At 39.1% G+C, this 115,343-nt stretch carries 91 protein-coding genes and 1 tRNA gene (2 of these 92 running past the window's edge); 51 read left to right on the top strand and 41 right to left on the bottom strand.

The window, feature by feature from the left end:
* A protein-coding gene (locus K2F45_RS05400) for an MATE family efflux transporter (RefSeq protein WP_088160399.1) crosses the window boundary here: on the top strand, positions 1-413 show its final stretch. 964 nt of this gene lie to the left of the window's left edge; only the last 413 of its 1,377 coding nucleotides appear in the window; the start codon falls outside the window, past its left edge; it ends in the stop codon at positions 411-413.
* Between the two features lie 99 nt (positions 414-512).
* Here K2F45_RS05400 and K2F45_RS05405 read toward each other — a convergent pair whose 3' ends face one another.
* The 3 genes from K2F45_RS05405 to K2F45_RS05415 form a co-directional block, all read right to left on the bottom strand.
* Entirely contained in the window at positions 513-1,862 is a 1,350-nt protein-coding gene (locus tag K2F45_RS05405; RefSeq protein WP_088160400.1) for a dihydrolipoamide acetyltransferase family protein, read from the bottom strand.
* 112 nt (positions 1,863-1,974) lie between these two features.
* Positions 1,975-3,234, bottom strand: a complete 1,260-nt coding sequence (locus K2F45_RS05410; protein ID WP_248933058.1) for a competence/damage-inducible protein A — start codon at positions 3,232-3,234, stop codon at positions 1,975-1,977.
* A 285-nt stretch (positions 3,235-3,519) separates the two neighbouring features.
* Positions 3,520-6,153 (bottom strand): putative LPS assembly protein LptD, encoded by a 2,634-nt coding sequence (locus K2F45_RS05415; protein WP_244294477.1) that lies wholly within the window; start codon positions 6,151-6,153, stop codon positions 3,520-3,522.
* A gap of 201 nt (positions 6,154-6,354) precedes the next feature.
* Here K2F45_RS05415 and K2F45_RS05420 point away from each other — a divergent pair, with 201 nt between their 5' ends.
* Positions 6,355-7,155 (top strand): N-acetylmuramoyl-L-alanine amidase family protein, encoded by an 801-nt coding sequence (locus tag K2F45_RS05420; protein WP_248933059.1) that lies wholly within the window; start codon positions 6,355-6,357, stop codon positions 7,153-7,155.
* A 61-nt stretch (positions 7,156-7,216) separates the two neighbouring features.
* Positions 7,217-8,164, top strand: coding sequence for an MlaD family protein (locus K2F45_RS05425; protein ID WP_248933060.1), 948 nt, complete (start codon positions 7,217-7,219; stop codon positions 8,162-8,164).
* A gap of 468 nt (positions 8,165-8,632) precedes the next feature.
* On the opposite strand, the gene K2F45_RS05430 is transcribed toward K2F45_RS05425, so the two are convergent.
* The 5 genes from K2F45_RS05430 to K2F45_RS05450 form a co-directional block, all read right to left on the bottom strand.
* Entirely contained in the window at positions 8,633-10,714 is a 2,082-nt protein-coding gene (locus K2F45_RS05430) for a S9 family peptidase (RefSeq protein ID WP_248933061.1), read from the bottom strand.
* A gap of 180 nt (positions 10,715-10,894) precedes the next feature.
* Positions 10,895-12,361 (bottom strand): cell envelope integrity protein CreD, encoded by a 1,467-nt coding sequence (gene creD / locus K2F45_RS05435; protein WP_248933063.1) that lies wholly within the window; start codon positions 12,359-12,361, stop codon positions 10,895-10,897.
* A gap of 4 nt (positions 12,362-12,365) precedes the next feature.
* On the bottom strand, positions 12,366-12,857 hold the full coding sequence (locus K2F45_RS05440) for a Coq4 family protein (RefSeq protein ID WP_145328202.1): 492 nt from the start codon (positions 12,855-12,857) through the stop codon (positions 12,366-12,368).
* Between the two features lie 54 nt (positions 12,858-12,911).
* Positions 12,912-13,211 carry a winged helix-turn-helix domain-containing protein gene (locus K2F45_RS05445; protein WP_248933064.1) on the bottom strand — a complete coding sequence of 100 codons (300 nt, stop codon included), beginning with the start codon at positions 13,209-13,211 and terminating at the stop codon, positions 12,912-12,914.
* Positions 13,208-13,819: a hypothetical protein gene (locus K2F45_RS05450; RefSeq protein ID WP_248933065.1), complete on the bottom strand. Its 612-nt coding sequence runs from the start codon at positions 13,817-13,819 to the stop codon at positions 13,208-13,210. Before K2F45_RS05450 ends, K2F45_RS05445 begins: the two co-directional genes overlap by 4 nt.
* Positions 13,820-13,968: 149 nt before the next feature.
* On the opposite strand from K2F45_RS05450, the gene K2F45_RS05455 reads away from it, so the two are divergent.
* Both K2F45_RS05455 and K2F45_RS05460 read left to right on the top strand, forming a co-directional pair.
* A tRNA-Leu gene (locus tag K2F45_RS05455) sits at positions 13,969-14,050 on the top strand.
* A 68-nt stretch (positions 14,051-14,118) separates the two neighbouring features.
* Complete coding sequence (locus tag K2F45_RS05460; RefSeq protein WP_088160406.1) at positions 14,119-15,444, top strand: trigger factor; 1,326 nt, start codon at positions 14,119-14,121, stop codon at positions 15,442-15,444.
* Between the two features lie 322 nt (positions 15,445-15,766).
* On the opposite strand, the gene K2F45_RS05465 is transcribed toward K2F45_RS05460, so the two are convergent.
* The gene (locus tag K2F45_RS05465; RefSeq protein ID WP_248933066.1) at positions 15,767-20,146 is read right to left on the bottom strand and encodes a translocation/assembly module TamB domain-containing protein; all 4,380 of its coding nucleotides are present in this window, start codon (positions 20,144-20,146) and stop codon (positions 15,767-15,769) included.
* A 52-nt stretch (positions 20,147-20,198) separates the two neighbouring features.
* Between K2F45_RS05465 and tsaD the strand changes: the two genes are divergently transcribed.
* Positions 20,199-21,200, top strand: coding sequence for a tRNA (adenosine(37)-N6)-threonylcarbamoyltransferase complex transferase subunit TsaD (tsaD, locus tag K2F45_RS05470; protein WP_120335337.1), 1,002 nt, complete (start codon positions 20,199-20,201; stop codon positions 21,198-21,200).
* A gap of 69 nt (positions 21,201-21,269) precedes the next feature.
* On the opposite strand, the gene K2F45_RS05475 is transcribed toward tsaD, so the two are convergent.
* Entirely contained in the window at positions 21,270-22,091 is an 822-nt protein-coding gene (locus K2F45_RS05475) for a hypothetical protein (protein ID WP_248933067.1), read from the bottom strand.
* A 72-nt stretch (positions 22,092-22,163) separates the two neighbouring features.
* On the opposite strand from K2F45_RS05475, the gene K2F45_RS05480 reads away from it, so the two are divergent.
* Entirely contained in the window at positions 22,164-23,072 is a 909-nt protein-coding gene (locus K2F45_RS05480) for an energy transducer TonB (protein WP_248933068.1), read from the top strand.
* 131 nt (positions 23,073-23,203) lie between these two features.
* Positions 23,204-23,710: a hypothetical protein gene (locus K2F45_RS05485; RefSeq protein WP_145328207.1), complete on the top strand. Its 507-nt coding sequence runs from the start codon at positions 23,204-23,206 to the stop codon at positions 23,708-23,710.
* 188 nt (positions 23,711-23,898) lie between these two features.
* Here the strand turns inward: K2F45_RS05485 and K2F45_RS05490 are convergent, their stop codons facing one another.
* From K2F45_RS05490 to aspS, 3 genes are all read right to left on the bottom strand, one after another.
* A complete protein-coding gene (locus K2F45_RS05490; RefSeq protein WP_248933069.1) occupies positions 23,899-25,035 on the bottom strand; it encodes an acyltransferase in 1,137 nt (378 codons plus the stop codon).
* Between the two features lie 72 nt (positions 25,036-25,107).
* Complete coding sequence (locus K2F45_RS05495) at positions 25,108-26,496, bottom strand: LutB/LldF family L-lactate oxidation iron-sulfur protein (protein ID WP_248933071.1); 1,389 nt, start codon at positions 26,494-26,496, stop codon at positions 25,108-25,110.
* Between the two features lie 96 nt (positions 26,497-26,592).
* Entirely contained in the window at positions 26,593-28,344 is a 1,752-nt protein-coding gene (aspS, locus tag K2F45_RS05500; protein WP_088160414.1) for an aspartate--tRNA ligase, read from the bottom strand.
* A gap of 435 nt (positions 28,345-28,779) precedes the next feature.
* Here aspS and mraZ point away from each other — a divergent pair, with 435 nt between their 5' ends.
* The 14 genes from mraZ (at position 28,780) to K2F45_RS05570 (ending at position 45,819) form a co-directional block, all read left to right on the top strand.
* Complete coding sequence (mraZ, locus tag K2F45_RS05505; RefSeq protein WP_070564930.1) at positions 28,780-29,241, top strand: division/cell wall cluster transcriptional repressor MraZ; 462 nt, start codon at positions 28,780-28,782, stop codon at positions 29,239-29,241.
* A gap of 4 nt (positions 29,242-29,245) precedes the next feature.
* Entirely contained in the window at positions 29,246-30,160 is a 915-nt protein-coding gene (gene rsmH / locus K2F45_RS05510) for a 16S rRNA (cytosine(1402)-N(4))-methyltransferase RsmH (protein WP_201665956.1), read from the top strand.
* Between the two features lie 15 nt (positions 30,161-30,175).
* A complete protein-coding gene (locus K2F45_RS05515) occupies positions 30,176-30,589 on the top strand; it encodes an FtsL-like putative cell division protein (protein WP_075991280.1) in 414 nt (137 codons plus the stop codon).
* An 8-nt stretch (positions 30,590-30,597) separates the two neighbouring features.
* A complete protein-coding gene (locus K2F45_RS05520; protein WP_248933072.1) occupies positions 30,598-32,715 on the top strand; it encodes a penicillin-binding protein in 2,118 nt (705 codons plus the stop codon).
* Between the two features lie 2 nt (positions 32,716-32,717).
* Entirely contained in the window at positions 32,718-34,178 is a 1,461-nt protein-coding gene (locus K2F45_RS05525; protein WP_248933073.1) for a UDP-N-acetylmuramoyl-L-alanyl-D-glutamate--2,6-diaminopimelate ligase, read from the top strand.
* A gap of 4 nt (positions 34,179-34,182) precedes the next feature.
* Entirely contained in the window at positions 34,183-35,427 is a 1,245-nt protein-coding gene (gene mraY, locus K2F45_RS05530) for a phospho-N-acetylmuramoyl-pentapeptide-transferase (RefSeq protein WP_075991283.1), read from the top strand.
* A 2-nt stretch (positions 35,428-35,429) separates the two neighbouring features.
* Entirely contained in the window at positions 35,430-36,803 is a 1,374-nt protein-coding gene (gene murD, locus K2F45_RS05535) for a UDP-N-acetylmuramoyl-L-alanine--D-glutamate ligase (RefSeq protein ID WP_201668854.1), read from the top strand.
* Between the two features lie 30 nt (positions 36,804-36,833).
* On the top strand, positions 36,834-38,039 hold the full coding sequence (locus K2F45_RS05540) for an FtsW/RodA/SpoVE family cell cycle protein (protein WP_145328211.1): 1,206 nt from the start codon (positions 36,834-36,836) through the stop codon (positions 38,037-38,039).
* 13 nt (positions 38,040-38,052) lie between these two features.
* On the top strand, positions 38,053-39,156 hold the full coding sequence (gene murG, locus K2F45_RS05545) for an undecaprenyldiphospho-muramoylpentapeptide beta-N-acetylglucosaminyltransferase (RefSeq protein ID WP_145328212.1): 1,104 nt from the start codon (positions 38,053-38,055) through the stop codon (positions 39,154-39,156).
* A 7-nt stretch (positions 39,157-39,163) separates the two neighbouring features.
* Positions 39,164-40,519 carry a UDP-N-acetylmuramate--L-alanine ligase gene (gene murC / locus K2F45_RS05550; RefSeq protein ID WP_075991287.1) on the top strand — a complete coding sequence of 452 codons (1,356 nt, stop codon included), beginning with the start codon at positions 39,164-39,166 and terminating at the stop codon, positions 40,517-40,519.
* On the top strand, positions 40,512-41,348 hold the full coding sequence (locus K2F45_RS05555; RefSeq protein ID WP_075991288.1) for a cell division protein FtsQ/DivIB: 837 nt from the start codon (positions 40,512-40,514) through the stop codon (positions 41,346-41,348). Before murC ends, K2F45_RS05555 begins: the two co-directional genes overlap by 8 nt.
* Before the next feature lie 25 nt (positions 41,349-41,373).
* Positions 41,374-42,750, top strand: a complete 1,377-nt coding sequence (ftsA, locus tag K2F45_RS05560; RefSeq protein ID WP_070564959.1) for a cell division protein FtsA — start codon at positions 41,374-41,376, stop codon at positions 42,748-42,750.
* A gap of 140 nt (positions 42,751-42,890) precedes the next feature.
* Positions 42,891-44,588: a cell division protein FtsZ gene (gene ftsZ / locus K2F45_RS05565; RefSeq protein ID WP_075991289.1), complete on the top strand. Its 1,698-nt coding sequence runs from the start codon at positions 42,891-42,893 to the stop codon at positions 44,586-44,588.
* An 88-nt stretch (positions 44,589-44,676) separates the two neighbouring features.
* Positions 44,677-45,819, top strand: a complete 1,143-nt coding sequence (locus K2F45_RS05570; RefSeq protein ID WP_248933074.1) for a sugar phosphate isomerase/epimerase family protein — start codon at positions 44,677-44,679, stop codon at positions 45,817-45,819.
* Positions 45,820-45,848: 29 nt separating this feature from the next.
* On the opposite strand, the gene K2F45_RS05575 is transcribed toward K2F45_RS05570, so the two are convergent.
* Complete coding sequence (locus tag K2F45_RS05575; RefSeq protein ID WP_120335355.1) at positions 45,849-46,490, bottom strand: response regulator transcription factor; 642 nt, start codon at positions 46,488-46,490, stop codon at positions 45,849-45,851.
* A gap of 277 nt (positions 46,491-46,767) precedes the next feature.
* On the opposite strand from K2F45_RS05575, the gene mscL reads away from it, so the two are divergent.
* From mscL to tsaB, 5 genes are all read left to right on the top strand, one after another.
* Positions 46,768-47,175 (top strand): large-conductance mechanosensitive channel protein MscL, encoded by a 408-nt coding sequence (gene mscL, locus K2F45_RS05580; protein ID WP_046673978.1) that lies wholly within the window; start codon positions 46,768-46,770, stop codon positions 47,173-47,175.
* A 239-nt stretch (positions 47,176-47,414) separates the two neighbouring features.
* Positions 47,415-47,573 carry a 50S ribosomal protein L34 gene (rpmH, locus tag K2F45_RS05585; protein ID WP_075991291.1) on the top strand — a complete coding sequence of 53 codons (159 nt, stop codon included), beginning with the start codon at positions 47,415-47,417 and terminating at the stop codon, positions 47,571-47,573.
* A 60-nt stretch (positions 47,574-47,633) separates the two neighbouring features.
* Entirely contained in the window at positions 47,634-48,050 is a 417-nt protein-coding gene (locus K2F45_RS05590; protein WP_088160425.1) for a ribonuclease P protein component, read from the top strand.
* The gene (gene yidD / locus K2F45_RS05595; RefSeq protein WP_075991293.1) at positions 48,013-48,267 is read left to right on the top strand and encodes a membrane protein insertion efficiency factor YidD; all 255 of its coding nucleotides are present in this window, start codon (positions 48,013-48,015) and stop codon (positions 48,265-48,267) included. Before K2F45_RS05590 ends, yidD begins: the two co-directional genes overlap by 38 nt.
* Positions 48,268-48,281: 14 nt before the next feature.
* A complete protein-coding gene (gene tsaB / locus K2F45_RS05600; RefSeq protein WP_088160426.1) occupies positions 48,282-48,989 on the top strand; it encodes a tRNA (adenosine(37)-N6)-threonylcarbamoyltransferase complex dimerization subunit type 1 TsaB in 708 nt (235 codons plus the stop codon).
* Here tsaB and K2F45_RS05605 read toward each other — a convergent pair.
* Both K2F45_RS05605 and K2F45_RS05610 read right to left on the bottom strand, forming a co-directional pair.
* Positions 48,984-49,889, bottom strand: a complete 906-nt coding sequence (locus tag K2F45_RS05605) for a magnesium transporter CorA family protein (protein ID WP_088160427.1) — start codon at positions 49,887-49,889, stop codon at positions 48,984-48,986. The genes tsaB and K2F45_RS05605 overlap by 6 nt on opposite strands.
* A gap of 88 nt (positions 49,890-49,977) precedes the next feature.
* Positions 49,978-50,595 (bottom strand): OmpH/Skp family outer membrane protein, encoded by a 618-nt coding sequence (locus tag K2F45_RS05610; RefSeq protein WP_248933075.1) that lies wholly within the window; start codon positions 50,593-50,595, stop codon positions 49,978-49,980.
* Positions 50,596-50,786: 191 nt separating this feature from the next.
* Between K2F45_RS05610 and gyrB the strand changes: the two genes are divergently transcribed.
* The 4 genes from gyrB (at position 50,787) to K2F45_RS05630 (ending at position 58,920) form a co-directional block, all read left to right on the top strand.
* On the top strand, positions 50,787-52,745 hold the full coding sequence (gyrB, locus tag K2F45_RS05615) for a DNA topoisomerase (ATP-hydrolyzing) subunit B (RefSeq protein WP_088160429.1): 1,959 nt from the start codon (positions 50,787-50,789) through the stop codon (positions 52,743-52,745).
* A gap of 159 nt (positions 52,746-52,904) precedes the next feature.
* A complete protein-coding gene (locus K2F45_RS05620; protein ID WP_145328216.1) occupies positions 52,905-54,941 on the top strand; it encodes a ComEA family DNA-binding protein in 2,037 nt (678 codons plus the stop codon).
* Positions 54,942-55,036: 95 nt separating this feature from the next.
* A complete protein-coding gene (locus K2F45_RS05625; protein WP_248933077.1) occupies positions 55,037-57,022 on the top strand; it encodes a ComEC/Rec2 family competence protein in 1,986 nt (661 codons plus the stop codon).
* Positions 57,019-58,920, top strand: coding sequence for a RecQ family ATP-dependent DNA helicase (locus K2F45_RS05630; RefSeq protein WP_088160432.1), 1,902 nt, complete (start codon positions 57,019-57,021; stop codon positions 58,918-58,920). The genes K2F45_RS05625 and K2F45_RS05630 overlap by 4 nt, the downstream gene beginning before the upstream one ends.
* 1 nt (position 58,921) lies before the next feature.
* On the opposite strand, the gene K2F45_RS05635 is transcribed toward K2F45_RS05630, so the two are convergent.
* The 6 genes from K2F45_RS05635 to K2F45_RS05660 form a co-directional block, all read right to left on the bottom strand.
* Entirely contained in the window at positions 58,922-59,761 is an 840-nt protein-coding gene (locus K2F45_RS05635) for a sulfurtransferase (RefSeq protein WP_120335361.1), read from the bottom strand.
* A gap of 100 nt (positions 59,762-59,861) precedes the next feature.
* Positions 59,862-61,793 carry a 30S ribosomal protein S1 gene (gene rpsA, locus K2F45_RS05640; RefSeq protein WP_075991301.1) on the bottom strand — a complete coding sequence of 644 codons (1,932 nt, stop codon included), beginning with the start codon at positions 61,791-61,793 and terminating at the stop codon, positions 59,862-59,864.
* 228 nt (positions 61,794-62,021) lie between these two features.
* Positions 62,022-62,987 (bottom strand): YihY/virulence factor BrkB family protein, encoded by a 966-nt coding sequence (locus K2F45_RS05645; protein WP_075991302.1) that lies wholly within the window; start codon positions 62,985-62,987, stop codon positions 62,022-62,024.
* Between the two features lies 1 nt (position 62,988).
* Positions 62,989-63,396: an acyl-CoA thioesterase gene (locus K2F45_RS05650; RefSeq protein WP_075991303.1), complete on the bottom strand. Its 408-nt coding sequence runs from the start codon at positions 63,394-63,396 to the stop codon at positions 62,989-62,991.
* The gene (mltG, locus tag K2F45_RS05655; RefSeq protein WP_248933078.1) at positions 63,396-64,436 is read right to left on the bottom strand and encodes an endolytic transglycosylase MltG; all 1,041 of its coding nucleotides are present in this window, start codon (positions 64,434-64,436) and stop codon (positions 63,396-63,398) included. The genes K2F45_RS05650 and mltG overlap by 1 nt, the downstream gene beginning before the upstream one ends.
* A gap of 143 nt (positions 64,437-64,579) precedes the next feature.
* Positions 64,580-65,566 carry a PASTA domain-containing protein gene (locus K2F45_RS05660; protein WP_088160437.1) on the bottom strand — a complete coding sequence of 329 codons (987 nt, stop codon included), beginning with the start codon at positions 65,564-65,566 and terminating at the stop codon, positions 64,580-64,582.
* 146 nt (positions 65,567-65,712) lie between these two features.
* Between K2F45_RS05660 and K2F45_RS05665 the strand changes: the two genes are divergently transcribed.
* The gene (locus K2F45_RS05665; RefSeq protein WP_088160438.1) at positions 65,713-66,720 is read left to right on the top strand and encodes a D-alanine--D-alanine ligase family protein; all 1,008 of its coding nucleotides are present in this window, start codon (positions 65,713-65,715) and stop codon (positions 66,718-66,720) included.
* A gap of 116 nt (positions 66,721-66,836) precedes the next feature.
* On the opposite strand, the gene K2F45_RS05670 is transcribed toward K2F45_RS05665, so the two are convergent.
* From K2F45_RS05670 to K2F45_RS05685, 4 genes are all read right to left on the bottom strand, one after another.
* The gene (locus K2F45_RS05670; protein WP_248933079.1) at positions 66,837-68,045 is read right to left on the bottom strand and encodes a serine hydrolase; all 1,209 of its coding nucleotides are present in this window, start codon (positions 68,043-68,045) and stop codon (positions 66,837-66,839) included.
* Between the two features lie 64 nt (positions 68,046-68,109).
* Positions 68,110-68,760, bottom strand: a complete 651-nt coding sequence (locus tag K2F45_RS05675; RefSeq protein WP_248933080.1) for a hypothetical protein — start codon at positions 68,758-68,760, stop codon at positions 68,110-68,112.
* A gap of 4 nt (positions 68,761-68,764) precedes the next feature.
* The gene (locus tag K2F45_RS05680; protein WP_205399454.1) at positions 68,765-69,259 is read right to left on the bottom strand and encodes a dihydrofolate reductase; all 495 of its coding nucleotides are present in this window, start codon (positions 69,257-69,259) and stop codon (positions 68,765-68,767) included.
* 65 nt (positions 69,260-69,324) lie between these two features.
* The gene (locus tag K2F45_RS05685; RefSeq protein ID WP_248933081.1) at positions 69,325-70,146 is read right to left on the bottom strand and encodes a thymidylate synthase; all 822 of its coding nucleotides are present in this window, start codon (positions 70,144-70,146) and stop codon (positions 69,325-69,327) included.
* Positions 70,147-70,414: 268 nt separating this feature from the next.
* Here K2F45_RS05685 and mtaB point away from each other — a divergent pair, with 268 nt between their 5' ends.
* A complete protein-coding gene (mtaB, locus tag K2F45_RS05690) occupies positions 70,415-71,737 on the top strand; it encodes a tRNA (N(6)-L-threonylcarbamoyladenosine(37)-C(2))-methylthiotransferase MtaB (protein ID WP_075991309.1) in 1,323 nt (440 codons plus the stop codon).
* 117 nt (positions 71,738-71,854) lie between these two features.
* On the opposite strand, the gene K2F45_RS05695 is transcribed toward mtaB, so the two are convergent.
* Positions 71,855-72,751: an EamA family transporter gene (locus tag K2F45_RS05695; RefSeq protein WP_088160442.1), complete on the bottom strand. Its 897-nt coding sequence runs from the start codon at positions 72,749-72,751 to the stop codon at positions 71,855-71,857.
* A gap of 307 nt (positions 72,752-73,058) precedes the next feature.
* Between K2F45_RS05695 and K2F45_RS05700 the strand changes: the two genes are divergently transcribed.
* The 3 genes from K2F45_RS05700 to K2F45_RS05710 all read left to right on the top strand — a co-directional run bounded on the left by K2F45_RS05700 (position 73,059) and on the right by K2F45_RS05710 (position 76,127).
* Positions 73,059-73,631, top strand: coding sequence for a C40 family peptidase (locus tag K2F45_RS05700; protein WP_075991311.1), 573 nt, complete (start codon positions 73,059-73,061; stop codon positions 73,629-73,631).
* Positions 73,632-73,722: 91 nt separating this feature from the next.
* A complete protein-coding gene (locus K2F45_RS05705; RefSeq protein WP_228280036.1) occupies positions 73,723-74,226 on the top strand; it encodes a hypothetical protein in 504 nt (167 codons plus the stop codon).
* A gap of 341 nt (positions 74,227-74,567) precedes the next feature.
* Positions 74,568-76,127 (top strand): calcineurin-like phosphoesterase C-terminal domain-containing protein, encoded by a 1,560-nt coding sequence (locus K2F45_RS05710; protein ID WP_248933083.1) that lies wholly within the window; start codon positions 74,568-74,570, stop codon positions 76,125-76,127.
* A gap of 387 nt (positions 76,128-76,514) precedes the next feature.
* On the opposite strand, the gene K2F45_RS05715 is transcribed toward K2F45_RS05710, so the two are convergent.
* The 5 genes from K2F45_RS05715 to K2F45_RS05735 all read right to left on the bottom strand — a co-directional run bounded on the left by K2F45_RS05715 (position 76,515) and on the right by K2F45_RS05735 (position 81,770).
* Positions 76,515-77,840 carry a mechanosensitive ion channel family protein gene (locus K2F45_RS05715; protein WP_201665904.1) on the bottom strand — a complete coding sequence of 442 codons (1,326 nt, stop codon included), beginning with the start codon at positions 77,838-77,840 and terminating at the stop codon, positions 76,515-76,517.
* A 39-nt stretch (positions 77,841-77,879) separates the two neighbouring features.
* Positions 77,880-79,250 (bottom strand): nucleoside permease, encoded by a 1,371-nt coding sequence (locus K2F45_RS05720; RefSeq protein ID WP_075991314.1) that lies wholly within the window; start codon positions 79,248-79,250, stop codon positions 77,880-77,882.
* A gap of 45 nt (positions 79,251-79,295) precedes the next feature.
* Complete coding sequence (locus tag K2F45_RS05725; RefSeq protein ID WP_075991315.1) at positions 79,296-79,922, bottom strand: bifunctional nuclease family protein; 627 nt, start codon at positions 79,920-79,922, stop codon at positions 79,296-79,298.
* Between the two features lie 115 nt (positions 79,923-80,037).
* Positions 80,038-81,012 carry an electron transfer flavoprotein subunit alpha/FixB family protein gene (locus K2F45_RS05730; RefSeq protein ID WP_075991316.1) on the bottom strand — a complete coding sequence of 325 codons (975 nt, stop codon included), beginning with the start codon at positions 81,010-81,012 and terminating at the stop codon, positions 80,038-80,040.
* A gap of 20 nt (positions 81,013-81,032) precedes the next feature.
* Positions 81,033-81,770, bottom strand: a complete 738-nt coding sequence (locus tag K2F45_RS05735) for an electron transfer flavoprotein subunit beta/FixA family protein (protein ID WP_075991317.1) — start codon at positions 81,768-81,770, stop codon at positions 81,033-81,035.
* Between the two features lie 402 nt (positions 81,771-82,172).
* On the opposite strand from K2F45_RS05735, the gene K2F45_RS05740 reads away from it, so the two are divergent.
* Both K2F45_RS05740 and K2F45_RS05745 read left to right on the top strand, forming a co-directional pair.
* Positions 82,173-82,505, top strand: coding sequence for a tetratricopeptide repeat protein (locus K2F45_RS05740; protein ID WP_248933084.1), 333 nt, complete (start codon positions 82,173-82,175; stop codon positions 82,503-82,505).
* An 84-nt stretch (positions 82,506-82,589) separates the two neighbouring features.
* The gene (locus K2F45_RS05745) at positions 82,590-83,009 is read left to right on the top strand and encodes a copper resistance protein NlpE (RefSeq protein ID WP_075991319.1); all 420 of its coding nucleotides are present in this window, start codon (positions 82,590-82,592) and stop codon (positions 83,007-83,009) included.
* Positions 83,010-83,589: 580 nt separating this feature from the next.
* On the opposite strand, the gene K2F45_RS05750 is transcribed toward K2F45_RS05745, so the two are convergent.
* The 4 genes from K2F45_RS05750 to rsmI all read right to left on the bottom strand — a co-directional run bounded on the left by K2F45_RS05750 (position 83,590) and on the right by rsmI (position 87,998).
* Positions 83,590-84,726 carry a cysteine desulfurase family protein gene (locus K2F45_RS05750; protein WP_248933085.1) on the bottom strand — a complete coding sequence of 379 codons (1,137 nt, stop codon included), beginning with the start codon at positions 84,724-84,726 and terminating at the stop codon, positions 83,590-83,592.
* A gap of 216 nt (positions 84,727-84,942) precedes the next feature.
* Complete coding sequence (lnt, locus tag K2F45_RS05755) at positions 84,943-86,565, bottom strand: apolipoprotein N-acyltransferase (RefSeq protein WP_248933086.1); 1,623 nt, start codon at positions 86,563-86,565, stop codon at positions 84,943-84,945.
* A 23-nt stretch (positions 86,566-86,588) separates the two neighbouring features.
* The gene (locus K2F45_RS05760; protein WP_201665890.1) at positions 86,589-87,296 is read right to left on the bottom strand and encodes a PH domain-containing protein; all 708 of its coding nucleotides are present in this window, start codon (positions 87,294-87,296) and stop codon (positions 86,589-86,591) included.
* 36 nt (positions 87,297-87,332) lie between these two features.
* Entirely contained in the window at positions 87,333-87,998 is a 666-nt protein-coding gene (rsmI, locus tag K2F45_RS05765; protein WP_248933088.1) for a 16S rRNA (cytidine(1402)-2'-O)-methyltransferase, read from the bottom strand.
* Positions 87,999-88,109: 111 nt separating this feature from the next.
* On the opposite strand from rsmI, the gene K2F45_RS05770 reads away from it, so the two are divergent.
* From K2F45_RS05770 to K2F45_RS05815, 10 genes are all read left to right on the top strand, one after another.
* Entirely contained in the window at positions 88,110-89,183 is a 1,074-nt protein-coding gene (locus K2F45_RS05770) for a class I fructose-bisphosphate aldolase (RefSeq protein WP_248933089.1), read from the top strand.
* A gap of 307 nt (positions 89,184-89,490) precedes the next feature.
* Positions 89,491-90,762 (top strand): serine--tRNA ligase, encoded by a 1,272-nt coding sequence (serS, locus tag K2F45_RS05775; RefSeq protein WP_248933091.1) that lies wholly within the window; start codon positions 89,491-89,493, stop codon positions 90,760-90,762.
* Between the two features lie 646 nt (positions 90,763-91,408).
* Entirely contained in the window at positions 91,409-94,639 is a 3,231-nt protein-coding gene (locus K2F45_RS05780; RefSeq protein WP_248933092.1) for a SusC/RagA family TonB-linked outer membrane protein, read from the top strand.
* Positions 94,640-94,652: 13 nt separating this feature from the next.
* The gene (locus K2F45_RS05785; RefSeq protein ID WP_248933094.1) at positions 94,653-96,113 is read left to right on the top strand and encodes a SusD/RagB family nutrient-binding outer membrane lipoprotein; all 1,461 of its coding nucleotides are present in this window, start codon (positions 94,653-94,655) and stop codon (positions 96,111-96,113) included.
* A gap of 116 nt (positions 96,114-96,229) precedes the next feature.
* Entirely contained in the window at positions 96,230-97,240 is a 1,011-nt protein-coding gene (locus tag K2F45_RS05790; RefSeq protein ID WP_248933096.1) for an energy transducer TonB, read from the top strand.
* Positions 97,241-97,395: 155 nt separating this feature from the next.
* Positions 97,396-98,418 carry an energy transducer TonB gene (locus tag K2F45_RS05795; RefSeq protein WP_248933098.1) on the top strand — a complete coding sequence of 341 codons (1,023 nt, stop codon included), beginning with the start codon at positions 97,396-97,398 and terminating at the stop codon, positions 98,416-98,418.
* Between the two features lie 419 nt (positions 98,419-98,837).
* Positions 98,838-101,975: a SusC/RagA family TonB-linked outer membrane protein gene (locus K2F45_RS05800; RefSeq protein ID WP_088160467.1), complete on the top strand. Its 3,138-nt coding sequence runs from the start codon at positions 98,838-98,840 to the stop codon at positions 101,973-101,975.
* Between the two features lie 11 nt (positions 101,976-101,986).
* Positions 101,987-103,609, top strand: coding sequence for a SusD/RagB family nutrient-binding outer membrane lipoprotein (locus K2F45_RS05805; protein ID WP_088160468.1), 1,623 nt, complete (start codon positions 101,987-101,989; stop codon positions 103,607-103,609).
* A 12-nt stretch (positions 103,610-103,621) separates the two neighbouring features.
* Positions 103,622-104,482, top strand: a complete 861-nt coding sequence (locus K2F45_RS05810) for a DUF1735 domain-containing protein (protein ID WP_248933100.1) — start codon at positions 103,622-103,624, stop codon at positions 104,480-104,482.
* 66 nt (positions 104,483-104,548) lie between these two features.
* Positions 104,549-105,241: an energy transducer TonB gene (locus tag K2F45_RS05815; protein ID WP_248933102.1), complete on the top strand. Its 693-nt coding sequence runs from the start codon at positions 104,549-104,551 to the stop codon at positions 105,239-105,241.
* Positions 105,242-105,296: 55 nt separating this feature from the next.
* On the opposite strand, the gene K2F45_RS05820 is transcribed toward K2F45_RS05815, so the two are convergent.
* Complete coding sequence (locus K2F45_RS05820) at positions 105,297-105,656, bottom strand: VOC family protein (protein ID WP_248933103.1); 360 nt, start codon at positions 105,654-105,656, stop codon at positions 105,297-105,299.
* Positions 105,657-106,132: 476 nt separating this feature from the next.
* Here K2F45_RS05820 and K2F45_RS05825 point away from each other — a divergent pair, with 476 nt between their 5' ends.
* The 3 genes from K2F45_RS05825 to K2F45_RS05835 all read left to right on the top strand — a co-directional run bounded on the left by K2F45_RS05825 (position 106,133) and on the right by K2F45_RS05835 (position 112,457).
* Positions 106,133-109,378: a SusC/RagA family TonB-linked outer membrane protein gene (locus tag K2F45_RS05825; RefSeq protein ID WP_248933105.1), complete on the top strand. Its 3,246-nt coding sequence runs from the start codon at positions 106,133-106,135 to the stop codon at positions 109,376-109,378.
* Positions 109,379-109,389: 11 nt separating this feature from the next.
* Entirely contained in the window at positions 109,390-110,925 is a 1,536-nt protein-coding gene (locus K2F45_RS05830; RefSeq protein ID WP_248933107.1) for a RagB/SusD family nutrient uptake outer membrane protein, read from the top strand.
* Positions 110,926-111,221: 296 nt separating this feature from the next.
* Positions 111,222-112,457, top strand: coding sequence for a porin (locus K2F45_RS05835; RefSeq protein ID WP_248933108.1), 1,236 nt, complete (start codon positions 111,222-111,224; stop codon positions 112,455-112,457).
* Between the two features lie 110 nt (positions 112,458-112,567).
* Here the strand turns inward: K2F45_RS05835 and K2F45_RS05840 are convergent, their stop codons facing one another.
* The 4 genes from K2F45_RS05840 to K2F45_RS05855 form a co-directional block, all read right to left on the bottom strand.
* Complete coding sequence (locus K2F45_RS05840) at positions 112,568-113,134, bottom strand: Crp/Fnr family transcriptional regulator (protein ID WP_088160474.1); 567 nt, start codon at positions 113,132-113,134, stop codon at positions 112,568-112,570.
* 12 nt (positions 113,135-113,146) lie between these two features.
* On the bottom strand, positions 113,147-114,421 hold the full coding sequence (locus K2F45_RS05845; protein ID WP_248933110.1) for an adenylosuccinate synthase: 1,275 nt from the start codon (positions 114,419-114,421) through the stop codon (positions 113,147-113,149).
* Positions 114,422-114,543: 122 nt separating this feature from the next.
* Positions 114,544-115,125, bottom strand: a complete 582-nt coding sequence (locus K2F45_RS05850) for an NAD(P)H-dependent oxidoreductase (protein WP_248933112.1) — start codon at positions 115,123-115,125, stop codon at positions 114,544-114,546.
* A 58-nt stretch (positions 115,126-115,183) separates the two neighbouring features.
* Positions 115,184-115,343: the end of a Crp/Fnr family transcriptional regulator gene (locus K2F45_RS05855; RefSeq protein WP_248933113.1), read on the bottom strand. 407 nt of this gene lie beyond the right edge of the window; the window shows 160 of its 567 coding nt (coding positions 408-567); the start codon falls outside the window, past its right edge; it ends in the stop codon at positions 115,184-115,186.

Consider the following 115,343-nt stretch of genomic DNA (forward strand, 5'->3'; position numbering starts at 1 on the left):
CTTCGTATCAATTGGTGTTGATCTTTATGGTGATTACAGCGTCTTTGTTCGCGTTGTTGAATAATTATTTACCTTATATCTTTACCTCAGATCATGCTGTGGTGATTATTGCTTCCCAGCTGTTGATTATTGCGGGACTTTTCCAATTGTTTGATGGTACGCAAGTTGTCGGTCTGGGGGTGTTACGTGGTATGGGGGATGTGAATATTCCAACCCTTATCACATTTATTGCTTATTGGATTATAGGGCTACCAAGTGGCTACCTCATGGGAGTGGTATTTAACTGGGGTATCAAGGGGATTTGGTATGGGCTGACATTAGGCTTGTTAACCTCTTCGCTTTTACTTTATCTGCGGTTTCAATTGGTGATCAAGAAGAAGAAAATACAATTCGAACAAAGTATGTTTAAGTAACAAAAAATATATTTTAAATAATAAAAATGCCCCAAATAAGTGTCTAACTTTTTGGGGCATGTCTATTTAAGAGCCTTTTTTATTTATCAATTTTGATGGCTAGATTACTCTATTGCTATCCCAATTTTCCAGGTAGTCCGCCACACGTTTTAAGAAGGTACCTCCGAGGGCACCATCGATTGCACGGTGGTCATAAGAAAGTGAAAGATACATCATATGTCTAATACCAATCATATCACCATACTCTGTTTCTATGACTGCTGGTTTTTTCGTAATTGTACCTACAGCCAAGATTGCAGCTTGCGGTTGGTTAATGATAGGAGTTCCCATAATATTGCCAAAAGCGCCGATATTGGTGAATGTAAATGTGCCATCTTGTGTGTCGTCAGGTTTTAATTTATTTGCCCGTGACCGTTGTGCGAGGTCGTTGACACTTTTACTCAAACCTACTAAGCTTAATTGATCTGCATTTTTGATAACAGGAACGATGAGATTGCCATTAGGCAATGCTGCCGCCATACCAATATTGATGTTTTTCTTCTTGATGATATTGTAACCGTCGATCGAGATATTGACCAATGGAAAATCTTTGAGCGCCTTGCTAATCGCCTCGATAAACAAAGGGGTGAACGTAATGTTTTCTCCCTCGCGTTTTTTATAGGCATCTTTAACTTTATTGCGCCACAAAACTAAATTGGTTACATCTGCCTCAACAAAAGAACATACATGGGGAGAGGTTTGTACACTTTTGACCATATGGTCTGCAATCAACCTTCGCATGCGGTCCATTTCAATGATTTCATCACTGCCATTGGCAACAGTGTGAACATGCGATGGAGCAGTGGAGATTATTTTCGGAGATTCTGTAGCCGTGTTCGTGTGCTCTGCCGGAATAGACTTTGGTGTTTTTGCCGATGAATCTCGATGTGTTACATACGTTAAAATATCTTCCTTTGTCACTCTTCCCTCTGCTCCAGTACCCTGGATACGGTCAAGTTCATCTTGGGACAATCCTTCGTGACGTGCGATATTCTTTACTAAAGGTGAATAGAAACGAAGGGTATTCTCGTAGGGAGAAGACGAAGTTTCAGCCGCTACATTTGGCAGCTGGTCTACACCAGGGATATTCAACTCTATGATCTCTTCGGGAGCTGTCGCTGAAGGAGCTGTATTTTCTTGTGCTTGAATCGCAGGTTCTTCATTTTCGCCCTCAATTTCTATAATTGCAACGACTTCACCAACTTGGACAGTCTGGTCTACGGTATAGCAATGCTCTTTTAAAACACCTTTTACAGGGGAAGGTACCTCTGAATCAACTTTGTCCGTTGCGATTTCCAATAAAGTGTCATCTTCATCAATCAGGTCACCAGGTTGTTTTAACCATTTTGTGATTGTTGCCTCGGATACACTTTCTCCCATTTTTGGGAGCAAGAGTTTATATAAAGCCATATTTTTTAGCAATCTCGTTATAGAAAAACGAAGTTAAATAAATTGTGGTTTACTTTCAACAATTTAAAATATTATTCCTTAAATAAGGTATTCTTTGAAATATTATTTTACTTTATTGTGTGTCTTGTTCTTTTTCTTTTACCAGCAACTTCCACAAAAGTAATAAAGCATTCATACGGGTACGTTCGATGTTGATCAGTCTTTCGTTATTAAACTGAAACTTCTTGGTTAAAACTTCTTTTTTTCCCGCAACAGCTACCCAGATCGTGCCAACTGGTTTCTCAACTGTTCCACCACCTGGCCCCGCTATCCCAGTTGTCGCAATAGCATAATCCGACGAAAATGCCTTTTTTGAACCGGAAGCCATTTCGATAGCAGTCTGCTCACTTACTGCGCCATATTGGATCAGTGTTTCTTCTTTGACGTTCAACAATTGTTGTTTTAAAGCGTTGGAGTAGGGGATAGTACCACCAAGGAATATAACGCTGCTTCCTGCTACTGCGGTTATTGAAGCGGCAAGGCTACCACCTGTACAGCTTTCTGCGGTAGTCAATGTAGCACCTCGGCGGCTAAGCTCTTTAATTAAATAAGGTTCGATGCTGGTATCATAATCTGCAATGACATATTGTTGTAAACGATGGAGTAGCTTTGTTTTAAAAAGGGCAACCTGGAGCATAATGTCAGATTTATTCCTGCTTTTACCAGAGAGTCTCAATCGGATAAAGGCCAAGGTTGGTAGATAGGCCAATTTTATGCTTGAAGGAAGTTCTGATTCGATATCCTTTATTTCTTCTGCCAAATAAGATTCTCCGATTCCGCCGACCAAAATTGTCTCATGACAGATAAATAAGTCAGGATTCTGTTTGGCTAATAAAGGCAGCACATGTTTTTCCATCAGAAATTTCATCTCAAATGGCACTCCAGGCATAAAAATAAACTTCTTTTGGTTCTGGTGTACCAGCATGCCGGGTGCAGTGCCATAGTCGTTAAATAGGACTTCACAATTTGCCAAAACATCGGCCTGCTGCAGATTGATGTCGAGCATTTTTAGATTGCGTGATTCAAATATGTTGGTCACATGCCGAAGTACATGCTCATCCCGTATCAAGGTGGTTCCAAAATACGCTGCGGCGGTTTTTTTTGTTACATCATCTTTCGTCGGGCCCAGACCTCCGGTGATTAAAATAAGATCTGCCCGAACTGAGGCCTCCTTCAATGTCGTTGAAATAGCCTCTTCAGTATCAGGGATCGATGTCATTTGAACGATATCGACTTCGAATTGGAGCAGTTGCTTGGCAATCCAGCCTGAATTGGTATCAATGATCTGCCCGATGAGGATCTCATCGCCTATGGTAATAATCTCTGCTTTCATCTTTAAAATAATTATGAAAATAATTATGCAACCACCTCCCTACTTTAAAAAATACATCTGCGGGGTATAGTGTTGGATTTTCTCAATCTTTTGGTGTTAAAATGTCCATGCGCTAGCGCCTAAAAAATGAAAATTCAATACCAGAAGATTCAGGATATAAACTTACATAAAATTGCGGCTCAATGAAATGTTAAAAATGTATTTGATGGAAGAAGTTTTTTGAAAAGAAGCTGATGGTTCTGCTGACCAATACAAGTACGGCATTTCAAAAAAAAAGCAGTTATTTTAAAAATAACTGCCTCCTGAACTGGCTCTTTTTGTGAGCTTAAGATCTTGTAAGATCGATGCCTTTGCACGTATGGTGACGTTATAGCTTCGGAACCGGCCGAAAGGCATCCAGCCAAATGACATATCCCAACAATGCAGATCCCGATAGATATTGAAAGAGGTCATGACCACTTCCTTCTGTTTGAAATCGTATCCCGATTGAAAGGTGACTTTCCATTTTGGTGTAACACTGAAGTCGCCATGTAAATTCAATGTGCTTGTGATTTGACTTTCCATTCTCCGCGTACTGGAGTTGAACGATTTTGCCATATTGAAACTGAACGATGCCGCAAGATTCCATGGGATATTAAAGTCCACAAATGCATTTGGATCTGAGCTGATTCGAGCCAAGGCCTGTGCTTGCTCAGGAGTCATACCTGCTCCAGACATTTCTTTTCTTAAAGAATCAATATTGTTATTACGTGATTTCGCAGCTTTAGGATTCAGACTATAGTCAAAGGAAAGACCAAAGTTTGTCAGACGAGCAAGGCTACCGTCTTTAATGGCATAGCGATTGACGCGGACACCATTTTCATTGACCGAATAGGGATCAAATGTACCGTTGAAGTTTACATTCATCTTTTGGTCGAAAAAAGCTGTACGGCCAGAGAAAGTAATTGGGGACAACTTTAGCGAGTCGGCAACAAAGTTGTAATTTCCGCTGAACGTCAGACCTTGAAGAATAGGGATTTTCTTCATACCGCCATCTGTGGTATCGGATTTGCTTTTGACTTTTGCTTCGATGTTATTGTCAATGGAAAAGCCTATCCCTGCAGATTTTCCTGCAGAAGGAGATCCGTAGACACCCTGACTAAAGATTGAGTATACATTTCTGTTCCCATATTGATCGTTATAATGCTGATAGAAACCATATCTTGGATCCGAAAAATCGGGTCTATAGTTCAGGTTGATCGACGGTGTAACGACGTGTCTGATCTGCTTAAGGTTACCTATTTTAGGGAAATAATTACCATAAACCTTGGTCGAAAGTCCGGTCGAAACAGAGTAATCGTATGCACGATTGAATCCCTGAACGGTATCGATACGTTGTTTATAACCTGCGGCGGTATTGTCGATGCTTTGTCTTGTACTTTGTAAATACCAACGCTCGGTATAGTTTACACTGGTGTTGAACTGAAAATATTTAAAAGCATTGAGTGATAAACTGATTGGAATATTGTGTTGGAAACCATTTTGGAATTTTTTGAAGCCTCCTGGTTTAAATAACAATGTATCAATGGTGCTTACCGAGTTTTGTGCTTGGAAACTATAACCGACATTGATGCGTTGATACCATTTTTGTTCACCGACACGGTCTTTACTGTCAAATGGATTGAAAGAGGATACGTTTAAGCTGATATTTGGTAAACTCATCTGTATACTGCGCGTAGCCATATCCTGATTATGCGTTAAGCTGGCCGTGAGGTTTACCTTGCCATCGGCAAATACTTTTCCATAACTGATGGACGAGCCCATCCGGTTACGTGCAAGGTTTTCATAGGTGTTTTGTGTACTTCCGGTTCCGGTATTTTGAAAGAAAGAACTTGTACCAAAGTTAACACTTGCAGAGAAAGATGTTCCTGGATTGGCTTCCTGGCGTTGAGTATGATTCCAAGTGACATTAAAATCCTTATTGGAGCCATAATTAGATGTTCCTTCAATACCCGTTTTGGTATTAGCATAACGGATATTAAAACCACCGTTAAATTTATAGTTGACGGTATAGCGCGTATTGATGGACGCTTCCCATGAACCTTTAGAATACAAGGAACCTCTAATCTCACTGTCCCAGTAATCGTTGAAGGCCAAATACCAACCGATATCCCGCATCGAGAATCCTCTGGTATAATCTTCCCCAAAAGAAGGGAAGAGAAATCCAGAAGCTCTTTTATCTGGCTTTGGGAAAAACGCAAATGGAAATGCCACCGGCATAGGTACACCCATCACCACAAGGTAAGCCGGACCGGAAATAATCTGATTTTTAGTGACAATTCCTTTGGTGATATGAATGCCAAAATGGGTATGCGGATAGGGTAGATTACAGGTACTATATAATCCCTTGTATATCGACATTTCGTCGTAGATATTCTTTCGCACAATATTGGCCTGGATAAATCCACCATCCACTTCGGTCATAATACCGTAGGTGTTTCCCTCTTGTTTTTCGTAATCGTAATAAAGTGAGTCTACTGTTTTCGGTGATTCACCATTTCCCATGATGACGATAGGACGCCCTACATATTTACCAGTTTTGTCATAGATCCCAGAAGCAAAAATCTTTTTCTTGTTTCGGTCAAGACGGATGTAATCGGCAGAAAGTTCAAAATCTTGGTATTTTACCTTTGCTCCGCGATAAAGGTGACTTATATTCTTGGCAACTTCAGATTTCTGCGAGTCAACCGCAATAATACTCACTTCCGCCTGCAAACCACTTCCTTTTTTCTTGGTCGTATCGCTTACAGATTTGGTCGTATCTGCGGTTTTGGATTTACTCGTATCTTGCGATTTATTGGTCGCCGAAATAGGATCTTTACCTTGAAGTCCGTTCTGTTTTAATGGAATATTACTTTGAGCAAAGCTAGAATTGCCCATTGCAAGAATGATAAATAGTGTTAAAATGTTGATTAACGACTTCAAAATTAAAGACAAATGTTATTTTTGTGAAATAATGTTAAACTTCGAGAGACAAAATTAGTCAAAAAAGCAATAGAAAATATGTTAAATATCGTTATCTATTAAAGAAATAATATAGACTCATTTTGATTCGTTTATAGTAGAGCAAATAATTATTCAATGAAATCAGATTTAAGAATTAGAAAATGGTGTAGCGTTGTGTTTGCTACTTTGGGATTTTTTTTATTGAATTCTTTCAAATTAAACAATGGGCAGCCCGAGCCTCCAGATTATCAAATAAGGACAATTGTAATTGATGCTGGCCATGGTGGTAAAGATACAGGGGCGGCCGGACGGCGATCGTTGGAGAAAAATGTAGCCCTTGAAGTTGCGTTGAAATTGGGAAAGCAGATTCAGAAGGATATCCCAGGTATCAAGATCATCTACACGAGAACGACCGATGAATTTGTTGAGCTTTACAAACGTATCCGTTTGGCGAATGCCAATAAAGCCGATCTATTTATTTCGATACACTGTAATTCCAGCGGTGCCAGTGCGCATGGTACCGAAACTTTGGTCTCTGGTTCGCATCGTTTGGGACAGCAGGATGCAGCCGTTCGTGAAAATGCTTCCTTATTACTGGAATCAAACTATAAAGAGAATTATCAGGGATTTGATCCAAAAGACCCTGAAAGTGCCATCATCTTCTCCTTGATGAAAAACCGATTCCGTGAAAAAAGTATTCGTCTGGCGCAGATGATCGAAGGTGAGTATGTGAAAGCAGGTCGATATAGTAGAGGGTTCTGGGAGAAAGGTTTAGCTGTACTGGCAGAAGCAGGCATGCCGGCTGTATTGACAGAAATTGGCTTTATTAGTAATAGAGAAGAAGAGAGCTACCTATTGTCTGATGCAGGGCAACAGGAGGTTGTTGATAATTTGGTTTCGGCTCTGAAAATTTATAAAAATTCTGTAGAACGCTAAACAGATTTGCTTTTATGCTGTTTTAAACTTAAATTAATGATCATTACTAAATAGATTATTTGTGAAAATTTCAAACGAGACAAAAGTCGGCATATTAGCAACAGTTGCAATAGTTTTATTATTTATTGGATATAGCTTTCTAAAAGGAAATGATGTTTTTAGCAGCGATAATACTTTTTACACGACTTACGAAACTGTAGATGGTCTGACTCCATCAAAACCTGTTTTAGTGAACGGTTATCAAATCGGGCGTGTATCAAAAATGATTCTTCAACCCGATGGCAAGATTAAGACAGAGTTCAAAATACACTCCCATTATGACGTTCCAAAGAACACAATTGCCCGAATTTCAAGCACAGATTTGTTGGGAAGTAAGGCTATTGTTTTCGAAATGGGCAACAGTAAGGAATTGGCAAAGGATGGCGATTTTTTAACTTCAGGTGTTCAACCAAATATTATGGATAAGGTTGAACCCATTCAAAAACGGATCGAAACAATTACCATTAAACTGGATTCAACGCTATCGGTCGTCAATACTGTCTTAGACAAACAGTTTCAGGATGACTTTAAAAGAAGTATTCATAGTATTTCCACTTCTTTAAAAAATGTGGAAGGCATCACCAAAGATGTTGAAGGTCTAGTGGGCGATGAAAAGGGAAGACTGAATAGAATCATGGCCAATCTCGAGTCAATTACATCTAATTTCTCACAAAATGGTGAGAAAATCAATGCGATTATGTCTAATCTGAATAACATGACCGATAAGGCTGCCCGATTGGATTTTGAACATACCATGAACAAAGTAAATGCTGCAGTGAATGATTTTCAGGAGATCACTGGAAAAATTAATAGTGGTAAGGGCTCTATCGGTTTATTGCTCAATGATGAAGCTTTGTACAATAATCTCAATAATGCTTCGAAGGAAATGGATAATTTGATGAAGGACGTCAAAGAAAAACCTGGGAAATATATCAAACTTTCCATCTTTGGAAAAAAAGGCGAGAAATAGATTTTAGCAATCAGATCAAATAATATACGTAAAAAGCCTGCATATAGCAGGCTTTTTTGTTTTCATGAGCTACCCGTTTGGCGGTTGAATTGGTCGTCGCGCCGATCCCATAAATTAGATTCCCCCATTTATGCTTTACCGATCCGGACTTTCCTATTGCTATGCTTATATCATGTTTGGTATTAAGATCGTTTTTATTGCCTTTTTACAGGGGATTAACACCGGGTTAATAGGGGTATACCCGGGCTAACCCCCTGTTATACCCCTGTTAACCCCCTGTAAAACCCCAGTTAAACTAGAAGCTGATGTTAACCAATGGTTAACAAGAGTATGATATGGTAAGTATCGAATTGAAATAGAAACGCCACTCATCGAGTGGCGTTTCTATTCTGCTAAATTCAGCACTTTACGAGCGACTTTATTAGTCGCGAAAGTAGGTGATCTTCCGATCCGATTTCACCGTACTTTCTATAAGGTTTCTTTAAGCCAGGTAAAGAATTCTCTTTGCCAAACCTGTGCGTTTTGTCCGGACAGAACCCAGTGATTTTCATCCGGTAGGTAGACCAGACGGCTCTTAATTTTTTTGAGCTGAGCCAATTGGAATGCTGCCAGTCCTTGTCCGATTGGAACACGATAATCTCTTCCACCCTGAAAGATCAAAATTGGTGTGTGCCAATTATTTGCTTTTTCAATCGGGTTGAATGCGGTATAGGATTTCTCATTTTTGCTATCCCAGTACGCTCCGCCCAGTTCGTGGTTGGCGAAAAAGAGTTCTTCTGTGGTACCATACCAGCTTCTCATGTCGAATAAACCATTGTGCGCAATGAACGTTTTGAAACGGTTTTGATGCACGCCAGCTAGTTGATAAACAGAGTATCCACCATAACTAGCCCCAATCGCCGCGCGGCGTGTTGTATCTACATAAGACTCTTTGGAGATATCGTCTATGGCGGCCAAGTAATCCCGGATTGGCTGACCGCCCCAGTCTTGGGAAATAGCTTCATTCCATTTTACCCCCCAGCCAGGCATACCCCTACGGTTTGGAGCGATGACAATATAACCTTGTGATGCAATCAATTGTAAATTCCAACGGAACGAATAAAATTGTGTCAGTGCGGATTGAGGGCCGCCTTCACAGTAAAGTATGGTTGGATATTTTTTTGCAGGGTCAAAGTTTGGCGGATAGATTACCCATGAAAACAGATCTGCTCCATCGGATGCCTTTGTAATACGCTTCTCAATTTTGTTTTCGCTGATGCTTGCATATTTTGCATCATTAACTTTGGTGACCGGAGTTAAAGATTTGGTTTTTAGATCAAAGCTGAAGATTTCTGTAGCACGGGTAAACTTTGTCGAGCTAACGATTAATTTGTCCGCTACTTGGCCTACAATACCGGTGATGTCAAAGTCACCTTCTGAAATTTGATGTATTTTTGGTAAACTTTTAGCTTTGATATTGGTCGGTACTTCAAGTTCAAATAATTGAACGGTACCTTTCGTAGCAGCTGTAAAATAGATTTTTCGATTGTCACTGCTCCAGATAAAACGATTGACCGTACCATCCCAATGTGCTGTTAGATTTAAACGAATTGAGCTGTTTTTGTCAAATAGCATGATGTCATTTTTGTCCGATTCATAACCATCGGTTTTCATGCTGAGCCAAGTTAGGCTTTTCCCATCGGGAGAATAGGTTGGGGCTGTGTCATACCCATTCATACCTTCTGTCAGGTTGGAAGTCGTTCCGCTGGCGATATCATAGCGATAAATATCGGTATTGGTACTGACGGCATAGTCTGTTCCGAATTTCTTTTTACAGACATACAGCACTGCTTTGCTATCTGGAGACCAGGCAAGATCTTCGGCGCCACCAAATGGTGCCTGAGGGCTATAAAAGGCTTGGTCCTTCAATAGGTCTACCGGCTCACCAACTTTACCATCAATAAAACTCGCCACAAAAGGATGACTGAACTTACCATCATTGAAGGTATCCCAGTGCCTATAATCTAAGTTGTCATAGATATAAGCGTCTGACTTTGGCAATTCGGGATATTTATCTGTGCTGTGGTATTTTTTTACAAGAACGGACTGACTGAAGAGTATTTGTTTTCCATCAGGAGAAAATTTGACATTTTCTAAGGCGATATCACCATTTGTCAATTGAAGTGCTTCACCCTTAGATAGGTTCTTCTTCCATAACTGCCCTTTTAGTAAATAAATTACGTCGCCATTTGGTGCGATCTGAACGACTGTTTCACCGCCTTTTTGATCGGTGAACTGCTGGTTGGTGCCATTGGCCAGTGAAATCGTATATAGATTTTTTTCACTTGAATTGCTTTCCAAATTATAATTGGAAACACCATATACCAATGTTTTGCCATCTGCAGAAAGTCCTTCGGCCGAAACACGACCAAGATCCCAGAGTGTACTTGGGTTGATCGGTTGTGGCGATTCCGACACTAATTTAAAATTGCTTTTTCCACCTTTGCTTTCTTGCGCATTGCTTAGGTTACACGCCATAATCGCTAATGTAAGTATTGTAAGTTTTTTCATCTGTTTAAACATATCTATGCCGCTGAAAAATTTCTTCGCAAGTTACAGAATTTGGTCATAAATGCTAAGTCAAGTAAAAAAATAGCCATCTCCTTTAGTTAGAAATGGCTAATGAGAATTGTAAATCCCTATTTTTTAAGTAATATCTGAATCAAGACCCAGTAAAGTCGCAGATGTTGTCTATTGATCCACATGGCTATTGTCAAATTGATACCAGTTTATTTTTGTTGAAACGCGCATCAAAATCGCCAAAATGATAAAGATGCCAATTGTTCCAGCGATAAGGGAATAATCCCGAAGTTGCATAAGGATATAGATGAAGAGATAAAATAAAGCCAAAATTGAACTCAGCAACAGCGCCGATTTCTGATCTTTGGTAATTGATTTAATGAAACTGCCAATCAGCATAACTGTAGCCACGGAAGCGGTTAAGTAAGCTAGATTAAATCCAATATGCTCGGATAGTGCGAGTAGTAATGTGTAAAAAAGAACCATCGCTGCTCCAATCAGGATATATTGGATGATATGGATCCGTTTTTTCTTGATCACCTCGGTGAATAGGAGCGAAGTAAAGGTCAGAATGATGACTAAAATACCATATTTGGCAACTCGTGTTGTTTTTTGATAGTTATTGATATCGGGTAAGAAGTTAATTGTAATCAAGTCCGTGTTATCCAATAGGTTATTTGCAGAGGCAAGTGTAGTGTTGGCGGTTTGTGCTGCTTTTTGTTCATTGTCCTCATTTCCATTTGCGACCTTGTTATCGAACTGATAGATTGGACGGGCATCGCCAGTCCATTGTTGTGGTAGCTTTCGACTGAAAGATGGAATTTCCCAGGAAGCTGAAAAATTGGATGTTTCGGTATTACGTTTGCTCGGTAAAAATGCACCAGTGAAACTTGGATTAGCCCAGTTGCCCTTTGCCTGGATGTTTGTCTGATCACTAAGAGGGAGGAAATTTAACGATTTGGATCCTTTTAGATTTAGTTTTATCTTGAAACGACTGTCCGTTTTCTGCGGATCCAAAGATACCGGACAGACTAAATTCTGAGTGAATAATTTGAGATTATTAAAGTCTGGATCGAAAGTTAACTCGTTACCATCCCAAATCAAGGATGGGCGCTTGCCTAGGCCTTTAAAATCCTGGATACCGAAAATAAGCTTGCTGCCTTTCCAGTCAATTTGCTCATGAGGGACCTCGAGTTTTTCTAGGGATATTTTGTCAAAGGAACCTTCTAATGTGATGTTGCTGTTGTAAACTACGGCATTATAAATACCTCTAGAGAGATATTGTGGCGTTATATCTGTTGCGATATTGGAAGTTTTGGGTAAGACAAATATCCACTTCAGCTCCTCTTTAAGGTTAGATTTTTCGGCTTTTTCGGCAGAAAGTGGGATAGTCTCGCGATAGGGGATGGCAAGAACAGGGCTTGAAATAACCTGATCCTTTCCCCAATTTAATGTAATTCCATCGGATACTTCCTGTTCGCGGTTTTTCCGCTCTTCAATCAAATCGCTGATTAAGGCTAGCGGAATAAGTAGTATGAGGGAAAGAAAGAAAATGACAAATAGTTTTAGGACAGTAGAATTACTGATTTTCTCAAAAAATGAGGATTGCTCTGTTGGAGATAAATTGTTGTATTCCATGATTTTAGCGGTTTAAGTTTAGCTGAATGTTTTTGCTGTATAAGGCAATTTGAAGCTCCGTTAATTGCCAATGAAGGATTTCTTTAAATTCTAAATGATGAAAGCTCTGGAGCGATCGCCCCTTTTGAAAATGTTTTTTGTAATAACTGAAGTATTCAGGAAATAAGGTGCCGCCAATAAAAATCATTGCCATGAGATACAGACTTATCTTTCCATTACCAAGCAGAAGGAATTGCATGGCAATTTCATCTTGTATCTCTGTTCCGGTTTCAGTAAGGATATGAAAGACATCGTGATTTTCCAGTTTGGGCATGACATCGAAACCTTTACTTTCATAAAAGAGCCCCAAATTATGGCCGATGCTTCCAATGGGGTAGGTCATGAAATCTGCTTTAGAGATTCCCCAGGCTTTTTTGTTCCATTTAAAGATGTTTGCATATACTTTGGAGGACCAATTGTAGAGGTGCAGCATCAGTTTCAGTCTAATTCCTTTCATTTAATTATGTTTTAAAAGTACTTTGGTTTTCAAAGTAAGTAGATAAAAAAATTATTAGTATTGCTGTTTTATTAAATTTTCAAGTGCAATAAGATGGTTTTCAAAGGCTTTAAGTCCTTTTGTTGTTCTTTTGTATCTGGTGTTCGGCTTCCGGTCGACAAAGCTTTTTTCGACAATAATGTATTCCTCTTTTTCCAATGTTTTTAGGTTGGAAGCAAGGTTACCATCGGTTACATCCAACAATTCTTTCAATGAATTAAAATCGTATTCTTCATTGGCAGCGAGAACACTCATAATTTGGAGGCGAACTCTGTTTTCAAATATTTTGTCATATAAGGAAAGATCTAATTTCACGATTCGTACTTTTTGTAAACGATAAAACCATAGATGATGTGTAGCACACCAAATCCTAATCCCCATAATAATAACCCGTTGTCCGGGAAACATATACCAATCAAACCCAGGCAGATTTCGAGTATACCCAGGCCTTTTGCTTCGGCAAAGGTATAGATGCTACCCGCAGTCAGTGCCAGTCCATAAAAGATCAGCAGCATAGCAGCAATCAGCTGGTAGTAGCCTTGGACAAAAAACAACAAGGATATCACGCCACCCGTTAGTAAGGGGATTGAAACTGCAAATAAAAGAGATTTGCTTGTAATGTTCCAAATCGACTGCTTATTTTTTCTCGCCTTTTTACGTGCCATTAGCCAGCCGGTCACCAGGGATGATAAGAGGACGATGAGCGCAATTATTAAAAACAGTAGAGGCCTATTCAGATTTTGGCCCAAGGGTAGAGCGGTACTTTCGGGTTGCTTTATAATATAGTATCCCAATAGCGTTCCCAGCAAAGCATAACAGCCCATGAGTACACCTGATAATCCGCTTATTGAAACAAATTTGGACGATTTTTCCATTAATGATCTGATCTGCCCAAGTTCTCTAAATAAATCTTTCTGTTCCATAAAAGTACTTTGATATTCAAAGTAAATGAATAATAATGAATTATGCAAGGGGTTGGGAGAATATTGAAAAAAAATAAAAAAAAGAGTAGAAAATACTTGCAGGATATAGGTTTGGTTTCTATCTTTGTGGCATCAAAAGAAATCCTAATGCGGAAGTGGCGTAATTGGTAGCCGCACCAGACTTAGGATCTGGCGCCGCAAGGCGTGGGGGTTCGAGTCCCTTCTTCCGCACTTGATGTCCTCCCGAACTTAAAACCTCGGGAGGATTTTTTTATGAATGCGATATAGCTAAAAAGAGTATGAATATTTCACACGAGAATGTAGATGCAATCAATGCGGTAGTCAACGTCGCATTAGCACCTGAAGATTATAATCCTCAAGTCGACAAAGAGATTAAAGCGCAAGCTAAAAAAGCAAAATTACCAGGGTTCCGTCCAGGTCAAGTTCCAGTGGGACATATCAGACGTACTTATGGTAAATCTATTTTATTTGATGAGATCAATAAATTAGTGAATGAGAAAATCACCAATTATATTGCTGAAAATAAATTAGAAGTTTTAGGTCAACCACTTCCTTTGGAAGATGATGCACAATACAGCTGGGATTATAAAGACAATTTCAACTTCAAATATGAAATTGGTCTTGCTCCTGCTTTTGAATTACCTTTCACTGCTGAGACTGAATTTACTTCATACGAAATCAAAGCTGATGAAGAGACATTGGCAGATCGTATCAAGAACTTGCGTCGTAGCTATGGAAAAATGACTAATCCAGAAGTATCTGAAGAAGGTGATGTATTGTATGCAACATTGAAACAAGATAAAGAAGAAGGTCTAGAAAAAACAACTTCTATCCGCACAGATATCGTAGAAGATGCTAAGATCAAAAAATCATTAGTTGGTCTTAAAAAAGACGATGTTGTTAAGATTGATGTTAAAAAAGCATTCAAAACTGAAGATTTAGCACGTATCTTAGGGATCACTGAGGAAGAAGCAACTGCTTTAGACGTCACTAAATTTGAATTGACTGTTAAGAATATCAACCGCTTAGAAGAAGCTGATCTTAACCAAGAATTTTTCGATAAATTATTCGCAGAAGGTGAAGTAACAGAAGAAGCTCAATTCACAGAAAAAGTGAAAGAAGAAGTTGAGAATTTATTCAAACAAAATTCAGATCAAAGATTACGTAATGATATGTATACTTTTGGTATGGAAAAGGTTGATGTATCTTTCCCTGAAGAATTCTTGAAAAGATGGTTGAAAGCAACTAACCCAAGCATTTCTGAAGAAGAATTGAACGAAGGTTTTGCTGATTTCTTGAATAACTTGAAATGGACAATCATCGAAAATCGCGTTGTTACTGAAAATGGTCTTGAAGTTAAATATGATGAAGTTATCAATTTAGCAAAAGAACGCATCTACGCGCAAATTAAGATGTACAACATCAACGAAGAGCCTTCTGATGAGCAGTTGAACCAATTTGCAATTCAATTGTTGCAAGACAGAGAACAAGGTAATCGTTTGTTCGAAGAAGCTAAAGCTTTAAAAGTATTTGATCACTTGAAAGGTTTAGTGAAATTGAATGCTAGTGACATTGAATTCAAAGAATTCGAGAAATTAGCATAAGCGATTTTTAAAATAAAAAGAAAGTCCCTCCGATCTATTTGGAGGGACTTTTTTATTTTCAATGCAGCGCGTCGCGTGGTCGCAGCTTAGACACTATTCGTTTATATGTTTTTCAGATCATCCACAGATCGTCTGCGTAGACCGTTATATGGAGCTGAAATACAATATCTGCTGGTGGAATCGAGACGGACTCCCAGAATAGGAATTATGTGTTTGGGATAGGAGTTGGACTGCTGGAGTTGAAATGGTCCGCTTGATTTGGAAGAGGCCTGCTTGAATTGGAGGAGACCTGTTGAAATAGCCAAGGGTCTAAACGAAAACGTTAATTGACCTTGCTTTTCTTTGTTTCAGCAGGAGCTGTCGTAGTCGTCTTCTTGCCAAAAGGGAATAGCCTTTTCAAGAACTCCGAAAAGGTGTTGAATTCCTGCCGATAGAGCAATCCGAAAGCACTAATATATTCGCCGTCATTGGGGCTAAGAAGAAAGTTGCGTGTATTTAGGCGATTGGAAGCACGTAGGACCAAACGTCCATCTTTTCTTAAATAAAACATAGCTTCGGCATCGGTTGAGACCCGATCTGAAAATACATTCAAATCTGTTAGAGCCTGACTTCTACGGTCGGAGATACCTCCTGTCAAAACAAGCCTATCGTTGAACAAGCGAAGTGAGGCGGAGGCATCATTTAAGGATTTGATATTAATATCAAAGAAATTGATGTTAAGCGATTGGGCTATGATGTTGTTGATCTGGTTGAACGCTATTTCAGTTCCCGCAGATAACAAGGTATTGTTTACTTCTTTACCGAAGTCTGTCTGTGTGCCAGGTGTAAAACTTCGTCTCACGATTAGGCTAAGCGCTTGTTGATTGACATTGTTGGCATCTGAAAAGTATCCTTGTAGCTCATCCTTAACCCCGGGGTTTTGTGGAAAGTTGATATCAAACGTGATTTCCGGCTGACTTAACTGTCCTTTCAGGATCATGTCGGCCTGTGCCAATACGCGCTCGGGGTTTTCTTCCCGGCCTGCGGCATTATACAAAGGCGCTAAGCTTGTTCTTTGTTGGTAGATGGCATTGATATTAATATTCGCTTCGGTTGGGTTTCCTGCCCATCGCACTGTTCCGCCCTCTTTGAGATCAAAAATCTTATTGATGTAATCTTGGGCGGTGAAATTGAATTTTCCGCTGTTTATGATAAAATCCCCAAACATTTCAAAATCTCCCAATGAAGATATCCGCATGTTGAGATTGCTGTTTCCCCTTCCTGATAATTCGCCCATGCTGGAGAATAGATTTATTTCTGCATTCGGGTTGATCAAGAGGTCCATATTCATCGTCAGACCGTTGAAATCTCGTTTTTTAGCGCTTTTCTTCGTTTTGGTCGAGTCTTTCTCAATAAAGTAGATAAAGTCGGTATCTGAGATTGTACTGGCGCTATTGAAAGGGATATTGATAACTGTATTTTCTTCGGATTTAGCACGGATATTGATGTTCATGGCCGAAGTTAATCCTTTAAACTGAAAGGTGCCCGAAGCGTAAGCAGTGCCATAATATACATTATTGTCCTTTATAGTGGTATTTAATACCATAAAATTCTTCGTTTCTGCAGTTACATCGATATCGGGATCACTCAATTTGTTGAGATCTACAACGCCATCAATGGTTGCTACATTGTTTTTGGGATCGTATACTTTTAGCCCTGTCAGAAAAATTCGGTTATTGGTAACCGCAATTTCGTCAGAAAGGCGGTAGGGTGTTTTGAGGTAATTGATGACCATCGAAGCATTATCCAATTTTCCGGAACCTGTAATTTTGGGGTTCAGGATATCGCCTTCGATATCGAGGTCTGCATTGACCTTGCCCTGAATATTGGATACCAGGCTTCGTAAAAAGGGCTGGAAAACAAACACATCTGTGTTTACGAGTTTAGCTTTGAGATTAAGCTTATTGTTTTCACTTAAATGGTTATAGGAACCTTGTAACTGAATTAATTTATTTCCTTCCTCTATCTTGCTGTCTAGTTTTACCAGTTGATTCTCGGGGTCGTAGTTGGCACTTAGGGCTAGTGAGCCGATGGGAATATTGTTATAGAGGATAGGTGAAGTTTTTATATTGGCGACAATAAAGGGTGCTTTGAATACGGAATTAACTTCAATATTTCCGTTTAAATTTCCGGAGAGATTGATGCCATGGGGCTTAGTAATACCATTTAAAGATGTAAGATTAAAGTCCTGAAATTTGAGATTGATCTGATCACTGACTTCATTCGACAGGATACCATCGATGTGGACTTTTTGTTCGTCATGACTCAGTGTCAGTTTTTCAAAGTACCATTTTCCTTTCGATATTTTCAATTGTGCATCATTATTGACAAGCCATCGCTCTCTATTGATTAAGATATTCGATGGGTAGAAATTGATATAGGCAGGTTTGGCATGGGCAAAGCGTATGACGCCATTAAGATCCAGACTATTGCTTGCTTCAAGTTCCGACATTTTGATGTTAAATTGTAAACTGTCGTTTGCCAAGGTGTTTGAAATATTGACGTTTTTGATATAGGTACTGTCGGTAAAATTTATGCGATCGATGGAGGTCTGCAATTCCATATTCTTCAAATTGGCATTTTGATCGACAATCAGGTGAGTTAGCCGAATACCATTGTACTTGAATTCGGGTGCGTAAAAATTAAAACTAGCCGTTTGTTTTTCGCTTTCAAATTTTGCATTGAGCGTTGCTCCGCTGTCTAATGCGATATCCTTTCGAAAGAATGTTGCGATCGGCTTAAAAGAAGTGATATTAATATTCAGGTCAAAGTCCTGGCGATTAAAAATGTTGTTTTCAAACCCGATTGCGGGAGCGTAGCGCATGGCTAAAGCTTTAAAATAAGGAACAATTGTATTGAGGTCTATTCTTCCTTTGAGATCAATGTGTCCGATAGCTGACTGCAAGGTAAGGGAGCGTGCATTTTCATCTCCTTCGGCAAGGAAATTGATGTCGCGGATGACGAATTGGCCCTTAGAGGAAGTGAAATTGATACTGTCTGATTTAAATTCACCGGTAATATTATTGATGTTGTCCCCAATTAAACTGGTGTGGAATTTCGTGTTAATAATGTTGATGGAATCTCCCTGAAAGAAGTTGAGTTTTTTTAGATTAGCTTGTTGGATATCAGCATCCAGGTGATAGTTGGGTTTGACAGACCAATCGATATCTGTGGTAAACTGTAGTTTTAAATTTGGATCATATATTTGCCCTGAAGCAAGAATTAATTGTTTATCTGTATTTCCTTCAATTTGTATATGTTGATAACTGTAATTCTTGTAATTGAAATTACTGAGATCTCCTTTTATCTTTAGGCTCATTTTCTTAGGATCGGTACCTGTTCCGTCAACCTGTAAATTGAAGCCTGTTGCTCCCAGATCTTTTAATTTTGTTATCGTACCTACATCGAACTTTTTAGATTGAAAATTGCCCGCATATTTTATTTCCTTCTGGATATCCAGTAAGGCATCAGCCTCCACATTCCCGATCGCAGTCGTGAAAACTCCCTTTGTCTTAAATTTATTGTATAATCCATTTAGGCTGCCTTTGAATGAAAATTTGTCGAAGATCTGGACAATTTCAGGAAGTTTGAAATTTTTTAGATTTCCGAGATCTGTAATAACAGCATTTAAGTCTTTGTGCTCAGAAGAAATTGCTATACTGGGAACAATAAATTTAGTTTTGTCGATATCTGGTAGACCGATAATCTGAAGGTCACCTGCTAAACTCGTTTTTTTTCCGATTGTTAAATCGACCTGTGATGCGTTGATGGAAGATACAGTTCCTTCTAGATTTGCCCGCTTGATATTGACGTCAAATTTGACTTGGTGCATAGGCGAGGAAAAGAAAGCAATATCCTCAGAGTAAATACGGGAGTCCCGTGCACGAAGTTTTACATGAACTTTATTGATGAAGTCCGAAAAATCGTCAAAGCTGCTGTAGCTGAGTTTGATGTAATTTTTGAATGTAGAACGATTGGTGGCTAGCATAAGCTCACTGAGTTCGATGCTTGTATTGCTTACCTTCGTTTGGGCAAGAAGGCCTTTGATCTCTAAACCCTTCTTTTCGCGAAGATTGAATGTCTTGATGTTCGCTGAAATTTGATTAGAATCGATTTTTATCTTATCAAAATGGGCGTTAAGTTTGGAAATCCCTAAATCTCCAAAGTCGACCACTTTATTGTAATGTTTGCGTCTATGGTTAACATAGTTAAACGCATTGTTCTTAATAACAAGTTCCTTTATATCGAAGATGATTTTTTTTGAACTTTTCTTTTTTTCTTTCTTAGGCGGGTTAAAATAACGAATTAAGAATGACATATTTGAGCTATCCTGGAATTGCTCAAAAGTAGCTTGGGTATCCTCAATGGTTAGTTTGTTGATCACAATCTTGTTCAGTTCAATGAACTGAGAAAGGTTGACGTTGGCTTCTAACCTTCCTGATTTTAATATTTCTTTTCCCTCTGGACTATAGAGTTGAAAATCTTCTACTACAATAGATTTAAAAGGTTTGAAATAGATGCTTTTGAGGTTTATTTTAGTGTTTAGTTCGTTGGATAAATAGTCTACAGCTTTTTGTGCAACATAATTTTGTACCGGTTTCAACTGTAGTGATAACGCCAATGCAAGCAGTATAATGAATATACTACCAAGGACTATTGACACTATTTTAATTATTTTTTTGATACTTTTGTATTAAAATTTATTACCTCAAGCTATGGCTATTATTTTAGGGATTGAATCCTCTTGTGATGAAACCTCCGCTTCTATCTGTATTAACGGTGAAATTCATTCAAATGTTATTGCAACTCAGGCAATCCACGCAAAATATGGTGGAGTGATTCCCGAGCTCGCTTCACGTGCTCATCAACAAAATATTATTCCAACAGTGGAAGAAGCCATTCGTCAAGCAAAAGTAAGCAAAAATCAAATAGATGCAGTGAGTTTTACGCGGGGACCCGGATTATTAGGTGCACTTTTGGTGGGAACATCTTTTGCAAAATCATTTGCACTCGCACAGAATATTCCTTTAATTGATATAAACCATATGCAGGCGCATATCCTGGCTCATTTTATTGAGGATCCGAAGCCTAGTTTTCCGTTTTTATGTCTTACTGTTTCTGGTGGTCATACGCAAATTGTGTTGGTGAAAGATTATTTTGAAATGGAACTTTTGGGAGAAACATTGGATGACGCGGCAGGGGAGGCTTTTGATAAAACAGCTAAAATCCTGAATCTTCCTTATCCCGGTGGACCGCTCATCGATAAATTTGCAAAAGAAGGTAATCCGGCAGCTTATCGGCTTCCTGAACCACAGATCCCTGGTTTAAATTTTAGCTTTTCAGGATTGAAAACCGCGATATTATATTTGGTCCAAGATCAATTGAAGCAGAACCCGGATTTTCTGACCCACAATATGGCCGACTTATGTGCTAGCGTGCAATCCCGTATTGTATCAATCCTGCTGAATAAATTAAAGAAAGCGGCAAAAGAGACAGGGGTAAAGGATATTGCCATTGCAGGTGGCGTTTCGGCTAATTCTGGCCTGAGACAGAGCTTAATTGAAATGGGGGAAAAATACAAATGGCGGGTCTTCATACCAAAATTTGAATACTGTACGGATAATGCAGCGATGATTGCCATTGCGGGCTATCATAAATTTCTAAAGAAAGATTTTGTAGGTCAGGACGTCGCTCCTATGGCTAGGATGCACCTGTAGCAACTATTGAAATCTTGAGTTTCCCCGGGCACTGTCCTTTTGTACTGGGGAAACTTAAAATTCTTTATTTTATAAAGGGGAACTATACCCATAGGCCTGTGCCATAGAGGTAAATAAGTTTTTCTTCGGCTGGTAAAAGTTTAGTTCATACCCCTCAGCACCCCAAAAGATACTGATAAAACTAATTCCTTGCTCAGAACGCAATACTGTTAGTATCTGAAAAGCCTCGTTGTCAAACTGACCGCCATCATCAACACGCCAAGTGCTGATATCATCGTATAAAGCCGGGAAATCCAAATTGATCAGCTGTTCGTCCTTTGCGTAGGAAAATACAGCTAAAGCAGAATCTTGTTGATTTTCAAATACCGTAAGATTAAACTCGGACTGATCACTGAGGATGGCAACTGTCGTACTTTTATTAATCTTCCTATTGTATTTCTTCTCAAGCTGCTCCTTAATCGCTGAAGATGTTTCTTTTTGAACTTTTGTAAACTGCTCAATTTTGTACTGATCTAAAAAAGCCTTGTTGACAAGCATGCCAAATTCGCCTGATTTAATTGCGTCACTAATTTTAAATAACGAACCTTCACTATTCGCGAAGTTCTGCGCGGTCTGTCTTCCGTTACTCTCTTTGTTATCCATTTTATTCTGAACAAACTCAAGGGGGCTAACTTGATTTTCCACAATGACATAGTTGTATTTTTCGGGACCTTCCATCGCTTGGTCCATAGGTAAAGCGATTAAGGAGTCCTTTTGTTGGTTTAAAAAACCAAAATATGGCGAAATTGTCTCTTCCTTGCTTTCGTGCTTGATTGCTGTTTTGGATTGATTTTGATTGTTACCACAAGCATACAATGTAAGTAGAAAAATAGCTGAAAAAAGTGACTTCATAAGTATTTTGAATTTTTTTGTGAAATATAAGGCTTTCGCTCATCATAATGAAAAGATTTAAACTTTAATGTTATGATGAACTCTAAATTGAATATCTACCGCAAAGAATGGCTGGACGTTATTTTTGCTGGTCGTAACAAAATGTATGGTGCTTACGAGTTGCGAAATCTCTCTGATAAAGCAACAAATGTAGGTTTAGGAATTGTTGTTTCTTTTGCCGTTTTGTTGATCGCAGGATCCTATGCATATAATAAATATTTTAAGCAAACTGTTCCGGCCGTGATTTATACGGTAAAAGATATCGGGCCCGACATGCTGGAAGAAATTCAAAAGAAGGTAGAGGAGAAAGAAGAGGTTCCTGAAGAACCGGTCATGATGCAGGAGAAAGCCCCGCAGCAGGTTGCCCAAGATGTATCCAAATTTGATCTGGTTAGAATGCCTGATATAAAAGTGGCCAAAGCAAATCAAGTTACGGAAGAACTTGTGAGTCAGGATGAGTTGAAAAATCCCAATACAATGACCTCAAGGATCACATTGAAAGCAAGTCCATCGGGAACATATATTGCGCGTGGTGAATTTGGTTCTTCAAAAAGAGACGGTGATATTACTGGTTCTAAAGATGGTTCATTATCCGGAGGCGGAACTGATGATAATACTAACAATAAATTTACATCAGTAGAAATTATGCCAACACCTGTAGGGGGGCTGCCTGCCTTTATGAAGTGGATTGCCGAGAATTATAACTTTCCACAACAGGCTTTGGATCAAGGGGTATCTGGTGTTATAGAGGTTTCTTTTGTCGTTGAAAAAGATGGATCACTAACAGATATTGCTGTTAAACGTGATATGAAATTTGGTACGGGAGATGCTGCTATAAACTTATTGAAGAAAGCGAAAAAATGGAAACCAGGGGTACAAAATGGACTTAAAGTGCGTGTAGTGTATACTTTACCGATCCGTTTAAGTGCTGTCTCACAATAAATGCTTCTTAACTTTATTTAACAGATCATCAATTAAACTTTCGATAGCCAAGAGCACTCTTACTTATAAATAAGCTGAAAAAGAGTACTTATTAAAAAGAATGATTGTTGGTTTTATAAAAAAATAAAGAAATGAAAAAGTTGATGTTAAGTTTGGCGTTATCTGGATTGATGTTAGCCGGTTTCGCTCAAGAAAAAAAAGATGTTAAACCAGAAATGAAAGAAATGCAAACTTCCGTGCATAAACATAAAATGGGAAGAATGCGCGATGGTTTTAAAAATAAAACTCCAGAGGAAGTTGCTAAGATGAAAACTGATCGCATGGATCAAAAATTGAAATTTACAGATAAACAGCGTAAAGATATCTATGCCTTTAATTTGAAGCAAGCAAAAGACCATCAAAAAATGGCTGCTGAACGTCAGGAACATCGATCAAAAATGAAAAAACAACGTGTGGCAGAGCATGAAAAAATGATGGGAATGTTAACTCCAGAGCAACAAAAAACGTTAAAGGATTCCTACGCTGAAAATCGTAAAATGCACAAAGAACATTGGAAAAAAGACAGACAGCTAAAAAGAAAAGACTTTAAAAAAGGTGAAGTAACTAAAACAAATGAGGCAGACGTAAAAGCATCATAAAAATTAAACAAGGATAGTTTTCATATTAAATATTGGTGAGTGTTAGTAGAGGAGGGAACCGTTGGTTCCCTCTTTCTTATTATGTAAGCTCATGCTTAATACCTAAGCTCATCATTTGTTCGACGTGTTTTGTCTAGCTCAAAGGTTACACGATTGCAAAACGCTTCGGTATCCCCATCAGGATGCGCTTATTTGATAAACCTTCTTGTTATTGAATTACTATCCATCAGCTTGGTGATCAGGAAACTTAAGCTAAAACCTAAGAGCGCTATGGAGAAAATTTTCAATGTGGCTGGAAGAGTAGGAATAGGCAAGAAGATGTCTGTCAATGCTTGAACAATGATAAAATGCGCTAAGTAAATACCAAACGTGGCTGATGAAAGACGTTTTATCCATTTAGATTCGGGTATCTTCAGCTTTTGAACGACAAGAAAAATAGCAATGGTCATGAACGCTACGTTGATATTACAGAAATACCAGATAACCTCGAGATTGGCATAATTTCCTGGATAGTACTTTTGAGTCGCCAAGAAGCCAAAAAATGTGGCTAAAAATCCAACGATAAATAAAGGTAAGGCAATCGCTATGGTCTTGGAGATAGACCATTGAAAAGGATAGTTGACCAGATAATAAGCCAACACAATGTAACCCAGAAAACCTGAAAAATAGTAGAAGGTGCCAAATTCATTCCAGTTACAGACTCCCCAGATCCCCATATGCTCATAGTTGCCCGTATATCCCAATGTTGGAGCAATCATTTTTATGTATGGAATGAGGAGTGTGACCATCCAGAATGCAAGAAAATATTGAATGTCTTTTTTTGTTGCCTGATTCAACCAGCTGCCAATGATAGGTATGATGAGGTATAGACCAATTAACATGTACATGTACCAAAGAGGGGTAGTATCGTAGTTAAAATTAAAGATTGCTGTATAAATTTTTGTAATCGTTGCTTGCATCGTAAAATTATTCATATCGATCAAAGCAATGGGACTACTTTTAATAAAGTTCAGGTATACAAAAAAAGCTATTGGCAATACAATTGACCAAAAGATAAGTGGGACAATTATTCTTCCGATTCTCTTTTTATAAAAGGTAGCCAGATCGGTTTTAACGGGAAATAGGAGTATACCTGACATCATCGCAAATAAGGGGACACAGGCGCGAACAATACTTCCCCAGAACACACCTTGGTGAAAGGTGCTGCTGTTGTCAAATGTTCCGACAAAGGCGTCGCAGCTATGGGATATGAGTACCATGAAGCAGGCAAGAATACGTAAGAAATCAATCCAGGGAAGATGAGTTTTTGTATTTTCAGAAGTCATTTGTAATGAGGTTTGGGAGCGAAGCTAACAAAAAAAGTGGCATTAGTTTGATCGTCTAATGCCACTTTTTTGTTATTCTTTATTTTTTTGATGTTCTTTCCATTGTTTGGAGAAAGATTTGTCGGCCAATTTGGGTAGTTCCCGTTGATCTCCCCAGGTTTTCTGAAAGAGTTTTTTGAGAAAGAAATTTTTGAATTTCCCACCAAAAAAATCGATTAGTTTTCTTCGCATTATCCCGTAGGTGAACCACTGCCATACTTTTTGTTCCGTTTTTGTTGCCAGACCCTGATCGACTGAATCTTTTCTGTTGACGAGAAGCATGCGCTGTATGTCAATACCAACAGGGCAGACCTCAGTACATTTTCCACAGAGTGTGGAAGCGTAGCTTAGGTGTTTAAATTCCTTCATACCATTCAAATGTGGCGATATGAGCGATCCAATTGGTCCCTGATATGTCGTTTCATAGGTATGTCCACCGATGTTCTGGTAGATTGGACATACATTCAAACAGGCGCCACAACGGATGCAGTACAAACCCTGACGTTGTTCTTTTTGCGCTAAGAGCTTGCTGCGGCCATTGTCAAGCAGTATAACATACATTTCTTCGGGGCCATCTGATTCATAAGGCTGTTTTGGCCCAGTGAGTAGCGTGTTGTATACTGTTAGATTTTGACCCGTGCCATGTGTGGATAGGAGTGGCCAAAAGACTTCTAAATCTTGTACGTTAGGAATGATTTTTTCTATTCCAACGACGGCAATATGTGTTTTGGGGAAGGTCGATGTCAATCGGGCATTTCCTTCATTTTCGGTAATTGCTATACTTCCAGTTTCTGCAATTAAGAAATTGGCTCCGGTAATCCCAATTTCTGCCGATAGGTAGCGATCTCGAAGTAATTCACGGGCCTTCATTGTAAGTTGCTCCGCAGATGCATCTAGCGGTGTGTCAAATTTCTCGTGAAAAAGCTTGGCAATATCTTCCAGGCTCAAATGCATGGCCGGCGTAACAAAATGATAAGGTTTTTGATCCAGCAGCTGAATGATATACTCGCCAAGATCAGTTTCTATGGCTTCAATATTTTTGGAGGCCAGAAAATGATTAAGCTCGATCTCTTCTGTCGCCATCGATTTTGACTTTACAACAGATTTTGCTTTTTTACGCGCAATGATCGAATAGATTTCGTCCAAGGCTTCCGTAGCATCATTGGCCCAGATTACTTTTCCGCCCCGAGCCGTGAAGTTTGCTTCAAATTGCAACAAATAGCGATCGAGATTTTCCATGACCTTCCATTTGATCAGGCTCGCTTTTATCTTGCTATTTTCAAGGTCCGCAAATTTGCTCTTGCCTTTTTCGAAAGCCATGCTGTATTTGTCGATATTGTAATTGATAATATCGCGGTGTTTGGTGTCAAATGCTTTTTGCGCACTTTCCTTAATAAACGTATTAGCGGTACTCTCTGCCATCTAATCTGCTAATTTTTCACAAAAAAAGTTGGTAAAAATTACCAACTTTTAAATATACTGTTAATAAATTGTTTCTCGAAAATCGAGTTAAATAATTTATGCTTTTATCGCAATATTTAAGCTTAGCTCGTCCAGCTGCTCTTGGTGAATGGTTGACGGTGCGTCAATCATAACATCTCTTCCCGAGTTGTTTTTTGGGAAGGCAATGACGTCACGGATAGAATCTAAACCTGCCAATAAGGATACTAGTCGGTCAAAACCAAAAGCCAATCCGCCATGTGGAGGAGCACCGAAGGTAAAGGCCTCCATAAGGAATCCAAATTGTTTTTTTGCTTCTTCAGGACTGAATCCTAAATGTTTGAACATGAGCGATTGAAGCTCTCTGTCATGGATACGGATTGATCCACCACCTACTTCTACACCGTTTAAAACAAAGTCATAGGCATTTGCCCTTACTTCTCCGGGATTGGTATCTAAAAGCGGTATATCTTCCGGTTTTGGTGAAGTGAATGGGTGGTGCATTGCATGGAAACGGCCACTTTCTTCGTCCCATTCCAATAGTGGGAAATCAACGACCCATAATGGAGCAAAGGTTTCTTTGTTGCGGAAACCAAGTTGTGACGCAACTTCAAGGCGTAATTCATTGAGTTGTTTGCGAACTTTGTCTGTTCCACCAGCCATAATTAACAATAAGTCGCCAGGTTTCGCGTGGAACGCTTCTGCAATTGCCGACAGTTGTTCTGGCGTGAAAAATTTATCAACGGACGACTTCACTGAACCATCTTCATTCACGCGCGCATATACCAAGCCCGTTGCACCAATCTGTGGACGTTTGATAAAATCGGTCAAAGCATCCAGTTGTTTTCTGGTATAATGTGCACAATTTTCCGCATTGATACCAACCACTAACTCTGCTGCATCAAATACAGGGAAACCTTTTCCTTTGGCAACCTCGTTTAGTTCAACAAACTGCATTCCGAAACGGATATCCGGTTTGTCTGATCCGTAAAGGCGCATCGCATCTGCGTAAGTCATACGCGGAACATTGCCTAAGTCGATACCTTTGATTGTTTTGAAGATATGTTTTGCAAGTCCTTCAAAGATATTTAATACATCTTCCTGTTCTACAAAAGACATTTCACAGTCTATTTGCGTGAATTCTGGTTGGCGGTCTGCACGCAAATCTTCATCACGAAAACATTTTACAATTTGAAAATAGCGATCAAATCCTGAAACCATCAATAATTGTTTGAAGGTCTGTGGGGATTGTGGTAACGCATAAAATTCTCCAGGATTCATACGGGAAGGTACGACAAAGTCGCGTGCTCCCTCCGGAGTTGATTTAATCAGGTATGGAGTTTCTACTTCCAGGAAGTTTTGGGAGTCAAGATAACGGCGTACCTCTTGTGAGGTCTTATGACGTAAAATAAGGTTTTCACGTACGGGGTTACGACGCAAATCCAGGTATCTGAACTTCATTCTGATGTCATCACCACCATCTGTTTCATCTTCTATTGTAAAAGGGGGTAATTTAGCGGCATTTAATATTTCAAGATTTGAAACCTTGATTTCAATGTCTCCAGTGGAGATTTTAGCATTTTTATTAGAGCGTTCGATAACTTCTCCGGTTACCTTGATGACATATTCTCTTCCGAGCTCACGGGCACTTGCGCGCAAGGAAGCATCATCATCTGCATTGAACGTTAATTGTGTGATACCATATCGGTCTCTAACATCGATGAAAGTCATACCGCCCAAATCGCGCGATTTTTGAACCCATCCACTTAGGGTAACCGTTTTCCCTAAGTCAGCTAGTGTTAATTCTCCACAAGTGTGTGTTCTGTGCATATCGTTATGAAAATTATATTTGACGCAAAATTATTGGTTTTACTCGACAATAACGAATTCTGTTTAGGTTATTTGAGTAGCGTTCTCCCACTTTCTTCCACATCTTTTCTTTCTGTTTTTGTTGTCTCCCACTTTGCCCCCTTTTGAGAGAAAAATTGGGTAAAATTAAATTTCTAAAGAGGAAATTTTTACAATTCATTTCTGATTTTGATAAAAAAAAGAGCGAAAAATCGTGTCTCGTGTAATAGTTTGTTTTGCTGATAAATTGGGGTTTAACTGCTTGTAAATAAGGTTTTACATGTGTTTCATTCCAAGAGTACTTCTGTTTGTTGTAGCTATTTGTCGATGTGGAAAACTTTTTTATGTGATAAAGTGGGGGAAAGTGGGAGAAAGTGTATACTTTTACATTTAAATTAGAATAGGATAATTGACGACATGACTCAGTTGATCGGAGAATTCGAATGCAAGTTAGACGCCAAAGGAAGAATGGTGTTGCCAGCTGCGCTCAAGAGGCAAATGCCTCATGTAGAGCGGGATGGCCTTGTAGTGAATCGCGGTTTTGAGAAACATCTGGTATTTTATCCAAGAGAAGAGTGGGATTTGATGACGGCTAAGCTGGCGAAATTGAATCAATTCGATCCTAAAGTACGGGCGTTTGTTCGTGCTTTTACGCGTGGCGCTACGGAATTAACGTTGGATGCTGCGGGGCGTGTTTTGTTACCAAAAAGTTTGTTGGAATTTGCGGGCATAAGCACTGAATTGGTTTTGGCTTGTCAGTTTAATAAGATTGAGGTTTGGTCAAAAGAAGGATATGAGGAATTGATGGGTGATGGCGGAGTAGAGGATATATCATCTTTGGCGGCAGAGGTAATGGGGGATATTAATTTTGGACTATAAGCGTATGGAGAATGTATATCATGTTCCGGTAATGTTGCAAGAATGCATGGATGCTTTGGCTATTAAGCCGGATGGTATCTACGTGGATGTAACTTTTGGTGGTGGTGGTCATTCTCGGGAGATTTTGAAGAGATTGGGGCCAAAAGGGAAGCTGTTTGCTTTTGATCAGGATCCCGATGCATTGGAGAATGCAATTGACGATCCTCGTTTTACATTGATACATCAAAACTTTAGGTTTTTAAAGAATAGCCTTCGATTGGAAGGAGTACGTTCTGTAGATGGTATTTTGGCAGATTTAGGTGTTTCCTCGCATCAATTTGATGCGGCTGATCGTGGGTTTTCTATTCGCTTTGACGCGGATCTGGATATGCGTATGGATCAAGTTGGTGATTTAGATGCGAAGTCGCTTTTGGCGACTTATTCGGAGGAGGATCTTCACCGCATTTTTGGGATGTATGGTGAAATCATGAATGCCAAGTCGCTTGCGAAAACAATTGTTACTGCACGTTTGGCACAGCCAATCCAGACTGTTGCCGAATTGAAAGAGGTGATTCAACGGATGGTTCCGAAAGGTAAAGAACATAAGTATCATGCGCAGGTATTTCAGGCGCTTCGTATAGAAGTGAATCGCGAGTTGGAAGCCTTACAGGAGTTTTTGTTGCAAACAGTTGATGTGCTACATGCTGAAGGTCGATTGGCGGTGATGTCCTATCACTCTCTGGAAGATCGTTTGGTCAAAAATTTTATGGCCAAAGGGAAGTTTAAAGGAGAAGTTGAAAAGGATTTTTTTGGAAATGAAATTAAGCCATTTCATGTGTTGAGCCGTAAAGCAATTACGGCATCTGCGCAAGAGTTGGCGTTAAATAATAGATCGCGCAGTGCGAAACTGCGTATTGCTGAAAAGTTGGATTTGTCTTAAAAATGGAGCGAGAGGATGAGCAGAAATACGATAAGACAGAAAGAATTGAGTGAAGAAGTTCAGGAGGAACTACAAGAAACTGTCGAAGAAAAGGCGGAACAAACAGAAGCGTTTATTAAAACGCTTTTTACCGTTGGAGACCTTTCGTTAAATAAAATATTGCAGTACTTGCCGTTTGGAGCCTTTATCGCTTTTCTGATGTTGTTGTATATTTCCAATCGTCATTTTGCAGAGCGAACTATTCGGAGTATCGATAAAGTGAGTAAAGAGGTGAAGGAGTTGGGCTGGGATCATAAATCGCTCTCCGCCGAACTGATGAAAATGTCTACACAGACAGAAATTGCCAAACGTGTAGATTCGCTGGGATTGAAAGAGCGTGTGGAGCCACCGATCAAAGTTGAAGTTATAGAGAATAAGGAAGATAAATAGGAAGAGTTATGAGTATCAGAAATACGATTCTTGTTCGTGTCTATTTTGCTTTTGGGCTTATCGTACTACTTGCGTTTTTGGTATTTGGAAAAATGACAAAGTTGCAGTATGTCGATGGAGAGCATTGGAAAGCTTTAGCGGATAGCCTTTCTATTCAGGAACGAGAGGTGGAGGCTGCTCGTGGTAATATCTATTCAAATGACGGAAGCTTGTTGGCTACATCAGTGCCTGAATATGAGCTTCGTTTTGATGCAATGGCTATTCCGGAAGAGGATGAAGAGTATTTCAATTTGAAAGTTGACTCCTTGGCTATTAAACTTGCTGATTTTTTTAAAGATAAATCATCGCGGCAGTATTTGACATTATTAAAACAGGCGCGCAATAAAAAACAACGCTACTTGTTGCTCAAACGTAATGTGTCACATCAGGATTTAAAACGGGTAAAACAATTTCCTTTACTTAAATCTGCTCGTGTCAACAAGGAACGTTTTCCAAGTTGTTTGATTACTGATAGGCAGAATAAGCGCATTTTACCTTTTGTCAATCTCGCTGCGAGGACCATCGGTTATAAAAATGTGAAAGAAGATATTCATGTTGGACTGGAAGGTGCGTATGGAGAATATATCGACGGAAAAAGCGGGAAGAGGTTAATGCAGCGTATTGCCGGTGGGGTATGGATTCCTGTCAACAAAGATATTGAGGTTGCTCCGGTTGATGGGTCTGATATTATCTCGACCATTGATGTGAATATGCAGGATATGGCGCAAAGGGCCCTGGAGAAGCAGATGATTACAAGTAACGCGGATGAGGGCTGTGTTGTGATGATGGAGGTGAAAACAGGAGAGGTGCGTGCGGTGGCCAATTTTATGCGTGATAAAGATGGGGTCTATCGTGAAAAGTTCAATCTTGCAATTGCGCAAAGTGCAGATCCAGGTTCAACATTTAAGTTGGCTTCTTATTTGGCTTTGATTGATGATAAGAAAATAGACTCGAGTACAACAGTGAATATTGGTAATGGTAATTGGCCAATTTACAAGCATACCATTCGTGATTCACATGCGCCTAAGAAGTCTATAATTTCTGCGAAAAGGGCCTTTGAGGAATCGTCGAATGTGGGTGTTACTAAGTTTGTTTATCAGGCTTATAAAGATAACCCAGATCAGTTTACATCAAAACTGCATTCTTTTGGTTTTGGAAAAACGCTAGATCTGCAGATTCCAGGCGAAGGAGTTCCCTTGGTGAAAACATCAAAAAGTAAAAGCTGGAGTGGGTTGTCGCTGGTACAGATGGCTTACGGCTATGAAATGAAAATTACGCCATTGCAAACGTTGACATTTTATAATGCTGTCGCAAATAATGGTAAGTTGATAGCGCCGCTATTTGTTAAAGAAATTCGGCATTTAGGAAATACAATTCAAACGTTTCAAGCGAAAGTCATTAATGAAAAGATCGCCTCGGATCATGCTTTAGCAGAGGTGCGGGGAATGATGGAAGGCGTTATGACTGAAGGGACAGGTAGAAGTGTTGCTAGCCCATTGTATAGCTCTGGTGGTAAAACAGGAACGGCACAGATGGCTGATGGCTCGAGAGGGTACGGTGCTAGACGATATCAATCTTCATTCGCTGGGTATTTTCCAGCTGAAGATCCAAAATATTCCATTATTGTCGTGATTCGTAATCCGAGAAATGGATATTATGGGGCATCGATTGCAGGTCCTGTATTTAAAGAGCTTGCAGACATGGTATATGCAAACGATATGGAAATGGAGGGGAAAAAGACGTTTAAAGCAGTCAATGTGGGCGGAAGAATGCCATTGACTTTGCAGGGGTCGAAGGAAGCTAGTAAAAAAGTGTACAATAAGTTGGGGATTAATACCGTGAATTGGGATACGATTGCGCGGGGAGAGGTGGATACCTCGACACGAGGCGTACCATTCATAGATTTAAAATATAAAGAAGGAATCGTTCCGAATGTTGTTGGAATGGGATTGATGGATGCTTTATATGTTGTGGAGAATGCCGGATTTAAAGCGCACGTGACAGGAAAAGGAAGAGTGGGAATGCAGTCGTTAGCTGCAGGGCAGAAACTGCCTTTTGGAACGGCGATAAATTTAGAACTTAAGTAGTAATGATGGATTTAAAAAAAGTATTGCATGCTATTCCTGTACAGCAGGTTGTAGGGAACCTTGAAGAGGTCGATGTGCACTCTTTGTGCTTTGATTCCAGAAAAGTGGAGTTGGGAAGTTTGTTTATCGCAGTGCGAGGTGTTCAAACAGATGGTCATTTGTTTGTAGACAAGGCAATTACTTCGGGAGCAAGAGCCGTTATTGTAGAAGAGTTACCAAAAGAGACATTAGACTCTGTCGCCTATATCTTAGTGGCCGATTCTGCTTATGCTTTGGGTGTGGCTGCTGCTAATTTCTACGGAAATCCTTCGGAACAGCTGAAGTTGGTCGGTGTTACCGGCACAAATGGTAAAACGACAGTAGCTACATTGTTGTTTCAACTGTTTACTGAGTTGGGCTACCATGTAGGCTTATTATCTACGGTGCAAAACCAGATTGGAAAGAAGATTATACCAGCAACACATACAACACCAGACCCTATTCAATTGAATAAATTGTTAAGGGATATGGTTGATGATGGCTGTGACTATACATTTATGGAGGTTAGTTCACATGCTGTCGTTCAGGAACGTATTGCAGGCTTGGTGTTTGCGGGTGCAATATTCACGAATATTACGCATGATCACCTTGATTTTCATAAAACTTTTGATAACTATATTAAAGCGAAAAAGAAGTTTTTCGATGATTTGGATGCGAATGCTTTTGCTTTGACGAATGCTGACGATAGAAATGGCCAGGTCATGCTTCAAAATACAGTGGCACACCGGAAGAGCTATGGCTTGCGTTCCGGTGCAGATTTTAAAGCAAAGGTGATCGAAAGCCATTTCGATGGTATGTTGATGAGTGTTGACGGACAGGAAGTATGGGTGAAATTGATCGGAGATTTCAATGCATATAACCTTTTGGCGGTTTATGCTGCCGCTATCTTGCTGGAGCAGGAAACGGTGAAAGTGTTGACCGCACTCAGTACCTTGAAAGGTGCAGAAGGACGATTTGAAACGATGAAATCGCCTTCGGGTGTTTTTGGAATCGTAGACTACGCGCATACACCTGATGCGGTTGAAAATGTGTTGAAGACTATAAGTTCATTGCGACGCCCAGAGCAAAAAATCATTACGGTGTTAGGATGCGGCGGCGATCGGGATAAGACCAAACGACCTGAAATGGCTGAAGCAGCTTTGCGCTATAGTGATCGTTTTTTGATTACCTCCGACAATCCACGTACAGAAGATCCTTATCAGATTATTAAAGATATTGAAGCTGGTGTGGCGACGGATCAAAAAGTGAAGACGCTTTCTATAGCGGATCGTAAGGAAGCAATACGCACAGCATATCAGCTAGCTAGCCCCGGCGATATTATCCTAGTGGCAGGAAAAGGACATGAGAAATATCAAGATATAAATGGTGTGAAGCATCATTTTGATGATAAAGAAGTTTTAGAGAATACATTTAACGAACAATAGAAATATGTTGTACCATCTTTTTACGTGGCTTAGCGAATATATTCATATACCTGGAGGAGGGTTGTTTCAATACATCTCCTTTCGGACATCTATGGCTGTAATCGCTTCATTGATTATTACCACGGTTTTTGGGGGAAAATTGATTCAATTCTTGCATAATAAGCAAGTTGGCGAGACAATTCGTGATTTGGGGCTTGAAGGAGAAAAAAAGAAAGCTGGTACGCCAACAATGGGTGGGATCATCATCATTGCAGGTATCCTTATCCCGACCTTATTATTTGCAAAATTGACGAATATCTATGTGATTATCATGATTGTGACAACACTTTGGATGGGTGCAATTGGATTTTTAGATGATTATATAAAGGTTTTTAGACATAATAAAGAGGGCTTAGCTGGTAAGTTTAAGGTTGTTGGACAAGTTGGCTTGGGAGCCATAATTGCTTGTACGATGTACTTTCATCCAGATATCGTTGTTCGAAAAGGGGTGGATAAACCAACCTCTACCAAGCCCGTTGAAGTGGTTATCAATGAAGGTACAGGTGAGAAGACCTATGCTGAAAACGTGAAATCATCTAAGACAAATATTCCGTTTTATAAAAATAATGAGTTTGATTATGCTAAGGTGTTTAAAATATTCGGATTACAGAGCGACTATCTGACTTTCGTCGTCTTTTTAGTTGTCGTTATTTTTATCGTTACGGCAGTTTCAAACGGCGCAAATATTACGGACGGTATCGATGGTTTGGCCACGAGTACTTCTGCTATCATCGGTGTCACTTTAGCAATTTTAGCGTATGTGTCGGGTAACGTAATTTTTTCGGATTACCTCAATATCATGTATATCCCTAATTCGGGAGAGCTTGTGATTTTCGCCGGAGCATTTGTGGGAGCCTGCGTAGGTTTCTTATGGTATAACACGTATCCTGCCCAAGTTTTTATGGGTGATACGGGAAGTTTGGCAATAGGCGGTATAATTGCTGCTTTTGCTATCCTGATCCGGAAAGAACTGTTGATTCCGATTTTATGTGGTGTATTTCTGTTGGAAAACCTGTCGGTTATTCTTCAAGTGTCGTATTTCAAATACACGAAGAAGAAATATGGTGAGGGTAGACGGATCTTTTTGATGTCGCCATTACATCACCATTTTCAGAAGAAGGGGTATCACGAAGCGAAAATTGTAACACGTTTTGTTATTGTAGGAATCATATTGGCCATTCTTACTATTGTAACATTGAAAATTAGATAATGATGTCAAACATTGCAACAATATATTATCCTCAATCTGGACGTTTGGTCATTTTAGGCGCCGGCGAAAGCGGTGTTGGAACGGCTATTCTTGGAAAAGAAAAGGGATTTGATGTATTTGTATCAGATAAAGGACTGATTGCGGACCACTATAAGGAACAATTGAAAGCCGAGGGAATAGCTTTTGAAGAAGGTAACCACGATGAAGAACGGATTTTGAATGCCGCTTTGGTTGTGAAGAGCCCCGGTATTCCAGAGACGGTGCCTTTGGTGGTCGCTCTGAAAGCAAAGAATATACCCGTGATTGCAGAAATTGAATTTGCTGCACAATACACCGACGCAAAGTTAATCTGTATTACAGGATCAAACGGAAAGTCTACGACGACGATGTTGACTTATGAAATGCTTAAGCATGGCGGTTTAAATGTTGGATTGGCCGGTAATATTGGAAAGAGCTTTGCGCTTCAGGTAGCTAAAGAACAGTTTGATTGCTATGTCTTGGAAATATCAAGCTTTATGCTGGACGATATGTACCATTTTAGAGCAGATGTTGCTGTTATATTGAATATTACGCCTGATCATTTGGATCGCTACGACCATAAAATGGAAAATTATGTGGATTCAAAATTTAGGATGATTCAGAATCAAACGGAGAACGATTATTTTATATACTGCCTGGACGATCCAGAAACAATTAAAGGATTGGAAAGACATCATAGTAAAGGGACTTATTTGCCTTTTACACAGGAACAACTTGTTGAATTGGGCGCTTATTTAAATGCCAATAAAACAATAATTATTAATACACCAAATAACGATACATTCACTATGAGAGCTGAGGAATTGTCATTGCAGGGGAAGCATAATATTTATAATAGCATGGCTTCTGGGTTAATTGCGAAAGTGCAGGAATTGAGAAATCAAGTGATGAAAGAGAGCATGGGCTCGTATGTGAATATTCCACATCGCCTGGAACATGTCGCCTGTATCGGCGGTGTAAATTACATTAACGATTCAAAGGCAACGAATGTAAATTCGGTATGGTATGCTTTGGAAAGTTTCTCTACACCAATCGTATTGTTATTAGGAGGTGTAGATAAAGGAAATGATTACAGTATGCTTGCTGATTTGGTCAAAGACAAAGTGCGCGCTATTGTTTGTTTGGGAAAAGATACGGCTGCAATTCATAAAGCATTTGAACAAGATGTGGAGATTATTGTCAACAGTACCTCCATGCAAGATGCCGTGGTATTGTCTTCACACCTGGCCCAAAAAGGTGATACCGTCTTATTGTCTCCTGCTTGTGCTAGTTTTGATTGGTTCAAAAACTATGAAGATCGTGGCGATAAATTTAAAGCGGCTGTAATGGAATTATAAATGGTGTAACCCAATAAGAGGAGGAAGGATATGCTACAGAATATAATGTCTAAATTGAAGGGTGATCGATGGATATGGATCATTGTGATTATCTTATCGGGATGGTCACTCTTGGCTGTATACAGTTCGGTGGGTACGTTGGCGTATAAAGAAGGGAAGGGAACAGAAATGTATTTGTTAAAGCACTTCTCTATTATCGCTATTGGCTTTGTCCTCATGTATCTTTCTCACAAGTTGGATTATCGGTATTATGCAGGGATTTCCAAAATCTTAATGGGAATTACAATTCCCTTATTGCTATTCACCTTAGCTTTTGGAAGTAGCGTAAACCAGGCCAGTCGTTGGTTGACCATACCAGGTATTGGGATGACATTCCAAACGTCAGATTTAGCAAAACTGTCATTGATTGTTTTTCTTGCACGGATGTTATCCCGGAAACAGGAGGAGATCAAAGATGTGAAAAAGTCATTTTTGCCCATCATGGGGTCCGTATGTGGGGTTTTCGTGTTGATTGCATGGGCCAACATGTCCACTGCGATTATGCTATTTGGAGTGAGTGTTTTATTGCTTTTGATCGGGAGGATATCCTTTAAACAGATTGCTATTGTATCTGCTGGGGTTGTTTTGCTAGGAATTATAGTCGTTTCTATTGGTCCTCGGCGTGCAACCTATTATAGTCGTGTGAAGTCTTTTTTTGGTGTAGAGAAGAAAGATGAAACGACGCCGGTATCCTTCCAGGATGATAAAAATTATCAGGCAAACAATGCGAAAATTGCGATAGCAACGGGTGGGCTTTTTGGAAAAGGACCTGGAAATAGCGTGCAGCGTAATGTGTTGCCGCATCCTTACTCAGATTTTATATATGCTATTATTATAGAGGAGTACGGGACAGTCGGTGGGGTAATCCTGCTATTTCTATATCTGGCCTTTATGTATCGATGTATACGTATTGTCACGATGAGTCCCAAAGCTTTCGGTACTTTTCTGGCAGCGGGTTTGGGATTTAGTTTGACGATTCAGGCCCTAGCAAATATGGCTGTTGCTGTAGGCTTAGGACCAGTTACGGGGGTTCCGCTTCCACTCGTGAGTATGGGAGGAACATCTATTTTATTTACGAGTGTCGCTTTAGGAATTATCCTGAGTGTGAGCAGAAATATTGAAGAATTAAAAGGTAAAGAAGAGCTGGATGAAAAGCCTAAACCGAAAAAAGTGGTTATAGGATCAATTCCAGCATAATAAAAAATTGAGCATGGCAATTCGTGTAATTATTAGTGGTGGTGGAACCGGAGGACATATCTTTCCGGCGATTTCAATTGCAAATGCACTGAAGGCAATGGATCCTGCAAATGAAATTCTATTTGTGGGTGCCAATGGCCGGATGGAAATGGATAAAGTGCCAGCTGCCGGTTATCAAATTATTGGACTTGATATCCAGGGGATCAATAGAAAACAGCTGTGGAAAAATATCTTCTTGCCATTTAAGCTTATGAAAAGCTTGAATATGGCAAAAAGTGTAATTAAGGATTTTAGACCGGATGTGGCTGTAGGTGTAGGGGGCTTTGCCTCCGGACCTTTGTTAATGATGGCGAATAAATTGGGCGTGCCAACCGTTGTACAGGAACAAAATTCCTATGCAGGTGTGACCAATAAAAAAGTTGGGGCAAAGGCAGCAAAAATATGTGTCGCCTATGAGGGGATGGAGCAATTTTTTCCTGCGGAGAAGCTGTTACTCACAGGGAATCCAATAAGACGTGAGTCTATAGCGATTGCAGGGAAAAGAGAAGAAGCTTTAACGTTCTTTGGGTTAGATCCACACAAAAAGACAATTTTGGTGCTCGGTGGAAGTTTGGGGGCTAAAACATTAAATGAAAGTGTGCTTGCTTACCTAAATGAATTAAAGGGAGAGGATGTGCAAGTAATCTGGCAATGCGGTAGTTTCTATGTCGAAAAGTTGCAGGAAGAGTTAGCGGGGAAATTGCCACAGAATATTAAGATGTTGGCCTTTTTACAACGTATGGACTATGCTTATGCAGCGGCAGATTTAATTATTAGCCGCGCCGGAGCGGGTACGATTTCTGAGCTCTGTGTAGTCGGTAAGCCTGTTATCCTTGTGCCTTCGCCCAATGTGGCCGAAGACCATCAGACCAAAAATGCAATGGCATTGGTCAATAAGGGGGCTGCATTGTTGGTTAAGGATAGTGATGCAAAAAAAGACCTGGTGCCTGCTGCTTTAACTTTATTAAAAGACGCAGATCATGTCGCACAATTAAGTGAAAATATTAAAAAACTCGGTAAGTTGAATGCTGACGTGCAGATTGCCGAGGAGGTGTATAAATTGGTAAATAAAAAATAGACGAAGTATGAATCTAGATGCAATAAAACAAGTTTACTTGATCGGAATAGGTGGTATAGGCATGAGTGGTCTTGCGCGCTATTTTAAGCATTTGGGCTGTGAGGTGAATGGATATGACCGTACAGAAACTGAGCTGACTAAAACCTTAGTCAAGGAAGGAATCGCGATCTCATATCAGGATGATATCAATACGATTGATGCTATTTTTCACGTACCTACAGCGGAGACATTAGTCATTTTTACACCAGCCATTCCTAAAGATTCGAAGATTAAAGCTTTTTTGGAATCTCAAGGACATATACTATATAAGAGATCGCAGGTTTTGGGGATCATTAGTGAGAGTAGATTTACGGTCGCTGTTGCCGGTACACATGGTAAAACGACAACTTCTACAATGGTGGCACATGTATTGAAAGATTCGGGTTACGACTGTTCTGCCTTTTTGGGCGGAATCAGTTCTAATTACGGTACCAATGTGCTTTATGGAAATAATAATACAGTTGTGGTTGAGGCTGATGAGTTTGATCGCTCATTTCTGACGCTTCACCCCAATATCGCAATAGTAACTTCTTCTGATGCGGATCATTTGGACATTTATGGAGATCGCAGCCATCTGCTCGAATCATTCCAATTGTTCTTGGATAAAGTAGTTGAAGGAGGTACACGTATTATAAAAAAAGGCCTCGAGTTTGCTGGACAAATAAGTTATTCAGGCCATGAAATCGCTGATGCATATGCTTCCAATGTGCATGTACGCGACGGAGAGTTCTTTTTTGACTACCAAGATACCAACGGGCGGATAGACGATATCCATTTAGGTATTCCTGGTACCCATAATGTTGAAAATGCGGTAGCCGCGATTGCAGTAGCCCGTTTACTTGGGATTGAAAATGAAGCGATCAAGAAAGCATTGACAACATTCAAAGGAGTAAAAAGAAGGTTTGAATATATTGTCCGTAAACCTGGAGCGGTGTATATCGATGACTATGCGCACCATCCAGAGGAACTGCGTGCATTTTTAACTTCGATGCGCAAATTGTATCCCACAAAAAAACTAAATGTGGTCTTTCAGCCGCATTTATTTACCCGTACACGGGATTTTGTGGATGGTTTCGCAGAGGTACTGTCCATGGCAGACAATCTGTTGTTAATGGAAATTTATCCAGCTCGGGAACTTCCAATTGAAGGGATCAATTCGAGTTGGTTATTGGATAAAATTACGGCAGAGAAAAAACAGCTTGTAACTGCAGAAGAAGTCTTGGAATTCGCGCGCGATGAAAAGCCGGAACTGATTGTTACAGTTGGGGCAGGTGATATTGACAAATTGGTTAAACCGTTACAGGAAATTTTAGGGCATGCTTAAAAAACTACGTAACATACAATGGAATCGTGTACTCTACTTTACGCTGTTTTTTATCGGCGTAATAGTTGTCGTCGTGATTATGACTATTGTGGGGAAACGTGATGAGCAGCAGGTTTGTAAAGAGATTAAAATTGTCATTGAAGGCACAGAAGCTTTTATTGATCAGGCTGATATCTCCAAACTGATAGAACAAAACTATGGTAGTTTCGCGGGAAAGAAAGTCAATGGAATTCCCTTTCAAAAGGTTGAAAAAACCTTGCGCAAATTACCGTATGTTTCCGATGCCAGTATACATGCCGATATGGATGGTACGATCAGAATTAATATTAGTCAGCGCGAGGCTGTCATGCGGGTCATCAACAAAAATGGAAAAGAATTTTATGTGGACCCCAATGGGTTGAAGATACCGACAACGTTGAAGTATATACCGCATATCATGGTTGCAACGGGTAACATCGCAGAAGGATATAATGAAGCACTGGATACCATATCAACGCCCTTGGTTAAAGATTTGGTAAAGGTTATTGAGTTTATCAAAAACGATGAATTATGGAGTAATCAAGTTGTGCAGATATATGTCAACGGGGATAAGGATATTGAACTTGTGCCTCGTATAGGGACACAGCAGTTGATTGTTGGATCGGCAGATTCATTGGAACAAAAATTTGAATTATTAAAGACCTTTTATACGCAGATCATGCCAAAAGTGGGTATAAATGCTTACGGTGTTGTCAACGTAAAATATGGAGGTCAGATTATCTGTGAAAAGAGGGGAAACTGGAGTTTTTCAGATGATCAAACAAAAAAAGTAGCAAATAATACATTATAGTAATACAGCAACAATACAGGAAATTATGAACTCAAAGGCAGCAGAAATTGAAAGAGAAAACCCAATTATCGTGGGACTCGATATTGGTACTACCAAAATTTGTGTTACGGTTGGGAGACGTAGCTCAGGAAACAAAATTGAATTATTAGGTGTGGGCAAAGCTGACTCTGCAGGTGTAAGCAGAGGGGTGGTTGCTAATATCCAGAAAACTGTGGGAAGCATTTTAGAGGCTGTCGAGATAGCCGAAGCACAGTCCAATGTGGATATTAAAGTGGTGAATGTGGGAATTGCTGGCCAACACATCAAAAGTATTCAACACCGTGGAATATTTACCAAAACTGATGGTGATGATGAAATCATTCGACGCGATATCGAACGACTGATTTCGGATATGTATAAACTGGTACTGCCTCCAGGAGAAGAAATTATACATGTTTTACCACAAGAGTTTACGGTAGATAACGAACCCGGAATTCGCGAACCAATCGGTATGGCTGGTCGTCGTATTGAAGCAAATTTTCATATTATATCGGGACGTGTGACGGATATTAAAAATATCAAGAAATGTATTGATAATTCCAATCTGGAAGTTGCTGAATTAATTCTCGAGCCTTTAGCGTCTTCCGAAGCTGTATTGGATGAAGACGAAAAAAATGCTGGCGTTGTATTAGTGGATATCGGTGGTGGAACCACGGATGTTGCCATCTTCCATGAAGGAATTATTCGTCACACTGCTGTGATTCCTTTAGGCGGTAATATTGTAACGGAAGATATCCGTCAAGGATGTTCTGTTTTGCGTTCTCAGGCTGAATTGTTGAAAACTCGTTTCGGATCGGCTCTAGCTGATGAAAATAAAGAAAATGAGGTGATTTGTGTGCCAGGATTGAAAGGTCGTGAACCAAAGGAAATTTCCGTTAAAAATTTGGCTTATATTATTCAAGCTAGAATGGAAGAAATTATTGAGCACGTGTATTATGAAATCAAATCTTCTGGATATGAAAATAAGCTGATCGGTGGTATTGTTATTACCGGTGGTGGTGCTCAATTAAAACATCTGGTACAACTTGTTGAGTATATTACTGGGATAGATTGTCGTATCGGATTTCCGAATGAATATCTTTCTAAGAATGAGGTTTTACCAAAACCGTTGTTTGAAGAATTGAAAAGTCCTTTGTACGCAACAAGTATTGGCTTGTTGATTAAGGGAATTCAATCCCATGAGGAAGAAGAAGATAGTCGTAGAGAAATGCACGCCCCATCGAAAAAAGTGCAGGCTGCTACGGTGACAACAAAAGAGGTTTCTGAACAACAACAAAAAGAGCAAGGATTATTGTCATGGTTCAAACGTTTTATCAAAGACGGCAACGAAATCGATGACGCAAGTTTTTTAGATAAGAAGTAAGTTTTCCACAATAGTTGAAGTTTTCCACAATTTAACAAATGTGGAAAACTTTTGTTGAAATTATATTATTATTACATTACATATAGTGGGTTTGATTCGTTTTGATATCATCTTCATTGTAAGTTAAATAGGGATAAGTTATGTCAATACAGTTTGAAATGTTAAAAGAACAATCTTCAATAATCAAGGTTATTGGGGTTGGTGGTGGTGGCGGCAATGCCGTAAACCACATGTATAAACAAGGAATTAGTGGGGTAGATTTTATCGTGTGTAATACTGATGCGCAAGCATTGGAATTGAGCCCGATCCCAAATAAAGTTCAATTGGGAATAAGTCTAACCGAAGGTATGGGAGCGGGAGCAGATCCTGATGTAGGTGAAAATTCAGCAATCGAAAGTATTGAAGATATCAAACGTATGTTGGGTACCAATACCAAGATGTTGTTTATTACCGCTGGTATGGGTGGTGGTACCGGTACTGGTGCTAGTCCCGTATTGGCGAAAGCTGCCAAAGAATTGGGTATTTTAACTGTTGCGATTATTACTACACCATTTACATTTGAAGGTAAACGCCGTCGTTCTCAAGCGGAGGAAGGACTTTCGGAATTACGTAAATATGTAGACTCTTATCTTGTTATTTCTAACGATCGTTTGCGTGAAATCTTCGGGAATCTAACGATGACAGCTGCTTTCGCGAAAGCGGATGATATTTTAACTACCGCTGCAAAAGGTATTGCCGAAATTATTACGATCCCTGGTTATGTAAACGTCGATTTTAAAGATGTGCGTACTGTCATGAATGATAGCGGTGTTGCTATTATGGGGAACGCAATAGCTGAAGGTGAAGACCGTGCATTGCGTGCTGTAGAAGGTGCTTTGGCTTCGCCTTTATTGAAAGACAATGAGATCGAAGGCGCTCGTTATATTTTATTGAATATTACTTCTGGAACAAAAGAAGTAACAATGGATGAGGTCGCAATCATTACGGATTACATTCAGGAAAAAGCTGGTTTGTCAGCTGATTTGATCTGGGGTAACTGTATTGACGAGAACTTTGAGGATGAGTTGTCAGTAACAATTATTGCTACTGGTTTTCAAACATCTGAAGAACGCGATAAAGAACGTGAAAATACAAAGGTGTCTATGCCCTTAACTGCTGAACCGGCTAATTCTTTTATCAAACCTGTTTCTCAGGTAGCACCAAGAGAAGTTCCAGCTACGAATAGTTTCGTGACTCCGGTTCAACGTGTGGATACACCGACCCCTTCTTCTAATACCTCAACGCCAAATAATTTGCAATCTGATTTGTTCACTTCACCAAGAAATGCTGTGCAACAACAGGTGGCTGTTGAGGAACCTCAAGTTATACGTCATGATTTAGGTTTTGATGGTGGTTATGAAGAGGAGACTTCATTTGGAGACAATGATTTTCAATTGAAAACTTCGCCATCTGTGTTTCAATTCCAGATGCCAACAGTCTTCGATTCTTATACAGCACCTTCAGCTTCAGCATATGAGGAGAAACCTACTTTTTCATCAAGTACAACAAATGAACAAGTAGAAGTCCCGCAAGTGGAAGAAGAACAGGTGTCGTTTGAAGATCAGCTCGTTCGTACGAAAGAGCGTATTTTGCGTCTTAAAGAATTAAGCATGAAATTAAAATCTTCTAATGGTTTACATGAGTTGGAAAATGAGCCTGCTTATAAGAGAAAACAAATGTCATTGGAAGATACACCGCATTCTTCACAATCTCAGGTGTCTCGTTTTACGCTTTCTTTTGAAGATGGAAATACTGAAATCAGACCGAACAATTCTTTTCTACATGACAATGTAGACTAGTTGATTCACCATAAAATAACAAAAAGCCATCCAATCGGATGGCTTTTTTAGTATCTTTAAATACCGAAATAAGACAATTATACAAGCTATGACGACAAAATTAAATAACCCTGTATGGGTAATGAGTTCTGCATTTGATAAATTATCCTTACCGGAGTTGATTCAGACGACCAAAAGAATCGGGGCGGGGGGGATAGACCTCTGTGTGTTTAGAAAAGATGGTACCCGAGAAGATCATACTGCAACACATTTGGATTATGATGATTTTACTCCTGCAAAAGCGAGGGAAATAATTGAGCTGTTCAATCAGGCTGATTTAAAACTTTCGCTTGGTGCTTTTGAAAATATGATTGGTGGTGATCCTGAGCAACGTGTGAAGAATCAAAATCATTTATTGAAATTGATCCGTATTGCACATTTGCTTGGTGGTGATGCAAATAACGTCAAGGTAGGAACATTCGTTGGATATAATCACGAATTGGGCAATCAAATTGATGGATTTCAAAAAAATCTTGAAGAATACAAACGTGTATTTGCTCCCATTGTTAATTATGCAGAGAGTTTAGGTGTAACCATCCTCTATGAGAACTGCCCAATGGAAGGATGGCGCTCTTCACGTTATAGCTCTACCTATAACAATCTTCCCGCTGTGCTGGCTGCTCGTAAATTAATGTATGCGATGATTCCGAGTAAAGCTCATGGTGAGATTTATGATCCTTCACATGATGTTTGGCAAAATACAAATCCGATTGAGGTTATTCGTAATACAGACATCAGCCGCTTACAACGTATACATGTGAAGACTACACGTAATTTACAGACCGCTGCACGTATTGATTGGGGGGGAATGTACCCTATGCAGCATGTTGATGCTGAATTGGCTAAAAAGGCCAACGTAAGTATTCCTGGGCATGACTGGGATAGACATCACTATGAGGCAATGTTACCTGGCTTTGGTGGATCCGATAGCATGGATTGGCGAGGCTTTGTTGACTTATTGCAAGAACGTGGTTTCAGTGGTCCCTTTGAGATCGAAAACGAAGCTAAGAATTCGAAAGATACAGGTGATTTTTCTGCAACGGTTCAAGGATTTACGACCTGCCTCAACTTTTTAGCACCGATGTTATGGGATTTAGAAGCAGAGGTGGGGTATTCTTATAAGAAATCTCAGCCTTTAGAAGACCTGAACGTAAAAGATGTTCCAGTTGTTACGATGGATGAGTTAATTTAGTAGGATAAAAATGCACTCCAACAAAATGACTAGTTGTTGGAGTGTATTCTGAAAAGTTCAATAAGTTCAGGAATATTAGAAACATTGAGTTTTTCAAAGATTCTGCTTTTATACGTGCTCACTGTTGAAGGGCTTAACTCCAACAAGCTAGATACTTCAATAATCCCCAGTCCCTTTATTAATTGTTTAGCAACGTCCACCTCTCTATTTGACAGACGTGCCAACGGATTTAGCTTCGTCAGTTCAGACTTGCTCTGTGTTAATTTCTGAATATATAGATCCTGTACATTGCTCGACATATACTTCCCTCTATCCTGAATAGCCAGAATGGCATTGGAAAGTTCAGCCATTGCTGTTGTTTTGTTGAGGTAGCCTACTGCTCCTGCTTCGATATAGCGTAGTGCATATAGTGATTCGTCATAAGACGAGAAAATCAATATTTTGATGCTTGGTCGAATTTGAAGGATCTCCTCAACGACGCGTATATTATTTCCACCCGGCATATTAATGTCCAACAATAACAGGTCGAAATCCTCTACCTTTATTTTTTCAAGAACCTCGTCAAAGGTTTCAGCTTGGAATATTTCTGCCTTTTGAAGAGTTTCTTTAATAATAACGGAGGCTCCTAACCGTACAATACCGTGGTCGTCTGCTATAAGAATCTTTTTCATAGATATGCTATCTGATGCTGGGCTTTAATTACCGTATGAAATAAAGTACTAACAATATACAATATATCTTGATATTTTACTAGTTAACGCGCAAATATAAGAAATTAAGTTAATAAAAATTGGGGCGGTGCGAGTTGCGTATCTTTTTATATAAATAGGACATAGGCTAGAAAATATAGCACAATATGAGTTTAACGATAAAAAATTGGCATATTTTAATTAGATTTATGTGACAATTACTAGTTTTGTCATAATTTATGGACTAAAAAATTTAAATATGGGATTTTTAAAAGAGTTTAAAGAGTTTGCAATGCGCGGCAGCGTGGTCGATCTAGCTGTCGGTGTTGTTATCGGTGGAGCCTTTGGTAAAATTGTCACCTCATTGGTTGACGATATTATCATGCCGCCCATTGGTTATTTAACAGGGGGTGTTGATTTTTCATCCAAAAAATTGATTCTGAAGGCCGCTGATGAGGCTACTAAACAAGCTGAAGTATCCATTAATTATGGAAACTTTATTAATGTGGTTATTCAATTTTTAATTGTAGCATTCTGTATTTTTTGTGTTATCAAAGCTTTAAATTCATTGAAACGTAAAGAGGAAGCAGCTCCTGCGGCACCTGCAGCACCGACGAAAGAAGAAACACTTTTGACTGAGATCAGGGATATTCTGAAAAATAAATAGTGTAAGGTATATACTTCATTTATAAAAATCAGCACAGTCAAACTGTGCTGATTTTTATTTTATGGTAGTTGAAAAATTGTTTTTTGAAGCTGTAGCTGAATAAATTAGCTTGTCTGCTTCACATTAACTTTAAATGTTCGTAATATTGTTTGTTTTTGTCTAAAATAAACTTTACTTTTGCATTCCTCTTGGGGAGTTTTGTATTAATTGAAGTAAGAACAAATTAGCATAATAGCGTCATGAAAAGAACATTTCAGCCATCGCAAAGAAAAAGAAGAAACAAACACGGTTTTAGAGAGCGTATGAGCTCTGCAAACGGTAGAAGAGTATTAGCTTCACGTAGAGCTAAAGGTAGAAAACGTCTTACAGTGTCTGACGAATACCGTCACAAAGGTTAATCTTTGACAAGGATCGGTGGCCACTTATAAGAGCTTTTTCTAGTAAGATTAAGTCATCGTATGAAAAATACATTTACAAAAGAAGAACGGTTATGTGCGAAAAGGCGTATTGATGCGCTTTTTAAAAGCGGTTCTTCTTTTGTTTTGTATCCGTTTAGGGTTGTTTTTATCTTCGAGAAAAACAACTTGACTGACCATATTCCCTCCAGTCAGTCTATCATTTCCGTATCCAAACGTAGGTTCAAAAGAGCAGTTGATCGCAATTCGATTAAGCGAATGATGCGTGAGAGTTACCGTTTACAAAAATCGAATGATTTGATTCCGTTTTTGTTGAAACATAATGTAACTTTGTATTTAGCTATTCAATATGTAGGCAAGCAGATCTTAGCGTATGATGTGTTTAGCACCGCAATGAATAAAATGCTGAAAAAATTGCAGGATGAATGTGCTGAAGCTTATTTGGAAAAAGGGGATTAGACCCTTGTTTAGTTTTATTTTCTTGGCTATTATTCGTTTCTACCAAGTTTTTATCTCACCATTTTTAGGCGCCAATTGTAGATATACACCTACCTGTTCTCAGTACGGTAAGGAAGCTATTTTGAAATATGGTCCTTTTAAAGGTGGCTGGATGGCTTTGAAACGAATCGCACGTTGCAACCCTTGGGGTGGCCATGGGCATGATCCTGTACCTTGATTTCTATAACGACGATGAATAATTTAATTTTACAAATTGATACATCAACCGCTGTATGTTCGGTTGCCTTGAGTGAAAATGGTCAAACGTTGCAAGTCATCGATCTCGATGAACCAAATGCTCATGCGGCTAAATTGACTATTTTGATTGCGGAAATTCTTAAACAGACAGGCCGAAAGATGCAGGATTTGAACGCTGTTGCGGTGAGTATGGGGCCAGGCTCGTATACAGGCTTGCGGATAGGAGTGTCTACGGCCAAAGGTCTCTGTTATGCCTTAGATGTACCTTTAATCGCTATTAACACGTTAGAAGCGTTGTTTTTAGGCTATAAAGGGCAATTCGGTTTAACAGAAGATGAAGCTTACCTTCCTATGCTCGATGCCCGTCGGATGGAAGTCTATACAGCAGTTTATAATCATAACGCTATATTGGAGAGAGCGACATCTGCGGAAATCATCGATGTTGAGTATTTCAATGAATTATTGCTGAACTATCATCGTGTCCATTTATTTGGTTCGGGAGCCGATAAATTCCAGGATTTGTTCAGTGCAACGGATCGCGTGGATGTGCTGAGCGGATTTAATGTTTCCGCGGCTTTTCTATCGCTGTTGGCCTTTGATAAATTTCAGCGGAAAGAGTTTGAGGATGTTGCTTATTTCGAGCCATTCTATCTTAAAGATTTTGTGGTTACCCCTGCAAAGAAAAAGGTTGGCTTATTATAGCCAACCTTTTCTTTTGAACCACAAATAAATCGCAAGGGATATGGCAACCATGATTCCCATGGCCACTGGATATCCATAGTACCATTCTAATTCGGGCATATTTTTAAAATTCATTCCATAAATTCCTGCCACAAAAGTGATTGGCATAAAAAATACGGAGAAAATCGTCAGGATGCGCATAATCTCATTGGTGTGATTAGACGAGATGTTGAAATATACATTCAGTAGCTGTGCTACATTTTCCGATAAGTTTTCGTACAAGGTTGATGTCCGGACCTGGAGATCTTTTAAATCGCGGGTATAGACATCTTTTTTGGACGAGGAATGAAAATGCTCAACGACCTCTCTGTAGAGAAAGATGACCTTTCGTGCAACATCAATCTGCCTTTTGATAAAATAGAGGTTTTTCAGTATTGGCTGTTGTTTCATGCGTTTGAGGAAAATCAATTCTTCGTATGCATCGATGCGTGTTGAAAGTTGCTCTAAGGTTTGACTAAAGGTGAATACAGCCGCAGTCGTGATAAATACAGCCAGTTTACGGCTATTTTTTGTCTTGATGGACGTGAATTCAATATTCTTAAGTTTTTCTAAAAACTCGATACGACGTTTGTGTACAGTAATCACAAAATCACTTCCGTAGAAGATGGTCAGGCGATCGGTGATTTCCCCGATGCTGTCTGAATTTTCCTTGAAATTGTCCGACATGACACGGAGAATAACAAAGGTATAATTCTCAAATTCTTCAATTTTCGGTAGATGTTCTGGTTCTTTGGAATCCTTGATCGAAGCTTCATTCAAATTGAAGCGCTCTTTGATAAAGGTGAAGTCTTCTGAGGTTGGCTCAGCTATATCTATCCATTCGTAGTTTGCGATTTCCTTTTCAACAATCGTTCTGACCATAAATCCAATTTTAGTAAGGACAAGATAAGAAAGAAAATAAAAAAAGCCATCAACTCAGTTGATGGCTTTCCTAAATTATTATAACCTTCTATTTGTTTGAAGATTTATATTCTTCGTTTAACTGTTTGATTACCTCATTCGTGATTTCCAGAGATGGGTCAGCATACAATACAGTTGGGTTGCTTTTTGAATAGGTCAGCACCAGTTTGTAGCCATTTTCTGCAGCATGTTTTTTCAGGAATTCGGTAATTTTATTATAAACATTGTTGAATTCTTCAGACTCGTCTTTTGCAATAGAGGAAGAAGCTGTTTGATCTAAACGTGCAAGCTCATCTTGTTTACGTGCTAGTTTTTGTTCAGTAGCTTGTCTATCAGGGGCAGACATTGTAGCTGCATTTTTTTGATATTCGGCAACTTCCCGTTGGAATGCAGTGCTTTTAGATTGCAGATCCGTTTGTGCTTTCTTTACTTTGTTTTCAAGCTTTGATTTAATGTCCTTAAAATATTGATATTTTTCAGAAAGTGAATCCGAGTTTAAATAGACGATTTTATCTTTGTTACTTCCCTGGCTCTCCTTGCTTACCGTATCGGAATCATTTTTTGCAGGTTCGTTTGTTGTTTTTGCACCTTGGTTACATGATGCAATAGTTCCAACCAATAAAAGGCCAAAGGAAACTTTCGATACAATTGAAAATATAGTGTTCATTTTTTTGTTATTTGCAAATTATTACTGAAAACAAACCTAACATAAAAAAATCGAAATTCTAGTTTTTAGTAATAAAAAAGTAAAATTATCCTATGTATTATAATTCGGAATATAGGTTCAATACTTGTTCACGGACTTGATAAATCGGCCAAAATTTCGTATTTTTGAATATTACATTTAAGAGGTTTTCAATGAGCGAAGAAAATAAAAATGCATCCACCTATTCGGCCGATAATATTCAGGTATTAGAGGGTTTAGAGGCGGTTCGTAAGCGTCCATCCATGTATATTGGTGACACCGGTGTAAAAGGATTGCACCATTTGGTATACGAGGTTGTTGACAATTCAATCGATGAAGCTGTAGCAGGATATTGTACAGATATCTTTGTTACTATCCATAAAGATAATTCGATTTCTGTCCGGGATAACGGTCGTGGTATTCCTACAGGAATCAACAAAAAAGAGAATAAATCAGCCTTAGAGCTTGTAATGACTGTATTGCACGCCGGAGGTAAATTTGATAAAGATACATACAAGGTTTCTGGTGGTCTGCATGGTGTCGGTGTTTCCTGTGTGAATGCACTATCTACCCTTTTGAAGGCTGAGGTTCATCGCGATGGAAAGATTTTCCAGCAAGAATACCAAATTGGTAAACCTTTGTATGATGTGAAAGAAGTTGGTGTTTCTGATAAGACGGGTACTATTGTAACGTTCCATCCAGATGCGACAATTTTCACGCAGACTACCGTTTATAATTACGATACATTGGCAAATCGTCTTCGTGAACTTGCATTTTTAAATAAAGGTGTGAGTTTGACGTTGAATGATGAGCGGGAGACTAATGAAGACGGTTCTGAAAAGAAAGAAACATTCTATTCAGAGGGTGGTCTGAAAGAGTTTGTGAAATTTTTAGATGGTAACCGTCAGTCGTTGATTCCTGAACCAATTTATGTTGAAGGCGTGAAACAAGGTATCCCTGTTGAACTGGCTTTACAATATAACGATACGTATTCGGAGAATGTCCATTCTTATGTGAATAACATCAATACGATTGAAGGTGGTTCTCACGTTGCGGGTTTCCGTCGTGGTTTGACACGTACTTTGAAAGCATATGCGGACAAGTCAGGTTTGCTTAAAAACTTAAAAGTGGAAATTACCGGTGATGACTTCCGTGAGGGATTGACAGCTGTAATTTCGGTGAAGGTTGCAGAACCTCAATTTGAGGGACAAACGAAGACGAAATTAGGTAACTCCGAGGTGATGGGGGCTGTAGATGTTGCTGTTGGTGAGATCTTAGGTGTTTATCTGGAAGAGAATCCACGTGAGGCAAAATCTATTGTTCAAAAGGTTGTCATTGCAGCTCAAGCACGTGCTGCTGCACGTAAGGCCCGTGATTTGGTCCAACGTAAAACCGTTATGGGGGGCTCCGGACTTCCTGGTAAATTAGCCGACTGTCAAGACAACGATCCTACCAAATGTGAGATTTATTTTGTCGAGGGGGATTCTGCGGGTGGTACTGCCAAGTCTGGTCGTGATAGAAAGCATCAGGCGATCATGCCTTTACGTGGTAAGATCCTGAACGTTGAAAAAGCGATGGAACATAAGATCTACGAAAATGAGGAGATCAAAAATATGTTTACAGCTTTGGGCGTGAGTGTAGGTACTGCCGAAGATGCTAAGGCATTGAATATTGAAAAATTACGTTATCACCGCATCATCATCATGACCGATGCCGATGTGGATGGGTCCCACATTACAACATTGATCTTGACGTTCTATTTCAGATACATGAAGGAATTGATCGAAAGAGGATATGTATATATCGCTACACCGCCGCTATACTTGGTGAAAAAAGGGAAAGAGCATGAGTACGCTTGGAATGAAGACCAACGTATCAATGCAATTCAACGTTTGAAAGGAAGTGGTAAAGAGGATAGCGTACACGTACAACGTTATAAAGGTCTTGGAGAGATGAATGCAGAACAGTTATGGGATACAACCATGAATCCTGAAACGCGTACTTTAAGACAAGTAACTATTGAAAACGCGGCAGAATGTGACCGTATCTTCTCGATGTTGATGGGTGATGAAGTTGCTCCGCGTCGTGAATTTATCGAAAAAAATGCACGTTATGCTAAAATTGATATTTAATTGATCTGATCATAAAAGAATAAAAAAAAGCCTGATGAAATTTTTCATCAGGCTTTTTTTATTCTTTTATATTTCCTAATTTCATACCAGTGAACCGTTTTTCTGCCGGGATAAAAGGTTCATCGCCTAGCATTTAGCCAATATTAATTAAAACCTATTATGAAATATTGTAGCAAAATTTTGCTCTTTATAGGTTGTTTTATTGGACTAACCTGTACGGCGCAAACAAATGAAAAAATCGATCTCCAAGATTTATTTGAAAGCTTATCGGAAGAGCTTCCTGAGGATGCTGATTTGAGTGAATTCACTGAAAAGTGGTCTCATTATCTCAAACACCCGATCGATCTCAACAAAACTGATGGTAGAGAACTCACTGAATTACAATTTTTGAACCCTTTATTAATCGAGCACCTATTGGCCCATAGGACCATTTCAGGGAATTTTATCAACGTACTCGAACTACAGTCCATTGAAGGATTTAATGAGCGGATAGTCAGTTTGTTGTTACCCTTCGTAAGGGTAGGTCCGGGATCTCCCCTTGAAACCCTGAAATCGAGAAATTTTAAACAGGAATTTATAATACGGTACGCCCGGATACTCGAAAAAGCAAAGGGATACCGTATAGTCGATACGACGAAATCCCATTATCTTGGCGATGCCAATCGCTATGCTGTTAGGTATAGAGCCCAGTTAAACGATGGGTTTCATCTCGCAGTTAATATGGAGAAAGATGCGGGGGAACCATTTTTTAGAGACAGGCAAAAAATGGGATTTGATTTCTATAGCTTAAGTATATCAATAAAGTCTTTAGGCCGTTTCAAAAATATCGTGATCGGCGATTACGCGTTGCAATTTGGCCAGGGACTCAGTATGTGGAATGGTCTGAATTTTGGAAAAGGGGGATTGGTACAGCATACTGCAAGACAAGGGATCGGTGTAAAGTCATATACGTCATTAAATGAGGCTAATTTTATGCGTGGCATTGCAGGAACATTACAGATTAGGCACATTGAAATTACACCTTATTTCTCCTACCAATCCATAGATGGAAAAGTTAACCGTACAACTTCTCCGCCTACGATTTCAACGATCGCAAGCTCAGGCTTGCATCGGACTGCAACCGAACAGCAATACCGTCATGCCGCCTCTCAACTGGCCTATGGATTGAATCTGTTGTGGCGCTATAAGCGGTTCAAAATGGGTGTTCATTTCAATCAGACACAATTAAATGTCTTTAAAACAAAAGGCAATGGTATACGGCAAAAGGCGGACTTTGAAGGTGATTTTTTGCGAAATATAAGTCTATATGGAAACTATACGATTCGGAATGCTTATTTATTTGGTGAGTATGCAAGCAGCATGGATGGCGGTTCAGCACTGTTAGCAGGATCTATGATAAGTTTGCATCCACGTTTATCATCGGTTGTATTGCTGCGGGACTATAAAAAGAATTTTCATACTTTTTATGGACAGGGATTTGGTGAATCGGATAACACCTCCAACGAGCAGGGGGCTTATTTGGGACTAACGTATCAATTGGGTAGAAAATTGCTCTGGTCCAATTATGCGGATATATTTCGTTTCCCGGGAGCAAAGTATCAGGCTGATACGCTATCTACAGGCGCTGATTTTTTTAGCCAGCTGAGTTACATGTGGTACAAAAAAGGCCAACTTTCATTGCGCTATCGTAACCGATTTAAACAAGTTAATTACCAGGGAGAGGGACAAACCGAGCACGGGCTTGTAAATACCAGCAAACAGCAGTTCAGGGTAGAATTTCATTACCGCCTAAGTTCAATATGGACGATTCGCTCCCGTGTAGAAGCTAATTTATTCCAAAAAGAGTATCAGGAAAATAGTTTCGGTTATATGCTTTATCAAGATTTGCTCTGGAAGTCTAGCGCGGGAAAATTTCAGTCGAATATACGCGTTGCGTATTTCGATGCGGCAAGTTATGATAATCGGATCTATGCTTATGAGCAGGATGTATTATATGCATCTGGTTTTGGAATGTACAATACAAGGGGATGGAGAATGTATTTCAATCTGCAGTATCGGTTAAGCCGCCATCTTCAGGTATGGACCAAATATGCGGTCTATTATTATCCGGGGCGAGAGAGTATTGGGACTGGACTGGACCAAATTGAGGGTAATAGAAAGTCAGAGGTTAAGATACAGTTGCGGTGGCAGTTATGAAAGAGCTTAGTTTTATACAAAGATTAGAGCGGCTGCCTACTCTTAAGATAGCGATCCTATATATTGTGACGCTTCTTTTCGCCCCTAAATTACCTATGTCGTTCCACATTTTCCAATGCGTTCAGCAGCTATTGGTTGTGCTGGTTTTGATAACGTTTTGTTGTTATTTATTAAAGGGAAGAATCCGCCAGTATGGCTATAGCTACGGGTATTATGTGTCTGTTGTATTATTTGGGATTTTCCAATTTTGGCGCGAAGCCCCTTTGGTTACAATCAGTCATTTCTCCCATATAGTGACCGATAGTTATGTAGTCAAAATTATTGAAGAGCCCAAGGTGAAGCGGGATATCATTCGTTTTTCGGCGGAAGTAGTAGGGGCTTACCAAAAAGGTGAATTTGTTGAAACTACAGGTCGACTGATGTTATCTTTAAAATCCAGCCAGAAGAACCCACTGCAGTTTGGTGATCTATTGTGGTTAAAAGGTCAAGTAAAGGAAATAGCTCCGCCATTCAATCCAATGGAATTTGACTATAGACAGTATTTGAAAAGACAGCATATCTATCATGAAATTTTCGCAGTCTTTGGTCGGTATAAGCTGATCAGTAGGAAAGAAACAACGGCTTTTTCATTAACTGGGCTCGCTTTACAAACGAGGAGATATTTTTTGGTTAAGCTTCGTCCCCATATCAAAAAGGATGAGCACTTTGCTATTGCTTCAGCTTTATTATATGGTTCCCGGAGCGATATCAGTGCCGAAAGCATCCAGGCCTTCACCAATACGGGAACGATACACGTATTAAGTGTTTCGGGAATGCATGTTGCTGTTTTATTCAGTTTTCTATCCCTTATTTTCAAGCGAATTGCCTGGCCTTTCTATCTCAGATGGCTGCCACTAATTTTGTTATGGAGTATGATCTGGATATATGCTTTTATTGCAGGGCTTGATCCGCCGATTACGCGGGCAGCTATTATGATTAGTTTTGTGCTGTGTGCACAGCATTTTAAACGAAGCTTTTCAACACTGAATTCGCTTATTATTGCCGCATTATTGATTTTACTGGCCGTTCCCCGGGCTGTTGTTGATGTGGGTTTTCAGCTGTCTTTTTTAGCCGTTTTGGGTATGACGATATGTTCGCCGCTTGTCGAAGGATTCCTTCCGGTTAAAAGACCGATATTACGGCTTTTGAGAGATGCATTGGCTGTTTCTATTGCTGCGCAGCTATTGACAACGCCACTGAGCCTTTATTATTTTGGACAATTTCCAACTTATTTTCTGGTAGCCAATGTATTAGTCGATTTCCCTTCAACATTAGCGATGTATCTCGGTTTTATTATGACAATCAATCCAATGCAGGGGCTCAACGATTTATTGGGCTTTCTTTTGGAGCATCTCATCGCTTTCATCTTATACTGCTTGAAATTTATTGACCATTTGGCTTTTTCAACAATAAAAGTTGAACCTATGGGGCTGGAGCTTCTATTTTTGACCTATTTTGCACTATTTTCTTTTTTATATGCTTTTCAATGGAAAGATAAAAAATACGTTTGGCTAGGGGGATGCTGTGCAATTGGAATACTATTGATCACTGCGCAAAAATACCTGGAAAATAAAGATGTAGAACGGTTTCGGGTCTATAATACGAAACATGAGCTGACGATCGGCTATTTCAAAGGTGGGCGCAGTATCGTTTACAGCACATTTGATTCTTTGCAATCCCGAGGCTTGCAATATGCATGTGGAAGAGAAATCCAATTACTGACGAGGGAAAAAGTTCAGTTTGTAGCTTTGAATGGTCGGGAGCGGAAAAACTATCTTGTTACGCTCCCTTTAGGTAGAATTGCTATTTTATCGCATGCAGGGGGAACAATGACACCTGCCGACCTTGTCATTGTCAGAAAAAATTTACTAAATGGTTTACCTCGTTTATTGAAGCAAATTAGACCAAAACTTGTTATACTGGATGGATCCAATTCAATGGAGAAATCTAAGCATACAAAACGTATGTTGGATAGTTTGGGAATACAGAATTATCTCATGAAAGATAATTTTGCGTATGTTTGGGATAAGGAGAACTTATGACGCAAGATAGTATATCAATCTTAAGGCAATACTGGGGTTTCGATTCATTTAGACCCCTGCAGGAAGAAATTATTCAATCGGTCATTTCAGGTAAAGATACACTGGCTTTATTGCCGACTGGCGGCGGAAAGTCGATTTGTTTTCAGGTACCTGCCTTGATGCGAGAAGGGATTTGTATTGTCGTTACACCGCTTATAGCATTGATGAAAGATCAGGTTGAGCATTTGAAAAAAAATGGAATTCAAGCGGTCGCGATTTATGCTGGAATGCGGAAGAGGGAGGTGGATATTACGTTGGACAATTGCGTCTATGGGCAAATAAAATTTCTCTATCTTTCTCCTGAAAGATTATACAATGATATCGTAAGGGAGCGCATACGATTTATGAATGTAAATCTTTTTGCGATAGACGAAGCACATTGTATTTCTCAATGGGGGTATGATTTCAGACCTCCCTATTTAGAACTCGCTAAGTTACGGGAACTGCATCCCAAGGTTCCTTTTCTGGCCCTTACAGCGACAGCAACTGAGCGTGTCATTAGCGATATACAGCAGAAGCTGAATTTTCCAAAAGAAAATGTATTTGTCAAAAGCTTTCTCCGCGACAATTTGGCTTATATGGCCATTGAGGAAGAGGATAAGATGGGACGTATGGTCCGCATCATACACAAGTTGGGTGGATCCGGTATTGTTTATGTCAGAAACCGGCGGGAAACACAGGAGATAGCCCGTATTTTAGTCAATAATGGCATTTCGGCAGATTATTACCATGCCGGGCTCACGGGGCAGGAACGGGATCAGAAACAGCAAGGGTGGATGACAAATGTTGTTCGCGTTATTGTAGCGACAAATGCGTTTGGGATGGGAATTGATAAACCCGATGTACGGTTTGTCATTCATCTCGATTTGCCCGATTCGCTGGAGGCCTATTATCAAGAAGCCGGTAGGGCAGGAAGAGATGGCAAGAAGGCCTATCCCGTTATTCTTTATCAAAAGGCAGATGAGCGGAAACTTGTCGATAATTTGCAAGCTAGCTTTCCTGATATTCCATTTATTCAACAGACCTATCATTACCTTTGTAATCATTTTCAGATTCCCTATGGTTCTGGAGAAGGAGTGACTGTAGATTTTGATGTTGTTGCATTTGCAAAAAAATATCAGCTACCGTTGGTTCCTGTTATGAATGCGCTGAAGTTTCTGGAGCGGGACACTTGGTTGGTTTTGTCAGAAGCTGTTACAATACCTTCACGCTTTAAGTTTGAAATTGATAGCGCCGAATTGTATAAAGTTCAGGTGCAGTATGTCAAATATGATAAGCTTATTAAGGCTATTTTGCGCAGCTATGGTGGTGTATTTGAAAACTATATCCTCATCAATGAATATGAATTTGCACGTAAGTTAGGTCTGCCTTATGATCGTGTTGTCGAGCTGTTGAAGTCGTTGGAGACACTGGAAATAGCGAGCTATCTGCCTTCTACAGATGCGCCACAATTGACCTTTTTGCAGAACCGAGTCGATTACAAACACCTGCATATCGATCATATTTTTATTCGCGATCGCCATCAGGTGAAGGAAGAGGAAGTCAATGGCATGATCGGTTATATTGAACAGAGCAATTGCCGCAGTCAATCGCTGTTGTTATATTTTGGAGAGAAAAATGCGGGATTCTGTGAAGTATGCGATTTATGTCTGATCCGCAATCATCAGGAAAAGCAGCGGGCAAATATAAAAGCAGAAATCAAAAGCAGTTTACTTGCTGAAGCCAAAAACATTCATGATTTGGTGGCGAGTTTGACGATAGGCACAGAAAAGAAAAGAATAGAGATCATCCGTAATCTCCTAGATGCCGAAAAAATCCGCTTGGAGGATAATCTCTATTCTTGGAATACCTTGTTTTAAACTATTTCTCGATGGGTAGATTGAGCTCTTCACGGCCCCACTCTGACCAAGAACCATCGTATACACGGATTTGCTCATGACCAGCGAGATGACAAGCAAATGCTAAGACTGAGGCCGTGATACCCGATCCACAGGAGAATACATATTCATTTCCGGTCGCATTAAAATGATCAAATTGCTGTTTCAATTCATCAATGGGTTTATAAACGATTCCGTCAAATAATTCTTCGAAAGGGAGATTTTTGGAATGGGGGATATGCCCACCATGAAGGCCTTTCCGGGGTTCAGCTACTAAACCACTAAATCGACCTTTACTTCTGGCGTCAAAAATATTCACTTGAGTATCCCGATAATGTGTTAAGATATACTCTTTATCGGCATAAAGGTTTGCTTGAAATTGGGCTTTAAAATTACCGGGACTTGCAGCGGTTGTATACTGGTCTACGACGGGCAGTTTGTTATTTTTCCAAGCAGGAACACCGCCATTTAAAATAAAGACCTGTTCAAATCCCATGACCTTAAACATCCACCAGGCCCTTGGGCTTGAATAAACGCCCCATCTGTCATATAATACGACCGTACTATCCTGATTTATTCCCAGGCTTTGCATTTCCCTTTCGAATACCGCTGCAGAAACGAGGGTATGCGGTAATTTGGAAGTAGCATCCGAAAGTTTCCCTTCGATGTCAAAAAATTGAGAATGGGGAAGAACTTCGAACTTGGTATCCTTGATGGATTGACCAACTTTGTCGATGGTGCAATCGAGGAGGACAATGTCTGTATGCTGTCCCAGTGATTCCTGAAGTTCGGTGGGGTTAATTAAGGCTGATTTGAATGACATAACAATAACGTTTATTGATACAAAATTACAAAAGCATCCCTATAAAAACAAAGCGGCTGTCCTTTTGGAACAGCCGCTTTTTATGGATTGAAATTGCTAATTACTTAGCGTTTTTATCATTTTCCATTTGCTCTTTCAATTGAGCTAATACGTCTAAGTCGCCTAAAGTAGATTTTTCAACAGAATCTTTTACTTTTTTCACAGCTGAAGACTCAGCTTTAGCGTCTTTTTTACGGTTGTTAGACTCTTCTTTGCGAGCTTCTTCTTTCTCTTCTTCCCAGATACGAGAGTGAGAAATTACCAAACGTTTGTTCTCTTTGTTGAACTCGATGATTTTGAATGAAGTAACTTCATCAACTTTCAATGAAGAACCGTCTTCTTTAACAGAGTGTTTAGAAGGACAGAAACCTTCAACACCGTATTGTAAAGCTACGATATCACCTTTGTCACCAACTTTGATCACAGTACCTTCGTGGATAGAACCTTCAGTAAAGATCGTTTCGAAAGTATCCCAAGGGTTTTCTTCCAATTGTTTGTGACCTAAAGATAATTTGCGGTTTTCTTCATCTAATTCTAAAACAACTACGTCTAATGTTTCACCAACTTTAGTGAATTCGTTAGGGTGGTTGATTTTTTTAGACCAAGATAAATCAGAGATGTGGATCAAACCGTCGATACCTTCTTCTAACTCAACAAATACACCGAAGTTAGTCATGTTTTTAACAACAGCTGTTTGTTTAGAACCTACAGGGTAACGCTCAGTGATGTTTTTCCAAGGATCTGGAGTCAATTGTTTGATACCTAAGCTCATTTTACGCTCATCGCGATCTAACGTTAAGATTTGCGCTTCGATCTCATCACCAACTTTCAAGAACTCTTGCGGAGAACGTAAGTTTTGTGACCAAGACATTTCAGAAACGTGGATCAAACCTTCAACACCAGGGATGATTTCTAAGAAAGCACCGTAATCAGCAACTGTTACGATTTTACCTTTAACTTTAGAACCAACTTCCAATGCAGTATCTAAAGATTCCCAAGGATGCTCAGATAATTGTTTCAAGCCTAAAGCGATACGTTTTTTCTCATCATCAAAGTCTAATACAACAACGTTGATTGTTTGATCTAGCGATAAAACTTCTTTTGGATGCTCGATACGACCCCAAGAGATATCTGTGATATGCAATAAACCGTCAACACCACCTAAGTCGATGAACACACCGAAGTCAGTGATATTTTTAACTGTTCCTTCTAATACTTGACCTTTTTCTAATTTAGCAACGATTTCAGATTTTTGGTTCTCTAAGTCGTTTTCAATTAATACTTTGTGTGATACGACAACGTTTTTGAATTCGTGGTTGATTTTCACAACTTTGAATTCCATTGTTTTACCTACGTATACATCGTAGTCACGGATAGGTTTGATATCGATTTGAGATCCAGGTAAGAATGCTTCAACACCTTTGATATCAACGATAAGACCACCTTTAGTACGGCTCTTAACGAAACCAGTAATGATTGCATCATTTTCCAATGCCTCATTGATAGCTTCCCAAGATTTTTGAGTTTTAGCACGTTTGCGAGAAAGTACTAATTGACCGTTAGCATCTTCTTGAGATTCAACGAATACGTCAACTTTGTCACCAACTTTTAATTCTGGTAAGTCACGGAATTCTGATAAAGAAACTAAACCGTCAGATTTGAAACCAACATTTAAGACTACGTCTTTGTTGTTGATAGAAACTACAGTACCTTCAATAATTTCACCTTGGTTAACTTGGTTGAAAGTATCTGCGTATTGTGCTTCAAGTTTAGCGCGTTCAGCATCGCTATAATTTCCGAAACCTTTATCATTTGCATCCCAGTCAAATTCACCTTCTGGTGTGATCCAAGTGTTTGATTTGATTTCGTCGATTAAGTTTGAATCAGCTTCTGATTCAATTTTTTCAGTGTCTTTCACTACTTTAGTGTCAGCACCTTGTAGCTCTGCGTTTTTCGCTGCTAATTCTTTTTCTGCTTCTTGTTTTTTTGCCATTAATTAATTTTCTCCTTTTTCCTACTTTGTAGGAGTTGCAAAGGTACAAAAAAACTTTAAATGCAAAATTTTATTTTTCTTATTTTATTGAAAGACTTTCAGTTATAGGGGACTTTTTACATGCCAGCCCCGCAAGGGATGATATTTGAATTGTACTCTTGCTAATTCTCGACTTTATTTGCGGAAATCCTTTTCCGATAAAATAGATTTTAAGTGGCTTAAGGCAACTTAGTCTTCTCTCTTAAAAGAGTTGAAAATGCGTGGCTTGGCAATAACAATGGTTTGTTTGGACAGCGCTATTGCCGCATTAAGCTCATAGCCCAATAATAAAATAAGCGTATTCAGGTAAATCCAGAGCATGATGACGATCAATGTCCCAATGGATCCATACAGTTTGTTATATGCACCAAAATGATTGATGTAGAAGGTAAATATTGAAAATGTCAATATCGCTAAAATGGTAGCCATAGAAGCCCCTGGACTGAAGAGTTTCCATTTATTGGAGTTGGAGGGACCAAATTTGTAAATACAACTTACGGTGAAAAAGTAAATAGCAAATATGATCAACCATCGGGCTACTTTAAGTAGAATAGCCCAGAAGCTGGATTTAATCCCTGTAGTTTCCTTGAGGTAGTCTATCGTAATGCCAGCTATGGTAAATATCGTCATCCCCGCTGTTAAAGCAAAAATAATCAGAAAAGCCAAGGCTAAGGCAAGCAGTCGTTTTCTGATCCAAGGTCTTCTCTCCGTCATCAGGGAAGCTTTATTGAAGGCATTCATTAGGGAGGCCATGCCATTGGTCGCAAAATAGGCCGCAAACACAAAACCAAAAGACAGCAATCCACCATTTTGGTTTTTGATAATATCCTCCAATGTCGTTTCAACAACGAGAAATGCATTTTTAGGAATTACTACCGCAAGGAAATCCAACAACTGTTCCTGAAAATTATTAATCGGAATATAAGGGATTAATGTAAATAGAAAAATGATTCCCGGAAAAATGGCCAATAGAAAGCTATAGGAAAGGGAAGAAGCCTTGCTGACGATGGAATCTCTGGAAAGCTCCTGAAAGAAAAATACCGCCACAGTATAAAGTGGTAGTGAGCCAAAGCCAGGTAGTACGACACGTTTACTCCATTCGATTAATCTAAAATAAGGTTTAAAATTTAATAGCCATTGGTGGATTTTCCCCATATCAATTAAAATATTTACTCATCTTATCCAGAAAAACCTGTGGCGGCATACAAGGTCTATTTTTCTCCATATTGACAAAGACCAAGGTTGTTTCTCCCTGGTTGAGTAGTTCCCCATTTTCATTGAAAAGCTCATATTCGAAAATGATGCGAACGGCAGGTTTCTGGCGGATTGTTACCCGTATCGTGATCAAGTCATCGTATTTGCCTGGTTTCAGATATTTGGTCTTCATCTCCGTAACGGGGAGCATAACACCCATTTCTTCCAGCTCCTTATACGATATCCCCGTGCTCCGCAGCATTTCAGTTCTCGCTATTTCATAAAACGCAGCATAGTTTCCATAATAGACATAGCCCATTTGGTCTGTTTCTGCATAGCGGACGCGAATCTGGTGGTCAAATACAAACATTATTTTTTAATATTTCTAGCGTCTAGAGCCTGTTGGAATTTACGTGCATTGATCAAATGCTCAGCCTCTGTTTTTGCAAAATTATGGTAACCAGAAAAATCATCTTTGGCACACATGTAAATATAATCATGTTGCTTAAAGTTTAAGACCGCATCAATTGCAGCGATGCTTGGAATTGATATAGGGCCTGGAGGCAATCCTCTATAGATGTAAGTATTGTAAGGATTGTCTGTTCTGAGGTGCTTATTCAATACCCTTCTAATGGTAAAGTCATTATTAGCAAAGATCACCGTAGGATCTGCTTGCAATAACATACCTTTTTTGAGACGGTTTAAATATAAGCCGGCTATCATGGGCATTTCATCCTGGTGTAAAGCTTCACCTTTCACAATAGAAGCCAATGTGCTAACCTGTTGTGGTGTCAGATTAAGTGCTTTTGCTTTTGCCGTGCGATCCGCATTCCAAAACTTTTTCCATTCATCATCAAAACGAGCAATTACTTTTTCCGGATTGGTGTTCCAGTAAATTTCGTAGGTATTAGGGATGAACATTGAAATGAGATTTTCTTTTGTAAATCCATATTTCTGTGCGGTAGCCTCATCATTCAGTACAGCAATAAATTGGGCAGAATCTGCCTCAAAACTTTTTCCAAGAAGTGCAGCCATATGCTCTTTCAGTCGCACATTGGAAAATCTGAATTTTACAGGTTCTTGGTAACCGCCAATCAAATTGCCGACTAAGCGTCTATTGTTCATCCCTGGGGTTAACAGATAACGTCCGGGTTTTACACTTTCTTCATATTTTTTATATTGTGCTGCACGCTCAAAGGAAGCGATATCATCCACTAGATTTGAATCCTTGATTGATTTCAGTACATCCTCATATTTTTCACCCTCGTGTATGTACAGGTACTTTTTCTCTCCCGATACATTCGAAGCATAAAATGCTTTATAAAATGTCCAGGCAAAATAACCTCCAACAACGATAACGATTAGCGCAATAATTTTTAACCAACTTGGTATTCCTTTTTTATTTTCCATTCTAAAATTTTTTATTCATCTGTTGTTCGCTATTCATGGCGTTTATATAACCCTTAGCGATCAGTGGTTGATGAATCTGCCAAGAACTCTAATCTATTACGATGGAGATCATTCGACGCAGCTTCATTTTTGAGTAAATAAACTTAAAAGCCTAAACTATTCCCTTTATTTTCCTTTTCCTTTTTTTGCCCTGCTGCAGGATTTGTCGTTGTCGGTTTAGCTGCAGGGGTATTTGTTGTGTTACTTTTTGCTGGAGCAACAGGCTTTGACTGAACCGGAGGTTTTGCCGCTGGCGGAGTAACCTGTGTTTGGTTTGCCTGTGGTTTAGGTGTTGTTGTACCTCCAGTCGGAGCACCTGTTGTTGCTGTTGGTGCCGTGAGTGAAAGTGTTACGTCAATTTTAGCCCCTAAACTGGTCAGGCCCTTTTCTATTCCTGGTGACTGCACACTGATTACTGCAGTGGCTGTATCCGTTACGCTTGGATCGTAGGTTACAGTACCTAGACCTAAGCCAGCTCCAGACAAGGCGAACTTTGCTTCGTTTAATGGAAGCCCAACTAAATTAGGTATCTCCACCTCATTTGCTCCCAATCCATTTCCCAAAACCAGATCTATACGTGAACCTTTAGGAATCATGCGTCCGTTGCGGATAGATTGTCCTGCAAATTGAGCATCCAATACGATATCCCTGGCGATGTCTGCGACATAAGAAGTGTCACCGATTCGAAGGTTATGGTTTTTCAAGATGGCTGTTGCTTCAATCAATGTTTTATCTTTTATATTCGGAAAAGCAACTTCAGGTGCAACCTGTGTGATGATGGTCAAATAAATAGTCCGACCCGATTTTACATGAAATCCTTGTTCGGGATCCTGCTCTATGACCATGCCAGGTTTGGCATCCATCTGATAGACAGAGTCAATTTGATATTCCAGCCCGGCGTCCTCCAAAGCTTGGATGGCAGCACTGATATGAAGGCCTTTCACTTTAGGAACGGCGATAGATTCATCATGTTTGGTATATATTTTCAGTCCAATATAAACGAAAAGGAATAGACATACTATCGCAATAAGAGCGGCAATAAGATTTTTCCTAAAAGTGGGGGTCTGAAGATATTGTACGACTTTGGACATTTCTCTGTTTGATAAAAATTAATTCTGCATAGAACCGCAATATTAAAGCCAAGTTTGCAGAATGATTAAATAAAATTATTCCTCACAAAATTATTCGTTTTTCCGTGTATAGCAAATTATATTTGCTATTCGAATCGCTAAAATTTATGAAAGCAAAAATAGCATTAATAACTGGAGGTTATACAGGAGAAGCTGAAGTTTCTTTTAAAAGTTCTGCCTTCGTCAATTCTCAACTTGATCACGACAAATACGATATATATTTGATTACAGTGACCAAAGAAGCATGGTACTATGAAGATTTAGACGGAAAGCGTCATCCGATTTCAAAAGCTGATTTTACCCTTCCATTGCATGGGGATATCTTGACTTTTGACTTAGCTTTTATTATGGTGCATGGTGTGCCTGGAGAAGATGGAAGACTTCAGAGCTATTTTGATTTATTAGATATTCCATATACCTCATGTGATGCCTTGACGTCCGCATTAACTATGAATAAAGGGTATACAAAAGCGATCTTATCGGATATTCCCGAGTTGCATTTGGCAAAATCGGTCCTACTGTTTGAATCGCAACGCCCGGAGGCACTCAAAATCGTCGAAAGTAATCTTTCACTCCCTTATTTTGTGAAACCTAATGCCGGTGGAAGTAGTATCGGAATGACCAAAGTAAAGGAATCTGCACAACTGCAGGAAGCGATTGACAAAGCTTTTGATGCGGAAAATACAGGAAAACAGGTTATTGTTGAAGAATTTGTGACAGGACGCGAATTTTCTGAGGGAATTTTTCGGAATTCAAAAGGCGAGCTTGTTGTTTTGCCCGCTACAGAAGTTCGGACTACACGCGAATTTTTTGATTATGAAGCCAAGTATGTACCTGGATTAACCGAGGAGATTACGCCGGCAGACCTGACGATCGGACAGCAGGAGCGTGCTGCGCGTATTTTAAGAGAAATCTATGTTAGATTGAACTGTAAAGGTATGGTTCGCGTGGACTTCTTTTTGGAAAACGATACCGATAAATTTTATTTTATCGAAATTAATACCATTCCCGGGCAGACTCCACAAAGCTTTATTCCGCAGCAGGTACGGGCTTTTGGAATGAAGGAGGGGGATTTTTACGGCGAGTTGATTGAAACAGCCTTACAATCGAAATAGTTCTATTTCAAAAATACCTTGAAGCAAGCAGCCTTCTGCCCAAAGTAGATAAAAATATGCCGCAATAGCGACACACAAAAACGGCTTTCATACATTGAAAGCCGTTTTTGTGTGTTTTATTTTCTGTAATCAAATTTGGATAGATCGGGTTTAAACTTCTTAACCCTTTTCAATTCCTCCTGATAAATTACCTGCCCAATATTCTTTAAAAAAGGGTAGGTTACTGTGTCGTATTCATAGCGGCCATCGTTGTAGATGCCATTTTCATTGGACTGCACAACAACGGCGAGCATAAATTCTACCCCATGTTCAAAGTCGACGATATAAGCATTATCAATATTATAGCCATAAGAATCTCCATACTTGTTGAAGATCCGGATGTTGGGATTTAAGGTCGCATTTTTTTCACGGCCATAAAAAAGGAGCTTGCTATACGTTGGCCAAAATTCTGTTGGATCATATTTCGGGAAATCCGATTCAAAGGGATAGCGCGACATATAGTCATAGAGTAGGTCATAATCCTCCTTTTTTAGATTAAATCGTTCTTTAGGCTGAAATGCTTCCGGAAAGAGTAATTTCTTCAATATGAACTGTTGATCTTCGAGTGCGTAGACATTAAGCCCCTCAAAACTCCAGGGCTCATGAATAAGTTCATCTTTATCGTTCATATAACCTTTCCCCTGAAGCGTATTGGCCAGCTTCATCGTGTAGTCTTTTGGGTCGAATTGGGCCGCTTGTTGGTAGATGATATCTTTTCCATTGTAAAAGGTAATGGGATTGCTGTGTTTGGCCCATATTCCTTTGTCGCCAATGGCAAGACGGTTGACGATACGGCTGTATTTGGTGCCGTATTTTTTTAGTTTTGCATTCAGTTCAGCACGGCCAATAAATTCAAACAGTCTATTTTGTGCATCATTGTCGCTGGTCAACAGTATTTTTTTTACGTATTGTGCAACAGAGGGAAGACCATTGGCTGCCGACTCGTCCACAAGAACCTTAGTCTGCTTTTCAAATGCAGAATCAATGCGGAGGGGAGTATCTTTGGTTAAACCGGCTAGATGGAGGTCGTTGATTTTTTCTAAGGCCAGAATTGCTGTCGGCAACTTTACTGTACTTGCGGGATAAAAATACCAGTTCGGATTCAGTCGATAGCTATAAGATCTGAAATGTGGCCTATTGGATTTGTCACGATCAATTTGTGTATACAGAATCTGCACCTCATTTTTCGTCGGATGACTTAATATGTTTTGAAATAGATCAGGATGACTTTGGAGTAATTTTTCCAGGTAAACAGTATCTATCTGCTGAGCGTATGCGTCTGACATGAATAGGGTGAAAATTAAGATGAAGTATTTGTGCATGTGCTTTAGATCAAAGTGTTGCGCTTGTTTAGTCCTGTAGATTAAGCTCTTCTATAGCTTTTAACAATTTGTTTTTTGACAGGAGTTTTTTTGCTTTTTCATTTCCCTCTACATAAGGCTCCAAGGTTTCTTTTTTCAGTGGTAAAATTTCCTTCGCCTTTTCCATCTTGAAATGCGATATGGCAGGCTGATTGATATCAGCGGTCATGCTATAGCGGCGGATTCGCTTTTCATAACTGACAGTGTCGACCAAAAATAACCAACAGCTGTCCTGTGGAATGCCTTTTATTTTCTTGTTCCAATAATCTATCCGATAGATTTCTTTCGTCTGATCGGGCGTTACTGTATATTTCTTGCCTTTTTCCCGCCAGGATATTTCACTGGGTGCTGTTGCGGTTCTCAATTTTATTTTTGTTTTTGCAACAACAGTGCTGTCATTTTTCAAAACAATATAAAATTTATACCTACTGCTTATCGGTTCGCTATTGAAAGAATAGAGTGGAGGGGTATACAACCCTGCTAAAGTAACGTTCCCGCCAGGAGTTCGTATTGTGGTAGGCGGGCGAAATTGTGCGAGAGCTTGGGTCGAGGTACCCAGTAGAAAAAAACTGAAATTTAATGTCAATAGGATCATGGAGCTTTTTGCCCCATGATATTGCGCTTTGATATTCGTAAACATGGAGTTATTTTCTCGAATAAACTTCAAAGGTATAAGCAAATGCATGTTTCTCATCTGCCTGATGCGAATCTGAGGAAATTAATTCCCATTCTTCGGAAGGCAATTCAGGGAAGAAAGCATCTCCTTTTAGGGTTGTGTGTACTCGTGTCAAAAGCACTTTGTTTGCCAAGGGTAGCGCTTGCTGATAAATGTTTGCGCCACCAATGATAAACACTTCGCGTTCATCCCGGCAATATAAAAGTGCCTCTTGAATACTATTGGCTACATCAATATCTTCTCCCTGGAAATTCGCATTACGCGTGATGACAATATTCCTTCTGTCCGGTAAAGCTTTGCCTATGGCCTCAAAAGTCTTTCTGCCCATTAGGACAGAATGCGCAATGGTATTTTTCTTAAAATATTTAAAGTCGTTGGGTAAATGCCAAGGCATCTGGTTGTCGATTCCGATGGCATTGTTTTCCGACGCTGCTACGATTAATGTGATCGTTGGGTTGCTCATTTTTGATATAATGTGATTATTCGTCCGCTAAAATAATGTTGTTACAAAATTAGGTGCCTTCATTGTTAAACGGCAACCGGAGCTTTGATATGTGGATGTGATTCGTAGTTTAACAATTCAAAATCTTCAAACTTGAACTCAAAGATATCTTTTACTTCGGGGTTTATTTTCATCTGTGGTAGCGCTTTTGGCTCGCGGCTCAATTGGAGCTCCGTTTGCTCGAAGTGATTACTGTAGATGTGTGCATCGCCCAGAGTATGGATAAACGCTGCGGCTTCCATGTCGCAAACCTGTGCGACCATCATCGTCAACAAAGCATAAGAGGCAATGTTGAAAGGTACGCCAAGGAATATATCCGCACTACGTTGATACAGTTGACAGGACAATTGTGGTTTCATGATGCCTTTTTCGGGCTGTGCTGGCGCTACATAAAATTGGAAAAAAGCATGGCAAGGAGGGAGTGCCATATGCTCTATTTCGGCAACATTCCATGCCGATACTATAATGCGGCGTGAATCCGGTGAATTTTTTAGCTGGTTGATCACCTGTGTGATCTGGTCGATATGGCGGCCATCAGGTGTTGGCCAGGAGCGCCATTGTGATCCGTATACAGGGCCTAAATTCCCTTGTTCGTCAGCCCACTCGTCCCAAATGCTTACGCCATTTTCTTTAAGATACTGAATATTGGTTTCACCTTTAAGGAACCAGATCAGCTCATGAATAATGGATCGCAAGTGTAATTTCTTCGTCGTTACCAAAGGGAAACCTTCCTGAAGGTTGAAACGCATCTGATATCCAAAGACACTTTTGGTACCCGTGCCAGTACGATCTGTCTTTATAACACCATTCGTATATACATGTCTGAGTAAATCTAAATATTGTTTCATCTGTAAAAAAAGTAATTATAAAATACTAAATATCAATGCTATAATCGAACTGGATAGGGACGAATAGCGCTGTTTTATGTGTCTGATTCTCAATCGGGGAATATTTGAATACATCATGTCCGGACTAATTTCGTTTGCCTGTAATAAGCCGCCGGTGCATTCAGCCTTTCAAGATAGTCAAAACTAAGGAAAATCCTTATAACGAGAAAGTCAAAACTTAAAATGATAAGAGCGGTTACTGAAAAAAAATGTAATTTTGCAAAATATTATGGAGAATAAAAAAGTAGCTTTTTATACACTTGGATGTAAACTGAATTATTCGGAGACATCATCCATTGGTCGTTTATTTAAAGATGCGGGCTATGATACTACAGCGTTCAATAGCCGTGCAGACGTTTATGTAATCAATACATGTTCGGTAACGGATAATGCTGACAAGAAGTGTAGAAAAGTAGTGAAGGAAGCATTAAAGCACTCTCCCAACGCCTATATTACGATTGTTGGCTGTTATGCGCAGCTAAAACCAAAAGAGATTGCAGAGATTCCGGGAGTGGATATGGTCTTAGGTGCAGCTGAAAAGTTTAATATTATTGAGCATATCAATGATTTGACGAAACAGGAAAAAACGATCGTTTATAATGGTCCAATCGATGAGACCAATCAATTTGTCTCGGCTTATTCGATTGGCGATCGTACGCGTACCTTCCTAAAAGTACAGGACGGGTGCGATTATTCATGTACATTTTGTACGATTCCTTTGGCACGTGGCGGAAGCCGCTCGGGTAAGATCGAAGATATTGTGCGTCAAGCGGAAGAAATTGCAGCTTCAGGCGTAAAAGAAATTGTGTTAACGGGAGTTAATATTGGTGATTTTGGTATTCGGGATGGTAAGCGTGAAGACCGATTCTTGGATTTGGTAAAGGCTTTGGATGAAGTCGAAGGTATCGACAGGATTCGGATTTCTTCGATAGAACCTAATCTTCTTTCCAATGATATTATTGAGTTTGTGGCGCAATCAAAACGTTTTGTTCCACATTTTCATATGCCACTGCAGTCTGGAAGCAATAAAATTCTGAGTTTAATGCGCAGAAGGTACAAAAGAGAACTTTACACAGAGCGCGTCGCATTTATCAAGTCATTGATGCCTAATTGTTGTATTGGTGTTGACGTTATTGTCGGATTTCCGGGAGAAACACGTGAAGACTTTATCGACACGTACAATTTCTTGAACGATTTGGATATTTCTTATCTGCATGTCTTTACCTATTCAGAAAGAGAAAATACGATTGCAGCTCAAATGGACGGTGCTGTACCGGGAGCTCAACGTAGTGACCGTAGCAAAATGTTGCATATCCTTTCGGAGAAGAAGCGCCGTGCTTTTTATGAGTCACAGCTTGGCGAGACTGGTGATGTCTTGTTTGAGGCCGATGAGAAAGATGGATATATGCATGGCTTTTCTAAAAACTATGTCAAAGTACGGACCTTATACGATCCATTATTGGTGAATGAGGTTGTGCCGGTTAAATTTATGGACGTAACGGATTCCTGTGAGGTTGAGGTAGAAGAAATTCCGGAGACATTGACACATTAATCTTTTTAAGGGTTATACCATATTAAGATTTATAACATATAAAAAAGGCAATCTTCTCTAGTAAGATTGCCTTTTTTCTTTATAAGGAATTCCAAAATTTCCCTATTGATTGCCCTCCTAATGTGCACTGCTCTTTGCTGCGTTCAACCAGATGACGGTACCCAAGATCAAAAGTACCCCGAGCCATTGTATCGTGGATACACTTTCATGAAGTATAAAAAATGACATACAGGTGGCTACAGGTAGCTCAGCCGAACTCAATATTCCGCCTAGGGAGAAGCCCGTTTTAGGTAAGCCGTAGGCAAACAATAAAGGCGGGATGACTGTGCCAAATAGAGAAAGGATCAAGCCGAAATAGAGGAAGTTTCCATCAAATTGACCATTCCATAAATAAGCAGGCGGAAATAAGGTAAAGACCATGATACAGGCCCCCGTTACCATAATAGCGCTTTTTTGAATGGGGTGATAGTCATTGCCGACACGGCCATTCACGATCATGAAGACCGAATAGGCGGTCGCCGCTAAAAGACCAAATAAGACACCTGTTAAGTTGAGCTGTTGTAAGCCTTTTTCAATAAGTCCAGTCGCTAATAATGTTGCAATGAGTACAATGCCGATGCCAATCAGGTTGTTTTTTGAAGGTTTTGCCTTGAAAAAGATAAATTCAATCAGCACACCGATCCAGATATACTGCATCAACAGTACAATGGCCAACGAAGCCGGAACAAGCTGTACACATTTGTAATAGAGGATACTCACCAAACCGGTAGAGGTACCACTGATTAATATCTTGATCCATGAAGATTTCTTGCTTGAAGAGTGAAATGACTTTGCAGAAAAGAGTTTGATGATAATATAGATAAGCCACAGTATAAGCATGCCAAATAAAACCTGAATTCCCGTTACCTCTCCTAAAGTCAACCCTTTACCATAAGCTTTTTTAACAAACGTTGATAGTATCCCAAAACTACTCGCACCTAAAAAGACAGCTAATGCACCTTTTAATTTTTCCATTCTCAAATAAATTAGGCGTCAAAGTTACGATTTCTGAACAATTCTTTTTCTTATCTAACGTTCTTATCAAGAAAAGCAATCTTCGGGGACAAGCTTAACAGTAAGGAGTAAATGCATCCAACAGGTGAAATTCATCGACTGGAAACATTGCTGTTCGTCGTAGCATGTTGCAGGGGACGGCTTTATAGCAGCGGTCATAGGGGTAAATTGTTTTTTAGCAGTGGGCAAATTTATTGGATATAAACAGCAATTTAATTAAGTTTGTTAAGCAAGTAAGTTTGTTAAGCAAGAACGTAAATCGAACAGCATGAGTGTCAGATCTTATTTTATCTTCTTTTTAGGTGCAGTTCTATTTTTGAGCAGTTGTTCAACGAAGAAAAAGGTACTTAGCTCCAACACACATTCTTCCAATGGCGCGGTATTGACAGATGCGAGCTCAGCGCGCGGAAAAACCTTTTCCGGATCGCGACTGGACAATTATGCAGACTTACTCAATGTGAGTACAAAAAAACTAAATCCGCACCTTTATTCATTTATTGACGATTGGATGGGCATACCGCATCGTATGGGTGGACAGACCAAATCGGGGGTAGATTGTTCTGGGTTTGTTAATTTGCTCTATATTGAAGTATACAAAGGGAATTTGCCCCGGACTTCGCGTGACATGGAAGGAATAGTAAAGAGAAAAAAGGTCGATAAACTTGAAGAAGGAGATCTCGTGTTTTTTTCTTTCGGACGAAATGGGATAGATCATGTAGGTGTATACCTGCATAATAATAAGTTTGTTCATGTTTCGACACGGAAAGGCGTTATTATCTCTGATCTTTCTGACAGCTGGTATGCTAAGACCTTTGTTGATGCGGGCTCTCCAAATATCTAAATGCGTGAATTTCATGTAGGTTTTATGTCATATCTTGATATAAACTTTTATACCCTATATAAATCCTTATTTTTGTCAAAATTTTATAGAAATGACAATCAAGAGTAAGAAGATTTTTTTGGGCCTATGTATTATTGTGCCGTTTTTGATGTATTGTGTTTATTACTATAGTAATATGATCAAAAATGCCCCTTTTCGTTTTGCTGATTTTGAATCCATTGAATTCAAATACGGCGAGCCGAACCACATGGTCAACGAATACAATTCAAAAACACGCATCTATAAGTATTTAGACAAAAAAGATTCTTTAATTACCGATACTGTAAAATTTACAAAAGACGATTTATTGTACCTGCACCGCAAAGCAATGGAGCTCGGCTTTTGGAACTTGGATACCGATATGACTGGACCTGAATGGCAGCAGGATTCAACACATTCTAAAGTTCCACGTTTTTATTTAGAGTACAACTATAAAGATAAATCCAAGCATATTACTTTAGATGCAGATTTTGCAGGCAACCCGCGTATGCATGACGCAGCTAAATCAATGATCGATGAAGTCAACCGTATGTTGGCAACCGCGCAAGCCCGATAGTTAAGAGATAAACCAAAAGGGTAAAGAGAGAAATCAAGCAATTGGTTTCTCTTTTTTTGTGCCCAATATTCGTCTGGGAGCAAGGGTAAGAAGATGGATTTATCAGCTAACAACATACATACTAATAGGGGGGAATAGGGAGTTAATAGGGACCTGAAGGGGCCTCATTTGGATGAAACCCCATGAAAGACGTATGAAATCCCTGTGATTATACTGTTAAATATGGGTTAACTAATACATTGATGTTATATCGTTCTTTCTGTTTTTTGATGAATTCTTGATGTTCTCTTTATACTCGTTTAACCTGAATCGAATACTTTAGCGCCAAAACAAAATTTCATATGAAAGCATTTTTGGCATTAGCAATTTCCTGGGCATTCGTAAACGCGGTGCAGGCCCAAGATTTTGCGAAAGGAAAAGTTTATCTAGACATAAACAAAAACGGAAAATTGGATAAAAACGAAAGAGGCGTTGCTTCCGTTGCTGTTAGTAACGGGCGTGAGGTGACGACAACCGATAAAGATGGCAATTATCAGTTGCCTGTTGGAAATGACAACATCATTTTCGTGGTTAAACCGACAGGCTACGCTTTGCCTTTGGATGAAAATAACCATCCAAAATTTTATTATATCCATAAGTTAAATGGTAGTCCAGCTTCAAAATATCCTGCTGTTGCTGCTACAGGGAAAATTCCGGCTGCTGTAAATTTTGCATTGTACCAACAAGATGAAGATCCTAACTTTTCAGCTTTTGTTTTTGGTGATCCACAGGCTTACACAGTGGAAGAACTGGCCTATTTCAAAAATGGTGTGATCAATGAAATTTCAGATAAGACAATTGCGAAATTTGGAATAAGCTTAGGCGACTTAGTGGGAGATGATCTTTCACTACAGCCAAAGTATAAATCGGTGATTTCCACGATGGGATTGCCGTGGTATAATGTCATGGGAAACCACGATATGAACTATGATGCCAAAGAGGATAGCCTCTCCGATGAATCGTTCGAGCAGACTTTTGGTCCCAATAACTTTGCGTTCAATTATGGAAACACGCATTTTATCATTCTTGATAATATCATTTACCCGAATCCACAGACAGGTAAAGGTTATTTAGGTGGATTCCGTAAAGATCAGCTTGATTTTGTGGAAAATGACTTAAAAAACGTAGCTAAAGATAAATTGATTGTATTGGCATTTCATATTCCTTTATATCATCAAAACTCGGATGTCTTTCGTAACGAAGATAGACAACGTCTGTTCGATATTTTGGCTCCATTTAAGCATACATTATCTTTGTCCGCGCATACACACTTTCAGCGCCAATATTTTTATGGACAAAAGGACGGATGGAAACAAGAAAAGCCACATCACGAATATAATGTAGGTACAACTTCTGGTGACTGGTATTCGGGCGAGTTGAATGAAAAGGGAATTCCTGTTTCTACAATGCGGGACGGTACACCAAAAGGGTATGCCATTTTAAAAATCGAGGGCAACCAATACAGTTTTGATTATAAGGTTGTAGGTAAGCCGGCAACGTATCAGATCGATTTATACGGAGCATCGGTCGTTCCAGAAAAATATACAAAGAGATATCCGATATACGCTAATTTTTTTATTGGAAAGGAAGGTGACAAGGTAACGTATAGAATCAATCAGGGCGAATGGAAGGAAATGGATTTTGTCAATGAAAACGATCCAGCATTTCTAAATTCTTTGGCTAAGTATGATACAGCAACTGAATTAAAGAATACGCGTAGACCTTCAAACCCTGAAAAATCCAGTCATCTGTGGACGGCTAATTTGCCCAAATTAAAAGCTGGTAAATATCAGATTGAGGTTCAGGCTGTTGATCTTTTCAATAGAGTACACCTGGCAACGAAGACTATTGAAGTGAGATAAATAACCGGTTGTAGAGTTGTTTTAAGTTTAAAGATAGCTTAAGATGCACTTAACATAACCATCCTATATTTGTATAGAGTAATTTTTGATTCATAAAGAGTTAGGGTTAATGTGTAGATCTGTTGTGAAACACGTCTGAAAATTTAGTTTGTTTTTAAAGTGAAGGTAATCTCCCCAGATTACCTTTCACTGTTTTTAGACCTTTCACTTTAAATTATGCTGCCAAAATTTAAGTCCTTCTACTACGATCCATTTTATACACTTTATCCAGTTTGCAGCTACAAACTTTGTTAAGCTGTTAACCTGGTATATGAATGTCAGTGCGGTAGCGGCTTTTTTTCTGAAAGCGACTGATGTTATTGGCGGGAAAGAACTTTCAGTTCGCTTCTACCGCTGTTGGTCTGCGAAGTCATGAAGGTTTTGTTGTCGGATAACCTGCCGGAAATCATCTGATGCCGGATTTTCAAAGATCTCCAGGTCGAAGTATTTTGTTGCAGCAAATAAGTGGTCGAATACATCTGAAACAATTCCTTCGTAATATTCCCAGCGGATATCATTTACAAAGAAATAAAGTTCGACCGGAACACCGTGTTCGGTTGAAGCAAGCTGACGCACCATCAAGGGCATGGTCTTGTGAATATTGGGATTTTGACGTAGATAGGTGAGTGTATAAGCTCTGAACATCCCTAAATTGGTCATTTTGCGGCCGTTTATGGGACTTGATTGATCTATCTGCTGCTCCGTGTTGAATTGGTCAATTGTTTTGGCACGCTCCTCGATATAAGGCCGCAGAATCTGTATATTTTTTAGCCTTTCAATTTCTTCATTTTCCAAAAAACGGATCGTGGAAATTTTGATATTTATGGCCCGCTTTAAGCGCCTCCCGCCCGATTGCTGCATGCCCCTGTAATTTTTGAAAGAATCCGACAATAGCGTATGCGTCGGTATCGTCGTAATAGTCTTATCAAAGTTCTGTACTTTCACATTATTGAGGTTAATCTCTTTGACAGTTCCATCGGCGCCATATTTAGGCATTTCTATCCAATCGCCTACACGGATGGAGTCATTGGCCGAAACTTGTATACTGGCAACAAATCCCAATATAGTGTCTTTGAATACCAACATCAAGATTGCTGACGCGGCACCCAAGGATAATAAGAAGGACCAAGGGGATTTTCCTGTCAATATCGAAAAGCAGATCGTCCCACCGATAAATAATAGGATAATCTGGCAGACCTGTAAATAACTTTCCAGCGGCTTGTCGGCAAAAGATTTTTTCATGCGCAGCATGTCCCGTAAACTTTTCAGAAGCGAATGGATAATCAGTAAGCTGACGACGGTCGTTGCTATGTCAAGTACTTTATTGCTGTTTTCTTTCCAGGTTGGAAAACCCATGAAGATAATGGGCATGATATATTGTGCCACTAATATCGGAACAAAATGAGCAATAAGTTTCAGCGTTTTATTGCGGATCAGTAGATCATCAAAGCGATTTGTACTTCGCCTGATGGCTTTGATTGTTAACAGGAGTAACGTTCTTTTGGTGAAATAGTCAATGACGATCAAAAACAGGATAACCAGTAAGAGTAAAAGGATCGAGTTCACAAAGTGGCTCCCCTGATTATCAAGACCAAGTTGTTTAATCCATTGAAATGTCCAGTTATAGATGTAGGATTGGGAATCTTTGAATAATTCCGTTGCTGTGCTTTGCATGTTACAAATATACAAAAAGCCGCAATTAGCGGCTTTCGGTTATTTTGAGTTTAGCGGTTCACGCTCGTGTTTATGTCTAAAGAATACAGCAAAGAAGATTGCTATAACCAAGGTGTAGATGGCAAATGCAAGCCAAATGTCATGCCAGTCTTTTAGCATGAGATTACCACTTAACATGCCGTCAGGTAATATGGAAATACTCTTTTCCTGCAAAAAATGTAGAAAATGGGTATTATCAATTGTTGTATCCAGGTATTGTGCGAGATCTTTGCTGTTTTGAAAACTTTTGGTAAAGTAGTGGTCAATGATCCAACCCGATGCAAAACTGCCTACAACGGCACCGAAACCGTTTGTCATCATCATAAATAAGCCTTGTGCCGAGCTGCGTATGCGTGATGTTGTGGAGGTTTCAACAAATAAAGAACCTGAGATATTAAAGAAGTCAAATGCCATACCATAGACGATACAGGATAATACAATCATCCAAAGTCCGCCTGCAGGGTCACCAAATGAGAATAATCCAAAACGTAATACCCAGGCAAACATCGAAATCAGCATGACCTTTTTTATACCGAATCTTTTGAGGAAAAATGGAATAGCAAGAATAAAAAGTGTTTCGGATATCTGTGAAATCGACATAATGATGGTCGAATATTTCACAACGAAAGATTCTGCAAATTTAGGGTAGAATTTAAATTCATCCAAAAACACATCACCGTAGGCATTGGTCAATTGGAGTGCCGCACCTAAGAACATGGAAAAAATAAAGAACAAAGCCATTTTATAATTTCCAAAAAGTTTAAATGCTTCCAAGCCTAATAGTTGTGTCCAGGAAGCATCTTCCTGTTGTAACTTCTTCGGTGGACATTTAGGCAATGTAAAAGCATAGAGGCTTAAAGCCAAAGCTGCGGTTCCGGCGATATAAAATTGATAAGCTGTGGCCTTGTTGCCTGTTAAATTGGTGATCCACATGGCGACAATAAAACCTATGGTTCCGAAAACCCGGATGGGGGGGAATGCCTTGACCAAATCGTAGTTATTTTCATTTAATGCCGTATATGCAATGGAGTTGGATAGGGCCAAAGTCGGCATATAAAAACACATTGCCGCAAGCATCGCATAAAAAAAGGTGTTTGGATCATTTACCTGAGGTAAATAGAATAAAACACCCGCATAACATAAGTGAAGAATAAAATATAATCTTTCGGCATTTATCCAACGATCGGCGATGATTCCCATCAAGGTAGGCATAAATAAAGAAGCGATCCCCATGGTTGCAAAAATAGCTCCAAATTGTGTACCATCCCATTGTTTTGTGCCAAACCAATAGTTTGCTATTGTAATCAACCATGCTCCCCAGACAAAAAACTGAAAGAAGCTCATAATGGTCAATCTTAATTTAATAGACATAAATCGATGTTATTTAAAATTTTTGTTTCGCTTTAATGAAAGGAGTTATTTTCTTTTGGAAATCTCATCCCTAATCAATGCAGCCTGCTCGTAGTTTTCTTCGGTCAATGCCTGATTAAGTGCTTGCTCCAGTTGCTCATCTGTCAACGAGGAGAAAGGATTTTGTGGGGATTTTGAAGGTGTTTTTTCTTCGATCTCAACAACACTTGGATCCTGAACTTTATTGGACTTGTCTAGGTTTTCCAAAAATGCGAACTCATGTCCCTCAATGATAATTCCAGCAGAGGACATAATAAATTCGTAGGCATAGATCGGAGCTTCAAACCGTACAGCCAGTGCAACGGCATCGGATGTGCGGGCATCAATCTCGACAATCTTGTTGCCGTCGGAACAGATAATTTTAGCATAAAATATCCCTTCAATCAAATTATAGATCAGTACTTCAATGAGTTTAATACCGAAAGAATCTGCAAAAGATTGAAATAGGTCGTGTGTCAGCGGACGACTAGGAATCATTTTCTCTATCCGAATAGCAATAGCTTGAGCCTCGTGGCTGCCGATAATGATGGGCAATCTTCTGTTGCCCTCCACTTCTCCCAATACAAGAGCATAAGCCCCAGATTGCGTTTGACTATAGGATAAACCAACGATATCTAATCTGATTTTCTTCATTTTAATTCCAAAGCGGTCTACAAACTTAGATAAATTTGCTTTTATATGCAATTATAACAAATAAAAACTCCCCATTCATTTTGGATAAATGGGGAGAATATATCGGAAGAAAGCTTTAAATACCTTTGTAAGCCTTCAATGCCTGCGTTAATTTCGGAACGACGTCGAAAGCATCGCCTACAATTCCATAATCGGCCACTTTGAAAAAGGGCGCTTCTGGATCTTTATTGATGACAACGATTGTTTTAGAAGAGCTTACTCCGGCCAAATGCTGTATTGCTCCGGAGATACCGATAGCAATGTAGAGATTGGGGCTAACAACAATACCTGTTTGGCCTACGTGCTCCGAATGCGGGCGCCAGCCGGCATCAGATACGGGTTTTGAACATGCTGTAGCTGCACCAAGGACGTCTGCAAGTTCTTCCACCATACCCCAGTTTTCGGGGCCTTTTAAACCACGGCCTGCGGAGACGACGATTTCAGCTTCGGGCAGGGAAACTTTGTCTGTTGCTCGAACAATCTCTTTGACCATCGTTGTAAAATCTGTTTGGTCAATATTGGGAGCAAAAGTTTCGACAGTTGCGCTACCACCGGTCTCTTTTGTTTCATATGCATTCGGGCTTAGTGCGATGACCTTTATATCCGAGGATAGTTCGAGCGTAGCGAACGCTTTATTGGAGAACGCTGTTTTTTTGACAGTCAGTTTGTCGCCATTGATTTTCGGCAATTCGAGCGCGCCATCGGCCAGACCAGCCTCCAATTTGGCTGCAATACGTGGAGCGAGTCCCTTACCTGAGAATGAGTTGGACAGCACAAGTATTTTTGAACCGGTACTTTTTACGGCCTCAGCAATGATGCTTGCATACGCTTGGTTTACAAAAGAAGCTAGTCGCTCATTGTCGACATTTAATACTTTGGAAGCACCGTACTTGCCCAAGCCAGCAAGTTCGTCTCCAGCGACATTTCCAATTGAAATCGCAACAAGATCAGTCTGTATGTTATCGGCGATGGATTTTGCATAAGAAACAACTTCAAAAGCAGATTTTTTGAATTTTCCATCGGTATTTTCTACATATACGAGTATAGACATGGTGTTTTAGCGTTTAAAGATTAAATAACTTTAGCTTCGTCGTGAAGAAGAGAAACTAATTTTTCTACCTCGGCAGCGTCAACAAGTTTGACCGTACCGCGCGGAGCAGGTGTCTCATAGCTGACAATGTGTTCAAGAACGTCTATAGTGGAAGGTTCCAGCACATCCAATGGTTTGGTCCGCGCACTCATAATACCACGCATATTAGGTATTTTTGGCTCGGCAACACCTTCTGCTGTACCAATGACGATTGGCAGCTTTGCTGTCAATACTTCTTTTCCACCTTCAATCTCGCGCTCAACTGTGACTGCGTCGCCCGCAATATCAACTTTTTTGGCAATGGAAACAGAAGGGATATGCAGCAGTTCTCCTACGATTGCCCCCACTTGAGCACCGTTATAGTCGATGGATTCGCGGCCAGTTAAAATTAAGTCAAATGCATTGTCTTTGGCATACTTTGCAATCTGATTAGCAACAAACCAAGCATCGCGTGGAGCGGCGTTAATCCGTACAGCATTGTCTGCGCCAATTGCCAATGCTTTTCGAATGGTTGCATCTGTAGATGCATCGCCCACATTGATGACAGTTACGGTTCCTTTTCCACCTTCAGCCAACTCAACTGCTTTGGATAAAGCAATTTCATCATAAGGGTTTATAATGAATTGTACACCAGCTGTATTAAATGCAGTGTTGTCATTTGTAAAAGTGATTTTGGATGTAGTGTCAGGGACATTACTTATACAAACTAATATTTTCATATACGATTGGTTTTACTCAAACTTACCATATTTTCTTTCAATTAAAAAGCGTTAAGGCGTTTTAAATTCTGTTAAAGAGTCGTGTTGTGATTTTGATGAATTTTTAATTTTACCAGTTATTTTCGTGCATTTTTTTTGATATGATATGATATTTAGGTGTTTTGTTATCTTTTTTGTATTTTTTTATTTTAAATAGCCGATTCTTTATAATGGATTTATTGCGTCAGTAAATTGTCATTTTATATGCTAGCATAGTAATTTTAGAAAGCATCGCAGCTCATTCGGGGTTCCTGTTTATAAAAAGCTTTCGTGTGATATGGAGAGATGCGGAATTGTTAGAGGGGGATACACAATTAAATTGCATATAAAATGCAATTTGTCTAAGTTTGAAATAAAAAAGATATGTCGACACGATTGGATCAACTGAATGAATTTTTGAAAGAGAGCCCCGAAGATCCTTTTTTAAAATATGCAATTGCAGCTGAATATCTCAAGCAGGAAGATGAACAAGAGGCTTTGTTGAGATTTGAGAATTTAGTACATACAAATCCAGATTATGTAGGAACTTACTATCATTTGGGCAAATTGTACGAAAAATTAAATAAACAGGCGTCCGCGATTGATACCTATAGATCCGGAATTGAGATCGCTCGGAAGACACGTAATTTCCATGCTTTGGGCGAGTTACAAGGTGCATTATCATTCTTGACAGACGACGATGAAGATGATTTTTAATCTTTTCTAAATTTTTGGTATTTAATTTGTTATGAATTTATTGGTGTAACTGTTAGATGCTGATTTTTTTGAATTTGGAATGAGATGAAAAGGTTTATTTGGATTGTGGGTTTGTTGTTGACAATTGGAATGGTGGGATGTGATAATCCCAAACAAAGTGTTGCCGTCTATAAAGATAATTTACAGGACCTAAAAGGTAGGGATAAGGCGGAAGTAGTGATTGGTGAATACAAAGGCGTCATGCCTTGTGCGGATTGTGATGGTATAGAAACACTTATTTCATTGCATGCTGACAATACCTACCAATATTCATCTAAATACCTTAATAAAAGTGATGATGTGTTTATGCGTGAAGGAAAATGGAAATTGGATGGTAATATCATTACACTGGACGGCGTTGACTATAAGTTCAAATTAGGAAATCGGATACTCAGTCAGTTGGATCTTTCCGGAAATGACATTACGGGAGATATTTCCAAATATTATGTCTTGACAAAAAATTGAATCTAGCATAAAAGATGTATGAAGAATGAAAAAGCCGAATCTATTTTCGGCTTTTTTATTTTTTTGAAATTATTCACTTTTCCCAGTATTGCAATCCTTAATTGGGATTATACTGAAAGTTTTCTTCCCTTCTTCTCTTTAATTTTTAACCGCAGCAAGTTCGGATCAAATAGGTTCTTTTAACAGTACTTGTTCAGTGATTGTTCAGTGCTCGTTCAGTGCTCGTTCAGTGCTTGCTCAGTATGAACTGAATAAACACTGACTGATCACTGTCTAAAAACTGATTGAAAACTGTTATTAGGAGTGAGTTGGTATGATGATGTATAAGTTCGGGTAATTATGGTAGTTGTCGAAAATGGGGGTGTACGTATCCAGAACGGTTAAGCGAATACAAATATGCCGCGTAACATGCTGTTGGATGAGGAAGTCCTCTCACTCCAGCTTGCTGCTCTGATAGCGCGCTGGAGCAAGATTAAACTTATCTAACTCAATGTAGCGCTAATTAAGAATTCAAGCAAGAATTCTTAATTAGCGCTACATTGAGCGATCTTATTCGTTGTCTGTTGTCAACTATAAAATATTAGTTGTTTTTAGCACAAAGTTCTTTTAACGTTCCTACGACGAAGTCAACTTCTTCTTTGGTGTTATGCTTGCAGAATGAAAAACGAACTGAAGGTCGTTCCGAGCTGGATTTTATTGCGCCCAATACATGCGAGCCTATATCTGTTCCTGAACTGCAGGCACTGCCACCAGAGCAGGATATACCCGCAATATCCAGGTTGAATAAAAGCATGTCGGCAAGGTCACTGCAAGGGAAAGAAACATTCAGTACGGTATACAGTGATTTATCAGGTTCAATAACACCATTAAAATCAATCTCGGGGATTGCTTTTTGCAACTCGTCGATCATATACGATTTGAGTCCCTGAATATAAGCGTGGTGTTCTTCCATGTGCTCATAGGCAAGTTCAAGCGCTTTGGCAAGACCCGCTATTCCATAGACATTTTCTGTTCCACCGCGCATGTTACGTTCTTGCGCTCCACCATAGATTAATGGTTTAATCTTGTTGTTGGCATTGATATAAAGAAAACCTACTCCTTTTGGGCCATGGAATTTATGTGCAGCCCCTGTTATAAAATCTATTTTAAGACTGCCAAGATCATGGGGATAATGACCCATAGTCTGCACAGTATCTGAATGGAATATCGCATTATACTTTTGGCATAACTCCGAGATCAGTTGAATATCGTTGAGATTACCGATCTCATTATTGGCATGCATAATGGAAACAAACGTACGCGGATTGGTACTTAAAAGTTCTTCCAGCTGGTTGAGATTTAAATTACCTTTATCGTCAACTTCCAATAGATCGAGGTGTACCTTACCGGATTTCTCAAGCTCCTCTAAAGTATGTAATACGGCATGGTGCTCGATAGGTGAGGTGATGGCATGGGTTATTCCAAAGTCGGCAATTGACCTAACGATGGCCATATTGTCTGCCTCGGTTCCACCCGATGTGAAGAATATCTCCGCTGGAGATACATGAAGTAGATTGGCAATCGTTTTACGTGCTTTTTCTACAATTGTTTTAACTTGTCGTCCGTGACTATGGATAGAAGATGGATTTCCAAAATTATTGTCCATCACATCAACCATTACTTTTATTACTTCAGGATCTAAGGCTGTAGTCGCTGCATTATCAAAATATACTTGCATGCTGCAAAATTACAAATCTCCAAAGTAAATTAAAGGTATTAAATGACTTATTTTTATCATTTTATTTTCCTAATTATAGCTGATAGGTGTTTGAGTGCCGAGGTTTCATCAGAATTAGCTTCTTTTTGCCGGGTATGGTATATTGTTAGCACTTTTCCGTTCTGATAAAGAAAAATAGCGCCAATTTACTGTTTCAGTTTGGCGCTATTTTTCAATTTAGATAAGTTCTTTTTTTCGTCTGACCACGATGAGTAGCACAGCTCCACCCATCGCGAGTACCAAACCCAAATAGGCTGCAATATCACCTGTTTGGGTGTAAAGAGTAATTTCTTCATTTAAATTAATTTCCTGATTTAAGGCTGCAGGTTGCCACCATTTGGTCTGTTGCACAATATCACCACGTTGGTTGATAAAGCCTGAAATCCCTGTATTTGCCGATCGGGCAACCCAGCGTCTGTTTTCAATCGCACGCAGTTTGGCATACTGTAAATGCTGGTCTTTACCCGAAGTATTGCCCCACCAGCCATCGTTGGTGATGATAGCAATAAACTGAGCGCCTTTTTTGACATATTGGGAAACATAATTGCCCCAAATGGATTCATAACAGATTACGGGTGCGGCACCAATACCGCTTTGGGCATAGAATACCGAAGGTTCGGCCTGTTTCCCGTAGCCACCTGTCGTGCCGCCGAATGCTTTAAATAAAGGTTTCAGGAAGTTCATCGCTGCGCCAAAAGGCATTTGTTCTACGCCCGGCACGAGTTTAGACTTATGGTAAAACTGAAGTTTGGAGGAATAATCGATCAATGTCGCAGCGTTGAAATTGTCCTGGTATACATTGGGAGTTATTTCACGCGCAGTCGATGTTTTTGCATAGTTGTACAACTGATAGCTTTCAATACCTGAAAGTACATTACCATTTTTATATTGATCTAAAAATTTTAAAATGCGCTGGTAAGAATAGGTTTCCCTAAAGTTTTCCTCGTCAAAATTGCCGTTCTGTGAAAGTGCAGTTTCGGGCCAGATGAAAAATTCCGTATTGGGTTTGGCGACTGAATTTGATAAGGCGAATAAGGTGTTTAATTGTTCCTCGGGACTTAAATTGAATTTAATATAAGGGTCAATATTCGGTTGAACAACAACAATCTGTGCAGGATTCTGATGTTCTTCGTAGTTGAAGTAACGTATCAGCGAGTAGGCGCTGGGAACCAACAATATCGTCGCCAAAGAGGCAATCGGGATAATCTTATGTTTGATTGGATAAAGTCCTTTTCCATTGAGGTAAAGTGTAAATACCAAGATATTGACCAGCCAGATCCATATTGTTCCGCCATAGACCCCTGTGATGTCGTACCATTGGATCAATTGGTGGAAACTTGCGAAACCATTGCCTAAAGTCATCCAAGGGAAGGCTAAGTCCCAGGATTCGTGTAGAAATTCATAGCTTATCCAAAATCCCATTAATCCGAAAAGGGATAACAGGATGTTCGTTTTGCGTCGTAATTGCCCATATAACCTGAAAGCCAGTGCCATTAAAGCGGCGCCAAGACAAAAAGGTATCAGACTGATGACAACAGCGGCAAAGGGCGGCATAACTGCCGAGATGGAGTTGTATACCCAGTAAATGGACGCCGTGTTCCAAACAACAGTCGTGAGTCCCGCTGTAAGAAATACTTTACGGCCTTTTCTTTTGAATGTTTCACTGCGGATAATGTTTTCTACAGCAATCAGCAAAGGCACAAACCCAATAAATAACAAGGGACTGGAATAGGGGATTGGAGGCCAGCCCAACCACAATAAAAAGGCACTTAAAAGTGCCAGTAAATAGTTGTTTTTCACTATATATTTTCTCCCATTTATGATTATAAACTGGATAAAACTTCTCTCTTTTTACTCTCGTATTCCTCTTGGGTAATCAATTGTTTGTCGAAGAGCGTTTTTAATTTTTTGAGCTTTAAGGTAATTTCATCATCTTCCTCTTCTTTAACGGGTGGAGCGGGCGGGATGTTTGATACCGTTGGCGCTGGCGGAGTTACTGGCGCCGATACAACAGGTTGAGGTGCCGCCGGAGCTGTAACTGCTGGCTGAACCGGGGTATTATTTTCTGGCCGTTCGATAATCACTTCCTTCGCAACTGTTGGAGCAATGACTATTTTTTCTTTTTCGGCAGCCAATTCCGCTTTTTTATAGTTTTCAAGGGCGGCTTTAATATATTGATACAATTTCCTAGCCTGAACTTTAGGGATATAGTCTATGCTTAAGTTCTCGCCAGTAAATGGTATAACCGTAACTTTTGAACCGAATATTTCTTCCTTAAAGGCAATATCCTTGATATCTTGCCAACCGAAGATTTCAAAATCAGTAGCCAGACCCAGTTTAGTAAATTCGCACATAAATATGCGCTTATTACTGATGGTGATACTATCTGGTAAAATAGTAACTGCAGGTTTCTTTTGAACTGCAATATAATCTATTTTTTCCCCTGGAGTAAGCATATCTTGGACTTTAGTAACCAATTTTTCAATGATTTTTATGTCCTGCCCGTCCTGTGCAAATTGTTCCATGTTCATGTCAAATACTTTTTAATACCTAAAGATTGTCAAAATTTATTCCAATCCCGCTACACAAAATACAAATTCTCCTTTAATCGGATTGTTTTCAAAGTGTAATTTTAAATCAGTTAATGTTCCGCGAACATTTTCTTCATAGAGTTTGCTTAGTTCGCGCGATATCGAAGCTTGTCTTTCAGCTCCAAAAACGGTAATAAATTCTTCGATGGTTTTGAGAATACGATGTGGCGACTCGTAGAAGATCATCGTTCTTTTTTCTTCTGCCAAAGCTTTTAAGCGCGTTTGCCTTCCTTTTTTGACGGGTAGAAAACCTTCAAAACAAAAACGGTCGTTGGGAAGGCCCGAATTGACAAGGGCTGGAACAAAAGCTGTTGCGCCTGGTAAGCACTGCACTTCAAGCCCTTCTTTGATGGCTTCACGCACCAGCAAAAATCCAGGATCTGAGATCGCCGGTGTCCCTGCGTCTGAAATCAATGCAATGTTTTGCCCTTCTTTCAAGAATTTAATGATTTCAGATACCGCTTTATGTTCATTGTGCTGATGATGCGCAAATACTTTTTTGTCGATTCCAAAATGCTTCAAAAGCGGAGCGCTGGTCCTTGTATCCTCTGCTAAGACGAGGTCCACTTCTTTCAGGACATTGATCGCACGGAACGTCATGTCCTCCAGATTGCCAATAGGTGTCGGAACTAAATATAACATGGTCAAAGTTAAGTTTTTTTTACTATATAATATGCGCTAAAACATTCTGTGCTTTTTGGAGTTTTATTTTAAAGATAATGGTAAACTCCATCACTTTATTTTAAATAAATTATGCAATACATTGAAAAAATACAGGCACATCTGGGTGCAGAAGCGAGTTATTTATTAGAATTTGATCAACCCGCAGTTTCCAAAACAATGCTTCATCTTCCACAAGCAGCATTTATTGACCAAGTATATAGTTCGAGTGACCGTAGCCCACAAGTCTTGCGGAGTTTGGGGCAACTTTTTGGAACGGGACGGTTAGCCAATACCGGGTATCTTTCGATATTGCCTGTAGATCAGGGAATCGAACACAGTGCAGGAGCTTCTTTTGCACCAAATCCTCAGTATTTTGATCCGGAAAATATTGTCAAGCTAGCTTTGGAAGGAAACTGCAATGCCGTGGCATCTACCTTTGGTGTTTTAGGAGCCGTTGCCCGAAAGTATGCACACAAGATTCCGTTTCTGGTTAAAATCAATCATAATGAACTATTGACCTATCCCAATCGAGCCGACCAAATCTTGTACGGAACAATTCGCGAAGCCTGGAATATGGGGGCAGTTGCGGTAGGGGCGACCATCTATTTTGGATCTGAGGAATCAGACCGTCAGATTATAGAAGTGGCAAAAGCATTTGAAGAAGCACATTCTTTGGGGATGGCGACGGTATTATGGTGTTATTTGCGCAACTCGGCTTTTAAGGTCGGAGATAAAGATTACCACTTAGCTGCAGATCTGACCGGACAGGCTAATCATTTGGGGGTAACGATTAAAGCGGATATTATCAAGCAGAAACTCCCCGAGTTGAATGGCGGTTTCAAAGCACTGAATATGGGTAAAAGCAGTTATGGAAAGCTGGATGAACGTATGTATACACAGCTTTCTTCCGATCATCCTATTGACCTGTGCCGCTATCAAGTCCTCAATTGCTTTGCCGGTCGGGCGGGCTTGATCAATTCTGGCGGGGCTTCGGGACAGAATGATATACAAGAAGCTGTAAAAACAGCGGTTATCAACAAACGTGCAGGTGGCACAGGTTTGATATCCGGTCGCAAGGCTTTTCAAAAGCCAATGAATGAAGGTGTCGCATTATTACATGCCATTCAGGATGTTTATTTATGCAATGAGGTAAGTATTGCTTAGTGATGTGCATAAAATGAGTTCATTTGGTTGATCTCAGGGCAGGGGTTTGCAGTATAGATGGAATTGTAGAGCGTATCGATTAGCAGTCTAATAGATACGCTCTTTCTATTGATCATCGGTTGTAACCGTCGATTTCATTGGGGATCAGCGTCCAATGGGCAGATGGGGGGCGACACGATGAAGTGAAAATAGAGAGCCGTAAAGCAGCTAAAAAGGCTTTTGGATGGCGGTTTAGGAATAAAATTGCTTGTAAATAAAGGCAAATTTATCTAAGTTTGTTCACTATTTTAAATAACACATTTATATTATGTTGCAATTAAATTATATCCGTGAGAACAGGGATACGGTAATCGAAAGATTGGCTGTCAAGCATTTCAAGGAAATTGGATTGGTCGACGAAATCATCAGTTTAGATGAAGAGCGTCGTAAGATCCAATCGGAATCTGACGCACTTTCGGCAGAGGCTAATGCGGCAGCAAAACAGATTGGAGATCTGATGCGCCAAGGTAAAAAAGAAGAAGCTGAAACCGTTAAATCCAAATCTTCGGGATATAAGGAGCAAGTGAAGCAACTTTTGGATCAATTGGGAACAATTGAAGCAGCATTGAATGAGAAGATCGTACAATTACCTAATTTACCGCATCAATCCGTTCCAGCAGGTGTAAGTGCTGAGGACAACGAAGTTGTTTTGAGCCATGGCGAAATCCCTGCGTTGTCGGAGAATGCATTGCCGCATTGGGAATTGTTGAACAAATATGATATTGTTGATTTAGAGCTTGGCGTAAAAGTTGCCGGTGCAGGTTTTCCTATCTATAAAGGTAAAGGCGCTAAATTGCAACGCGCATTGATCAATTTCTTTTTGGATCAGGCAGCAGAAGAAGGATATGAGGAAGTACAGGTGCCTATCTTGGTCAATGAAGATTCTGCATTTGCTACGGGACAATTACCGGATAAAGAAGGACAGATGTACTATGTGGGTAACGACAATCTGTATTTGATCCCTACAGCTGAAGTTCCGGTCACCAACATTTATAGAGACGAGATTGTGAAAGAAGGACAGTTTCCGATCAAACATTGTGCCTATACACCATGTTTCCGTCGTGAAGCAGGTTCATACGGGGCACATGTACGTGGATTAAACCGATTACACCAATTTGATAAAGTGGAGACGGTGCAGCTTGTACATCCTGAAAAGTCCTATGAAGTGTTGGAAGAAATGAGTTTATACGTACAACGTCTGTTGCAGAAATTAGAGCTCCCTTACCGAGTATTACGCCTTTGCGGTGGAGATATGAGTTTTACTTCTGCATTGACCTATGACATGGAAGTGTATAGTTCTGCTCAGAAACGTTGGTTGGAAGTATCTTCCGTTTCCAATTTTGAAACTTATCAAGCGAATCGTTTGAAAGTCCGTTTTAAGAATGCTGATGGCAAGATGCAACTGGCACATACCTTGAACGGTTCGGCATTGGCTTTACCACGTATTGTCGCAGCGATACTGGAGAATAATCAAACGGAAAAAGGAATTAAGATTCCTGCAGTTTTGGTGCCGTACACTAAATTTGAGTATATCGATTAAATATCAATAAATAAGTTGCTTTTGCACTTATTTAACATCACAGTGAAAGACGCTCAGCCTGAGAAGGTAGAGCGTCTTTTTTTTGTTATAATTCGATTTTAAAGTGTTTAGAATCATTATAAATTACTTGTGTTTTAATACAGAAAAATAATAGAATAACATGTTAACGTTTTCTTATAACATTGTTAATGTTTTGTTAATTATGGCTCATTCCGTATAAAATTCTGTTTGAAAATTGTTTGAAGAGTTTTTATTCTAAAATGATTCTTTTGTAACAATTTGTAAAATTGTGAACTTATTATTGCGGTATTTCCTGCTTTCTGGAGATTATGTTAAAAAACTTGTAAAAGCAACTTTGGCTTTCTATATTTGACACCGCTAATAAAAATCGCACTAACTATTATTTACTGTAAATGCTGAAAAGAGCAAATTTTACAGCTGGATATTTATCTAAGGACTGACCCTGCATCTACCTGGGGCCCGCTTTTCCAAAAATATTTTCAACTGTTACTGAATAAACTGCAATAGCATGTTATGTTTTGCTGTTTATTGTCTAGGCAATTTATGTTTAGACGGTTATGATAACGGATATAATTTATATCAATATATAGGATTAGAAAAAATAATAAAATTAACTAACTAAAACATGAAACAAACATTACTAAGTTTTCTTGTTGGCGGTATGATTCTGACTTCGGTTGCATTCGCTCAAGAAAAAAAGATTAGTGGTCGTGTTACATCTGCTGAGGGTAAAGCAATACCAGGGGTGACAGTAGTTGTACAAGGAACTAATCAGGCTACTCAGACTGATACTGATGGTAATTATTCATTGAATGTACCGGCAGGTAAGGTTGTCGTATTCCGTTCCGTTGGTTTTGATGATAAAACTATTATTGTTAATAACAACAGTACGGTATTCAATGTCTCTTTAGTAAATCATGACAATGCTTTGGAAGAAGTTGTTGTTACAGCAAATGCAATTAAGAGGGAGAAACGTTCGTTAGGTTATTCTGCGCCAACAATTAAGAGCGATGAATTGACAGAAGGTCGTAATTCGAGTGCGATCAACTCCTTAGCTGGTAAAGTTGCAGGGGTAAATATTACTTCTACATCAAATTCTCCGGGTAGTTCATCTCGTGTTGTGTTGCGTGGTGGTTCGTCTATCTCAGGTAATAATCAAGCATTGATCGTTGTTGATGGTACACCGATTGATAACACAAGTAAAATGGGGGGAGCCAGTGATTTATCAAGTGTGGATTTTGGTAACCGTGGTAACGATATCAATCCAGACGATATTGCTTCAGTAACCGTATTAAAAGGCCCTGCGGCGGCGGCATTGTATGGTTCAAGAGCATCTAATGGTGCATTGATTATTACAACAAAGAGCGGTAAAAAAGGAGCAAAAAATGAAATCACTTTTAGCTCGACGAATACCTTGTCATCAATTTTGAAATTACCTGAATTTCAAAATCAATATGGACAAGGCGCATCGGGTTATAATAAAGCCGGGGATTTGATTTATACAAACGACCCGAAAGAAAACTGGTCTTGGGGAGCACCGTTCACCGGCGAAGTTCAAGAATGGGGACAAGCTGTAAATGGTGTACGTCAGAAAAAAGCATATTCTGCTGTGAAGGATAATGTTCGCGATTTCTTTGATCTGGGTATTGCTTCCGATAATAACTTGAGCTTTTCTGGAGGTTCGGATAAATCCACTTTTTATTTAGGTTTGAACGCTTTGAATTCCAATGGTGTTTATCCTGGTAAAAAAGATAACTACAACAAATACGGTGTTCGATTTAATGGAACGACGGAGTTCTCAAATAAATTTAGTGCTGGTATTGCTGTAAATTATAGTCGAATCAACAGTAATAATGTCGGTGGTGGTCAAGGTGGTGGATCTGTTTATAACAACTTATTACAAACGCCGAGAGATATCGATGTTGTTGGTTTAAAAGATTTGTCCAATCCTTATAACGGATATGGTTATACAGATGAAAATGGTGTAGCTCATAATGACGTTTATGGTTATTACGGCGCTTATACCATGAACCCATATTGGGTATTGGCTAACTATAACAATTATAATGATGTGAACCGTATCATGGGGAACTTCAATGTAAATTATAAGCCAACTGAATGGTTAACATTCCAAGAACGTATAGGATTAGATAACTATAGCGACCGTAGACGTTCTGAATCTCCGAAATATAGCTATTTGCCGATAGATAATACTTCGGGTAATTATTCTGAAGGAAATATTCAAACTGATCCCGGACAATACCGTATTGATCAATTTAACGTGAATGAAATTGTCCATGATTTCATGGCGACCGCTACTCATAAGTTTAATGACGATTGGGACGCTTCATTTATGATTGGTAATAATATCCGCCAACGCAAAACTACTTCCAATAGTACTGCAACAAATTCAAGTGGTGGACTTGTTGTTCCGGGATGGTATAATCTTGCAAACTCGAATGGTCCTTTGGATCTGATTGAAGATACTTGGTCAAACCGTCGTTTAGTAGGTGTTTATGGTGATTTGAACGTCTCTTATAAAAACATCGCTTATTTGCAAGCTACAGCACGTAACGATTGGTCATCTACTTTGCCAAAGAAAAATAATTCATTTTTCTATCCAAGTGTAAGTGGATCATTTGTTGCATCGGAATTGTTCTCTCCTGAATTGAAGAGTAAGTTTAGTTATGCAAAAATCCGCGCTAACTGGGCACAAGTAGGTTCGGATACAGATCCATACCAATTGATTTCAACGTTCTCTAGAAGTACTATCGCTGGTGGTTTTGGTTCAACTACTTTTCCATTTGGTAACGTATCTGCTTTAATGTCAGGTAATACCATTGGGAATCTAAACTTAAAACCTGAAATTACAACTTCTTTCGAGGTGGGTACAGAGTTAGGTTTCTTTAACAATCGCTTGTCAGCTGATTTTACCTATTACAAAAACAATTCAAAAAATCAAATTTTAAGTATTCCTATTCCACTTTCAACAGGTTATGGACTTAGCTTGGTAAATGCGGGTAAAGTGCAGAATAACGGTGTTGAATTAACCTTGAGAGGAACACCTGTGAAGACAGAAAACTTGACATGGGAATTGTTTGGAACATTTACAAAAAATAACAGTAAAGTTGTTGAGTTGATGGATGGTGTACAACAAGTGTCAGTAGGTGGGTTCTCTGGAATGAGTATTGTTGCGGCGGTAGGTCGTCCATATGGTGAGTTTTATGGGGTTACCAATGCTACCGATGCGCAAGGTCGTACGATTGTTGATCAGAAAACAGGATTACCAATAGCCTCGTCTAAGCCTGAGTATTTAGGTACATATAATCCAGATTTCCAAGCTTCTTTGGGTACAAGTTTGAGCTATAAAAATTGGTCAATGAGTGCATTATTCGATACGAAACAAGGAGGTGTATTCTATTCTAGAACGAAAGATATCATGGGATTTGTTGGTACGTCTGCTGAATCAGGTGGTGATCGTATCGGTCAGATTTTCCCGAATTCAGTTTATTTAGATGCATCAGGAAATTCTGTTGTTAATACAACTGCAACATACGATAAGATCGATTACTATCCGAACATGGAAGCAGGAGTTAATGTTGTGGATGCGACTTATATCAAATTGCGTAACCTTACATTCACGTATAAATTCTCTAAAGACATGTTGAAAAATACACCATTTGGAGCCGCTTCTATCGGAGTGTTTGGAAATAATCTATTTATCTGGACGCCAAGCGAAAATAAATACGCTGATCCAGAGGTGAATTCATCTGGTGCTGGTAATGCGCAAGGATTTGACTTTACTGCTCAACCTTCATTACGTAATTATGGTATCAATGTTAAAGTTTCATTTTAAGAGCAAGTAAAGTATGAAAACTATAAATTTTAAAAATGCTAAGAAGCTTTTAGTTTTAGCTTTAGTTGGCACACTAGGATTGACTGGTTGTAATAAATTTTTGGATGTGAATGAAAATCCGAACAATCCAGAAACAGCGACTCCTAGTTTATTATTACCTACAGTGGAAGCTGCGATCAGTCAAGTAGTAGGTAACAGTTTTCAGGTATATGGTAATATCTGGGGACAATATTGGACACAAAATCCTACATCTTCTCAATATCGTTCTATCGATAGGTATCAAGTTCTGAATACAGCAATGGATAGATCCTGGTTGATTTTGTATCGTAGTGCGTTAAATAATGCTGAATTGATCATCAATTCAAATGAGGCCGCTAATGACAATTATAAAGGTATAGCTTATTTATTGAAGGCCTATACATTTCAAGTAGCAACTGATGCTTTTGGGGATATTCCATTGTCTGAAGCATTGAAAGCAAACGGAAATCTTAATCCAAAATACGAGGCTCAGGAAGTTGTTTATGATTCTATTTTCAACTATATTGATAAGGGCTTGGCTTTGCTGGCAACTCAACAGGCTATACCTGTCTCCAGTCAAGATATGATCTTCAATGGCGATTTGGATAAATGGAAGGCATTTGCAAATACATTAAAATTGAGAGCGTATTTACGTATTTCAAATGTAGATGCAAACAAAGCAGCTGCGGGTATTAAGGCTCTTTACGCGAAAAATGCCGTATTCTTGGATGAAGATGTTTCAATAACTTACACAACAACTGGGGGCAACGAAAATCCATTTTATAATGAGATGGTAGGATTGGGTAAGACTCAAAATGTTGTGGCAAGTGAAACTGTAGTTCAAGCATTTGTTAAGAATAACGATCCAAGAAGATTTTCTTTTTACAATAAGTTGAGCGGACAAGATACAATCGCATTTATTCTTCAAGGTGACTTTAACGATAATTCAGCGAAATTAGTTTCTTCTCCTTCAGCACTTGTAGGTGGTCGCGCTGTAGACCCGACATCGGCAACAGCACCTGTTAAATTATTCTCAGCTGCGGAAAGCAAATTCTTGCAAGCTGAAGCGGTAGTAAAAGGTTGGGGAACAGGTGATGCGAAAGCATTGTTTGAATCTGGTATCACAACAAGTTTTACAGCAACTGGAAACGCAAGTGATGTTGCTAAATATATAGCTGAAGCCCCTGACGCGAAATTCACAGGTGATGTTGAAGCAAAAGTCAAAGCTATCATCACACAAAAATATTATGCAATGTGTGGGTTCCAAGGGTTTGAATCATGGACTGAATGGAGAAGAACAGGCTATCCTACTTTCTTTACGACTTCCATCGCATCAACTTTAGGTGCAGGAAGGATGCCATTGCGTATGCCTTATGCCAATAGTGAAGCTACTTCAAATACAAATTATCCAGGTAATATTGTTATTTATACACCTGTTTGGTGGGACGTTAAGTAGTCTCTTAGATTATATGCTTATAAAAGCGGCAATTTCGAAAGAAATTGCCGCTTTTATTTTGGTGTTAAATTATGGGAAAAGCCGTATTTTCGTCGTCATTAACGTCGGTATATTTTATGAAAAGATTGATTTTAGTTTTAATTGTGCTTGTTTTGATAGGAGCGAATACAGAGGCTTTTTCTACTAATGAAAGGGGGGAAGTATTTATTAGCGATACGATAGTGAATTACTTTGATAAATCAGGAAATTCAGTAGGAACAAAACTAGCATCTCACTCTTATCAATGTATTGTCCCTGTTGGGGATGAATCGAATAGATTTTTTAATATTGTTAGTTATTATACGGATACCGATTCCATGAAATCTTTCGCTTATAGCCGTGATAGCACAGTTGGGGTTTTCGGGTGGAAGTATATTGGCGAATCGACTACTTACTACCCAAATGGGCAGTTGAAAAGCTTGGAAAAGTTCGATACCAATGGTTCAGCTATTGATTCATCTTATTATTACTATCCTACAGGCAAACTGAAAATGTTAGTTACACAAGTGGAATCAGGACAAAATCCATTTACTGGGGGGGCTATAACCAAACCATATTACCTATTGTATTTGGATTCTCTGGGAAATTATCTTTTGAAGCGGGGAAATGGATTTATTCGCCTCGATTATGACAATGGTGATTATATTGAAGGTGAGCTAAAAGATAATGAAAGAGAAGGGAAATGGGAGGGCTGGAATATGGAAAGCCGTTATGAAGAGCAATATTTAGCTGGCGTTCTTCAAAGCGGAAAAAGGTTTCGTGCCAATGGCGAATTGATTTCCTACGACGCGGATACGAGGGAGTCAGCTCCTATTCCTTCGCTTAAAATGGACCAATTTATGAAGACTGTTTCTCAGCAGATAGACGTGCCAGACAATTTAATTGCTCAATTGAAGTCTACTATTATTCATGTAAAATTTGTCGTCAATAATGATGGTAGGCTAAGTGATTTTAAATATGACAGTGATATTCCTTTTGAAATTAAAAAAGAAATAACAGCTGCTATTCAACGTGTTGGTCCTTGGAAGCCGGGGAGGCTGCAAGGTGAGCCTGTGGCAATAAATTATAGCATTCCGATACGATTGTAATACATCGACATATTATGCGTTTCGCTTTCGAAAGAGATGCTTTATATATGTAGCAAATTATTGATATATGCAGTCGTAATTTACGAGTAAGTCTTTATCTGTCAAAAAAGGATAACTGTGGTATAAATGAAGTATATTAGTAATCAATTTAATTTATGAAAAAGTTGATCTTTCTTCTGTTAGTATGGAGTTCTTTTCGGGTTTTTGCACAAGATATAAGGATAAAAACCGACGGTCAGATTATTCATATTGGCACTTCTAAGGATACAATTATTCGTTTTTTTGATACAGAAAGTGATTTCTTGGCGACAAAAGACAAATCTTATTATTATAGACAAGTTTATCCTGTTGCAAATGAGCCTAAAAGACTCTATCGTGTACAAGCCTTTTATACCGAAACGAATCTTCCGAAGTTTTATGGATATAGTTTAAATTATGATGGAAAAACATTAAAGTATTTTGGCGAGACCGTGTCTTATTTTCCTACCGGAAAGGTGGAATCTGTGGAACTTTATGATGAGCTTTCCTATTTGATTGATACCGCATATTATTATCACCCAAATGGAAAATTAAAAGCTTTAGTGTATTATGAGCCTAATAAAACGGAGGCGAAGTCCAATTTTCCTCATTATTTGCTGTATTTGGATTCGTTAGGAAATATGCTACTTCGAAAAGGAAATGGTTTTTTTAGATTTGATTATAAAAATGGTCAGTATATCGAAGGTGAATTAGTTAATGATAAGCGAGAAGGGATTTGGATTGGTTGGGATCATTCAAAATATGAGGAGTTTTACAAAGAAGATATATTGATAAATGGGAAGCGCTATTTGCCCGATGGTAAAATAAATACATACTCTGCCAAGACTATGGAGCAACAGCCTAAATATCATGGCGATTTAATGGCCGATGTTGAATTGGTTATGCGTAGAGTTCAGTTCCCTTTAGAATTTTTTGAAAAATATAAAAAGAAAACCATACTTGTCAGTTTCGTCGTTAATAAGTCTGGTGCTACTGAAGATTATGAAGTTGAGGGAGATTATGAGCTAAGTATCAAAAGGATGATGATTGAGGCAATGCAAAGATTAGGTAAATGGACTCCTGCTTACCTAAAAGGAGCGCCAGTACGAGTACGTTATACAGTTCCAGTGAGATTTAATTTTGAATTAATCATGCATTAAATTTACTCTCAGTAAATTTTTTGTTTTGTTATAAGTGGTTGTCTTTGTGTTTGTTTCTAAATTACATAAAATTAGTATTTCCATCATTGGCTGATTGGTTTAGGTTATTGAGATAGTTTTATGAATAATCAGTCCAAATTGTGTTTTGTTACGTTTAAAAGTGAAAATAATAGCCTGATTTTTAGTTGATTGAGTTTAATTGTGAAATAAATGTTATCACAAAGTTATGCTTGCATTGCAAAAGTTAAAAAAAGTTATAAATTTGTATTTAACATTTTTTAACAGCTGACATTGCTGACTTAAAAGATGTATGACTAACTAACATAGCTTATAATAATTATTGAGAAGTAAAAAATTCGCTAGCCAAGGTGCTTTATTGCCAAGAATTTAAATAAACATACTTAATTAAACATAAACATATGAAACACAAACTACTCAGTTTTTTATTGGGTGGTGCTATCCTCACTTCGGTAGCATTCGCCCAAGAAAAGAAGGTTAGTGGACGAGTGACAGGTACAAATGGCGAGGGGTTGCCAGGTGTAACTATTGTTATTCAAGGCACTAACCAAGCCACACAAACCGATGCAAACGGTAACTATTCCATTAATGTTCCTACTGGAAAAATTTTAGTCTTTCGTTCTGTAGGCTATTCAGACAAAACAATCACAGTTGCACAAGGTTCAAGTTTGTATAACATACAACTTAGTGGAAATGAATCTGTTCTTGATGAAGTCGTTGTGACTGGTGCGGGGTTAACTGCTAGTCGTCGTTCAATTGGAGCTGCACAGACCACAATTAAAGCAGAGGATTTACAACAGGCTAAGCCAACCAATATCGTGACAGGTTTAACTGGTAAAGTTGCAGGTCTTACTGTACAAGGTGTAGGATCGGGTGTGAACCCTAATTACCGTGTCATGTTAAGGGGGATGCGTTCATTAACTGGTAATAACCAAGCATTGATTGTTATTGACAACGTAATTTCTCCATCTTCTATGCTGGGGAATTTAAACCCAGACGATGTTGAAGATATTACAGTTCTAAACGGATCTTCCGCGGCTGCCTTATATGGTTCGCAAGCTTCTAACGGTGCTTTGATTATTAAAACGAAAAGAGGTGCTGCTAGTAATGGATTAGAGGTAACTATCGATAATACGACTACATTTGAGAATGTTAACTTTTTGCCTGAAGTTCAAAAACGTTTTGGTTCAGGCTATTCGGCGCATGATATCTTTTATGTACCCTACGAAAACCAACAATATGGACCTGCTTTTGATGGGTCTATAGTGCAAATTGGTGATCCTCTAGAGGATGGATCAACACAAACAGGACCTTATTCGTGGAATGGTGGAAAGGATAAATTTTGGGAAACAGGAGTGACAAACATGACAAATTTGGCCGTGGCATCCAAACATGAGAATAGCTCTTTCCGTTTTTCAGGGCAATATTTAAAATCGACAGGTACCGTTCCTTTTGATAAATATAATAGAGCATCTGCTCGTGTAAACGGAAGTCGAAAATTAAATGATATTCTCAATATTAATTATACTTCATATTACGCTCAAAATAGATACGATCAAACATCTGCAAACGCAAATATTTATGATGCGGTTTTGCAATCTCCGGGTCAGGTGCCGTTAACAAGCTATAAAGATTGGCAAAATAATCCTTTTGCAAATCCAAATGGTTATTATAACGCTTACTATAATAACCCTTATTTTATTGCCGCAAATAATCGCCAAAAAATTAGGAATGATTATTTCATGGGTAATGTGGAATTGAATTTTAAACCTTTGTCTTGGTTAGACTTTATGGGACGTGTGGGTATGACCACTTCTAATCAATCCTATAAATATACGACTGGTAAATTCACCTTTACACCTTATGCTGCTGGTTTGCATGGTGCATATAAAGGAACTAATATTACTGGTAGCGTCTCTGATGCTGCAAGTTATGCAACAAGTATAGTGTCTGATTTTAATGCACATGCGACACATACAAACGGAGATTTCAAATTCGACTATACGGCGTTATTTCAATATGTTCAGAATCAATCTTCGAATTTGTCAGCTACAGTTAATGGTTTGGTTGTCGATGGTATTTACAATCAGGGAAATAGTTTGAATCCTCCATCTACAGGCCAAGCGGATTATCTAGCGAGAACTTTTGGTCTAGCTGGTAAAATTGATGTAGCCTACAAAAATTATTTATTTTTGACATTAACGGGACGTAATGATTGGGTTTCAATTTTAGATCCAGACAATCGTTCATTCTTCTATCCAGGGGCAACTGTTTCATTTGTTGCAACTGATGCAATTGAAGCATTAAAAGATTTTCAGCCATTGAACTTTTTGAAGCTAAGAGGGAGTTTATCTAAAGTAGGTCAAGTCAACGTTGGTAGCTCATCCAACTTTGGAGCCTATGCAACGGTACCTACTTTTGGCCAAGGTTCCGGATATCCATATAATGGAATTGGTGGTCATACAGTTGGTAATCAGATAGTTCAACCTGGATTAAAGCCGGAAATGACGCGATCTATTGAATTTGGTTTTGAATCTGCATGGTGGAATAATAGGGTATCTGCAGATGTCACATATTTTAACAATAAAACAACAGACAATACAGTTCCAACAGATATTTCTTGGGCATCTGGTTATAATAAATATTTACTGAATGCAGGAACAACCACAGGTAAAGGTATCGAATCGAGACTAAGCGTATCACCAATCCGTACGGCAGATTGGGACTTGACTTTAGGCGGAAATTTTACTTATATTCAGAATAAGGTTGTCGAAATTGCAGAAGGTTTAGATCAGTTGGCTTTGGCTACGTACACAGGTGGTACAGGATCTTACGCAGTAAAAGGCGAAGCTTTCCCTGTAATCATGGGTTCTACTTATAATAGAGATCCTGAAGGACGTATTATTGTGGATCGTATTACAGGATATCCAACTACAGATGGTACATTGAAGGTGCTGGGAGCAGCGCTTCCAACGCATACACTAGGTTTAAACTTGTCATTATCTTATAAAGATCTAACATTTTACACAAGTGCTGAGTATCGTACAGGTAACTATATCTTTAATAATGGAGCAGATTTGTTTGATTTCTCCGGATCAGGAATAAATACCGTTGCTTACGATCGTGAACGATTTGTTATTCCAAATTCATCTTATTGGGATGAAGCAACAAATTCTTATGTAAAAAATACGAATATTACGGTTTATGATGGTGGAGCTGATTATTGGACAATGGCTACTGGACGACGAAATATTGACGAAACCTATGTGACTTCAGCAGCATTCTGGAAAATCCGTGAAATGTCATTGTCTTATAATTTACCGAAATCTTTTCTTGCCGGTCAAAATGTGATTAAGAAGGCTCGAGTGAGTGTACAAGGTCGTAACTTGTTTCTATGGACACCTGCTACAAATGTTTATACCGATCCAGAATATTCTGATGGAAACGGATCATCCAATGGAAATGCGCTTGGTTTGACAGGTTTAAGTCAAACACCGCCGTCTCGTTACGTTGGTTTTTCTGTTAGTTTAACTTTTTAATATCGAATCTCATGAACAATAAAATAAAATATTTATCCATAGCAATGTCTACTTTATTGGTAGCTTCTTCCTGTAAAAAGGCTTTGGATATCAATGATAATCCAAATTCACCGACTCAGTCGACCCCAGAGCTTGTTTTGCCTCAAGCTATGGTTGCAACAGCGCTTTCTGTTCCAACATATAATACCTATGGCGGACGATTAGTAGGTTATTATGCTACATCGGGCGGGGTCTCTGGTTGGGGTGATATGATTACCTACGATTTTTCAACCGGGTTTATGACTGGCTTGTGGAGTACTCCATATAATACATTGACTGATCTTCAGTATGTTGTAGAAAAAGCAGGCGAAGGGAAAGCCCTTTTTGTACAAGCTGCAGAGGTCATGAAAGTGTATAATTATGCGAATCTTGTGGATACCTATAATGATGTTCCTTATTCAGATGCGTTAAAGGGCGCTGCTTCGCTAACTCCTAAATACGACAAGGCAGCTGATATCTATGTCGATCTTGCTAAAAAATTGGATGCAGCAGTGGCTTTCTTTAAATCGGCTACTGCTAGTGATGATTTTAAAACGGCAGATGTTATATTCAAAGGTAATACGACCTCGTGGGCTAAATTTGCTAATACATTGAAATTGAGGTTAGTGTTAAGAGCTGGTAGTAAAGCTACATTTGCTAATAAGACAATAGATAATATTGGCGTTATTGAAAGCGATGTCATTGTACAACCTGTATTTACCAAAATTGCGGGTAAGCAAAATCCGATGTGGAATACTTGGGCTTATGGCGCTGATAATGCCGCTGTGGGAACATGGGGAACCCAATTTATTCCTACCAATTATATAATGGCTTTCTACGATGGTTTTAAAATATCTGACTCGGAACGTGCATCATTAGTCTTCGCAAATGGAATATCAACCAATAAAAATCAACTTGGAAATGTTGATAATCCTCCAACTGGAGTTGCGCCATCTGCCTGGGTCATGCGTCCAGTCTCGGGTACGATAAGCGGTACAAATTATAGAGGGTTAGGCGTTATTAAAGGTCCTGCTGCTGGTCAACCATTGATGTTAGCTGCAGAAAGTCAATTTTTGGCTGCTGAAGCTGCATTAGACGGACTTATTTCTGGTGGAGATGAAGCATCCCGAACTTATTTTAGAAAGGGAATAATGGCATCTTATAACTACTTATACATGAATGAAGGTGATGCGCCTACTAAAAGTGCAGCTGATGCTCAAGCTTATTTAACGAAATATGAAACTGATAATAATGATACTTATTTAGTGAAATTTGTAGATTATTTAGATCAGTCTAACCCTAATAAACCTGAAAGAAAAGAGACTGGGAAAGAACAAAAACGCGAAGCTATCATAACACAAAAGTATATTGCTTTGAATTTTCTATTTGGCCATGAGGCATGGAATGAATTTCGTCGCAGTGGATATCCAAAGAATGTTGGTTTAAACACTACTGCGAATGCTAGAACGACGTTTGTTTCAATAGCGTCACGTGCAACGTCGGAAGACAAATTACCAACTAGAATATTATATCCAAATACTGAATTTAGTTATAATGCAGCAAATGTTCCTGCAGATATAAATAAGTATTCTTCTAAAATATTTTGGGCTAAATAAATTTAGATTGACATGAAAAAAATAATAAAATATATTTTCTTAGCGTTAGCTTCTCCATTAGTGCTAACGTCTTGTTTAAAGGATAAAGACTTAATAGGACCGGATGCTGATGGTGCTGTTGCGAATATTATAGAGTTTGGGGATGTATCTGTCCCAATATCTAATGAATCAAGTTCTATACCTCTATATTCTTTAGCGTTTGATATTGCTCCTACAGGAGTAGTGAATTTGAAATTGAAATGTGTTGGAGCTAAAACAGCAGAAAGTGATATCAAAGTAACAATAGCTGTTGACAACTCATTGCTAGAAAAATATAATGACGAAAATGAAACCGAATATGAGGCTATGCCTGCTTCACAATATAGTTTAAGTACAACTGAAGCGGTAATAAAAAAGGGTGAAAGAGAAGTTGCGGTCCCAATTAATTTGAAACCGGATCAGTTTACTTTTGATGCTGATTATGCTGTTGGTTTAGCTATAAAGACAGTGTCTTCTGGAGAGATTTCGGGAAATTTTGGCAAGATTATATTGAATTTAGGAGCTAAAAACTTCTTTGACGGTGTTTACAAATATACGACATCTGCGAATACGGCTTTGGTCCCTAATGCAAATAAAACGGTTAAGTTAGTAACTATCGGAAGTAATAAATGTATGTTGGACCCTGGCTTGTTAGGTACTTATTCAAATCAAGTAAACTATACAATTGATCAGGCTACTAATAAAATTACTGTGGAAATGTTTTCGCTTCTGCCAATAGCGACTAAGTCCACCAGTGTTTATGATCCAGCAACGAAGACATTGACGGTTAACTGGACATCAAATGGTGGAGCCAGAACGTTTGAAGAAAAGTTTGTTTACACTGGATCAAGATAGATTTAGAAAGGGGGAAGTGTCGAATTTCCCCTTTTAAATAATGTGAATTTTCTGAAACAATAAGATATGAAACCACTAATTTTTAGCTTAATCGGAATGCTTAGTTGCGTATTCTCCTTTGGACAGGAAAATGCAGCCCTACCAAAAATAGGATATGACAGTTTTGTCAAACAGGTCAATCGTTCTTTCAAATTAACGGATAGTGAGATCTCTAAAGATATTTCAGGGGAAATCATATTGGACATCCGTGTAAATGAATTTGGAAAAATTGATTCAGCTGATATCGCGAAGGATATTGAAAAAGGGATGGGGATACGTTTGTTGAAGGCTGTTAAAATGTCTGGGGATTGGGAACCTGCCGTGAAAAATGGAAAACCGATTGCTTCTTGGGTACGTTTTCCTTACAAAGTGTTGAGCTTTAAAGAGTCTGCAAATTCAGCTGCAATAGTAAAAGCAGAACCAATTGAAGGCATGTCTACTTTCATTGAAAAATTCTATAAAAATTTCCAATATCCACCTGAAGCACTGAAAGCAGGTTTGTCTGGTGATTATGAGTTAAATTTTATTGTGAAAGAAGATGGAAAAATTACTGGTGTTAAATTAAAAGATGATCCTGGTTATGGCGTGTTAACGAGTGCGCAACGCGCCCTTAACAGAGCAGGTAAGTGGAAGCCAGCAACCCAAAACGGGGAGGCTGTAAAGTCTTCTGTTGTTGTTCCATTCAAATTGAATTTGAAAGAATTCAGAACACATATCTAGTTAGATCAAAAAGGAATTTTTATGTAATATAGAGGTAGCAAGTATTTTGCTGCCTCTATATTTTTTCACCAAACTGAAGCACATATCCATTATTATCATAAATAGCAAACTCGCGCATTCCCCATTCGAAAGTTGCTATTTCATAACATATTTTGACATTATCTTTCAAACTTTCCCATAAATTATCAACATCAGCTATGTTAATATAAAGGGACCCGGTAAATTGTGCTGTTTCAAAAGCAATGCTTTCAACAGGATGCGAAAACATGATTTCGATGGTTCCACTTCGCAGTAGAGCCCAGTTCAATGCTTCGTTTTTTTCAACACATGTAAACCCGAGTTTTTCAGTATAGAACTGAATAGTTTGATCTAAGCTTTTTGTATATAATATTGGATTTAAGCTTTTGTAGTTCATCTTTTTTTTGCCTTTGATTAGTTCGAACTATTGTTTTGTCTTTTTGATAGCAGTTACGTGTGTTTTTTTATTATTATCGATTGTAAGGATAGTTTTATGATGAAAAATACAAAATATTACAGTATTTATTGTTACTTCACAAAAAAAATAGTTACTTTTTTAGATTAAGGTGTGTTGTTTGTGTAATTGTTTGGTATTTAGTGTTTTTGTGTGTTATTTTTTGTGTGAAATACTATGATTTATATCGTTTGTTTTCCAGTTTTTTAATTCTATTTCTAACTTCTTGTTGCATCTTTAAAAGATTGTTTTATCTTTGCTTTTAACAAAACCTTAACATTTCATGTTTGGTTTTGCACACTAACTGTATTAGTCTAATAGACTCATCATTTTTAGAAAAACATATATTAAAAGATCCTTTTGGCGCTTTTATCTTTTTTAGTTAGATAAACTACTTACTATTAAACAAACATAAACATATGAAACACAAACTACTCAGTTTTTTCGTGGGGAGTATGATCCTTTCTTCTGTTGCTTTTGCGCAAGAGAAGAAAGTAAGCGGTCGTGTAACTGGAGCTGATGGTAAACCATTAGTCGGTGTGACAATTGCTGTTCAAGGATCAAACATTGCTACTCAAACAGATGCAAATGGAAAATATTCTTTATCAGTTCCTGTTGGTAAAGTAATGGTTTTCAGGTATGTCGGTCATTCTGATAAGACTATAATCGTTAAAGATGGACAGTCATTATTCAACGTGTCACTAGAGGATCAGAATACAGCATTAGATGAGGTTGTCGTAGTCGCTTATGGTACTGCCAAAAAAGAATCTGTGACTGGATCCGTAACCTCCGTCTCTGCTAAAGATATCGAAAAGAGACCAGTTACCAATGCATTTGCAGCTTTAGAGGGATCTGCTGCTGGTATTCAACTGAACAATACCTCTGGTATGCCAGGCGCAGAACCTAGTATACGGATACGTGGATTTTCATCATTGAATGGATCTAACAACCCGCTTTATGTCGTGGACGGTGTACCTTTTGGTGGTAATATCTCCGATATCAACCCCAATGATGTGGAAAGTATTTCAGTGTTAAAAGATGCTTCATCATCTGCACTTTATGGAAGTCGGGCTAGTAATGGAGTAATTATTATTACCACCAAGAAGGGTAAGGCTGGCCGTTCTCAGGTTAATATCTCAACAGACCAAGGTTTCTACTCGAGAGGTATTGCCGAATACGATCGCGTGAATGATAGACAATTTATGGAAGCCATGTGGCAGGGATATAGAAATAGTTTACTAACTAACAATTCGACATCCTATCCAACAGTTCAATCTGCAAATGATGAAGCAACCAAATCTTTGGTGAGCAATTACTTGAAATTAAACATCTATGATAAAGCTGATGATAAACTATTTGATTCCAATGGAAAGCTTGTCTCTGATGCCCAAATAAAAAGTGGATATGCAGACGATTTGGACTGGTTTAAAGAAGTAGATCGCGTTGGACATCGTCAAAATTATAACATTGATGGAACTACCGCTACAGATAAAGCAAAGGTTTTTTATTCGACAGGATACCTAGACGAGAAAGGATACATCAAAAATTCGGGTTTAAAAAGATTTACTGGACGATTAAATGCCGAACTTCAAGCTAAAGATTGGTTCAAATATGGCTTTAACTTAGCAGGTTCACATCAAATCTCAAATCAAATTAGTGGTTCTACTGACGATGCAGGTTCATTTGTTAATCCGTATAACTATGCAAGATCGATAGCACCAATCTATCCAATTCATTTGCATAACGCAGATGGATCTTATGCATTGGACGAGGCCGGAAAAATACAGTATGATAACGGTGAATCTACAAGATTGCAATATGTCGGAAGACATACCATTTGGGAAAATGAATTAAACAGAGACCAAACGATTCGTAATACGGTAAATGGTAGAGGCTTTCTTGAATTCAAGTTTCTGAAAGATTTTACACTGACTTTAAACGGTGATTTAAATCTTCGCAATTCAGAACGTCGTACGTATAATAACGCAATAATTGGGGATGGTGCCGGTCAGGGTAGAGCGGCTAGGAATATTTATCGTTACAAAAACTATACAGTTCAACAATTATTGACTTGGAACAAAGATTTTGGCTTACACCATCTGGATATATTGGCAGGACATGAGAATTATTCTGACAACTGGAGTTATCTATATGGCTATAAAACAGATGAAATTTTTGAAGGCCAAACGGATATGGTAAATTTTACCAAAATCACGTCGCTGTATGACTATCAAGAAGATTATCGTGTAGAAAGTTTCTTGTCTCGCGCTCGTTATAATTACGCGGGTAAATATTTTGCGGAGGCGTCGTTTAGAAGAGATGGCTCATCTCGATTCAGCCCAGACAATCGTTGGGGTAACTTTTGGTCATTAGGCGGTAGCTGGAGCATATCTAAAGAGGATTTCTTTAAAGATATGCTGAATACTGTTAATGATTTGAAGGTTCGAGCATCTTACGGTGAAGTAGGTAATGATGAAAGTGCAAGTAAGTATTCTTATTTATCCTTATATGAGTTAAGCCAGAATGCGAATGCAGGTGCGGTATTTAAAAACCAAAACCCTTCACCTGACTTAATTTGGGAAACCTCTAGTTCGTTCTCTGCGGCAGTAGAAGCCCGGTTATTTAAACGAGCAAATTTAAGCTTTGAATACTTTAACAAGCAGTCTCAAAACTTGATTTTTGATTTTAATCTTCCATTGTCTGCTGGAGCAACATCATCTTCGAGTGCAGTTTCAACAGTAACAAGGAATATTGGTTCAATGTCAAATAGGGGCTTCGAGTTAACTTTTGATGTAGACGTGTTAAAAGGTGATGGATGGAGATGGAATGTTGGTGCGAATGCAACTTGGTTGACGAATAAAATATTATCACTACCTGAAGAAAATAGGGAGAACGGAATTGTAACTGGTAATTTCAAATGGGTTGAAGGCGGTAGCCGTTATGACTTCTGGTTGTTTAAGTATGCGGGTGTAGATCAGATGACTGGTCGTTCACTTTACCTGGCAGACACAGAGCGTTTTAATGTGAATGGTTCTGCACCAGGAAAAGCAGAGATCCCTACAGCGGAACTTGTTGAAATTAATGGAAAATACTATGTAACTAATGCTTCAAGCTATGGTTTAAGGGGCTGGTCCGGATCGGTTATTCCTAAAATGAATGGAAGTTTCAATACTAGCTTTGAGTATAAAAACTTCAGCTTCTCAGCGTTATTCACTTACGCTATCGGTGGTAAAATATACGATTCTTCCTATGCTAGTTTAATGGCCATGTCCGGTACGCCAAGTGCGCTGCACACGGATATCATGAAATCGTGGAACGGTATTCCAGATGGAATGACAGCCTCCTCGGCGGATAGGTTGGATGTAAATGGTATCCCTTCTATCAACTTTTCTCAAAGTAGTATGAATAATTATGCTACTAGTGACCGTTTCTTAACTGATGGATCATATTTGGTTATCAAGAATATTGCGGTAGGTTATAGTTTGCCAAAAACATTGATTAGTAAAATAGATTTGTCTTCCGTGAGAGTTGTTGCTGGAATTGAAAACTTGTCTACAATGACAAAACGTAAAGGAATGAACCCGCAACAGCAATGGAATGGTACCAGCACAAATGCTTGGGTTACTCCACGTACAATTTCTTTTGGTGTAAAAATTGGATTATAAGAAATCAAACAATGAAAAATAATAAATATATAAAAGTATTGTTAGCAGGAATGATTCTTGTTTCTTCTTGCAAAAAAGACTATCTAAATACAAGTCCTACAGATTCCGTTGAGCTTTCTAAAGTATTTGAGACGACAAAAAATGCTGAAGTAGCCGTTAACGGTTTGGCAAAAATGATGACCCAACAGTATTTAGGTAGCCAAGGCTTTAATGGAGAGGGGACAATCAAAATGTACTATGGGAACTATCCTGGAAACAATTTTTTTGTCAACTTAAGTGGCTGGGCAGACATTATTAATGCAAATTATAATCAAAACTTAACAAGTATTTACCTGTATTATCCTTGGTTTTATTACTACAAGATCATTGGTAACGCAAATCAAATTGTCGAAAATATTGATGCTGCGGATGGAAACTTAGCCGACAAACAATTTATAAAAGCGCAAGCTTTGACTTACCGTGCTTACAGTTACATGATGCTAGCTCAGATCTATGGCAATAGATGGAGTGATTCAAATAATGGACAGACAAGTGGATTGGTGTTAAGAAAAGATGTGTCAACAGGAGACATGCCTTTATCTACCTTGGGCCAGACTTATGATTTGATCTACACGGATTTGAATGATGCCATTTCATTGTATGAATCTTCAAAATTAGTCCGTAATGCAAGCAAAAATTACGAAGTGGACAAAGATGTTGCTTATGCTGTTTATGCTCGTGCAGCTTTGAACAAGCAGGATTATGTCAATGCTGAGAAATATGCTGTTTTGGCTCGGGCTAATTATGAACTGATGAATAATACGGAGTATAAAAGTGGCTTTGCAAATCCAAATAGAGAGTGGATTTGGAGTAGCTACGGTGCGTCTGATGAAACGTTATACTTCTATTCATTTCAATCGTATATTGCTTATAACTCGTCGGCAAGTGCTGTTAGAACGACGCCTAAATGTATCAGTAGAGAATTGTTCGATAAAATTCCTTCAACAGATATTAGAAGAGATCTTTTCTTAGATCCAAAAGGCGAAGCGTACACAACAGCTACTGGATTGGCTGGAGCGACGATGAAAGCTAGGGCTTTTGCTACATTTCCAGATTTACAGTCTAATGCAGTGCCTTACGCTTACATGAACTTTAAGTTCAAAGCGAATGATCTACCGGGTGTTGGAAATTTAAATCACTTTAGGGCTTCCGAGATGTATCTTATTGAAGCTGAAGCTAAATTTTTCCAAAATAAAGCAGCAAGTGAAATTCAAGGTGTTCTTAACGCATTAAATGCAACTTCAGGAAGAGATGTGAAATATGTTTGTACAAAAACAGGGACAGATCTACTTAATGAAATTAAACTTTATCGCGCGGTTGAACTATGGGGCGAAGGATTCGATTGGTTTGATATGAAACGTTGGGGAGATACTATTGTGAGAAGAAATAACGCAAACGGGGGTAATTTCCTTACATCTTTAGCTGTTACAATTAATCCTCAAGATAAAAATAAGTGGACTTGGTCTATCCCTCTTCGCGAAAGCGATTATAATAAGGGTTTGGAATAATTCAACGTATAAATCAATAGAACTAAAAGGCCGATACAATTTGTATCGGCCTTTTTATTTTAAGGATACCTCTACATTGCGAGAGTCAACATTGTCTTGACCTATCTCTTACGAGATATATTACTAAATCGTTAATTTTATGTATATAAATTAATAGACTAACAATTTATTAATATTAACTTAATATTGAGAATCTATTTTTACGCCGTTGAAAGATGATGGAATAGAAGAAGGAAAAATGATTCTACTCGTATCATATCATCATAAGCGAAAAAGATAATTTATTTAAAATTCTCATGAAAAAAGCACTTTTACTCTTAGCCCTGATAGGTCCTGTCGTAGCGCTTGCGCAAAATAACAATGCGCCCTCCAGCTATGATCCACATGATATCAAGATTACTGGGTACCTTCAGACACAGTTTCAGAAAGCGCAATCTCCCGGAATTACTTCCTTTTCGGGTGGTGATTTTTCAAAGAATTCGGATAACAGATTTATGATCCGCAGGGGGCGTCTTAAAATTGACCGCGTGGATACGTACTCCAGTATTGTCTTTCAATTGGATGCTACTCAAGACGGTGTACAACTGATGGACGCTTTTATTCAATTGCGTCACCCAAGTCAAAAAGGCCTAAGTTTAACGGCGGGTCTTTTCAATAGACCTTTTGGATACTCTATTGTGTACTCATCCGGCTATCGTGATTTTCCGGAACGCGCACGTGTATTTCAGACTCTGATGCCACGCGAACGTGATCTTGGAGGGATGGTAAGCTATCACCCTGGCGGTAAAGCTAAATTCTTAAACTTAGATTTAGCCTTGGTTAATGGTAGTGGCCATTCGGCTAAAGATTATGATTCCAAAAAAGATCTGATCGGTAATCTTGCTTTTAAATTTGATAGCCTAGCGGATAAAAAACTTCATTTGGGATTTGGTGGCTCATTCTATAAAGGTTCGGTTCGTAATGATACGAAAACTTATTATACGCCCAACAGCAATGGTTATACAGCACATACCAGCGACGAGAATGAAGGCAGGGCGATCGGTCGGAATTATTATGGTGCCAATTTACAGTTGGAATTTGATAGTAGCTTGGGAAAGTCCAGCTTTAAAACAGAATATGTTGCTGGTGATCAGCCAGGGGTAGCGGGTGGTGCCGATATCAAAGGGCCTTACGCAAGCAGAAGTTTTATGACCCAACCGACAACAGACCTTTATCAACGAAAATTTAACGGATATTATCTTTGGTTTACGCAAGAGATTGCTAAGACCGGTATAACTGCGCTGTTAGCGTATGACGTCTATGATCCAAATACTAAAGCAAGTGGCATGACAATCGGCATGCCCGATAATTTTACAGCCGACGGAGATGTTAAGTTTAGTACGCTGGGCTATGGTCTTGCTTATCAGATTAACAATAGGATAAAATTGACCGTATATAATGAGCATGTAACAAACGAAACCACAAGTTTACCAAACTTTTCGGCTGATCTGAAAGATAATGTCTTCACTACAAGGCTGCTTTATCGTTGGTAAAACGGCTCAGGCCACAATTTTATCGCAATGATCGAAGTTGATCGAAAGGATTCGTATTCGTGTGACTAATGCATTAGGGGGTGCGATTTGATTTAGATGCTGCGAGGGGATTAGATATTTTTCCGAATCCGGCTCAGGGATGATGCGGTAATCCCTAAATAGGATGCTAACATGGCTAATGGAACACGATTGGCCAAACCAGGGTAAAGCTTTAAGAACAGGAGGTAACGGTCTTTGGCATCGAGATTCATCATGGTATTTGCCGTTTTTAGCTTACTTTCCACTACAAAACCATAAAGTTTGGCCATTAACAATGGCCAAACTTTAATTTCCTTTTCAAGGAGCGTAAAATTGTCAAAATCAAGGCTCCAGATCTCGGTATCTGTGAGGGATTCTATATAGTCATTGGACGGTGTTCGATCCAAGAAGCTCTGAAGATCTCCAATAAAACGACCTTCATAAATAAAATAACGTGTAAAATCATCGCCTTTACTGTTGTAATAGAGCGAACGGAATACCCCCGATTCCACAAAAGCAATGCTATTGTTTACTTTACCGCAAGCGACAAAATAGCTTGACTTTGGAATATGCTTTTTTTCGAATGCCTGTCGAATTAAGTTCTCTTCTCGTAAATCGAGCTGTCCAAATTTTCGGATGTATTCCAGTAATTGCTCCATGTTATCTGTATATTACTTCGCTAAGTTAATCAATTCTTCACGTTGAGGTCCTGTTGAAAGATACTTTATGGGAACTTGTAATTCTTCTTCTAAAAAGGAGATAAATGCACCCAAGGTTTCTGGAAGTAACTTTGCCTGCTTGATATTAGAGAAATCGGTATTCCAACCTTTTAAATATTTCCAGATCGGTTTAATTTCTTGTTCAGCGGATTGGGGAAATGCTAAGGAAATTTTTTGTTCATCTATTTCATAATGTGTACAGACGGGGATGGCAGCCATTTCGTTTAAGATGTCGGCTTTCGTAAGAACAAGCTGAGTGACTCCATTTAACATGATGGCATATTTTAATGCTGGAAGATCCAGCCAGCCGACACGACGGGGACGCTTGGTATTGGAACCGAATTCAGCGCCTTTTTCCCGTAAATCATTGGCAGCTTGTCCTGTGATCTCGGTTGGGAAAATGCCATTACCCACACGGGTGCAATAGGCTTTTGTAACGCCATATATTTTGTCCACCAGTTTAGGCGACACGCCCAAGCTTACACAGGCTGCGGAGGCAATCGTATTTGATGAGGTCACATAAGGATAACTTCCATGGTCGATGTCAAGCAGGGTTGCCTGCGCACCTTCTGCCAATATCTTCTTGCCATCTCGGATTGCCTTGTTCAGAAAGATTTCAGTATCTATAATTGGCACTTGTTTTAAAGAAGCGCATCCTTGAATAAAATCTTGGTAAAGCTCTTCGAATGCAGGCATTTTTTGTCCGAGAAGCTGTAGTTCATTGTATTGACGATTTAAAATTTGATATACGTCCGTATTAAAACTATCCGAGTGAATATCACCAACACGAAGGTTCTGTCTTAGTATTTTATTGGAATAGCTTGGCGCAATTCCATTTTTGGTCGTTCCTATCGTGCGATACAATGGAGACTGTTCCATATAGATATCCCAATAGCGATGGGTAGGTAAAACGAGATGCGCTTTTTGGGATATCAAAATCCTATTGAAGAGATCTTGATCTGGCATAATGTGCGCTAGTTCTTCAATTTCCGCTTTGAATGCTAATGGGTCAACCACCACACCGGTGCCAATAATGTTTTTGACATGCGACGAAAAAATTCCCGATGGGAGTAGTTTAAGCGTAATTTTGTTACCTTGATAATAAATACTATGTCCGGCATTCGCACCTCCATTAAATCGAGCGATAATGTCATAGTCGCTTCCGATCAGATCAATGAATTTTCCTTTGCCTTCGTCTCCCCATTGGAGCCCAATTAGAATGTCCATATTGCGTTTGTCTTGAATTTATGGTCAAAGCTAGGGCTTGCAAAGCGGAGGACAATTGCCATTTGGCAAAAAGTGCTCCTCATTATCATTTGGCCAGCAGCATTACTGAATTTGAATTGCGCTTAAGCTTGTTTGTGTCCCAACTGTTGTACTTTTTGTAGCCATTTATTCCGTTTAATAGGATCGGAAGTTTTGATAATTCCGATATAGGTGACTTTAACGGGCGATATTCCACAAAATTGAAGGGTGGATCTTTTTAGTTGATTAACACTTGGTCTGCCGTAAACTAATGCATAATACCAACTTGGTTGATCGAGTGTTGTAATAATCCGGGCAGATTTTCCTTTTAGCAATTTGTCCCAAAAAAGAGAATTTTCGCGGTATTGAAAGGCCTGTCCAGGTAAAAATAGTCTATCGATAAAGCCCTTCATCAAGGCAGGAAGACCGCCCCACCAAACGGGATGTATCCAGACCAAATGATCGGCCCATAAGATGTCTTCCCAGGCAAGAAGTAGGTCCCGCTCAAGTTCTGTTCGTTTACGATAACCAAATTCAAGGTTTGGATTGAAGTCCAGGTCAATAATATGGATTGTTCGTACTGTAGCTCCGGACGCTACCGCAGCTTCTTGATAAGCATTTGCAATGCCAAAATTGAAGGATTCCCGATTCGGGTGACCATTGATAATAAGTATTTTTTTTCGCATGATGTCGTATTACATTACAAAAATACCGATAGAGCCACCGTCTTTATAGGACAAATGTCTAAAAAGAAATTTCGCTGCGAATACGACTTAAATGACGTTGTGTGATGCCTAAATAGGAAGCAAGATATTGTAAAGGAAGCTGTTGGATAAACTCAGGATGATCTTTGAGCAAATTGGCATAACGTTGTGATGCGGTTTCTTTTTGCAGTTGAAAGACG

It is taken from the genome of Sphingobacterium siyangense (assembly GCF_023277505.1).
GTDB lineage: Bacteria > Bacteroidota > Bacteroidia > Sphingobacteriales > Sphingobacteriaceae > Sphingobacterium > Sphingobacterium siyangense.

Coding starts and splice junctions, on each gene's coding strand:
- K2F45_RS05810 (WP_248933100.1), top strand. CDS start 103,622: ATGAAAAAAATAATAAAATATATTTTCTTAGCGTTAGCTTCTCCATTA.
- K2F45_RS05750 (WP_248933085.1), bottom strand. CDS start 84,726: ATGCAAGTATATTTTGATAATGCAGCGACTACAGCCTTAGATCCTGAA.
- K2F45_RS05840 (WP_088160474.1), bottom strand. CDS start 113,134: ATGGAGCAATTACTGGAATACATCCGAAAATTTGGACAGCTCGATTTA.
- K2F45_RS05490 (WP_248933069.1), bottom strand. CDS start 25,035: ATGACTTCTGAAAATACAAAAACTCATCTTCCCTGGATTGATTTCTTA.
- K2F45_RS05575 (WP_120335355.1), bottom strand. CDS start 46,490: ATGAAAAAGATTCTTATAGCAGACGACCACGGTATTGTACGGTTAGGA.
- murG (WP_145328212.1), top strand. CDS start 38,053: ATGGCAATTCGTGTAATTATTAGTGGTGGTGGAACCGGAGGACATATC.
- mtaB (WP_075991309.1), top strand. CDS start 70,415: ATGGAGAATAAAAAAGTAGCTTTTTATACACTTGGATGTAAACTGAAT.
- K2F45_RS05670 (WP_248933079.1), bottom strand. CDS start 68,045: ATGTCAGACGCATACGCTCAGCAGATAGATACTGTTTACCTGGAAAAA.
- K2F45_RS05815 (WP_248933102.1), top strand. CDS start 104,549: ATGAAACCACTAATTTTTAGCTTAATCGGAATGCTTAGTTGCGTATTC.
- K2F45_RS05605 (WP_088160427.1), bottom strand. CDS start 49,889: ATGGTCAGAACGATTGTTGAAAAGGAAATCGCAAACTACGAATGGATA.
- K2F45_RS05785 (WP_248933094.1), top strand. CDS start 94,653: ATGAAAACTATAAATTTTAAAAATGCTAAGAAGCTTTTAGTTTTAGCT.
- K2F45_RS05745 (WP_075991319.1), top strand. CDS start 82,590: ATGAAAAGGTTTATTTGGATTGTGGGTTTGTTGTTGACAATTGGAATG.
- K2F45_RS05705 (WP_228280036.1), top strand. CDS start 73,723: ATGACAATCAAGAGTAAGAAGATTTTTTTGGGCCTATGTATTATTGTG.
- K2F45_RS05685 (WP_248933081.1), bottom strand. CDS start 70,146: ATGAAACAATATTTAGATTTACTCAGACATGTATATACGAATGGTGTT.
- K2F45_RS05660 (WP_088160437.1), bottom strand. CDS start 65,566: ATGTCCAAAGTCGTACAATATCTTCAGACCCCCACTTTTAGGAAAAAT.
- K2F45_RS05790 (WP_248933096.1), top strand. CDS start 96,230: ATGAAAAGATTGATTTTAGTTTTAATTGTGCTTGTTTTGATAGGAGCG.
- K2F45_RS05760 (WP_201665890.1), bottom strand. CDS start 87,296: ATGAACATGGAACAATTTGCACAGGACGGGCAGGACATAAAAATCATT.
- K2F45_RS05515 (WP_075991280.1), top strand. CDS start 30,176: ATGAGCAGAAATACGATAAGACAGAAAGAATTGAGTGAAGAAGTTCAG.
- K2F45_RS05700 (WP_075991311.1), top strand. CDS start 73,059: ATGAGTGTCAGATCTTATTTTATCTTCTTTTTAGGTGCAGTTCTATTT.
- rpmH (WP_075991291.1), top strand. CDS start 47,415: ATGAAAAGAACATTTCAGCCATCGCAAAGAAAAAGAAGAAACAAACAC.
- K2F45_RS05665 (WP_088160438.1), top strand. CDS start 65,713: ATGAAAGCAAAAATAGCATTAATAACTGGAGGTTATACAGGAGAAGCT.
- K2F45_RS05410 (WP_248933058.1), bottom strand. CDS start 3,234: ATGAAAGCAGAGATTATTACCATAGGCGATGAGATCCTCATCGGGCAG.
- K2F45_RS05625 (WP_248933077.1), top strand. CDS start 55,037: ATGTCGTTCCACATTTTCCAATGCGTTCAGCAGCTATTGGTTGTGCTG.
- K2F45_RS05830 (WP_248933107.1), top strand. CDS start 109,390: ATGAAAAATAATAAATATATAAAAGTATTGTTAGCAGGAATGATTCTT.
- K2F45_RS05430 (WP_248933061.1), bottom strand. CDS start 10,714: ATGAAAAAACTTACAATACTTACATTAGCGATTATGGCGTGTAACCTA.
- K2F45_RS05820 (WP_248933103.1), bottom strand. CDS start 105,656: ATGAACTACAAAAGCTTAAATCCAATATTATATACAAAAAGCTTAGAT.
- K2F45_RS05645 (WP_075991302.1), bottom strand. CDS start 62,987: ATGGGGAAAATCCACCAATGGCTATTAAATTTTAAACCTTATTTTAGA.
- K2F45_RS05460 (WP_088160406.1), top strand. CDS start 14,119: ATGAATATTTCACACGAGAATGTAGATGCAATCAATGCGGTAGTCAAC.
- K2F45_RS05635 (WP_120335361.1), bottom strand. CDS start 59,761: ATGTCATTCAAATCAGCCTTAATTAACCCCACCGAACTTCAGGAATCA.
- K2F45_RS05800 (WP_088160467.1), top strand. CDS start 98,838: ATGAAACACAAACTACTCAGTTTTTTATTGGGTGGTGCTATCCTCACT.
- K2F45_RS05415 (WP_244294477.1), bottom strand. CDS start 6,153: ATGGGCAATTCTAGCTTTGCTCAAAGTAATATTCCATTAAAACAGAAC.
- K2F45_RS05610 (WP_248933075.1), bottom strand. CDS start 50,595: ATGAACACTATATTTTCAATTGTATCGAAAGTTTCCTTTGGCCTTTTA.
- K2F45_RS05675 (WP_248933080.1), bottom strand. CDS start 68,760: ATGTTTACGAATATCAAAGCGCAATATCATGGGGCAAAAAGCTCCATG.
- K2F45_RS05480 (WP_248933068.1), top strand. CDS start 22,164: ATGATGAACTCTAAATTGAATATCTACCGCAAAGAATGGCTGGACGTT.
- K2F45_RS05520 (WP_248933072.1), top strand. CDS start 30,598: ATGAGTATCAGAAATACGATTCTTGTTCGTGTCTATTTTGCTTTTGGG.
- yidD (WP_075991293.1), top strand. CDS start 48,013: ATGAATGTGCTGAAGCTTATTTGGAAAAAGGGGATTAGACCCTTGTTT.
- K2F45_RS05570 (WP_248933074.1), top strand. CDS start 44,677: ATGACGACAAAATTAAATAACCCTGTATGGGTAATGAGTTCTGCATTT.
- K2F45_RS05420 (WP_248933059.1), top strand. CDS start 6,355: ATGAAATCAGATTTAAGAATTAGAAAATGGTGTAGCGTTGTGTTTGCT.
- K2F45_RS05475 (WP_248933067.1), bottom strand. CDS start 22,091: ATGAAGTCACTTTTTTCAGCTATTTTTCTACTTACATTGTATGCTTGT.
- ftsZ (WP_075991289.1), top strand. CDS start 42,891: ATGTCAATACAGTTTGAAATGTTAAAAGAACAATCTTCAATAATCAAG.
- K2F45_RS05710 (WP_248933083.1), top strand. CDS start 74,568: ATGAAAGCATTTTTGGCATTAGCAATTTCCTGGGCATTCGTAAACGCG.
- ftsA (WP_070564959.1), top strand. CDS start 41,374: ATGAACTCAAAGGCAGCAGAAATTGAAAGAGAAAACCCAATTATCGTG.
- tsaB (WP_088160426.1), top strand. CDS start 48,282: ATGAATAATTTAATTTTACAAATTGATACATCAACCGCTGTATGTTCG.
- creD (WP_248933063.1), bottom strand. CDS start 12,361: ATGGAATACAACAATTTATCTCCAACAGAGCAATCCTCATTTTTTGAG.
- K2F45_RS05715 (WP_201665904.1), bottom strand. CDS start 77,840: ATGCAAAGCACAGCAACGGAATTATTCAAAGATTCCCAATCCTACATC.
- mraZ (WP_070564930.1), top strand. CDS start 28,780: ATGACTCAGTTGATCGGAGAATTCGAATGCAAGTTAGACGCCAAAGGA.
- rpsA (WP_075991301.1), bottom strand. CDS start 61,793: ATGGCAAAAAAACAAGAAGCAGAAAAAGAATTAGCAGCGAAAAACGCA.
- K2F45_RS05825 (WP_248933105.1), top strand. CDS start 106,133: ATGAAACACAAACTACTCAGTTTTTTCGTGGGGAGTATGATCCTTTCT.
- gyrB (WP_088160429.1), top strand. CDS start 50,787: ATGAGCGAAGAAAATAAAAATGCATCCACCTATTCGGCCGATAATATT.
- aspS (WP_088160414.1), bottom strand. CDS start 28,344: ATGCACAGAACACACACTTGTGGAGAATTAACACTAGCTGACTTAGGG.
- K2F45_RS05525 (WP_248933073.1), top strand. CDS start 32,718: ATGATGGATTTAAAAAAAGTATTGCATGCTATTCCTGTACAGCAGGTT.
- tsaD (WP_120335337.1), top strand. CDS start 20,199: ATGGCTATTATTTTAGGGATTGAATCCTCTTGTGATGAAACCTCCGCT.
- K2F45_RS05495 (WP_248933071.1), bottom strand. CDS start 26,496: ATGGCAGAGAGTACCGCTAATACGTTTATTAAGGAAAGTGCGCAAAAA.
- K2F45_RS05590 (WP_088160425.1), top strand. CDS start 47,634: ATGAAAAATACATTTACAAAAGAAGAACGGTTATGTGCGAAAAGGCGT.
- K2F45_RS05440 (WP_145328202.1), bottom strand. CDS start 12,857: ATGAAAGGAATTAGACTGAAACTGATGCTGCACCTCTACAATTGGTCC.
- K2F45_RS05485 (WP_145328207.1), top strand. CDS start 23,204: ATGAAAAAGTTGATGTTAAGTTTGGCGTTATCTGGATTGATGTTAGCC.
- murD (WP_201668854.1), top strand. CDS start 35,430: ATGTCAAACATTGCAACAATATATTATCCTCAATCTGGACGTTTGGTC.
- mscL (WP_046673978.1), top strand. CDS start 46,768: ATGGGATTTTTAAAAGAGTTTAAAGAGTTTGCAATGCGCGGCAGCGTG.
- rsmI (WP_248933088.1), bottom strand. CDS start 87,998: ATGTTATATTTAGTTCCGACACCTATTGGCAATCTGGAGGACATGACG.
- K2F45_RS05780 (WP_248933092.1), top strand. CDS start 91,409: ATGAAACAAACATTACTAAGTTTTCTTGTTGGCGGTATGATTCTGACT.
- K2F45_RS05850 (WP_248933112.1), bottom strand. CDS start 115,125: ATGCGAAAAAAAATACTTATTATCAATGGTCACCCGAATCGGGAATCC.
- mltG (WP_248933078.1), bottom strand. CDS start 64,436: ATGGAAAATAAAAAAGGAATACCAAGTTGGTTAAAAATTATTGCGCTA.
- murC (WP_075991287.1), top strand. CDS start 39,164: ATGAATCTAGATGCAATAAAACAAGTTTACTTGATCGGAATAGGTGGT.
- K2F45_RS05540 (WP_145328211.1), top strand. CDS start 36,834: ATGCTACAGAATATAATGTCTAAATTGAAGGGTGATCGATGGATATGG.
- K2F45_RS05650 (WP_075991303.1), bottom strand. CDS start 63,396: ATGTTTGTATTTGACCACCAGATTCGCGTCCGCTATGCAGAAACAGAC.
- K2F45_RS05720 (WP_075991314.1), bottom strand. CDS start 79,250: ATGTCTATTAAATTAAGATTGACCATTATGAGCTTCTTTCAGTTTTTT.
- mraY (WP_075991283.1), top strand. CDS start 34,183: ATGTTGTACCATCTTTTTACGTGGCTTAGCGAATATATTCATATACCT.
- K2F45_RS05450 (WP_248933065.1), bottom strand. CDS start 13,819: ATGGAACAGAAAGATTTATTTAGAGAACTTGGGCAGATCAGATCATTA.
- K2F45_RS05835 (WP_248933108.1), top strand. CDS start 111,222: ATGAAAAAAGCACTTTTACTCTTAGCCCTGATAGGTCCTGTCGTAGCG.
- K2F45_RS05735 (WP_075991317.1), bottom strand. CDS start 81,770: ATGAAAATATTAGTTTGTATAAGTAATGTCCCTGACACTACATCCAAA.
- K2F45_RS05555 (WP_075991288.1), top strand. CDS start 40,512: ATGCTTAAAAAACTACGTAACATACAATGGAATCGTGTACTCTACTTT.
- K2F45_RS05845 (WP_248933110.1), bottom strand. CDS start 114,421: ATGGACATTCTAATTGGGCTCCAATGGGGAGACGAAGGCAAAGGAAAA.
- K2F45_RS05620 (WP_145328216.1), top strand. CDS start 52,905: ATGAAATATTGTAGCAAAATTTTGCTCTTTATAGGTTGTTTTATTGGA.
- K2F45_RS05405 (WP_088160400.1), bottom strand. CDS start 1,862: ATGGCTTTATATAAACTCTTGCTCCCAAAAATGGGAGAAAGTGTATCC.
- K2F45_RS05680 (WP_205399454.1), bottom strand. CDS start 69,259: ATGAGCAACCCAACGATCACATTAATCGTAGCAGCGTCGGAAAACAAT.
- K2F45_RS05740 (WP_248933084.1), top strand. CDS start 82,173: ATGTCGACACGATTGGATCAACTGAATGAATTTTTGAAAGAGAGCCCC.
- serS (WP_248933091.1), top strand. CDS start 89,491: ATGTTGCAATTAAATTATATCCGTGAGAACAGGGATACGGTAATCGAA.
- K2F45_RS05730 (WP_075991316.1), bottom strand. CDS start 81,012: ATGTCTATACTCGTATATGTAGAAAATACCGATGGAAAATTCAAAAAA.
- rsmH (WP_201665956.1), top strand. CDS start 29,246: ATGGAGAATGTATATCATGTTCCGGTAATGTTGCAAGAATGCATGGAT.
- K2F45_RS05795 (WP_248933098.1), top strand. CDS start 97,396: ATGAAAAAGTTGATCTTTCTTCTGTTAGTATGGAGTTCTTTTCGGGTT.
- K2F45_RS05695 (WP_088160442.1), bottom strand. CDS start 72,751: ATGGAAAAATTAAAAGGTGCATTAGCTGTCTTTTTAGGTGCGAGTAGT.
- K2F45_RS05630 (WP_088160432.1), top strand. CDS start 57,019: ATGACGCAAGATAGTATATCAATCTTAAGGCAATACTGGGGTTTCGAT.
- K2F45_RS05770 (WP_248933089.1), top strand. CDS start 88,110: ATGCAATACATTGAAAAAATACAGGCACATCTGGGTGCAGAAGCGAGT.
- K2F45_RS05805 (WP_088160468.1), top strand. CDS start 101,987: ATGAACAATAAAATAAAATATTTATCCATAGCAATGTCTACTTTATTG.
- K2F45_RS05725 (WP_075991315.1), bottom strand. CDS start 79,922: ATGAAGAAAATCAGATTAGATATCGTTGGTTTATCCTATAGTCAAACG.